Source organism: Sulfurisphaera tokodaii str. 7 (genome assembly GCF_000011205.1).
Lineage (GTDB): Archaea > Thermoproteota > Thermoprotei_A > Sulfolobales > Sulfolobaceae > Sulfurisphaera > Sulfurisphaera tokodaii.
Genome location: NC_003106.2, coordinates 2,334,998 through 2,450,340 on the forward strand (window position 1 = coordinate 2,334,998; position 115,343 = coordinate 2,450,340).

Here is a 115,343-nt window from a genome sequence, read left to right on the forward strand (position 1 = left end):
AAGTAAAACTACGAAATTCATGTATACTAGTGATAATATTGAGTAGGGAAATTCTATTAAGTGTCTCTTTGAGATAGTTAAAGCAGTGATGAAGCTTACAAATGAGGCAGCAGATACAAATGCTGTTGCAACTATAAATAAGGAAGTCGGATAAATTAGAATTAGTGAGTAATTAACTAAGTTTAATACCATGAAAATGGGAGTTAAAACTATAAGAGCACCATCTATTATTCTCAGATCTATCTTACTTCCTTTTAATTTTAGATTAACCTCAAAATGTCCTCTATACCATCTTAATCTCTGTTTTATTAGCCATCTTAAACTTATTGGTACTTCTCTCCATGCCATAATAGAGGGCACATAAACTATTTTATAACCTTTTGATACTAATCTTATACTTAAGTCTAAATCTTCAGTCAAACTGTATTCATTCCATCCTCCTACTTCTTGTACTACTGATTTTCTTACAAATGTACATGTTCCCTCAAGTGGTACAAATAATCCTAATCTTGCTCTTCCAGCTATAGAATACTCATAATATAACTCTTCAAGACTAGCAAATCTAGTAATTATATTTTCTCTAACGTTAATAGGTATTAATTTTCCTTGTACTCCAGCTACTTGTGGATCATTAAACACTGAGGAAGCGTAACTTAGTACATCTAATCTTGGAACAGTATCTGCGTCAAATATTCCAATGATCTCATGCTTAGCTACTTTCATGGCGTAATTTAGAGCCCTACTCTTACCGTTTGGAACATTTGATGGATTTAGTTTTATACAGTGAACTAGATTATCATAAAGGTTTTCGTATTGCTTGCAAACTTGATATGTATTATCTGTTGAACCATCTTCAACAACAATTATTTCATATTTTGATTTATCATATTCCTGGTTTACCATCCTATCTAATAATCTCCCTAATACTTTTTCTTCGTTTTTAGCTGGTATAATTATAGAAAAAGTCTTATCTGAGAAATCTTTGGTTTCAATTTTGTTCCATGTAATTCCGTAAATCGCTAAGAATGAATTGTAAACACTCCAAGATGATACTAAAATACTTATGAATGCTATTATTTCATCTAACATTATGTAAAAATAGATACTCTTTTTTAAATTTCTTTTCTAAAGAGATTAAACCCTATCCCACGCTGATTTTAATATTTTAACCCCTTTTTTAATTTCATCCTCAGTAGCAACAGATATACTTAGCCTAGCCATAGTATCACCTCCCCTTAAAAAGAAAGGCTTAGCTGGGACAAAACTTAGTCCCATTTTTATAGCCTCATTGAAGACTTTCCAACTATCTTTCTTTAGGTCAAGAAGTAAGAAAAATCCACAAGATGGTCTATTAAAATCAGTAAACCCGGTATCTAATAGAGAATCTGTTAAAATTTTCATCTTATTAGCATAATGCTCATATAGATAATTCATTCTATTTTTTACTATTCCTTTTTTCAACAATCTAGCCACTACGTATTGATTTATAGTTGAAGTAGAGAAATCCATTTGTTCGATAAGAGATATTTTTTCTGCAATTTCTTCATTTGCTAGTATAAAGCCTATTCTTAATCCAGGTGCAATAATTTTGCTAAAAGAACTTATGTAAATTACTCTTCCACTTTTATCAAAATATTTTATAGGTTTAGGGGTCTCTCCAGCTATAGGTTTATACGGATCATCTTCTAGTATATAGAAATCATAACTATCTGCAAGTTCAACTAACCTTTTCCTTCTATCTTCACATAAGTTAACTCCAGCTGGATTATGACAATTAGGTATTACATAAAGTAATTTAATTTTTACAATTTTCAGCACTGTCTCCAATTCATCAACAATAATTCCTTTTGAATCAAGACCTATAGGAAGAACAACATTACTTCTTAACTTTAATGGTGTAAAAGTTTCTATGAATGTAGGATTTTCAACAGCTATAGTATCATTTTCTAGAAAATATTTAGATAAAAGCTCAATAGCGTGCTGAGCACCACTTGTAACTACAATTCTGTTTCCATTTAAAGACAGATTAAGATTAGGTATATAGTTCTCTATTTCCTTTATAAGTTCCTCTTGCCCTCCTGCACCAGGATAAAAAAATACTTTGCTACCATATTCTTCAATAACCTCATTATAAGTCTCTTTTATTTCTGCAATAGGCATAACTTTAGGATCTGGAGTACCACTGGCAAGATTTATTTCGACCTTTTTTGCAATTTGCGAGGCTAATTCTACTGGAGAAATTTCTATTTCCCTACCTATCCGAGAGACCATTTTCCTCCTATATCAATCTCACTTCCTATCCCATATTTCTTTGCTTTCTCATAAAGTAACTTGAGTATTGCTACATCCTCAAGTCCTATCCCCATGGATTTGAAAACTGTTAACTCATCTTCACTATTCCTTCTTACTTTTCCAGCAATAATTTCAGATATAGGTTTTACTTTATTCCAATCTAACATATTCATCTTTTCAGCCATTATTAAATCTCCAGCTTCCTCCTTTGCTTGCTCTAAATCTTCAACAGCAATAATTGATGCGTTTTTTAAAACCTCTGGATATAACTCAACTCTTTCAGGTAAGTTAGAGCCTAAAGCGTTTATATGTGTTCCTTTATTTAAGAATTCGTACTTAATAAAAGGGTCTTTCGAGTTAGTGACTGTTACTATAACATCGGCATTACAAACATCCTTGTAATCTTTTGCTTTTTCCACTTTTATTCCTTCTTGAATTATTTTCCTAGCTTCTTCTTCTAGTTTTTCTTTACTAAAGACTTTTATTTTTACTCCTGGCTTCAATTCATAATAAGCCTTCACCTGATATTTTCCTTGTTTTCCAAGACCTATAATTCCGACAACAGAATAGCTAGATCTTGCAAGAAAATCCGAGGCTAATACTGAAATTGCTCCAGTTCTAATTCTCGTTATTAGATCTGACTCAGCTAAAAGTAATGGTTCTCCACTATCATCAAAGAGCATTGAGAAAAAAGTACCCTTAATAAATACTTTAAATCCTAAGTAGTGATCTAACCCTCCGGCTTGATAGGTCAAAACGCTTCCATGAAATAAAGTTCTTACTCTTTTTGTATTAGTAGCTAGTTTTTGATAAAGTAATATAAAAGAGTTTTTTAATGCATCATACGCATCTTTAAAATTTAATATTTTCAGCACTTCATGTTCCCTTAATAGAAGCACCAATGCTATCAATATCTCTTATGCCCTAGAGTTTAAAAGCAAATATTTACATAAGCTAAAGAATATGGAGCTGACACCCCGTCTTCAAGATATAATTTCTATTTTAAAAGAGAAGAAAGAAATTAACATAAAAGACCTAGCACTAGAATTAAAGATCTCTCCTAAAACAGCAAAGGGTTATGCCAGAGAACTCTATCGTTTAGGATTCGTAGAACTAGATAATGATAATATTAAACTGAAAAACTCTCAACCAGTTTCAAGTGATGAGTTAAGGAAAATATTGGATGCTCATGAAGCCGAGATTGCAAATTTGAAAAAAGAAATAGAATTATTAAAGGAAGAATTAGCTAAAATAAAAAAATCAAGAAGTAAATCCTAATGATAGTTTTAAAACATATACAAACCAATTAAGAATTTTTTCACTTCCTAACTTACTTTTTCCCTTACTTCTATCCCTAAAGGTTATAGGTACTTCAACTATCCTTAATCTAGCCCTCTTAACCTTATATACCGCACATATTTGAAACTCATATCCATCTGCATTTTTACAATCTTTAACTACTTCGATAGCATTCCTAGAATAAACCCTATACCCAGAAGTATTATCTTTAACATCGATTCTAAGTAAGGTCTTAGCTAACATATTTGCTCCTTTGCTAATAATTCTTCTCTTTAAGGGCCAGTTTTCAATTTTTCCACCTTCTATATATCTAGAACCTATAACCAAATCAGCCTTTTTTGCCTCTTCAAACATTTTAGGCAAATAAATAGGGTCATGACTTAAGTCAGCATCCATAGTTGCTAAGTATTCAAATCCTAATTCTAATCCTTTAAGTAGTCCAAACCTTAATGCACTGCCAAGGCCCTTCTCACCTTTTCTTACAAAAACTATAGCATCCAACTTTCTAGCTATTTCTGCAGTACTATCTTCGCTATCATCGTCTACTATAATGATTTTTGCATCTGGTAGATATTGCCTAATTCGTGGTATGAGTTCTTTTATATTTTCCGCCTCATTATACGTTGGAACTAGAACCCCTCTCATTGCACATTTCCCAGATTTTGTCATTAATATAATGTAAATTTATTCCAAACTTCCCCTTTTTCTCACTTAAAGCTCTTTCTTTATCCATAATAACTTTTATAATTGCTATGGGAATATTTGTCTTAGTCTTTACCAAAACAATATCACCTTCTTTACAATTACAATTATATTCAACAATACCGGGTACAAAAAGATCAGCACCATTTATAATATGCTTTACTGCACCTTCATCAACCGTTACAGAAGGGAGTTGTAAATTATATTTTCTTATAAAACAAAGTGTAGGAATCAATTCTTCTGAAAAAAACGAGAGTAAACCATCAATAAAGTAGTATACTTCCTTTTTCTCCTTTCCAATTTCAATTCTTCCTTCAATATTAATTCCATATTTATTTTTTATTTCAGAGATTAGTTTTTTACTATCTTTTTCAGATAAAAAATGTCTCTGCATTAACTAACCAACTCCTCAAATTTAACCGGCATTTTAGTTATTCTCTTTTTAATACATTGTTCCACAGCATTTATTATTGTCGGTGTAGCTGCTATTGCACCAGCTTCTCCAATCCCTTTGCTCCCCGTAGGATGAGGAGATTTTCCTAAAATCTCATAATACCAATCTATCTTCTCGGGTATTTCTACTGCTGTAGGTATAGGGTAGTCTTGAAAATTAGTAGTTAATAATTGTCCATTTTCATCAAAGAAAGCTCCCTCTAATAACGCTTGTGCCATCCCTTGTACAATGCCACCTATAGCTTGTCCTTCAGCAAGTAAAGGGTTAATAACAGTTCCTACATCATCAACTGCAACATATTTCTTTACAAATACTTTTCCTGTCCCATCTACCTTAACTAGAGCCAAATGCACACCATAGGGAGTGGTGGGAGGTTGCTTAACATTATAAATAGCTGTTGTATCCAGACTTTCTCCCATCTTAAAAGCATTCTTTACGATTTCGTTAAAAGTAACTTTATTACCGTTCTTCTTATGTGTGACATTTCCTTCTTTATACTCAACCTCCTCTTTGTCAGCATTTAGTATTTTAGCACCGATTTCAATTAATTTATCCTTAAGCTTTTGAGAAGCTAATAAAACTGCTGAACCACCTATAGTTACAGTCCTACTTCCCCATGTTCCAATACCATCTTCAATTATTTCCGTATCACCCCATCTAACTTCAATCTTTTCAATTGGTAACTCCAGTACGTCAGCTGCAATTTGAGCAAATGCAGTTGCATCTCCTTGACCGTGAGGACCAGTACCTGTAACTAATGTAATTTTACCATCATATTTAACAGAAATTCTGGCAACTTCCCAAGGTCCAAAAGCAGTTATTTCAATATATGAAGAGACACCAACACAGCCATCCTCTTTCTTTAGCTCATCATAATATTTCTTCCCAATTTCTAAAAGTTTCTTTACATTTCCAGAATCATAAGTAACACCAAAAATGTTAGTATACGGTAATGTGTCAATAGCATTCTTTAACCTTATTTCATACTGATCTATCCCTAATTCATCTGCTACAATATTTACTATTCTCTCTATAAAGTATATACCTTCTGGTCTACCAGCACCTCTATATGATTGTGTAGGAGTTATATTTGTATGAACTGCATAGGCATCAATATCAGCACCGATTATCTTATAAATACCAGGTAACATCCTTACGGTACTCTTAACGTTTCCAGATTCATCATCATTAGCATCTGGGTAAGGAGCTCCTAAGTTTGCTATCAGAGTACCTCTTATTCCTAAAATTGTTCCATCTTTTTTAACAGCAACTTCAAACTTCAGTTTTTTGTCCCTACCATGTCCAGCCGATATAAATTCTTCAGTTCTTGTAGGTACCCATTTTAGTGGTTTCCTTAACATTAGTGCTAGTTTAGCTAAGGCGTATTCCTCTGGATGGGCAATGATTTTACTACCAAATGCACCTCCAACGTCAGGCTGAATTACCCTAATGTTTTCAAATCCAAGGAAATCAACAAGATTTCTTCTCAAATAGTGAGCTGATTGCGTAGAAGAGTAAAATGTAAGCTTATTCCCATCAAAGTAAGCTAAAGCGCCTCTAGTCTCTAACGGTGAAGCTATTACCCTTTGATTGATTAAGGTATCAGAAATTGTTAAATCAGCTTCTTTAAATGCTTTTTCTACGTCTCCTCCTTTCCATCTTTCATGATAATAAATATTTGAAGATAAACCACTATGCACCTTTACTTTGTCTTCTAACGCTTTTTCCGGGTCTAAAACGTAGTCTAATTCCTCATATTCTACTTCAACAGATTCAATTAGATCATAAGCCTCATATCTATCTTTTGCAATAACTATAGCTATTGGCTGTCCAACGTAGGTAGTCTCTTTAGTTGCTATAGGGAAATCTTTTCCAGGATTTATATCTTCACCAGTAAATATTCCTTCTTCTTTTTTAACCTTAATCCTTGCATGAGGATATTTACTTCTTACGAATGCTACAAATAGTGTTCCGGGTAGTTCAATATCATCAACGTATGCTCCTTTTCCAGTTATAAGCCTTAAATCCTCAATTCTTTTTATCGGCTTACCTATATACATGAATTAAAGTATACACGAGAATTTTATAAATATTTGTACAAGGGGGAGAAAAGTATTGTTAAAAACTTAACATCTTAAGTCTCGTGTTTATAGTTGGATGAGAAGAGAATATGCTAGACTCTACGTCTCCATACTTTTTAATGACTAGTTTAAGTTCATCCCCAACTATAGAATATGCAAGCCTATCAGCTTGGATCTCTTGCCTTTTACTTATAAATTTTTGCAATAAAAAGACCAAAATCAAAGAAATCAGTGAAAGAACAATATTAAACTGAAACAGAAATAATGAGAATAATAACCCCACAGCTACGAAGATTTTCATCTTTAGGTAATGGTTAAGTACAATATGTGACATCTCGTGAGCTAATATTGCTCTTTGTTCGGATTTATCTAGTTTTAGAAAGCCTTTAGTTATTACTAAATTTTTACCTATTATATATGCGTTTACACTCTCATTATTATCAAGAAATATTCTTATTCCTTGTATAGTAAATAAAGATTTTAATCTCCTTAACTGTAAATGATCTCCTATAAATATGAGAGGGAGTATGGCGAAAATAATTAAATTCACAATAATTGTTACGCGGAAATACTATATATCTCTTTTAGTTTCGCATAAGAAGAAAGAGATTTATTTTAAGCTCATTACTAACAACTTGTGAAAGCTGTACTTTTAGAGAACGGAAAGGTTGTAATTAAGGAGATACCTAAGCCTATAATTAAGGATAAAGGTGATGTTATAGTTAAGATGAAAGCTTGCGGATTATGTGGTACAGATGTAGAAAAAATTTGTGGACAATACACAGCATCTCAGCCAATACTAGGGCATGAGCCAGCTGGAATAATAGATGAATCTAGTGTAGATTTCTTAAAATCAGGACAAAGAGTATTTGCTCACCACCATGTTCCTTGCTATGAGTGTTACTATTGTACTCACGGTAGTCCTACAATGTGTCCTTATTATAGGAAAACAAATCTTGACCCTGGCGGATTTGCTGAGTACTTTAGGGTACCAGCTTGGAATGTAATAAGGGGAGGAATTTTAATTTTACCAGACTCTGTATCTTTCGATGAAGGAGCTTTTATAGAACCATTAGCTACTGTTGTGAGAGCACAGAGAAGAGTAAAAATAAATAAGGGAGATAGTGTCTTAGTGGTTGGAGCTGGACCTATGGGTTTATTACACGTAATGATGGCTAAGGCTAATGGTGCCAGTACTGTTATAACATCTGACGTATCAGATTTTAGAATTGAATATGCTACCAAAGTAGGAGCAGACTACTCGTTAAATGCTAGAAAGACTGATATACCAAGTGAAGTTAAGAAATTAACAGACGGTAGAGGAGCTGATGTAGCAATAATAGCCTCGGGGTCTCCTTCAGCTATATTATCTGGACTACTTTCAGTAAGAAAAGGGGGATACGTATTACTATTTGGTGTTCCGTATAAAGGAACAGTCTTGAATTACGATATTAGTGAGCTTTTAAATAATGAAATTTCAATAATATCAAGTAATGCTGCAGTGGAAGAAGATACAAAAGAAGCACTGAAATTAATTTATGAAAGAAAAGTTGATGTCAAAAAACTGATAACCCATAGGTTTCCATTAGATGAATTTAATGAGGCCGTAAGGGTAGCTAAGCAAGGAGAGGCCATAAAGGTAATAATATATGATTGAGATTAAGGTAAAATAAAGTACTAAGGTTGCAACAAAAAGTCTTAATGCTCTTCTTACGTCATCTTCTTTAGGCAAATTACCTTCGCCTACTGAATAGTAACCTGGTTTTTCAAGTTTCACATGCAATATAGATGAAGCAAAAGATATTGGGTATCTGGCATTCAAACTTTCAATCCCGCTACTCTTAAGGGTCTTATATAAATCTCTAGGCTTATATCCAAGGATGTATCCAGCTATAATCATTAGGATTCCAGTGAGCCTAGAAGGTATATAATTCATGATAGTATCAACTTTCGCAGAAAACCATCCCTCTTTCTGTAACTCTAGTGTTTTATAACCTACCATACTATCCATCGTATTAGAAAATCTTTGTAGAAGTGCACCAGGATAGCCAAGAATAAGGAACCAGAAAATAGGTGAAGTTATACCATCAACGAGACTTTCAAATAAAGATTCGATAACTGCTGAGGCTACATGAGGATCATCGAGTTCATATACATTTCTTCTAACTAACTGTTGTGCATACTTTCTATTTTCTCTATTAACTGGGATAGACTTTTTCACCAGTTCATAAAGCATTTTGATAGAAAAACTAGTCTTAAGGAAAAAAGTAAGAAGTATAGTCTGTATTATTACGCTAGGAATATATAGCGGGATTAGAAGGAGAATTAGGACCGGTATTACACTAATTATCCATACAAAGACTCCGTATAAATAGCCCTTATAAGGTACTATCATTTTCTCAGATATTTTACCAACCCAAACGACTGGATGAATGTAGACTGGAGGCTCTCCTAGGGTTAAATCAAAGAGAATAGCGAGGTAAAGAATAGGTAGCAACTTCTTTCCGCTATAAGTAGAAATATGGGAAATGATAAAGTTATTATGGCTCCTATAAAATCTCCAGAACTCCCCTTTAGAGTCGAGTATCCTAGAAAGTAGAAAAAGAGTAATAGAATAGCGAACGAAATTAATATGTATGGATTTCCGAAAAGTACTACCTCAACTATAATTGACAGTATTTTCCATTTATTATTTAGATTCTTATGAAAAATCTTCCCCATATAACTTATTTCTATTGGAGGCATTATGGCTAATAAAAGGATTCCTAAAGCTCTACTTTCAACTTCTGCAATTAACAAAGAATAGAAAGATAAAGTTTTGATAGATAGCAACACGGTAAGAAAAATTGAAACATACACCAACAGTAAGCCTATTCCACCAGCTCCTACTTCTACGTCATGTAAAGCCTTAATTTTCTTGTTATAATCTTTAGCCATTAGTGCATCTCCAAAATCAAGTAACCCGTCTAGATGATGAAAACCTCTAATAATCTCCACAGTAGGTAATAGAAGGAGGAAGGCAAGATTGCCCAAAAACTTTGACGTTACAAATACTACAGAATAGTCAATTAAAGCCGTGATTACTCCAATAATTATTGGTGAGATAAAGGAAGCACTAGCAACCTCCTCTAAAGTTGCTTTTGTCGAGGGAATAATAGTAAAGAATGAGATTTGTGAGGCAATCTTTTTAAATATTTTCATCTTGTTATGCTATAATGTGGCAATTATTATAGCTTCTACTATGAGTGATTCTGGGAAATCGACAGTAACAACGGCTATCGTTAAATTACTAGATTTAACTCCTATGAAAATACAGAATATGTCACTAAATAGCTTTCCTACTATGGATAATGGAGAAATAGCTTTCATCCAAGCATATCAAGCGTTTGCAAAGGGAATTGAACCAGAAAGATATATGAATCCTATTCTATTAAAGCCTGCGGGTAAAGGAATAGAAGTTATTTACTTTGGTACTCCTATCGGAGTATATTCAGCTGAAGAGTACTATAATAAAATAGAAGAATTATGGTGGAAAATTAAGGATTATATTAGGAGAGATGTTGTAATTGAATCAGCTGGAGGAATTGAACCGAATTTTATAGATAAAGACTTAACACTGGTAAGGTTAGTAAAAGAGTTTAATCTTCCCGTTATATTAATTCTAGATATAGATAGAGGAGGAGCATTTACTTCAGCTTACGGTGCATATCTTACTCTCCCAGAAAGTGTAAGAAGGAACTTGAAAGGTTTTATAATTAATAAGTTTAGAGGAGATGAAAAGTTACTTAACCCAGCTATAAAATGGCTTGAAGAAAAAACTGGGATGAGATATTTAGGTTATCTTCCTTATTTTGATGAACCTCCAATAATGCAAGAAGATTCAATGAACATATTTGAATTCGGTGAAGGAGATATCGAAGTAGGTATACTAGCTTACCCTTATATGAGTAATTTTAACGAATTTTATGCATTTAATAAATCAAATGCACATATTAAATTTATTAAAAAGCCTTCACAATTATCTAAAGTTGACTTAGTTATTATACCTGGTAGTAGAAATACGTTTGAAAGTCTAGTATGGTTAACGGAGAAGGGTTTTATTGAGCATATTAGAAAGAAACCAGTCCTAGGAATATGTGGTGGTTTTCAACTTATGGGTAAAAAGCTTATAGACTCTTATGGTTATGAAAGTGGGTCTATAAAGGAATATCAGGGTCTAGGGATATTCGACATTGAAGTTATATATGATAAAGACAAAATTATTTCTAGAAGCTGGTCTGATATAAAAGTTAATGGTTATGAAATCAGAAGAGGAAAAATAAAATATTTGAACGAAAAGCCTATCTTAACAATTACTAAGCGTGGATATAAGGAAGTGAATGTTTATGATGGTGCTATAAAAGATGATAAATTAGGTTATAGTATTCATGGCTCTCTATTTTCTGATGGAGGTAAAAAACTTCTATATGAATTATATGGTATAAAAGTTAATAGTAAAAGTCTTGAGGAGGAAATAAAGGATCAATCTGAGAGATTAGCTAATATATTTAAACGTTATATTGATGTGGATTTACTTAATCAAATAAATGTATAGGTGAATTTATTAATTTATTTTTAGTCAGTTAAATCAATGAGTTTTGATCCACAAAAATTTGTTGATGAAATCTCTCCTCAATTAAAGGAAATTGTTGATGGTAGAGCTATAGCAGCAGTAAGTGGTGGTGTTGATAGTACAACAGCCGCAGTTTTATCGTATAAGATTCTAGGGGATAAAGTAATTCCAGTTATGATAGATACGGGTTTTTTAAGAGAAAACGAAGCTGAGAATGTAAAGAATATGCTTAAAGATTTAATGCCTCTACAAGTTATTGACGAGAGAGAAAAATTCATATCATCATTAGAGGGTATGTCAGATGCTGAAGAGAAAAGGAAAAAATTCAGGCAATTATTTTATGATACTTTATCAAGAATCGTAAAAGAGTTCAATGCAAAATATTTAATACAAGGAACAATTGCTGCTGATTGGGTAGAAACCCAAGGAGGTATAAAAACACAGCATAATGTTCTAGTACAGTTAGGTATAGATACTGAAAAAGAATGGGGATTTAAAGTTGTTGAGCCTTTAGCTGATTTATATAAAGATGAGGTTAGGGCATTAGCAAAATACTTAGGTTTACCTAGGGATATATATAATAGGCAACCTTTTCCAGGTCCAGGACTACTTGTTAGAGTTGTAGGTAAGTTAACTAGAGAAAAGCTCGAAATCTTGAGGAAAGTAACTACTACTGTGGAAAAGAACTTATCTGAATTAAACCTCTCTCAGTATTTTGCAGTCATTTTTGACTCTGCTGCAGAGTATAATAAAGAGTTAAGTAATGAGGTAGGATGTGATGTTAAGGTATACAAAACATTAGCTACTGGAGTTAAAGGTGATGTAAGGGCTTATGGTAATATAGCTGGTATTGAATGCAGGAAAGATTACGAGAGCTTAAGAGAAATTATGGAAAAACTTACAAGTTATAATATAACTCATGTGGTCGTTAAGATAAAGGATAAAAACCCGGAGGGTATTTATACCATAGGAATTAGAGCTGTAAATACACAAGATTTTATGACAGCAGATTTTGCTAAGATAAATTGGAATATCCTTGAAAAAATAGCAAATGAAATTAATGATAAAAAAATCAAGGAAGTTGTTTATGATATAACTACAAAACCCCCAGCAACTATTGAGTATGAGTAAGTTTTTCTAATAATTGTATTCTTTTTGCTGGGTGTGGATGATCGCTAAAGATGTCTGCAAATGGGCTTACCTTTATATTTCTCCAATATTCTACTAATTCTTGAACTTTATAAGCTGGTATATCTTCGTTTATTTGAAAACCAGAGAATAATAGCATACTTCCTATTTGTCCATATTTTTTCTTATACCTTTCAATTATATCTGGATCTGTGGATAATACGATTTTAGCTAATGCTGTTTGCAAATTCTTAGCACCATTAGGGACTGTTATTGCAGAGTTAACGTCAGCGTATGCTTCTCTCATTCTATTAAGGAAGAGTACAAATAGATTAAACAGGAAGCTGAATGCTATTAATGCTATTCCGATTAAGAATAGGATTCCAGAATTATCGTTTCTACCTCCTCCACCTCCACCAAGCAGTCCACCCCACCATAATCCGTAACCTATCCAGTAGAGTAGAGTTGGAATAAGCCCCACTGCCAAAAGTAATTCTGTATCTTTATGTCTAAGGTGACCTATCTCATGACCTATAACTGCTTTTACTTCTTCCGGAGTTAACATTCTTAATAAAGGCAATGTAATTGCCATGTTCTTACCATAAATAGGGCTTTCGAAGGCAAAAGCGTTTGGAAATGGTACATTAGCTATGTAAACTTTTGGTGTATTCATTCTATTATACATAGCGACCTCTTGAACGAGATTATAAACCCATCCATATTGTGGATCAGTAGGGTCTACTTCAGTAAGATGATAAATTGATTTTATTAAAGCTGGCCCGAATAACCATTGAAGTATTGTAAATATTGTTACAAACGCTAAAGCTCCAGTAATAAGTAATGGTGCATTAGAGAAGCCGAAGAAGTAGCCTAATATGCCGTAGATTAATGCGAAACCTAGAACTAATATTGCAATTGCTGAGAGTATCATACTTATTCTTAATTTAGTTACTTCCCAAATCATTTCAAACTTTTATTTACATTATGCGTTTAAAAACTTTTCCAAAGTTTCACATTTGCTTTAAGGTTTTGCATAAGTTATTCTTTTTAATCTCTTTATCAAATATTATACTATGGAGGAAGAAATAGTAAAAGAATATATGAAAACCCAAGTCATATCAGTTACAAAAGATGCTAAGTTAAATGACATAGCTAAAGTCATGACCGAGAAAAATATAGGATCTGTTATAGTTGTGGATGGGAATAAACCGGTTGGTATAATTACTGAAAGAGACATAGTAAAAGCAATAGGTAAAGGTAAGAGTTTAGAAACTAAAGCTGAAGAGTTTATGACGGCTTCATTAATAACAATTAGAGAAGATTCACCAATAACTGGAGCCTTAGCATTAATGAGGCAATTCAATATAAGGCATTTACCGGTTGTTGATGATAAAGGTAATTTGAAAGGCATTATATCTATTAGAGATATTACAAGGGCTATTGATGATATGTTTGAAACAATGGGTGAATATTAAACTTTTTTCACTATTCTATCTAATATGAAAATTAGTATTCCAAAGGAATGGTATGAGATTCTTTTGAAAATTAGTAAAGATAGGAAAATAAAATTTAATGATTTAGTAATCCAAATATATAATTCTTCAGAGTGTTTAAATCTACCATATGTGGAACCAACAAAATATAAAAACATTAATGTAGAGTGTGGGTGTAAAGATTTGATAAAACATTTAAAGTACTACTTATTCTGTTTGCATGAATGACAGAAAAACAGCAAGAGGTTAGACTAGTTTATACTGGCGTAAGAAATTTATTCTTACGTATTATAACTTCACCCCTTTCATTTATCTTTACTTATTTAGTAGCAAAGTATCTCAGTTCTTTGCCTAATGGTGAAGTGGTTTTTGCCTCTTGGCAATCATTATACGTTTTAGTTTTGGGATATTTTACAATACCTGCTGATATTTTCTCCACATTAACCTCAAGGTATGCAAGTGAAAATAAACCGGTAGGAGGAATACTTTTCTTTAATTTCTTATTTGGTGCAATAAGTGCTACAATTTACATTTTTCTAGTTCCTTATTTAGTATCAGCTGTAAATTACCCAGATTATTTTGCTTTTTATATGGCTTCTCTCTTGATAGTCTCATTTTATGTTTATCGAATAGTTTATGCCATAGCCAGGGGTAAAACCCCTTTAGTAATAGGGACAATTACTATTGCCTTCCAGGTAGTTAGAGTTATAATAGTTTTAGTAGCTTTCTATGCATTTCACCTATCTATACTAGGAGTAATTTACGCATATCTTGCAGGATATATTACTCAAGCACTCTTAAGTAGTTTTAGAATAAAAGCTAACTTAAAATTTGACATAAAGACAGCTATCATAACTGTTAAAAAATCTATAGTTACAATAATTTATTATTTACAGCTCATTTTAGAGGCAACAATCGTATGGTTGACAATTGTTATACTTCATAACGATATTCCAATCGCATATTTTGAGTCAGCCTTAATAATTGCTAATGTAGTTTCGTGGTCTTATGCTCTTTATGACGGGTTAATTGCAAAGCTTGGAGAAACTAAGGACCCTAGCATTATAACTACTTCTTTGAGACTATACTTTTTAATATCAACTTTATGGCTTGTTGTAGTAGTAAGTGAAGGTCATGCATTACTTTTCCATATAAGGAGAGATTACCTCACAGCCATATACGCTTTGATTGTCTTGTCCCTTTCTAATTATATGAGAGGAATATATTCAATATTCTATTACTCTATAGTAATGAAAGATAAAGCATTAGGCTTAGAAGAGTCAGAAAACCCGTTTAAAGGTATTACTGCAAAATTAAACGTTACTAATATCACATTTAGTATTATTGGTGTAGTAGTATCTATGATATCTGTTTTTATTCTGAGAAGCTTCCCACCATACATTATAGCTATTGGAATGTCATTGGGAGTCCTCATAAACTCTGTTTGGTTACTTCTTACTTCCTACTCTATCTCTAAAAAGGAATACAACTTCAAAATCCCCAAACGAGATATTATCGTATCTATACTCTCTGGTGGTTTAATCTCATTTATTTTCCTACAGCTAAACTTTGTTTCCTATATTAATATGATAGAATATGGATTATTAGCTTCTATCCTATATATTAGTATAAACTATTTGTTTAGCTCTTATGCAAGAAATTTCATAAGATCTGCAATAAAGGAGCTAAGAAAAATTCTTATGTAGGAATGTAAGTTATACATTGATGGTTGGTTTAGAAATAAGAATGAGGAGGCTTTTTGAACACGGAAAGGCATTTGTAGTTGCTTTAGATCACGGACTTGTAATGGGTCCACTAAAAGGAATTGAAAAAGTTGTAGACGTCGTAAAGAAAATAGCGTCCAACGGACCAGACGCATTACAAATGACACCAGCTATGGTTAAACTTGTTAAAGAAAACTTTTTCTCGAGATCCTCACCTATGCTAATTGCAAGATTAGATACTGCAAATGTTTGGAGGCAGCAATACAAAAAGTATGAAAGCGGATATTATTCCGCAGTATACAGTATAAGAGATGCTATTGAAGCTGGCGCCGATGCAGTAGTGACATATTTAGTAGTAGGTTATGGTGAAGACCAAGTTGAAGGAGTTAATTTAGATACGTTAGCAATGCTCAGAAGAGAGGCAAATGATTACGGTATACCATTTATAATTGAACCGTTATATGTTTCACCAGATAATCCAGATTCGATAAAGGATCCAGAATTGGTTAAATATGTAACACGCTTAGCGTCAGAAATAGGTGCTGATATCTTAAAAGTTGATTATACTGGTGATAAGGAGAGTTTTAAGAAGGTTATTGATGTAGCATTTGCCCCTATTTTAATTAGGGGAGGTCCTAAGACTAAAAATGATGAAGAATTTCTTTCAATGCTTAATGATGCTATTGAAGCTGGTGCATCTGGTATTACTGTTGGAAGAAATCTTTGGCAAGCAAAAGAACCAGATAAAATGGCTAGAGCAATCTCAGCACTAGTTCATGAAAGGAAAAAAGTTGGAGAAGTTTTAAAAATGTTGGAATAAACGTTTTTTTAATGAATAAAATTACTCTTATATCAGTTATAATTCTTGTTGTAGCCTTAGCTATCTACACGTATTATACTGTAATTACATTTGGTCCGGTTCAAGGTTATATTGGAGATGAAGTATGGTATCCTACAGCAGCATATAATATATTAAAACTAATATTCCACGTAACGCCGCCAATGTATTTTCCATATTCAAACGAACAGAACATTCAAACTTATATTAATCCAGAACATCCTCCATTAGGAAAATACTTTATGGATATTTTCATCCTTCTTCTAGGTTATAAACCATTAGCTTGGAGAATACCGAGTTGGATAATGGGTGATCTAACTGTAATAGTTGCTTATCTCTTAACTAGAAAATTAGTGGGTAGTGATTTATGGGGTAATGTAGCAGGTCTTGTATCAGCAGCTCTAATAATGTTATCTCCCAACATTTGGGTAATTCATGGAATAGCAATATTAGATGTTTATGTTGGTTTCTTCTCGTTATTGGCAGTCTATCTACTCCTTTCAGATAATAGACTTTTATGGGCATCAATAGCCTTAGGCTTAGCGTTTGCTTCAAAAGAGAGCGCATTTCCTCTACTCTTACCATTTCTTTTCTATGTCGGAGAGTTAAGGAAAAATCCTATTCAAAGGGCTATATACGGCATAGGGATACCAGCTGCAACTTATGCAATACTTTCTGTTCCAATTATGATTTATTTCGGTGGTTTAGATGGATGGTTTCATAATTCCTTCCTATATATGTTAGGTTGGGATTCAACAAACGGTCATATTGCTCTCTCTGCTGTAACCCAAATATCCGCCCCATGGGACTGGTTCTTAGATGTTCATCCATTTTATCTAGGTTATAATTTCTACGCATCTACTAATCCCATTTTGATGTGGTTATGGGTAGGAACTACTCCATTAGCCTTTATTCTAAAGGATACAAAATTGATAACACTTACGATGTCTGCATGGATAATGTGGTTAGCATTTGTAGCAGTATATTTTCTTGGTAATCACACACTTTTCAGTTTTTACGTTACTGATTTTGCCCCATTAGTAAATACTTATATTGCTGCCTCAATATTTAAAGCATTAAAGAAGGCAGATTTAAAAAACGTGATGAAATATGGTAAATAAAGCTGTAATTACTGCTGCAGGTAAAGGAAGTAGGATGAAATATATAACTTCAGTCTTGCCCAAAGCATTACTACCCTTATTTAGAAATGAAGAAGGAAAGATTGTAATGAGACCAGTGATTGATTTAATAATGGATTCCCTTCAAGAAGTTGGAGTAAAGAAATTTTGTATTGTTGTGGGAAAACATGGAAAACTTTTAATGGATTATCTTTTCGAAAGGGGGGTAACTTTTGTTTTCCAACCAGAACCTAAAGGCTTTGGCGATGCTGTATTAAGGGCTGAAGACTTCTCAAATAATGATCCCTTTTTCGTCCATGCTGATGATGGTGTGTTAACTGGGGGTTATAGAGAAGCAAATTCGTTGTTTGAAGAAATAAAGCCTGATGCTATCCTTCTAGTTAGAGAAGTTAGTAATCCTAAAAGATACGGTATAGTTTCGGTAAAAGAAAAAGGAGAGTATATGGGCCATAAGTTATACATTGTTACACAAGCTGAAGAAAAACCTTTAGAACCTAAAAGTAATCTAGGAATATCTGCAGTATATGTCTTTTCTCCTAAAATATTTCAAAGTTTAAAAAGGATAACAGTTGAAGAAAATAATGAATTGGAATTAACATATGGTATTCAGAAAATAATTGAGGATGGCGGAGAAGTTTATGCCATTAAACTAGAAAAAGAAAAATGGTTGAATGTAGGTGATCCTCAAAGTTATTATGATGCATTAATGTATTCTTATAAAAATTTAACTACTACATTCTCCATTTAGTTTTTGGTAATATAGCGTCTTTGTATCTTTCTAATCTCTCTCTATATGGTAATAAATCTTTTATCATATTCTTTAGCTCATCTTTTAGATTCTTCTTTGGGTAAAACCCAAGTGACGGTAATACTTTTCTTTCTGGGTTATAATAATGTTCCTCAGCCTCTACTCTGGGATTCGGTAATGGTCCTATTTCTACTTTTAGACCGAGCTCTTCACCAGCATTTTTCACCATTTCAGCAATTTTTCTTACACTATAAATCTCAGCAAATTGGTTAGCTACTCTATATTCACCATGATTTGGTGGATGTTCTAAGAGAAGTGTTAAAGCTTCCATACTATCTTCTAGGGATATAAAACCTCTAGTTTGTCCACCCTTTCCGTATACCGTTAAAGGAATTCCTAAAATCGCTTGTACACAAAATCTATTCACTACTGTTCCCCAAGTTTCGTCAAAATCAAATCTTGTCCTTAAACTCTCATCAACAATCTCTTCAGTTCTAGTTCCATATACTGGACCTTGCATTATATCTGTTACTGTTAATCCCCAAATTTCATGGAAGTAAAGTAAGAAATCAGTATCATGTACTTTAGTCCAATGATATACAGAACCAGCTTTTCTAGGAACTATTATCTTATCTTTTTTACCGTTAACTATTGCTTCGACATAAATACTTTCTGGTATGTCAAAGTTAGGTGTACCATATTCACCCATTGTACCCATCTTTAGTATATGAATTGTAGGATCTATTTGCTTAACAGCATAAATTACGTTAAGAGTACTCACTTCGTTATTAACAACTGTATAAACTGCATGGTCCCTATCTTTCATAGAATAGGGAGCAGATCTCTGCTCAGCAAAGTGCACTATTGCGTCTGGCTTATGTTTTTTCATAATTTCAGTTAAAAAATTGTAATCAGTCACGTCTCCTTTATAAAAAGTTATGTCAACATCTAAATGTCTTTTTGCTTCTCTCACTCTATCTTCTGGTTTAGGTAATGGAAATGCGGAATCCGATCCTACCTCTTCTGAGAATCTCCTTGTAGAAAGATTGTCTATTCCAATTACTTCATGGCCTCTTTTAGCTAAGCGTAACGCTAAAGGCCATCCAAGATAACCATCGATACCTAATATTAAAATTCTCATCATAATGTTTAATAATTATTAAGTAAAAAGTTTTTTCATGATGATTATAGTTGGTGTTGATGCAGGAGGTACTAAAACTAAAGCGGTCGCATACGATTGTGAAGGTAACTTTATAGGAGAAGGTTCTTCTGGGCCTGGAAATTATCACAATGTAGGACTTACAAGAGCTATTGAGAATATAAAAGAAGCAGTAAAAATAGCTGCAAAAGGTGAAGCTGATGTAGTAGGTATGGGTGTGGCTGGTCTTGATTCTAAATTCGATTGGGAAAATTTTACACCCCTAGCTTCATTAATAGCCCCTAAAGTAATTATTCAGCATGACGGTGTTATTGCACTGTTCGCAGAGACCTTAGGAGAGCCCGGAGTAGTAGTAATTGCTGGTACTGGGAGCGTAGTGGAAGGGTATAATGGGAAGGAATTTCTAAGAGTTGGTGGTAGGGGTTGGTTATTGTCAGATGACGGTTCTGCTTACTGGGTTGGAAGAAAGGCATTAAGAAAAGTTTTAAAAATGATGGACGGTCTCGAAAATAAGACCATATTATATAATAAGGTACTTAAAACGATAAATGTAAAAGATCTAGATGAGCTTGTTATGTGGTCTTATACTAGTAGTTGTCAAATAGATTTGGTAGCTTCTATCGCTAAAGCTGTAGATGAGGCAGCTAATGAAGGTGATACAGTTGCGATGGACATATTAAAACAAGGCGCAGAATTATTAGCCAGCCAAGCGGTATATCTTGCTAGAAAGATTGGTACTAATAAAGTTTATTTGAAAGGAGGGATGTTCAGATCTAATATTTATCATAAGTTTTTTACATTATACCTAGAAAAAGAAGGAATAATAAGTGATTTAGGAAAGAGATCACCAGAAATAGGTGCCGTAATTTTAGCTTATAAGGAAGTAGGATGTGATATTAAAAAGTTAATTAGCGACTAAAGCAATCCCTTCACTTCTAGGATCAGCTACAGCAATATTGTATTTTTTGTTACTTTTGAGTGCTTGAACAACTCCAACTTCTGGGGAATAGTAATCAAGCTGTTCATGTTTTGTTTTTAATCTCTTCTCAGCTACTATTCTGCTTCCTAGAAACATAAACCTTGGAGCATCTATCGCTTCATCAATTTCTAACCCATAATCAGCATAATATTCAAAAACTTGAGAATGAATCTGCGGTCTCAAATCGCCTCCAGCACATCCTATTATCAAATTCTCATCCTCCTTTTCAGCCATCAGAATAGAAAGAGTATGCAAAGGTCTTTTCCTAGGTTCTGGTTTATTTCTTCCTTCAGTAAATCCAAACCCTCTATTATTAAATGGAATGTCCTTAACAACTATACCAGAACCAAATGCAAAGAATAAACTTTGTATAAATCCTATTTCATTCTCCCCATCAGAAACCACAAAGAAAGTTGTATCCTGTGTATTCATTTTTTCTATCATTACTCTGAATTCTTTCATTCTATTCCTAAGATATCTTTCATCTAGTAAATCAACATCTAATGGGTAAAATCTCGGATCTGCTATATAGTTATTTCTGTCACTATATACTATACCATATATTTTAACATGTTCATTTATTCTCTTCTCATCATCATAAGGGAACTTATTAACATTACTTAATTCTGCTAATTTAAGTGCCTGGAGTGTCGAGATCCCTTGAGTATTTGGAGGTAGTTCGTATAATGTGTAATCTTTATAGGTAGTTTTTAAGGGTTTCACTTCTTCTCCCTTAAAGTTAGCAAAATCTGAAAAATCCACGTTAACGCCTTGTTTCCTTAACCCAGAAACAATTTCTTCAGTAATTTTTCCTTCGTAAAACTCTCTGGGATCTTTAGCAATAATCTTTAAAACTTGCCCCATTTCATTTAATTTAACTTTATCGCCAGCGTTAAGGTTACCATAAGTTTTAATCCAACTTTCTGGCATATTAGACGAGTTCTTTATAGCTTTGTAAAGGGATTTACTTACATAAAATCCATTAGTAGCTAGGCTTATTGCTGGTTTTAATAGCTCATAGGTACTCATACTGGTATATCTTTCAATTAAAAAATTCCATAGATCCACTAATCCCGGTACGACTACTGTAGAGGGATGTCTAGGTGAAGGTATTTTTTCTACATTTAAACCTTTAGGTGCCCATCCAGATCCGTTATAGGCTATTATTCCTTCTGGAGTCTTTGCTAATAAAAACCCATCACCACCTAATCCGCTTGTATATGGTAAAACTACTGATAAAGTTGCGCTTATAGCTATTGCAGCGTCAAAAGCATTCCCACCATTCTCTAAAACTTTTGCACCTACATAGCTTGCTATATAATTTTGCGTAGCGACGACTTTCTTTCCATAAGCTACTTTCATCAGTATAACTTTTTTAATGAAATAAATAAATCATCATGTATAATGAAAATACCAGATTATGTAAAATCACAACTGAAGGAAGGAACTTGCATGGTGTGTTGTGATGAGTATGTGATATGCATGACAGAGGATTTGCCAAAGAGGACAGATGTTAATATAGATTTTGAAATCGATAGAGAGGAAGGAGAAGTCGTGTTAAGGAATATAATTTATGACGATCCGTCAAACCCACTGTATTTAGAGTATTTCGTAAGTAAAAAATTCGTACAAAGTATTTCTGAAAAAGGCGAGATAGAAGTATATTTTGTTGATGCCAATTTTAATCAAAAGATGAAAATGAATATAAAAATTGATAAAGATGACATTAGATTATTAAAGAGGGAGTTAGGAATTGGAGGTTAAATACGTGCAAGAAAAATTAAAAGAAATGTATTTTAAGAAAGATTCAGAAAGAGGAGTATATGCAACATTTACATGGCTAGTTGAAGAAATTGGAGAATTAGCTGAAGCCTTGCTCTCTAACAACAAGGATTCGATCGAAGAGGAGTTGGCTGATGTAATAGCCTGGGCTTTTTCAATAGCAAATCTTGCTAATATTGATGTAGAAGAAGCTTTAAGGAAGAAATACAAACTATGACTAATGGACAAACAAGAATTCTTTAAACTTCTTGAAAATAGTATCGTTGATGGTATTAAAAGATACTATAGAAATTTAGTGTTTATTCAAGATAAGAATTATCTAAATCATGTAAAAGAAATTTTACAGCTTTACCTAAAAATTAACTCAAAACCCTCTATTGCCTATGCATTCCATCCATGGGTTAAAGGGGCAAAAGATAGACTTAATGAAATTCGTAATTTAGTAGACGTTCTAGATATAGATTATTCATCATCAGATAGATATTTAGGATCAACTTTCGATGTTGTAATTCTAGATCTGATCGATAACTTCGAACCAAATTATATAGGAAGGTTAATTGATTTAGTGAGAGGTGGAGGAATAGGTATATTATACACTGATAATTTAATAGAACATAAATTGTTTAGAAATTCTATAATTAAGAACGGAAATATACGAGATGTATATGAGAAGAGGTTTTTAAGAAAACTTAATGAACATCAAGGAATTTTTATGATTATTAATTCTGATTATATAGCAAAACCATTTAATGGAGAGGTTAAAGAAAAACCCTCACCTCAAATTCCTAAGAAATTCTCTATGCCTTTAGAATTACATAAACTTTGTATGAGTAAAGATCAGAACAAAGTCCTAGAAAGTTTTAATACCATTAGGGGTGGGGGAAAGAAAGTTTTCGTAATAACATCGGCTAGGGGTAGAGGAAAGAGTGCAGTAACAGGTTTAGGGCTAGCTGGATTAATTTCAAAAATAGAAAAAAAGAAGAAATTTAAAGTAGTTGTAACTGCCCCATCATCAACTAGTATTTCCCAACTAATGCTTTTTCTTAAAAAAGGATTAGATGCATTATCAATTCCCTATAAGAGTAAAGACTCAATATACGGTTACCCACTATCCATAGAAGGTTCAAATTTCAAAGTTTATTATGAAATTCCAGAGGCAACGCTAGAAGATGAAGGAGATCTTTTAGTTGTTGATGAAGCTGCAGCTATAGGTATTGGATACATAGATTCAGCAATCAAAACGTGGAAGAAAGTAGTACTAGTTACTACAGTACATGGTTATGAAGGTTCTGGTAAGGCGTTTCTAAGATACTTAAAGAGAATTCTTACTACGAGAAAAGTTTCTGTAATGTGGCAAGAGCTCATCAAACCACTTAGATATGCGGAAGGAGATCCAGTAGAAAAATGGTTATATGATACACTTCTTCTTGATGCAGAACCCGATGAACCTCCACAAAATGTAAGCCACGTGATATACGAATCAGCAAATGTTGAAGAAATCTTTAACGATGATCATAAATTAAGACAAATATATGGTATACTTGTCACTGCACATTATAGGAATAATCCTAACGATTTAATGATAATGGCTGACGGAGTTCACCATAAAATTAAGACTTTGAGCACATTAGACGGTAAATATATTGGTGTAGTACAAATAGCTCAAGAAGGTGACTTGCCAGATAGTCTTATCGATTTAGCATTAAAAGGTGGTACTTTTGATGGAGATCTAATACCGGATAGATTAATAAAACACGTAAGGCTTAGAGACTTCGGCAAAATGAAGGGATGGAGAATAGTCCGAATAGCTGTAGTTCAAGAACTCCAGGATAAGGGTCTAGGTAGTACAATGTTGAATATGGTAGAGGAGAGTGCTAAGGAAGAGGGTGTGGATTGGGTTGGTTCAGCATTTATGGGGGATGCAAGAGTATTGAACTTTTGGATAAAAAATGGTTATGTCCCAGTTCATGTATCTCCTAAGAAAAATGAGAAACTTGGTGATTATCCAGTTGTGGTGATAAAACCAATTAGCGAGATTGCTGTAAAAGCAACGTTTATTGCTTCTATGATATTAAAAGACAAGATACTTAATACATTACATGATATATACTTTAGCATGGATCCAGAAATTGTTAGAATAATATTAAATGGCATAAAAGTGCATAAAGAGATTAATGTAAATAGGATTTATGTAGATAAGGTTCTTGCTTTTGTTCAAGGTGTTAGCCCCTATGAATCTTCAGCGGATGGAATACACATGATTACCTTAAAGTACTTCTGGGATGCAAAAAGAGATTGGTCATTAACGCCAGAACAAGAAATTATATTGATAGCGAAAGTTTTACAAGGGAGACCGTGGAGATTTACTTCTTCTAGTTTAAACTCTAATAGAACTACAATAAATGAATTATTATATGAGGCTGTAGCAGAACTTCTTTATAGGTACTATAATTTAACGCCAGATTCAAAAGGAGGATTAGAGATAAAAAATTTAGATGATGAGTTTCACACAAATGAGCTGTGATTTCATGCACCTCAGCTGAAAAATATTAGTGATACTACTACAGCGAGAGAAAATAACTGATGTAAACCTATTACAGCCCCAGGTTTAGTGGGATTTTTGTTTATTTGATAATAAGTCCATAATCCTACTGCACTTTCTATAAGTGCAAATACTAATGGTATCCAGTATCTTAGAATAATTAATGCTATGAAAAATATAGCAGCTACTATACCATGGATAACCCATGCCCATTGAAGTCTATTCTTAGGTTTTCTAACATCACCAATACTTAATTTCATTCTTCTAGTTCCAGTAACAACACCGCCCATAAATATTACAAAATAAAGAAAATGAGGAGGAGTTATTGCATTTATAAGAAATCCAATATATTTTGATGGAGATATGTAATCAGTTGCTAAAATAAGATAAGTAATGAATGTTGTATAAGCCGCTATATCATGAAAACCTTGAAATATTGAAGGTAATTTACCAGCAAGTACGTACAAGGTAGCCATCCCTAAAAGGGCAGTAGCAACAATACTAATAAAACCAACAATAGTTATTGTGTTGAAATCTATAATGAGGAGTATTAGGGAAAATATTCCTACTAATGTAGCTACAATTCTATGTATAGCTTCTGGGTCTCCTTTTCCAGCTAGTTCTACCATATTATTAGTATAAGGCCAATTAGTTCCTAAAGATAATCCATAGCCATATCCCTCTACAATGCCTCCAAGTACTATTGCTGATCCAGCTAAAATAGTCGTTATGTATCCTAAAATTTCATTTATCATAAATTAACATTAAAGATAACTCTAATAAAGCTTAATTAGTTATTTTTAGTTGATGAAAGAGGAAGTTATTTCGATACTTTGGAAAGTAATAGATAATGATATACCATTAGTAAATGATGATATGCATACTTTTCTAATAAAAGATGGTGAAATTACTGAGGAAGATCTAAAAATATGGAACGATGCAGTTAAGAAAATAAAAGAGGCATATAAAAAATTAATTTTTAATGAGAATGAAGCCAAATCACTTTTAAATTCTTCTTTAGAACTTTTAAATTCAATAAAACCTAAAAAGCCCTTTCCACCAGAGGTAAGAATTAGGTTCGAAGAACTGAAAACTTCAGTTGCAAAATGTATAGAGCTTATAAGTAAGGCTTAATTAATATGAGAATATAAATATTTTTATTTATTATTGATCAGTTTCTCCTCACATATTTTTGAATAATTTCTTTTTTCCCTATAAGCCTATTTAATATTTTTTAACGAGTTCTCCCTATAAGCTTTGCTGAAAGTTCCTTGAATAACTAAGGATAATTTTAAAAATATTTAGGACAGAAAAGCTTATAGGGAGATTAGATGGGACTTGCTAAAGGATCTTTGAGTATAAGAGAAGCTTATGGTCAAGCTATGGCAGTTACTGCACCATTAGGTAGTGTAGTTTCTACTACAACAGCCGCAATTACTTATGCTGGTAAGGCAGTAGTTTTTGCTACAGTTTTAGCTCTAATTGGTAGTGCATTATGGATTTACACACTTACAAGGTATTCATCAAAAATAGCCTCGGCTGGAGGATATTACACATATGGTGCAGCAGCATGGAGAAAGAAAACTCTTGCCTATTATGAGGCTGTTATTGAAGTTATAGCTTATTCAGCTCTAAATGCAGTAAACGCTTTAGCGATATATTTACTCGTTCAAACTTATTCACAAATAGTTAATGTTACTATCCCCGCTTACATATTATACTTATTTATTGCTTTAGGTTTACTTTATCCAACAATAATCTCATTTACGACTCATATAAGAAGTTTGTTAGGTAAAATAGTTAGTGTAAGTGCTACGTTAGAAGTTATTATGCTTTACGCAATGTTTATTTATGCCGTAGCAACTAAGGGCTTTAATTTATCTTATTTTAGTCCTTCTGGTGCATCATTAAGCGCTATAGGTACTGCTATGATATTATCTATTGTAAGTATATCTGGTGCTGGTGCATCAACATATTTAGGTGAAGAATCTAAAGTACCTAGAAAAACAATAACATTTGGTATGTGGTTGTCTTTAGTAATTGGTGGTTCTGCAATACTAGCTGGTACTTATGGTTTAGTCGCTCTATGGAACGGTTCTTTAACAAGTTTAGAAAATTCTAATCAACCACTTATTCAAGAGTTATTTGCATTTGGGCTTCCTATAGTGATGATCGGATTGCTAATGTCAATAAATAGTTTATTAGCGTCTAATATAGGTACAACTGTAGGCAGTGCTAGGGTTCTATTTAATTTAGCTAGAGAAAAAGCTATGCCTAAATTATTCGAAAAAACTAATAGGACACAAGAACCTATTATGGCAACTATGTTCGTAGGAATTCTATCAGCTTTATTTACAATATTTTCGATAATTATAACAGGATCAGTTCAAAATGCCTTTAACGAGATTAGTGTTGTAACAAGTGTCTTTTGGCTAGCTGGAAGGATAATAGACGGTTTTGGTGTTCCAGTATTCTATTGGAGGATTAATTCTTTATCACTGCCAGTTTTAATAATTCCAATATCAGCTACATTAATAAATACTACTGGTGTAATTTTATCATTCCAAACACCCGATGTATTTCAGAGTCTATCAATTTTAGTAATACTTCTATCAGCAACAGTATGGTACATTGCAAAAGCTAGAAAAGGATTAGCTGGAACTTATGTAGTTGACGATAACAACGAATTGATTAGTATTGATGAATACATTGAGAAGTTGAAGAAAGAAAAAGTTTTAACGAGTCAAACTTAAATTGTTCATATCCTAACTTTTTCATGTGAAAACAAAAGTCCTTTTTACTACTTCAATATCTCATTTTATAAATGATGGAAATACCTGGGTTTTGCCAACTGTCTATGGTTTTATGGTAAAATACTTAGGTTTTTCAAATCTACTTGTGGGTTTATTAGGAACAATTTTCTTTGCATTAAGCGCTTTAGCATCACCATTTGTTAGCTATATAGCTGATAAAACTGGAAAACCATTACAAGCAATGAGTTTAGGAATTATATTATGGGGACTTGGATTAATAATACTAGGCTTAGGAATTAAGGGCGATAATTTACCTATAATAATACTATCAGTAGTAATTTCTGGTGTTGCCTCAGCTTTTTATCATCCACTAGGTGCTTCAGCATTGGCCTTAACCTATCAAGGAAGTGGGGGCATAGCATTAGGTATAAATGGAGCTATGGGAAGTGCTGGCAGATCATTATATCCGTATATTACACTATTTCTCTTCGACGCATTGAAGGAGAACATGTCACTTGACATGATCATTATAGGTATCATTTCTATGATATTTTCTTTTCCAAGTCTAATAATAAAATTAACATTTACTGATGATAAAAAAGATAGTAACAAGACCTCTGCTAGGACCCCAATATATGTCGTAAGTATACTGACAATTATATCTCTCTTTAGAAGTATATTTACTCAAGGAGTGTCACAATTTTTAACTATTATACTTTTACAACTTTTAGGTTTTTCTTATAATTCATATTTAGGTCTAGTAATTACTGGAATATTAGCTGCAGCAATTATAGGCCAGCCGTTACTTGGGTACCTCTCAGATATAGCTGGAAGAAGACTATTGCAAGGTGTTTCAACAGGCGGTGCAGTTATATCATTTTTACTGTTCATCTATACCCACAATCTCCTGTGGCTACCTTTATTTGGTTTCTTCACATATAGTAACTTTCCATTAACTTTATCATTAACAAGCGACTTAGTACCTAGAAATTCAACTGGATTAGCAAATGCACTAGTTTGGGGAATAGGTGTTACAGGTGGAGGAGCTATTGGCCCTCTAATAGTAGGTTTTCTTAGTAATGTTTACGGCTTAGTAGAAGCACTTCTAATAGTCTCCATCTTTGGTTTACTGTCGGCATTAATGACACCTTTAATTCCTAGACCACCAAAAAGAAGTAAAGTCCCATTGTTCGGTTAAACAGTTTTTAGTTTTTTCAATTTTAAGGATATATACTTGTTCGCCATATTCTATATTGTGAAAATCCTAGTAGCTTATGATGGATCAGATAATTCAAAAAAGGCATTATTTTTTATACTCAATCTGTTAAGGAAGGAGGATGAAATATATCTAGTTACTGTGGTTAAGGAAGCTCCTAAATCACCGGAACAAAAGATTATTCAAGAACGAGAGGAAGCTGAAGAAAAACAGAAACAAGTTTTGAAGGATTTAGAAGGGTATAAAGTGACTACAGAAATATTAGAAAGCCCAGATGTTTCTTCAGCAATAATAGAATACTGCAAAAAAATTAACTGTAATATGATAGTTACCGGTAGCAGGGGTTTAACTGGTTTAAAGAAGGTAATTTTAGGTAGTGTTTCATCTGCACTTGTAAGTAAGGCTGATGTACCGGTATTAGTTGTCAAGTAAGTATATAAACTATATAGTTAACAATAGTTTATATTGTTAACTATATGCTCTATACGATAAGATTATAAATTGCGAGGCTGATATAAGTGCTGAAGTTAAGATGTCAAATAACCCCTTTAAATCGTTGGATTCTTTGAAACTTTCCTTTAATCACATAAAGATATGGTATACTGCAGGAATGGGTTTTTTTACTGATGCATATGATCTACTAATCATAGGTTATATAATAGCCACTATAGAGTATGCACATACTTATGCAGGAATCATTATACCAGGTTTTACTGAATATTTGATTGGGCATAATGCAGCCTTTTGGACAGGTTTATTAGCATCTTCAGCAATTTGGACAGCAATTATAGGTCAGTTATTATTTGGTTATTTGGGTGACAGATTAGGAAGAAAGAGTGTTTACGGTATTGAAGCTATGCTGTTAACACTAGGCGCTTTTCTAAGTGCATTAGCATGGAATTTACCAGCACTTATAGCATTCAGAATGTTAATGGGATTTGGAATTGGTGGAGATTACCCAATATCTTCAACTATAATGAGTGAATATGCTAATGTTAAGGACAGAGGAAAATTAGTATCCTTAGTATTTGCTAATCAAGGTATTGGATCTATAGTAGCTGCAGTTGTAGGTATTGTATCAGCCTTAACATTACCACCAGATATTGCATGGAGAGTGATGGCAGGTATTGGTGCTATTCCAGCTGCTACAGTTATCTATTTAAGGAGAAAAGTTCCCGAGACTCCCAGATATTCTCTACTTGCTAAGGGAAACATAGAAGAAGCTAAAAAAGCTGCCGAATTACTTGGAACAAAATTAGATGTAGATAAGCGTGTAATATCAAAGAGACTTAGTATTTCTGAATTCTTTGCAAAATATGGTTTATTATTAATAGGAACCGCTGGAACGTGGTTTATTCTAGATATAGCATTCTACGGTACTGGAACATACTCTTCTGCTGTATTAGCTCCAATCTTTGGTAGTCCGTTTCCAGCTACTCATGTAACTTTATCATTAGCGGAGTTCCAAGCAGATTTAGCTAAAGATTTATTTCTAGGTGCAATACCATTCTTAGTTGGATTTCCAGGATATTTCACAGCAGTAGCTTTAATGGATAAATTAGGTAGGAAAGTAATTCAATTACAAGGCTTCGTAATGATGGCTTTAATTTACGGAATTGTGGCATCAATAGCTCTAACTTCTGGAACTAAAATAACTGGATTTATAATACCATCAACTTTGGCATTTGCAATATATTCGCTATCCTACTTCTTTATAGACTTCGGTCCTAATACAACTACATTTGTTATACCAGCTGAAGTTTATCCAGTAAGATATAGAACAACTGGTCATGGAATATCAGCTGCCAGTGGTAAATTAGGAGCAGCTATAACAACCTATCTATTCCCATTGTTATTAGCATCAATAGGTATTAAGAATATTTTGATAATGCTAGCAATAGTAAGCATTATTGGTGCAGTACTAACGTATTTCTTTGTACCAGAACCTAAACATAAGCCTTTAGAGGAAGTAGCAAAAGAGGAATTAGAAGAAGAACAAAATGTGCAAAGTCAATAATTTCTTTTAATTTATAAAACCTTAATCATATAAAATTCTGATGTAAAAGCTCTAATGAAAATATTTATATCTAGCATTTTTGTAATAAACAAATATGAAAAGTGTTTTATCTGTACCTATAGCTGTTATAATATTATTTAGTATATTAACTATAATATCGCCAATAAATAGTTTTTCCGCAACTTATATAGGACCTCAATTAAAAGGAGTAAAAATAGGTTCTCTCCCTCAAAATATGGAAATAACAATAGGTTTTCTTATTCCTCCTAAAAACTTTAACTTACTATATTTAACAGCGGAGGAAGTTGCTAATCATCAGACTAAACCAATTTCATTTAAACAAGTTATGAAAGAGTTCGCACAGACGCAGTTAGAAAGTGAAGTTACAAATTATCTGGAATCTCATGGTTTCACTATTTCAGTGCAAAATCCTTTTGTGGTTATAGCTGAAGCTCCGGTTTCCGTAGTTGAAGAAACTTTTCACACTACCTTGGATTTATATAAGTATGGTAACATAGTATATTATAAGCCTTCTACAAATCCTATCCTACCCTCATTCTTTGCTGGGGTTACAATTAATGGTCTAACTAACTATACTACTTATAATTATCAACTAAATCTTGAGGTTTTAGGTAAGGTAGTAAATGGTAAATTAATTCCTAATATGACATTTCCACAAGTAACTACTTTTCAATTTGCTGCGGATATGTACTCTCCGCAAGATATTATTGGAGCTTACAATATAACTCAGAGTGGTAATGGTACTACTGTTGCAATAATTGATGCATATGGTGATCCTACAATATACGAAGATTTACAGATCTTTGATCAGCATTTCCACTTACCACCAGTTAATCTAACTATTATTCCTTTAGGACCTTATCATCCACTCTTTGGTTTATCTACTGGTTGGGATATAGAAACTGCTCTTGATGTGGAGACAGTTCACGCTATTGCCCCTTATGCTCATATAGTCCTAGTAGTTCCCTCTACTCCTGGCTTAATTCCAGAAGCTATCGACTATATAGTTAGTGAAGATTTAGCGAATATAACTTCTATGAGTTTTGGAATGATAGAGAATACAATAGGAGATACGGGATTTTACTTCGTATTTGACGGAGTTCCAATGCCTAACTTACCCTATTGGGATTATTATTTTGCTTTAGGCACAGTTGAAGGAATTTCATTCTTTGCTGCTAGCGGTGATGAGGGTGCTTATGGCGGAACATTAACAACATACGGAGGAGTTTCTTATCCTGCAACCTCACCCTTTGTAACTGGTGTTGGTGGAACTTCGCTTTATGTAAATGTAACTTCAGGTTATCTTTCTGCTCAGAACTCTACTACCACATATGGTTTTGAAACAGGGTGGAGTATATTTAACTTAGACTTTCCATTTATAGGTAGTGATGGAGGTTATAGTACTTATTATCCAAAGCCGTGGTATCAGTACATGATTAATGGTACCACTAGAGCTACGCCAGACGTTGCGGCAGATGCTAATCCATATACTGGTTTGCTGATATATGTCTTAGGTCAAGAAGAAGTAATAGGAGGAACGAGCTTATCTACACCAATATGGGCTGGATTAGCTGCAGATATTGTTTCAATTATTCATAAACCATTAGGGTTGTTTAACAATATTCTATATTGGATCTACTCAAACTCCACATTATATAACCAGGCATTTCACCAAATAACTTTCGGATTTAATGGGTTATATTCAGCCCATTCTGGATATAATTTAGTAACTGGTTTAGGAACTCCAGACTTTTACGGTTTATTAAAAGCTGTAGAGGATTACTTTAAACAATCGAGGTTAGCTATATCTGTTACTGCTACAGAACCTGGTGTACCTTATCCGTGGTTTATGTATAATACAACTTTTGAAATTATTGCCAAAATTAGTTATCCAAACACTACAACGGTTACTAGCGGATCTTTCTCAGCTTACATATATACAACTGAAGGGTTATTAACTAAAATACCATTAACATTTAACGGAACCTATTGGGTAGGGACATATACTATTTCACCTGGAAATCCGCCTAACATATGGCTAGTAGTTGTTAACGGAACCTCTAGTGGTATATCTGGTACTGGAGTTTACGAAATAACTGTAGGTCTTTCAATAGATATTATTTCACCATTACCTTTCCCATTTGAAATAACTATACCTCCAAATGAACCATTTGAAGTAGTTGCATGTATATACTATCCTAACGTGACTCCAGTAGAATATCCTTCATTTACAGCTTACTTCATTTATAATACTAAAAATATATTTAATGTAACCTTATTACCAACTAGAATTCCGGGATTATATGAGGGAGTATACGCTTTAGTAACACCAGAACCAGAGGGAGTTTATTTAATGTATATTAATGATTCTTATGGTTCTGCGTATTTATATCAGACCTTTGGAGGAATAAACGTTGAAACACTCGTATTCACTCCAATTGATGATGGATTTTCTTCAGTCTCGCCGGGAGAGAATATAACAATATTCTCATTTACCTTTGATCAGAATGGTTTAGGTATTTTCACATCTAATGTAACAGCCTTTATATACAATCCTCAAGGAAAACTTATTGCTGAAATACCACTTAAATTGGCGTTAGATATTGTACAATTCGGAGATATAATTGCTTTTGGTTATCACGAGGCTAACTATACAATTCCATTAAACGCGACAGCTGGAATATATACTGTAGTAACCGAGGCATGGTATAATAGTTCCGTAGGTGTTGAAGAACTTAATTACACAGACTTCATTTATGTGTCTCCTTATGTTATTCATACTCAGGTGAAATATGAGGGAAATGCAATTGAAGGAGAAAATATAAAAGTTTATGCTAATATCACTTATCCTAACGGTACAGAAGTAAAGTATGGAGAGTTCCAAGCTACATTAGTACCATCAGAATTGCAATTTGAGCAATTAACATTAGAATTCTACACTGAGATACCATTACAGTATAATTCCACATTAAATGAATGGGTAGGGGTTATTTCAGTTCCTTCGATAAATTCAACAAATATATATCAAGGATCTCCGCTCTACTCTCTAAGCGGTCCATGGTATTTAGAAGTTAGCGGTATTTCACCCGAAGGTGCTATTACAGAGTCAATTAGTAACTTCCTTACAGTTCTTCCTTACACTGATATAGGTACAAAGATAATTACTCCTATTAATGCAACTAGTATAGGATTTGCTTATCAAGGAGGTGCAATAGAGCTTGAGCAAATATATTCTCCCTCATTAACACTTATGAATGGTAAATACATATTAAATAACGTAATTGTAAATACTCTCATTATTAAGAATTCTACGGTTACAATAATAGATTCTAAATTAAACAAGATAGAAACATACTCATCAAATGTAAATGTTATAGATAGTGAAATATTAGATAGTGAAATTGGAATAAACACTGTATCATCAAATATTACATTGACCTCAGTTACTTTTAGTAATGTTAATTACGCAATTAATCAGAGTGTAAATACTAATGTATTTATGCATGGTGTTAGTCTAAATAATGTAACTGCTTTAAGTGCAGTACCGGCGCCTAAGATAATTTCATATCCTATAAATATAACTACTTTAACAAATAATATTACTTTATCTATAAGTGGTAAATATTTAAAGGTTGTAAACGTAAAGATAAATGGCAATAGTGTACCTTATTCTGTTACTCCAACAACCTCTGGAATAGAAATAACTATTCCGTTTAACTCTGCCATTTCACCAACTGGAAACAACATAATTGCTTTAGCAATTTCTGATGGAATAGAATACAATTATACATTAGTGGTATATAATAGTTATCCATTAATACAAGTTCATTCAACAATTAACGCCCTAAATTCATCAGTAATTAATCTTAAATCTTCATTATCAACTACGACAGATATATCAATAATTGGTTTAGTTATAGCTATAGTTGCAGTTATTCTCTTTTTACTTTTACTCTTTAGGAGGGGTGGGAAAAGATGAATAAGTTAAGCAAATTCCTTCTTTCTATGTTTTTAATTTCTATGTTATTTTTCCCCATCCTAGTTTCCGGTATACCTACTGAAGTAAACTATAAGCACCCATATATGCCACTTAACATAACCTTACCTAATTATCTTGATCCGAAATACTACTCTTTTGAAGCATTCCAGATAAAGCCACCAACTAATGTTACTCCAATAATAATACCCGTTGCCGTAAATGCAACATTTAACAATACTGGTTTAATGCCAATCTTGAAGAGAGTTTACATTCCTCCGGGTAATTACAGCTTAATCTTAATGAACATATCCATATCTGAAAATAACGGTGCTCAATATGATAGAGCAGCTTATATATTCGTTAATGGTGTTCCAATATTTTGGGGGTCTACGCAAGAATTTGCTAACTCTACTTCCCAAGTAGATTTAACACTCTTTGAAAACCTACTACAAGGTAATGTTACGTTTCAGCTGGTAATTGAAAACTTCTATGATGCAAAAATAGGAATAACTGGATTATATCATATGAACGTAACATTAATCTTGTATCCTGGTAATAAGCCAAAAGGTTTACCTAATATGTTTATACCATTGTATTTAAGTAAATACAATTACTCTTACGTAATACTGAACCCTGTTAGCCCAAGTATTACACAACAAGTTGCTATACCCAATGGTACTTACAAGATGGAATTATTACTTTATGAGGAAGGAGGAGGTCTTGATGAATTCTGGTATACTAATGAACCTGCAACTAGGAATATTCTTATTTACTATGATAACTTGTTAGTTGGTGTAGTTAATCCGTATGAGACAATTTATACTGGAGGAATAGATTTATTCTGGTGGAAACCATTAACGTCGATAAATACACTTTCATTCCACTCACCAATGATAATTGATTTAACTCCAATGTTAGCTTACGGTTTAACTGCAAACATAACAACTTGTGTAACAAACTTAATAACAGCATATCAAATTACTGGAAGTACAGCATTTGATTGGGATATCTCTGGTGTTTTAATGCTATGGGTTAATCAATCAAACCCATTAATATCAGCAAAACCATTAACTTCTATCTCAAGATTCATAGACTCAACGCCTATATTCTCAACTGGCTTTTCAGCTGGGTATTATCAAGAAGATGGTAATTATCTGTTAAACTACTCATCTCTGCTAACATTCGAACATGGAGAAGAATTTACTTGGACACTACAAGTAGGTAAATTTGTTGCCTATCAAACCTTTAACCAAATTTTCGAAAAGGCATATCTAGACGAAAGATTTTATGAAGTCTCAATGGACAAGGGAATTTATAACTCAACTTTAATTATATCTGGAAACTATCCTGTATTGTTAGATCTTAGTACAATTGAAGTACCAATTAGTAATCCACATGTAATACCATATAATCTATCCTATTTCCAGAATGGTACTTTATCTCTTAGCTTAGAATATTACTACGAGTACTTGTTTAACAATTATAATACGACAATAAAAACTATTGAGAATTTAACAGCGATAGGAGGTTTCGGAGGTATTATTGAAATCATAAACTCTTATGGTGGAGCTATATTGGTTAAGCTTACAGCAAACTATGCTAATACACAAAAGAACTTGACATCGTGGTTCTTAGTAAATAATGTAGGATTTAAAGAAATCTTCTCGGCTGAAGGAATACAAAATAATACAACTAACTTAACTGGATATTATAAGTATACACACATAAGCTTTTCGTCAAGTTAAATATTTTTTCCATGTTCCTTTAACAACCCAAACTGGCTCTTCCTGGACTTCTAACTCTTTAGGTTCCACTTTTAGACTTTCTACTAGTTTCTCATTAATGCTTACTCCAATTCCAGGCTTATCTGGAACTTTTACATGTCCGTTCTCTACTTTAGTCTCATCAAAAACTATATCTCTCTTCCATTGTGGGAACCAATCGTAAAAGTTCTCCAAGAGATAAAGGTTAGGAGTTATTGCACTCATTTGTAAAGAATAAGCATTTTGAATAGAACCAAACGCATTATGAAAAGCAATTTCTACATCAAATGCTTCAGCTAAACTAATAACTTTTCTCCCTACAGTTATTCCACCTATGTTACATAAATCTGGTTGTAGAATATTTACTAACCCTTCAGAGACGTACACAGCAGTTTCTTTTAAGCTAATAAGCCTCTCGCCTAAAGCAATATTTAAACTAGTGTGTTGTCTATACTTTCTTAACCCCTCTATATCTTCATGATGTACTGGTTCCTCCATAAACATTGGATTATACTTTTCAAGCCTTTTAGCTATCAATATTGCACTATCTGCATTAAACCTACCGTGGTGTTCAATAAGAATATCAACGTCATTACCAACTGCTTCTCTAACAGCTTTAACTCTTTCCTCAGCTTCTTTCAAACCTTTTTCGTCTATCCAGTTATAATAAGGACCAAATGGATCAAATTTTAATGCCTTGTAGCCACGCTTAACAACTTCTTTGGCTTTCTCAGCAAAATCCTCTGGAGTTATGGCATCTTGATACCAACCATTAGCATAAACTGGTATTTTATCTCTAACTTTTCCTCCTAAAAGTTTGTAAATTGGTGCTCCTAACTCTTTACCCACTATATCCCATAATGCTTGATCTATTGCACTAGTTGCTGTTGCCGATTCAAAAGACCTTGCCAAATAAAAGTCTTGTTTATACCATTCTTGATAATTTTCCTCTGGTTCTTCAGCTTCTTTCCCGATGTAACCTTTACTGACTTGCTTTATTGTATTATAGACGTTTATAACTCTTAAAGTTGGTACTGACTCTCCATAACCTACCATTCCATTAGAAGTCACGACTTTTACAACAATCATTACAGATGCCCATGTAGCACTACCTTTTTCAGTATGAGCTAATACTAATGGTTCTATTTCAGAAATTTTAGCCATAGATTATTCTACACTCTACAGTTTATGTGTTTTTCTATGGCTAGTGTTGAAGTTGTTTTTGCTAAAATGGTTTTTATATGGTAATTATACTATTTTTTAGTATGAGCGAGGAGTATAGTAAGGTTTTAGAATTAATGGAGGAAGCGAAAGAAATTTTCAAGATTCAAGGCCCATTTGCAGGAGAGTATAAGGCAAGGAGAATAGCTTTTGTTGGCGATACTCACGGAGCAGTTGACGTTACTCAATATGTGTTTAATGAGATCTTTGATAAGGTTGATTTGCTAGTCTTTCTTGGTGACTATGTAGATAGATATCCTCCTAGTGGGGTAGAAAATTTGATGATAATCTTAGAAAAATTTCTTCAAAATAAGGATAAAGTAGTAATACTCAGGGGAAATCATGAAAGTCCAATAACTAATTTATATTATGGCTTTTATGAGGAAGTAGCCCTAAAATTCGGTGACGAAAAAGTTTATGAGAAATTCAAGGACTTCTTCTCTTATATACCCTATGTTGCTATTGTAAATAATTATTTCTGTGTGCATGGTGGTTTGCCCGGTAAAGATAATGGTGGTGAGATGAAGCTAGGCATTCATTCTGTAGATGAAATTAAATCTTTACCATATCCAGACATAAATCCGGATGACCCTATAGCTTTTCAACTACTTTGGAATGATCCTAGAGAAGGACTTGATGACTTTGGATTTTTACCAAACATTAGAGGTGAAGGAACTTTTTATTTCGGAGAAAAAATTGTGAAAGAATTTTTAGATTCTACTGGATATAGTGGTATAATAAGAGGTCATGAGGCTGTTGATGGTTTTAGAATAGATATAAATGGAAAAGTAATAACTGTATTCTCAAGCAGATACCACGGACAATCCGCTGGCGTTTTATTAATGGATGAGGGAAAGATAAAAAGAGTATACTTGTATCAGGATGGTTCAGTAAAAGCGTTTGAAGGGCTTTAGCCACATTCTTCATAGGCTTCTTCTATTAGCTCTTTCGCTAAATCTTCTGGTAATTTCTTTGATACTTTATAGTTCTCATGGAGAACAAAAACTTCTATTTGAGTGCTTTTTTCTCCCTCAAGATCAAAAGTCAAATATTGCACTGTACTAAATTCATCACCTTGTTCTCTTCCAGCTTCTGGTTCACCCTGAATTAATTTTTCACCTACTTTAAGGAAAACTGAGTTGTAAATACCTTTTAGCTCACTAAATACTTTCTTCAAATCGTTAAAGTCATACGCATTTATGTATAAAGTAGCTTTAATTTTTCCGTTACAAGGCAATAATGAGGAATAAACGTTAATTTCGTGTTGAATATCTTTTTCATCTTCAAGTCTATCTAAGTAAACCATTTCTTGAATTTGATGAAGGACTGTATCTCTATTTTCGAAAAGTAAAGTTAGCCTATCTCCTAGTTCTACTCTTCTCTTATCTTTAATCTGTGCAATTCTTCTAATTTTTTCCATTCTTATCTTCTCATACTCTTTCCACGGAATTATATCTTGAACAGTTATTTTAACCATTACTTAACACCTCCTTTAAAATTTGGATTGGATGTAAAGGTTGCCTTTTTGAAGCTTTTTGTATCTGTAGTCCAGCTAGTGGGCATTCAGTCATGAAAATGTCTGCCTTATTTTCAGCAAAAGCATTCATCATTTTACTGCCTACTACTCTAGCCTTTTCGTAATTCCTTAATCCCCATCCTCCGTCAATTCCAGAACAACCCTTATCGGATATTTCAACTTTAGCTCCCAACTTTCTCATAATGGTAACTCCAGCATATCCAACTTTTAAATACTTTAGATGGCACGGAGGATGATAAAATATTGATTTTTCTAACTTGCCAGAAATTTTTATCTTCCCTTCTCTATCTAATTTAAGTAAATACTCCATTGCATCATAAACTTTTATCCCTTCCTTTTGCAGAATGAGGGGATATTCTTTACTTAACATCAACGTACATGTAGGAATTGGAGAAACAATGTCATATCCTTGTTCTACAAACTTTCTCATTAAAGAGTAATTATATTCAGCATTCTTTTTCAATCTTTTAGCATCACCAACATCTAACATGGGAGCTCCACAACATAAAAAGTTAGCCTTAACTACCTCAATTCCTAACTTATTAAAAACTTCTACTAGGTCAAATCCAAGTTCTGGGTAAAAGTTTTCTACTAGACATGTATGAAACAATACCACTTTGGCTATAGGTTTTTCAATTCTTTTAGGTTTAACTTCTCTTAAAAATCCTTTTTCTTTAACGAGTGGCATTGGTGCATCTTCACTTATTCCTAGTAATCTTCTGGTATGTGGATAAAGTTTAGATACTAGTGGTCTAGCTAAATTAGTACCATCAACAAGCTCAAAAAGGAAATCACGTAAGGTTAATGGTTTTTGAGATCTAAAATACAGCCATGCCCAGTCCATTAAATCCGCAAAATCCATTGCAAATTCATGGGGCGGTGTGTAGGGGCAGTTATTATAACACATTTTACAGTGGAAACATTCTTTAGTTATTTCCTCAAGATCGTCTAATGTTAAGTTTTTTGGTCCTTTATCGTCAGTTAATTTAAACAACTTGGGAAAGGCGAAGCAATAATTAAAACATAACCTACAACCGTGACATATTGATGCTTGTCTTATAAACTCGGACAAGAGTTTAGAAGAATCAAAAAAAGATTTATCTTCTGGATTTAGGTTATACATCTGTTATGTTCCTCCCTTTAACTGCTTTAACACATTTTGGAATTTTTCAGCATGACTCTTTTCAGCTCTGGCTAAAGTCTCAAACCATTCAGCTACTTCTGGGAAACCTTCTTCTCTTGCAACCTTTGCGAATCCAGGGTACATTTGGGTCCATTCATAAGTTTCTCCAGCAATTGCAGATTCGATCATTTGTTCTAAAGTCCCAATTGGTTTATCAGTAGCTGGATCTGTTAATCCTCCCTGTCTAATAAAGTCCAAATGACCAAATGCATGGGCTGTTTCTCCCTCTGCTATACTCCTTAATAGTCCAGCTATTTCTGGATACCCTTCTTCATCAGCCCTCTTTGCAAAATATAAGTATCTTCTATTTGCCATAGATTCGCCTATAAATCCTTGTTTTAGGTTTTCAGCCGTTTTAGTTCCTTTTAGGTCTTTCATTTGTATATACTATCTCTTTCATTATTTAAAAATTTTTCTCATTTAGTTTGTGCTTCTAAATAATAGTAACTTTTAATAAAAGGTAATTATTAATTAAAAATCATAAAAATTAAATTTACCAAAAGGCTAAATCTAATGCTATAGCACCTACAGCTCTTGCAACATCCCTTATACTAATTACACCCTTAACTTTTCCATCATGATCCACAACAATTAGATGTCTTATCTCCCTTGAAGTCATTAATGCCACAGCCTCACTTATATCACTATTTTCTTCAATAGTTACTGGATTTTGACTCATTATTTCAGAAACTGGTTTATCTAGTGGAATTTCATCTGCTATAGCATATAACAAATCTCTCTCGGTAACAATCCCGATAGCTTTATAATCCTTATCAACTATTACTAAAGATCCAACTTCCTCTTTTTTCATAATTTTAGCTGCTTCTCTTATTGAAATATCCTTACTTGCAATTACAGGTTTTTTAGTTATGAGTTGAGAAACAATCACAAATATAATTGATTTTACTCCTTTTTATTCTCTTCATATCTTATTTTATTTCCCTCTCTAATTTCCTTAACGTAACCTAAGCTAATAAGTTTCTTAACTCTCCTATAAACAGTAGCCCTTGACAAGCCAGTTAATTTAGAAATTTTTGCTATTGAGTCCGCTCCCTTTGAAATAGCTTCAAGTATTAACTTATCTCTTTCATCTAATCCAGATACTAAAATTGGTTCTTCGACTCTTCCTCTTCTTAAATTTCTAACTAACAAAAAAGAAAGTATACCAGTAGAAATTAAACTTAGGGCAAAGGTTATGAGTAAAAGCAAAGAATAGAAAGAATTATTCCCAGGAGTTGTAAGGTTAGATGTATATATCAGAGTCAGATTAGACGCATAGAAAGTTAAATTTAATAGATTGTTACTCACTGTAACTGAGGTAGGTAATGTAGAGATATATGTAACATAAGTTGAATCTGGAATTATAACGCTTACCGTTATATTATATGGTTCATCAATTCTTATTTCATTCTCGATTAAAGTTTTATAGCTTAATGTAGAGTTTGGATATTTTAGAATAACTATATTTCCAAAAATTCTAAAAGGGGATGTAGAATTAATAGCAGAATAATTTTGCACTGGGAGATAAATCTGAGTTTGATTGTATACATGTATAATCACCGTATCGTTATAATAAATAGTCATATAAACTGATGAATGCGTTATAAGAGTTAATCCAATAAAGGGTATCAGCAGTAATATAACAAAATTCCTCACAACTATAAAAACACTCTATTAGTAAAAATTCTTAATGTATAATAATCTTGGGCATTATAAGTATTGCGAAAACCATTATGGTAAATACGAGTACACTTATAATTAGATAAATTTTGTCTTTTTCTAATAGATATATTATTATTTGCTCTGAAACTACAAGAAAAGGAATAGAAATGAGTGCAATTATACCATATAAGATTATCGTCAATGGATTACTATAATTAAGCAAATTAAGATTAGAAGTATTGAAATTGTATATATTATAGTTAGAATTAGTTACTAGAAATAGTAATAAACCTAATATTACAAGAGATGATGATATAGCTATACCAATTCTTAAAGTTAATGAGATTAATTTCTTTTCATCCAAAGATATCAAACCCCCTTAAAATTAGTTGAATTCCTAAGATTATTAGAACGAGAGTAAATATTTGTCTTAGTCTTCTGTTCATTAATTTGTTTAAATATCTAGAACCAAAAATAGATCCTACAAATACACCGGGGATAGTAATGCCAACGATTATTGGGTCTATTATTCCCAATGCCCAATAAATCCCAGAACTTGTAGCTGCAGTAACACCAATCATAAAACTACTTGTAGCTGTACTTATCTTAAATGGTAAATTCATCCCTAAATCCATAGCCAATACTTTTAGAGCTCCAGAGCCTATTCCTAAAAGTCCCGATATTAGACCAGCAATATACATTCCTAATAGGCCTAAAGGGTATCTAACGCCATGATATGTTACCTCCTTTTTCAAAGCTTCATCATAATAGCTTCCATTAAACCTAAGTTTTGATGAAAATCTATCTGGATTAACATATACTGGGACTTCGCTCTTCATTCTTATGAAGTTAGGAATAACAGAAAATATTAGAACACCTCCAAAAATTATATCTAAAAGCTTAAACAAATGCTTTTCTTCAATAATATATTCTAGAAAAGAACCAGTAATAGCTCCAGTAGTTGTTGCAATTTCTAAAGCTATTGCGATTCTCATATGGGCTAATCCAGTTTTTATATATCTAGAGCCAGATGAAGCAGAAGTTGCTATAGTTGATATTAGGCTTGCCCCTACTGCGTATTCAATTGGAACTCCTAAAAAAAGTACTAAGACTGGAGTTAAAACTACTCCTCCACCTAATCCAGTTAAAGAGCCTAACAGCCCAGCTATAATTGAGGCTACAAAAAGAAGAGCTATAAATGTCAGTAACATATCAATAAGTTAAAGGCTTGATAGTAAAAATTTATCTCTAATTAATGTATGAAAAGCGGTAATATAAATATTGCTAGCATTAAGTTAAAGAATACTATTATTGTAATAATTGTATATATGATATTTCTCTCTCTAGCAAATTGTATAATGCCTATTAATACTCTTGCTACTGGTGTTGCAATAAGAACCATTAGACCTAGAAGTATTAAATCAAGACCATTACCAGAAAATGCATTAGTAGGTACAGAGTTTGGGTTTATTACAGAAGTATTTATCCTTGAGTAAGGGGAAATTAGTTCATTAAAATCTTTATCTCTATACAAGAACACAAATCCTATGAGTATTAATATAATGCTAATTATGACACCAATACGAAGAGTGTATCCAACAACGTCATTTAAATCCATAATTCTACCCCTCTAATTATCATTTCAATACCTAAAAACGCTAAGATAAGCATGAAAATTAATCTTAATTTTACATTTCTTATTTTTGGTAAGACTTTACTCCCTATAAAGGATCCAATAAGAACTCCAATCGCGGTTATACCAGCCATCAAAGGTTGGATATACCCGAAAATCCAGTATAATGAACTACTTGTAGCTGCAGTAACACCAATCATAAAATTACTAGTAGTAGTACTTACCTTAATTGGTAAATTCATAGCCCAATCCATTCCGATAACTTTTAGAGCACCAGAGCCTATTCCTAGAAGCCCAGATATCATACCGGCAAAAAACATAATTATTTCTCCTAACCACCATCTCACTCCATAATATTCTACCTCTTGTCTTAATGCAACATCATAATACTTTCCATAGAGCTGAAAAACTCTAGTAGTCCAATCAGGCTTCATTGGTTTCGGGAGTTCTAATGAAGCCTTCTTTAGCTGAGGATAAATAGAAGTTAAAATTACAATTCCGAAGATTATAAAGAGAATAAAGGCTAAGTGATGCTCATAGATATAATGGGCAATAAGTGAACCAACTATAGCTCCAGTTGTTGTAGCAATCTCTAAACCCATGCCTATTTTAACGTTAGTAATTCTATCTTTGATATACGCACTAGCTGCTCCGCTTGAGGTTGCTATAGTTGATATTAGACTTGCTCCAGTGGCATATTCTATTGGAATTGATAAAAAGAGAGTATAGATTGGTACTAATACTGTAGCTCCACCTAATCCTGTTAACGATCCTATAAATCCAGCTATAATACTCGAAATGAGCAGAGAAATAATAAATAAAAGATCATTCATAGAGTGATTTTTTCCTTTATCACTTAAATTATTATCTTTTTAATTTTCAGTGTTATATCTGACTTTTGCACCACCCTTAGGGTGGTTGTCACCCTCATCGGTTCGGGTCTACATCCCTCATTTGAGGGGCAGACGAGAGGGTCAGAGACCTATTCAAATTAACTACAGCAACAACATCCCTATCATTCTCATACCACAACCACACCTAAACCAACGATATGAAACCTCCTTCATCTTCTTACCACACCTAGGTTCTATCTTCTCTTTCTTTTTCTCAAAAACTACTTTAAGAAACGCACTATCACCTTTAATTACAAGTCTTGCCTCCTTCATCCTCCAATCCTTGTAAAAATTTAAATTCCTTGGATAACCCAAGATGGGTAGTTCACCAATACTTGTTATTCTAACCCTCATTTTTTCAAAGTTTATTGTGTAACTAGCTTTTGGTGTTAACCATACTGTTGGTTTATATATTCTAGGGAAATGTCCCTTTCTAGGATTATTGTACTAACTCTTGTATGTTGCTAGTGCATCACGGCAACAGTCTTCAGTAATCTTTGATAGTAGTTGGTACTCCTCTTTTAGCTTCTCATACAACTCTTGGTGTATAAATCCTAATACGTCTTTTTCATTTGGGTTTTAATCCCCTTTCTTTTAACCAGAATAATACGTATCTTAATGCTTTTACATAGTTATTCACAAGGGCTAAGGAGGGAGTCTGATAAACCAATCTTCATTGAAACTGTTTCTCTGATTGGGTTCTTTCCCCTCCTAGCCATTAAATATTCACTAGAAAAAGTAGGTATATAAATATAAGGGGTTTATCCGCCATAAATAGCTAGGCTTTCCGCTCCCTTAACCTTTAATTTCTGTAATGTTTATTAAAATATCTGTATTATTTGGCGGAATATTTCCTTTATAAGTAATCAAATAGGTAATTTTTATTAAATATAAGCCAGCATTCAGATGAATAATTCTATGGGTTTGATTACTGTTTAACTCAATAAAAAAATCTTTTGTATGTCTGTGATGATTTATAGAAATTTCTATTATTGCATTAACATACACTATATTCTTATTTTTTATATGTAACGATATACTATATTCTCCTCCTTTTTCAATTAATAAAGTCTGGTTATATTTTAAAGTGATTGAATGAACTTCTTCCTTACTCTTGAGATGCAAAGTAGAGTAACCTAAATATATATTAAGCGCTAATGAAAGCAAAAGTAAGACTGCAATAAGTTTTATATTCACAAATAAATATCGTGGTTTCAAAAATTTAAATATGGTTTCTACTACTGTAGGTATACCTACTCTATTGAGGAATTCTTTAAAGAAGACTTTAGAAGCTTTAATGAATCAAAGCGAAGATGATTTTGAGGTATTAATAACATATAAAGGAAATTTAACACGTGAAATAGAGAATTTTGAGAAATATTTGAGCATAAAGTTCATTGAACAAAAAGAAGGGCTTTTTGAGGAAGCGTTAAATATTATCTTATCTAACGCAAAGGGAAAGATATTAATAACTATTGATGATGACGCATTACCTTCAAAAGATTGGATCAGAGATCATGTGATTTTTCATGGTAATCATAAAAACGTAGGAATTGCTAGTGGTAAAGTTACTGGAAAGCGATGGATAAATTATCCTAATTATCTATACGAGAAATTTAAATCGACAAAATATATGGAAGAATACAGCGAAGTTTTTAAAGACTACGTTGGATATTTAACAAAGACAGGTTTAAGTGTAGATAGAAAAGAACATAAAGGTAATGAAAAGACATTAGCTATTGTAGGTGTAAATATGAGCTTAAAGAGGGAAGTTTATAATTATGTTAGGGCTATTCCTTTCACGCTTAGAGGAAGTTACAATGAGACTATACTTTCTTTACAAGCTATAAAAATGGGATTTGAAACTAGGACTTTTAATAAAGCTGAAGTATATCATATCCAAAATCCTTCACTCTCAACTCCTACTAAAGATGAGGAAAGTGGTCTTATAGTAGAAAAACATACTTTACCATATGCTGTTAGCTTTATTTTTCCCTTAGAAGTTGAGCTAATAAAGGAATTTTCAACTAAAGTTCAAGGAGAAGCCAAGATTGGGTTAGAATTGGCCTTAAAAGGAACAGAAGAAAAAATGAAGCCAACAGATTTTAGATTTATCTTAAGAAAGACTGTTAATGGAATTAGAAATTTGTAAAAGTGATGGCATTTTAGGGGTAAGGCTATCCTCTGGAAGAGTAATATCTTTATTGAATAACTCTATATTTGAAATAAATCCAGATAGATGTGTTAAAACTCTTATCGAAGTAAAAGAAAAAGAAGCAGTATTTAAGAATTTGAGAATACCACTTTACCTCCCTTCAGAAGAATTGAATAAGCTAAAACTACTATATGTGGTGAAGGGAGAAGTTTCACATGAGATTATATATTACAATAACTCAGTAGAAATTCACATTGACACAAAGTTGAAAAACGTAAAACTTACCAATAAAATTTCGTTTACTAGATTCTGTGGTAATTATGGTCTTCTCTTACCCAATTACTGCATAGGAAATGAGACTTTTGCGATCTTTGGTAAGAATAAAAATGAGGTATATTCAGCTTATCTAGAATTTAAGGAGTTTATTGACCACATTAGAAAAATTTTATTAAACTTAACATAAAGTTTAGCCTAATGGCAGAAAAAATAACGACCTATTACTCTTATGTTCTCGCTTTAACGATAATTCTTCTATTATTTGGATTAGCTTTAGGACCGTTAGCACCAATTGACGAACCTACTTATTTCCCTGGTTATGATCTACAAATACCAGTTGGATTAAGTTTCTCTGGTTTCATCCTACTTATTATCTTCATAATATCGGTAATACTGTTTTGGGGATCAAAAAATATCTTTCTGAATGTTCTAATAGATGCATCATCATTATCATTCTCCATTGTAAATTATATAAATTTCTATCTAGTTTACGTAATATGGAAACCTATAATGTATCTCCTCCCCTTTTTCTTTTACATAAGGTATGATGGGATCTCAACTTTAGTTTTCGACTTTGGTCAAATAGCCTTGATAATTTTCTTTTATCGTTTATATAAAAATATAAAAACAAGAAGGACTTATAAATCAGTATAATAATTTCTTTTTATGAGCTACAGGCTTCAAGTGGTTAAAATACTATTGATTATCTTAATACTAGCAATTTTAGACTTCGTTTTAACTTATTTGGTTCAACTCCTTACAGAAGCTTATCCTAAACAACTTTTACCTTATGAGCCGGCAATAATAACTGGTATCCATGTGATAATAGTAGCTATAGGCGGTTATTATATTATAAAATTCATACAAGGAATTTTATCAATAACAGTTTACGCTAAGATCGAAAAAGGAATGGCAGGGATGATAAAATTTGCATTAGATGTAATATTTTACACACTTTTAGTCTTGGCAATATTAGTTGTACTTCATGTAAATCTAACTGGAGTATTAGTAGGTAGTGCAGTAGGCGGTATAGTAATTGGTTTAGCTGTGCAAACTATTGCCCAGAACTTATTATCTGGCGTTCTTGTAACCTCAAGTAAAACAATAAAACCTGGAGATTCGGTATCTTTACTTTCATGGATATGGGGAAATCCAATTATAGGGGAAGTAACAAAAGTATCTTTACTTTTCACTGAAATAAAAAGTATTACTGGTAATATCTTTAAAATACCCAACTCTGCTTTTCTAGGAAATACTGTTTTTCAGAAATTAGAATCTGAAAATTCACTTGTATATCCGCTACAAGTTATAGTTAATGCAGATGTATCAGCAGATAAAGTTCTTGAAAGAGTTAAAGATATATTAAAGGATAAAATTAAGGATGAGACAAAGGTTGAAGTGTACTTCACTTCTAAAAATGGAGGAACTAACGTATTTACTGCTGTTATTCATTTCCAAAAAATAGATGAACTTCGAGGGTTAATAGATTTAGTTAATTCTGCATTCGATAAAGCTTATTGGAGTGCTAAATCATGATAGTTAAAATCATTAAAGGAGATATAACTGAAATTGAAGCTGAAGCTATAGTTAATGCTGCAAATTCCTATTTAGAACATGGTGGAGGAGTAGCTAGAGCCATTGTAGAAAAAGGAGGTTATATAATTCAAAAAGAAAGTAGAGAGTATGTAAGGAAATATGGACCAGTACCAACTGGTGGAGTCGCTGTTACTTCTGCAGGAAAATTAAAAGCAAAATACGTAATTCATGCAGTAGGTCCAAGATATGGAATAGAAGGGGAGGAGAAATTAGAAGAGGCTATAAGAAATGCACTTAGAAAAGCTGAGGAGTTAAAGTTATCTAGTATAGCTCTTCCAGCAATTTCTACTGGTATATATGGTTATCCATATGAAATATGCGCAGAGAAAATGGTAAAAGTAATTAAAGAAGAGTATACTAACTTTAAACATTTAAATACTATAATAGTTTCCCTTTACTCAGAGGAAGCATACAATATTTTTGTGAACATTTTTGAGAGAGAATTAGCTAAAGAAAAAAACATTACCTTGAAAATGTCTCCTTAAAATCAAAAACTATGCAAATTTAAAGTAAGGGAAAATTCCTTCCGTAACTCTAAGTCTCGGCGTAATGATGTTTTCCCCTTTTCTTATACATATGAAGTTAATTCGTAGTATTGCTGGGATTGTAAAGAGTAATAGTAGAGCAAATAATATTGCTAATAATGATGCGTAAATACTTGGAAGTATTGGTGATATAATAAACAGTACAGTCGCTATAGCATAACCAATTAACCACGTTAGGACTTCTAGTATAGTTACTTTTACCGAATCCTTTAGGTTCTTTATCCTCACCTTATCCACTCCTAAAGCCGTTAATGCTTCTGAAATTCCATAAAACATTGCACCGTAAGGTATAACGGTGTTTAGTGAAATTAGAGAGAAACCTAGTAGTGCTAGAGATAACCCATTTCTTATCTTACTCAAGAAAAGTGCCATTAGAATTCCTATTGACTCTCCAATTACATAAACTATAGGTATGAGTTTCAAAGGCATGTCAACGTAGAGGTATGGGAGGGAGACAGAGAGAGGAAGAATTGTAAGTATAATAAAGGATAAATTATTACTTCTTTCATCATCATCATCATAACTCCCTCCCATACCTCTAATATCAACGTTAATTAACGGTAATGCTGTTAAAGCCATTATTACTCCAGCTATTAGGAATATACTTCTAATCCCTAGGGTTAAAATTACACTATCATCAAAGAAAGGTATTATTATTGCTGGTAACATTGATATTGCCCATATTTTTGCAACTTCATCATTCATTAATAGATAAAAAATCGGTACTGAAACCCAGTACATACTATAAAGTATTAGAGATAAGATAGCAGTTAACGCATTATTAGATATTGAAAGTAAAATTAATCCTATACCAGAAATTATTAAAGATACTATTGTAATTTCCTTAACTCTTTTTGTAAATAATGGAACTACTGAATAAACCAATCCTACTAAAGTAGATATTATATACAAGAATCCTATAAAATCTTCTTTAATAATAGTCTTTAAAAATACTGTAAGGTATGGAGAATAAAGATAATACGCTAATCCCCACAAAGTCCACGAAATCACTACAGATTTTATTGAACGCAATCTTCATCACCTCAGTATCCCTCATTTCCCCTTCCTTATATAATATATATTAATAAATGTATAAAAATTTTTTCCTTTAAATTAATCATGGTAAGTAATATGCAAAATGTGTACTGTTAAAATCAAAATATTGCCAATATCATAATTTTTTGATAATGATAAAATTCGCAATCTAAATAAATGAATTATAGATTCTTTCTAATAAATTCTTCATAATACATAACAGCTTTTCTTAAATTTTCTAGTTCATTTTCTCTTTTAGATAATTCTACATAAGCCCTAGCTAGGAACAAGTATTCTTTCTCCTTTTCAGCTATAGAAATTGCTTGCTTTAAAAAATCAATAACACCTGTCCTTTTATATAACTCATTTAATAACCTTATTTTATCCTGAGGGCTACCTTCATTAGATTCTTCAAGCTTTTGTAGTGCCTCATAAAGCAATTCTGATTTGTAGAATGAGAGTTTATATAGCGCTCTAGCTTCTCCTTTAACATCTTTTAACTCCCTAAAAATGTCTAAAGCCCTTTCAATCTTATCCTTATCCTCATATGAAAGTAAAGCCTCAGCTAGTAATCTTTTATTATGTATCAGCTCAGCATACTTTACGGCTTTATCTAAATAATCTTTTCTTCCACTATTTCTTCCAAGGTAAATATATGCAACTATTAAATCCTCAGTTGGTTCATCAAAGCCTTCAAGTATAGCTCTTGCCTCTTCAACATGCTTTATATCACCAATGCTTAAACACACTTTTGCTAACAATCTTTGGGCATGGGTTTTTAGAGGAGTATTTACTAATTCCCTTAGTATTTCATAAGCCCTATTATAATCCTTATCTTTAAAAAGTGCCAGTGCTAGGTTAAAATTTATAACATATCTATCTTCATTACTTTTTGCTTTCTTTAAGGCTTTTTCAAAACACTCAATAGCCTTTTTTGTATCCCCCTTTTCTAAGTACACCAAACCTAACTGATTTAGAGAGTGTAAATCTTGTCTTCCTTCTAAAAGTTTTATAACCTCATTTAACTTGCTGGGATCTTTTGTCTTTTTGTATTCCTCAAATATTTGTTTAGCCCTCTCTATGACTCGGCTATCCTCCATATATATTTATAATATTCATCAGCAGTTTTATTCCAATCGTATTTTAAAGAGCTCTCATAACTACGTTTTGACAAATATTTCATTACATTTTCATCCTCCAAGATGTAATTTAGTCTCTCTGCGAACATATCTATATTTTTATACTCAACTAGAAAACCATTCACTCCATCTTCAATGATTTCTGGAATAGACCCCGTAGAATATGCAACTGCTGGTGTTCCACAGGAGTTAGCTTCAACTATTGTCATTCCCCAACCTTCAATAAAGGAAGTTGAAATAACAGCCCAAGCTTGCTGATATAGTTTTATTTTTTGACTCTCATTTACTTTTCCAAGAAAAATTATATTTTTTTGACCAGATATAACTCTTTTTACGTTTTCCTCTAAATCTCCTCCACCAGCAATGTAAAATATAGCCTTGTTATTTTTCACTTTCTTAAAGATTTTTACTGCATCTAAGGGATTTTTATAGTTTTTAAGCCTACCAATCCACAAGACTGTAGGAATTGGTGATTTTTCTCCGGGCTTATATATTTCATGATCAATTCCGTTATATATTACAGTAATTTTACTCTCATCAATTCTAAATCTCTTAATTAATTCATATTTAGTAGTATTTGAAACAGAAATTATATAAGGATAATTTCTAATGGTCTTTTCTAATTGTCTAACTATAAATGCTAAGAAAGGATTAAGTTCGTATTTAACAACATCCTGATGGACGTGATGCACTAATGCTATAGACTTTTTATTTACTATATAAGAAAAGAAAGGTACTGCATGTGCAACACTATCAATTACTACATCATAACCTCTTTTTGCGTAAGATAAAGAGTGGAGATGAAGGGTATATTTATTTCCCGCATGTAAAAACTTAATTCCATCAAGTTCATCATTAAAATTTCCCACATCTTCACTTAACCAGGTTATATCAAAACCCTTTTTTACTAATCTTCTGCTAACCTCGTAAATTACTCTTTCAGCACCTCCAGCTTGAGGATGAAAAATATCTCTATGATTAGTGATTAATAATTTCACGAAAAATAAATGAAAATTGAACTTAAAAAAATTTTCTAAAAAGAGCCGAAGGGGGACAAAGGGTTCTCATTGAGCCCTGATGGGCACTTGAACCCCGCGGCTATAAAAAATTGGAATTTGTCTTTTTAACTTTTATCAAATCTCCAGAGCAGAAATGATACAACAATTAGTAACACATCTAGTATCCAGCTTTCTATAACATAAATGTTAACTGGTAGTACTTTTCCAATAAATAATGCTGGTGCTGTTCTAGTTTCAGTCAATAATGCAAAATCAATAAGGTAGAATATAAAGGCTGGTAGATATAAACTTCTTATACCCAGAATAAATGATACTGCTGCAACTATTGCTAAAGATGCTGTAAAGGCAAAGAAGGTAGAATATATCTCAGTTGCTAGCATATCTTTAGGAAAGACTACGTGTGTTGCCAGGACGAAATGAACTCCTGCCCAAAGTGCAGATCCTAGCAAACCTATCCATCGTAGTGTTTGTATTCCAGCTCCTATTTTGCTTGCCATGACAGAAGTTTAGGTGATGTTTAAAAATAGCTTTTCCCAAAAGTCTGGGGAAAAATTTAAATAGTGTCATCTTTTTCTGCTTCATTAATTAATATCTCAAAAAATTCTACTACACAAGAAGGATCTTTAATTTTACTTAATAAGGATACAATTAACTCCTTATATTTGCCTCTTACATCTTCTAATATTTTTAAACCTGCGTCTGTAATCTTAACAATTACAACTCTTCTATCTTGAGTATCTCTTTCTCTAATAATAAATCCTTTTTTCTCTAGCTTATCTAATACTTCGACCATAGTAGACTTATTTACGTCAGCAAAATTTGCTAAAGAAGTAACATTTTTCTCTCCATTCTTTAAAAAGTAAAGAACTTGTACCTCAGTATATGATAAACCAAATTTTTCAGCCTCTTTCTGTAAGAGTCTACGAAATTTCTTGTTACCCTTAAGCACTATTTCCCATGGTTCCAAATTAAGACACCTATTTCAAATTGAAAATATTGAGTACAAGACTATTAAAACTGTTGACCCATCAAAAATAGGATTAGAGGTATAAATCATTTTCTAGTCATAAACTAAAAATCTTCATGCAATCAATTTCTATCTTACTTTTATTATAGTTATTTCTACGATGTATTTTCTTTTCTAATTTCACATTTACTACTCTCAAGTTTATTTACGACTTTGTTTAGATCTTTTAAATTAAATAGAAGAATTAGTACTGAACTTATCGGTAATCCGTACCATGCAAATCCGAAATAAATTGGGGAAGCTAGAATAGGTAAAACAGAAGAAATAACACCAATATCTAGGGCAACAAAATAAATAATTAAGCTAGGTAGGGAAAGACAACAACTAGTCCCAGATACTACACCTAGGGTTGGAATGGCAATTAAGGCAGTACTTCTTTTATATGCATTTAATAAGTTCTTTAATTTAAGAATTTTTTCAATGTTAGCTCCAATAAGCAAAGCTAACAATATTCCTATAAAAGTAGTGAAGGGAAAGATCCCCATCTCGTAGCCAGCAATTATAATTCCTATTGCTGGACTATTTGCTATCCAGTATAAAAAATATTGAATTGTAGGTGTAATCGAAGCATCAACATATATACTATATATAGGCAAATATATGAAAGCTCCTAAAATAATATAATAGAAGAAACCATATAAAAGTAAGTGAAACAAAAGATATAAAGAAAATGAAATCCAGTATCCTCTTCCCTTCTTTATATTCCATGTAAGGTCAAAGAATTTTTTCGGAATTAACAACCATAAACCTAACCAGAACGTTAAAGTTATTGTAGAACCTAAAAGCAGATAATGAAAAGATACAAAGTAGCCGATAAGAGAAAATAAGCAAAGAAAAATTCCTATAACTCTTTTCATAACTTATTATTTTTATTTTGGGGTAAATATTTTTATTCTCATTTCTTTTGGAGGTCTAGGAATCAGACTTCTAAAATGAATTGCCAAACCAGTCGCAGTTATTGGAGGTAACAAAATATAGGCTAAAAATAACGCAGTATTTCCTATAGGTAAGAAAAACAATACATTTGCAGCGGGAATAACAGTAGCTAATAGTATCGGTAATGATATACAACAACTTCCACCAGCAATTACACCTAAAATTGGTACCAAGAGAATACTCTTTAACTTTATTACCTTACTTAATTCTAAAACCCTAACTATTGTTACTGTAACGACAGAACCTATTAAGAATCCCAAGACTATAGAATATAGGGACAGCTCTATGTAATAATTTGGAGGAAATCCTATCGCAACTGTTGGGTTAAAGATAATGTTAATAAATGCCGTGTAAAATGAGGGAGGATAAAAAGGCGTAATTGAGAGGGATATAAATGGAGTATTAACGTAAAATAGTATTCCGTAAAAACCAGTTAATAATCTCTCTAATGCAATACTATAAACAAAATAGTGAACAGATAAATAAGCTACTAAGATGCTAAGTGAAAATTTATTTAAATGTTTACGTAAATAAGTAAAAATATTACTCATAGGACCTTTCATCAAAAAGAGAAGAAGCGATAGCCAAAAGATTAAGTTTCCTAAAACTACATAAATTTCGTAATTTGGTGATAGCGGAGAAATGTAAACTAACAAAAATCCTAGTATAAGGCTAGATAAATAGTAAAAAGATTTCACCATGATACTCACTTATAAAAACAAAATTAAAAAATTAGCTTGACGATGATGATGGTACATTAAACTGTACTGGTGCAAAAGTAATCTGCTGTACTAGATCTTGTGGTAAAGTTCCGATTTTTACAATGTTAGCCCAAGCCCATTTAACCATTTGATTATCCGTAACTGGGTCTACTGTAGGTGAAGTTAACTGATTAGCACCTGGACTTGTTGGATATGCCATTGCTATAAACACTTGCCCTGGAGCTACAGTATTAGATATCCAGGCAACACCAGTAATTGATCCCCAATCGTTATATACTAACAGTAAATCACCATTATTCCATCCCTCGTTCATAGCATCTTGCTGGCTTACGGCAATTATTGGGAATGGTACCCTTCTATATATTTCGCTTACTTGGAAATCTGTCCACCCAGACTGGAAGATTATATTCCATCTTCCGTTATTAACCCAGTACTTATATTTCTGTTGCAATTGAGCAGCATATCCGAACACTCCTACATATGGCATTGGGAATGGATTGAGACCGTCTATGACATATTGCATTAGTGTATTGTAATCATATCCAAACATGGATTGTAAGTCATTAATATTAATATATGTAACCTCTCTAGTAATTAAAGGAAGTTGCGTATTCCCTACAGTTACTGATTGATTTGGATTAACAGTAACAGCTTCAGCTCTAAATTGCCCATTTATCGCTCCTTGTATACCTGGCTCAGCGTAGTTAACTAATCCCCATAATGTAAAGCTTCCATCTGGATTAGTTGTCTTTCCTAATATCGGTAACTGTACTCCAATGGTTCTGGTTGCTTGCAAATCACTTAAAGACATTTGAGACCAACCTGGAGCCCAATGTGGTACAAAATATCCGTAAGGCCATGAGGAGAAGTTTGTTGGTCCATTAGCTACATAGTAATCCCATATATCACTATAAATGTTAAACCAGTTATAGTCATAATAGAATTCAGAGAATTCTGGTATTAATGATAATGGCTGAGAATTCTGCATCATATTATTCTTTAATGAAGTCCATATCTGGTTGAACGCTTGATATATTCTCTGTGCTTGTGGTGAACTGCCCATTCCGTTTTGCTGGAATAATTGATATAATCTATATGCAATCATAGCATATATCCATACATCTGGCATTGCCATTCCTGGTGGTGAATGGAAAGGTTCATCTAATCTTAATCTTCTATCATGTCCGTTCCACCTAATCTCATAAGTCTCTCCATGATTTGCTGCAGAAGGCAGTATTATATGGGCTGCAGTTTCTAATAATCCATTTTGATTCAATATAATATCATTACCTACAATGAATAGTGCACCAGGCTGTTTATTACTGCCACTTAAACATGATATTACTGCTTGAGCGTACGTATCTGGGTCTGGGAATTGCGGAATAGTCGAACTTACAGCATTAGTATTATAATATGGTGAGGAAGATATAATTGATGAAGTCGAACCACTAGGTACACCTGCTGATAATGTGTTTTCCACACACTCTTGTAATAATTTAGATCTATGATTTATTGTCTGTGCTAACTTTCCTCCAGCCATTGTTAACTTATACGGAACAGCTGTGAATACCCAGAGCACTTTACCATATCCACTGTAGATTAGATAGTCAATAATTGGATTATACTGATAAATTTGTGGTACTAAACTACTAGTATATTGAGAATAGAAATTCTTTATGAATTCAGCTATATTTGGTCCATTAACTGTCATACCTTGTTTCTGCAATTGTTGTGGAACATATTGACTCATTTGTATCCATAACATTCTACCTTGATTTAGTGATAAACCAATTTGAGGATACCATGGTGGTGGTGGAGGTAATGGGAAAGCTGCACCTCTTTGATGTCCAAATCCTGTTGACATTCCACAACCTGGTCTACCAGACAAAGCTCCAATAATTATAGCTAGGTTAGCTAATGAATAAATTGGAGTATAGTTACCTGACCATATTATTCCTTTCTCAAATTCTATTACAACCCTCTTATAATAGTTTTGCCCGTTACTCCCAACTTTAGGCTTAGCTAGCATATCACCCATCATTTGGATTATATTCTGAGGAACACCAGTAATTTGTTCAGCTTCTGATAACCAGTCACTTAAACTCTTAGATTGTAAGTATTGTAAATAGTACTGGTAATTAGTGTTGTTAAAAGTAAAGGCATTATTGCTGTTACTTTGGGCTTGTTGATACATATTTATGAAGTTCTGAACTGTTGTACTTCCATAAGTGTAATAAATATATGCTGCAACAGCATTTATCAATTCAGTATCAGTACCTGGATTAACTTGAACAACTAACACTTGTGGTAATCCTTCTTGAGATTTACCAACATTACACGTTCCATTCATAGCCTGTTCTACAGTGCATCCTACAGCTGCTGCAACAGCGTGAGCAGTTTCAGAAGGCCTTGCTTCTACTACTATTGCCATTCCAGGTGGTGTTGGTTCGCCAGGCTCAAACCATTGTTGCTTTCTACTTACTGTAGCTCCTCTTAAGTTATCAAATATATGTTGAATTAAGTTAACTGTAGAAGTCACATATTCGTTAATACCCCACATTACCATTACGTCGGTAATACTAATATCTAACATACTTGAAGTGTCTGTTCCTTTACCATTAGTCGCTTCCATTAATGCATCTTCTGTCAATGAAAAAGCTACTTGATAGTGGAATCTAACAAAGGGTGTAGCTAAACCCATATGTAAAAATAATCCAGGCATTAAATTACTGAATACTCCTCCTCCTTCTCCTCCACCATGATCAGATCTTATAGCCATTACCTCAGTAGCTGCTGGTCCTACCGGATAGTCGGTAGTCTCATTAGTTAGATAATAGTAAAGGATTTGGGCAATTGCCTCAATTACATAACTCCATCCTACAGCCTGTAAAGTCCCATTCCATCTTATTAAAGGAGTTTTTATTCTTGTCTCATAAACTCTAAAACCAGATGCTACGTCATTAAATGGACTCCATATTCTCTGTGCATTTCTTCCTCCTCTAGTCGAATAGTTTCCCTCATTTACTGGACATTCGGCACTTGGTACTTCTAATATATAAACCTCTTCCCATGTTTGAGTATTTGGATTATATTTTATAGTTTTACTTACCATTCCTTCTCCTATCCATGGAGTACCAGAATTTGCTGAAAGTGCTGGTAAAACACTAGTATAATCAGCTTGATAGTTTTGTAAGTTCCTATTAAATACTTTATCTACCATATTATATACTATAGCATTCTGTCCTGCTGAGGGTCCGCCCTCTTGTCCTACTGGGAATACAAAAACATCATATCCACAACCAACATTACAGAACCTACATGTAACAGAATATCTTTCTGCAGTTACTGGTGGTAAAGGTACCTTATTGTTCGGAACAGCAGTATATTGAACAGATGAGGAAGAACTACTCATGAATTACCACCTCCAGACATTTGGGCTAAACCTTGTAAAGCCGTATTATATGTACCATATACAAGTCTATTAAAACCTAAAGCATAAATATCTCCAGTAGACTCCTCATATTCTAGAATTAATTGTGGTAAAAACTGATTTGGATGACCAACAACTTGCATTCCACCTCTAGTAGCATCATATTGGCTGAAATGTTGTGGACATAATAGGCAGTTATTTGAAGGATCATAAACTAAAATATAGCCCATATGTGCACATGAAGCTGAGAATCCTACAATATCATTGTTAGGTCCAACTCCATTTTCAGACGGTACTCCAGTCTTTATAATATAAACTAGATATCCCATATACATAGTAGTAACATATTGTCCAGGTGAAGTAAGTTGTGATATATTAGCAACTTTTTGTTTAACATACCCTACTTGCTGAGGTACCTGTGTAGGTACTGTTGTAGTTGTCGTACTCACCTGAGTTACAGTACTAACTTCCTTCTCTACTGTTACTTGAGGTTGGATAACTTTAGTAGTCCTCGGAAATGCGTATCCACCAATAACTATACCAGCTGCAATACCAGCAACAGCTGCTGCTCCACCAATAATAACTGCACGTCTATTAGGGTCTACGTTATCTTTCTTCTTCCCTTCTGCCATCTTTATTACACCCTATTGTCATTAACAATTTAAAATAATATATTTAAAAAACTTAACTCTCGAATATATATATATGACTGAGTAAACATATTTTTGTAACTGAAAAATATTTTAATTTAATATAACTAAATTTTATTATAATGAAATAAAGTTTAAAGCTCTGAAAGTTTTATATCGTAGATGTTTATTTACTTTTTATTATAATAATTTAAATAAGATCAAAGTATTTATGTAAAGATATAAGTTTTATTAATGAAAAATCTTTTAATCTGCTATTTAAAACTATAAACTAACATGGCGTCAAATACACCTATAGTAATAGCAATAGTAATAGCTATAATTCTAGTAGGAGTTGCTGCATATTATATTGCTACAAGATCTTCAACTACAGTAACTACAACACTACCACCAACGACAGTATCTACAGTAACCACTTCTATTTCTACTACAGTATCAACAACTACCACTTCTACTTCTACAACTACCACTTCAACAACTTCTACCACAACAACTTCGTCCTTACCTCCTGGTGCTATTGCCTTGCCTTATGATGCTAGTAATCATACTGTATTCTTATATTTAGCTGCCTTGTCTACTGGTAACGTTTTCAATTTTAATGGAACTTCTTTTGGAAAAATGCACGTCTACATACCAGCTGGTTGGACTGTAATAGTTTATTTCACCAATGAAGAAAGTGGTCTACCACACAACCTCTTGATAGTACAAAATGACACGGCAACACCAAATAGCTCAGATGTAGGAAACGATGGAAAAATACTACTATATGTAGGAACAACACCAAGCTCCTACACTGCAAATGGATTAATAAGCGGGCAATCAGCTAGTGGATCAATAACACTACAACCAGGATACTATTGGTTCTGCTGTGGAATAGCAGGACATGCAGTAGCGGGCATGTGGGGAGTAATAATAGTCTCATCTTCAATAACAGTACCATATGCAACAACATAAATTGAAAGAGGTAAGTTACTATTTTCACTACTCAAAGTTGAAAAGACTTTTTTATTTTATTGCCTATAAGTAAATTATATCTTCTATTTTCTAATTTATCGATAAAATTAGTTTTTTAAGTGTTATTTTTATATATTATGATCTCTAACTTAATAATGATATATAGACATGGCACTTTTTGGCCTAGTTTCAAAACCCAAATAACTTCTCTTAATGAAGATTATTCAAATAAACCTAAATTTAAGGTGCTAACTCAAGAAGATTTGAGGATAAATAACCTATATATAGGCAAGATCTTGCCCTTTAAAATCTCAGAAAGTATAACTTATCAAATAATACGCTTATTAGTAACCTTAATAGGACTTTAAAATAGAGATAATTAGATACTAATCTATTATGAGGAAATATAAAGTCTTATAAGCTTATTACTATCCATGGTCTACATAGTCTCCCTCCTAAGGTTGCAAACTTAGGTCTATTAAAGACATGGTATGAGGTGCCTACTCATAAAAATCCTAATTTGGAGTTTCTTGTCAAACAATTAGTGAGTATTATAAATTGGGAACTCATAAAACTCTATAAAGCCTGCGTCTTCTTTAAGTTTAAGCCTTAATGAAAGAATAATAACATAATATTACAAATAACTTTCGAATTTCATGATTGCATGAGAACAGAACCTATCCTTATTTCATGATTTAGGAGAAACCTCACTGGAAACATATATTTCCTACACTGATTACCTTATTCTATCTATCTCATATCAAATTATACCCAGTCACAGTTTAAAGAGAAACAATAAGCCTTCAGGTTAAACATATGTATATAGAAGAAGGGCTGTTAGGCTACTAATACAAAGACTTTAAAACTCTCACATGTAAATGTTTTCTAAACTAATGTTTTTGTTTTTCATATTTCTAGGTCTTTTCTGTAAATCATAACATAAAAAAGATTTTTACATTATTCTGATATTTTTATAAATAAATTTCAAAAACTGATGACTGTTTAAGAATAGTCTTGTCTCAGTGTAAGAATATACTTTATTAATTTTTAAGTTAATAAATAAAAAAGAATATATTTCTTATGTTGTTGCATATGGTACTGTTATTGAAGATGAGACTATTATTACTCCCCACATGCCCGCTACTGCATGTCCTGCTATTCCACAGCAGAACCAATAGTATCCTGGTTGTAGTGTTATTGATCCACTAGCTGATTGCCCGCTTATTAATCCATTTGCAGTGTAGGAGCTTGGTGTTGTTCCTACATATAGTAGTATTTTTCCATCGTTTCCTACATCTGAGCTATTTGGTGTTGCCGTGTCATTTTGTACTATCAAGAGGTTGTGTGGTAGACCACTTTCTTCATTGGTGAAATAAACTATTACAGTCCAACCAGCTGGTATGTAGACGTGCATTTTTCCAAAAGAAGTTCCATTAAAATTGAAAACGTTACCAGTAGACAAGGCAGCTAAATATAAGAATACAGTATGATTACTAGCATCATAAGGCAAGGCGATAGCACCAGGAGGTAAGGACGAAGTTGTTGTGGTAGAAGTTGTTGAAGTGGTAGTTGTAGAAGTAGAAGTGGTAGTTGTTGTTGTAGTTAGTATTATTGCTGCATGTGACTTAGGTAATGGGTAAGTTACCATAGCAAAATTATATGCGATAAATCCCGCCATGATTGCTGTGCCAGCGAAAATTATAATTAGTAATGCTACTCCTAGCTTATTCATAGCTATCTCAATTCCCAACTTTAAAAAAGTAGTATTTATTTTTATCTATTTTTACCAAAAGCTCAATTAAGTTTTTATTTTCATATATATTGGTTTGGTTTTTTATTAAAATATAAGATTTATGAAGAAAAAGTAGTAAAATTTATAAATTATTATTCATTTTAATTAGTTGATCAGTTATGTTATTCATCATGGCTTCAACTGTCGCACCTCCGTCTAGTATTCCTTTTGAAGATGCGTTTGGTTTTCTACTTGCTGGTCTAGCTATAATTGCTGGTATAGTCTTTTACTTATTAATAAGGAAAAAGATAGTAAATATTTTTTGAACTGAGTATAGTTTGCTTCTTTTTTTTATATTTTTAGTTAAATGAATTATATTATTTAAAAGTAATATCATTCAATATCATTTATACTAAGAAAAACTTTTAAACCAATATATGTATTTAAATTTTGAAGTAAGATGAGTGAGCATAAAAGAGATTGGGAGAAAATATGGTTTATAGTAATGTTGATTCTGGTTGCTGCTTTTACTGGTTATAGTTATTTTAGCATCATAAATGGTTCTGCTGCAACTTATAGATATGGTTTACCATTGGGAAGTGGTGTTCCTAAACCATTGCCTAACGGAACTATAGTAATTTATATGTTAGGTGTACAATGGGCTTGGGAGCCTATGAATGCTACTGAAATAATTTATTTGCCTAACGGGACCATGGAGAATATAAGTGTAACCTCTACAGTTATAACTTATGTTAATGGTTTTCCAGCTATTAAAGTTGAGCCAGGACAACCAATACTATTAGTTCTTTATAGTAATAATGTAATGCACGCCTTCTATCTTAGACTACCTCATGGTCCACAGAATTGGAATATTGTACCAGGTGTTAACAGTTATGCTTTCTTTTATGCTCCAATGACTCCTGGTAATTACACGTTCCATTGTGCAGAGTATTGTGGTATTGGTCATTCTTATATGTATGGTTATTTGTGGGTGATGTAAGATGGTGAAGTTATATCCTAAAACAAGTTTAGGTATGGCTTTAGTATATATTTCTGGAGCAATATCATGGCTTATTGTAATGGGAATTGCTGCTTTATGGTTTAGGACAATTTTATTAAATCCTCATACGAATCCTGCCGTTGGATATGCTATTTCTCCCCTTTATTACTTTCTAGTTACTCTTCATGGAATGTCTGCGATGTATATAATTGTTGAAGATCTAGCACTAGGAATATTTGCTTATGCATTGTATAAGAGTGGAATGTCTGTAGTTCATTTCAGAACACTTACTGCCTTATTCTGGGTTTTAAATTTAGCACCTATAGTAACTTTTGCTGGAGGTCCAATAACTGGTTGGTATATGTATCCTCCTTTAGCGTTGCAAACTCAATCATGGCTTAACTATCACACAGATGCATTAATAGGAATGGCATACTTCTTCCTATTCATAAATTCTGTAGCTGCTATATTAGCGTCATTGTTTATGTTTATTGACGCTATAAAGACAAGACCAAAAGAGGGTAAAATACCAATCTTTGCCTCTTATGCTATGATGTTTGCCGGTGCTCTAATCTTCTTAACAGAACCAGCATTGGCTGCTGGAGAATTATGGTATACATTATACTTCTGGGCTAATGTTCCAGTTAATCCATTAACGTGGGTAGTTTTATTCTGGTTCTTTGGTCATCCAGTAGTTTATTATGTACCATTTACGGTATTTGGCGGTTTGTATGCATTAATTCCGCATTATGCTGGAAGGCCATTATATAGTGAAAGGTGGGCTAGGTGGAACATAATTTTGCTGTTTACTTTTAGTATGTTAGCTTGGGTTCATCACCTACAAACATTCCCATTACCAGTGTATATAAGAGCATTCATTACACCAACTACACTAATCTTAGCCGCAGGATCTGGTTTAACAGTATTGAATTTAGCTTTAACAATATTTTATAGTCCAACTGGATATAACTATAAGGATCCAGTAGGTTTTGCAGCCCTAATAGCATACATAGGTTTTATATTAGCTGGGTTACAAGCATTGATTCTTCCAATAAATATAACTAATGTAATTGTTCACAATACTTACTATGTAGTTGGACATTTCCATTTAATGATTTGGACAATAATTATAGTTGGAAGTGTAGCAATAATCCTAGATATGTTAAGAAATCAAGTAGGTGCTAAATTAGACTTCTCTTCTTTAGGTAGAGGGTTCTTATTTGCAGGTCTATCTATGTGGACTGTTGGTGCACTCTTGACTGGCTATACAATGAGTTATGCTGGCTATTTAGGGTTAATAAGGAGATGGGACGCATATCCGATTAAGTTCTTACCATTTATGGATGTTATGACTTATGGTGCTATGATTATGGGATTGAGTTTTGTGTTTATTGCACTACCAATTGTTTTAACAATGATTAGAGTGGGAATCCCAATATTCTGGACCCCAACTACTGGTGTTACAGCATCCCCTGGAATAACAATGAATACTCAGCCACCTAGTTCTGGAACACCTTCAATTACTAAAGAAGTAAGTACAAGTGATATGAATAATAAGGTAACAAAGTTAAAATAAATTGATCTTTTTTTTTCTTTTAATCTGCTTTTATTTTAAAAGTAAATTTTTAAATCCTCTAACCCAAAATATTTTTTATGATAAAGTATTCTGGTATGAGAAACTGGAAAGACCTGGTAGTTCCTACAGTATTTATTTTGGCTTTTGTTAACCCTTATGTCGAGTCCTTACAATATTATAACCCATTAGTTTATATGCTAGATCATTATGCATTATATGCTGCTGGTGTATTAATAGGTTATAAATTCTTTAAAGGTTCTATAATATCATTTATTCTTGGTATTATTCCAGCCGGATTCTGGCACATTCCATTATTTTTTGCATTAGGAGCATCTTTTCCACTATATAGAGGTTTATCAGAGGTAACACTAATTTTAGGTGGTATACTTGCAGGTTCTTATATTCCGAAAATGTCGCTAACATTTAAGATAGGTGCACTAGGGATTTATATGTTTGCAGATTCTTTACTTAGCATATTCTTTGTTTTAGGTTATCCTCAGTATTCTAATGTGGACTTTAAGTTCTTATCATGGGGTACTGATATACTTCCATTTGTAGGTGTTGAGATGTTTGTTGTTATGAATATTGTACTGGTTTATTCGCTTTATAAACTATTAAAAAATATTTCCCTTTTTTAAAAGTTGATATACTCTTTTTTTGATCTATGAAGTAGGTAATAGCTATCTTAAATAATTAAATGTAGAAATTATATTGGACTATTATCCAATTTAGGTTACGAGTAGTTCGATTTATTGACTTCGAATTTACAGCTAAATAGGTTCTAATTTAGGTAAATAAATTCCGGTTCTGATACATTAACCTTCTCCTTTTATTCTTTCTAATATAGCTTGAAAACTTGAATATATTATTTCTTTTATGCTAACTTCCCTTAATTCTGGTGAATCTAAACTATCATGAACATTCGAAATTAGAATTCTTATATTCGCTTTTTTTAGTATTATGTATGAGGGATAACATAATGATCCATGCGGTGCTATAACTCTATCTGCTTTCAACTTTACGCATTCTTTAGCTACGGTTGGTCTTTTTGCACTTGAATAAAGGGCTGGATTTTCTTCTTTATAAATTATTTCTTTAGTATTTTCATCTAAGAGTATTAGGTATCTAGCCTTAGAAAATTCTTCTAACGTTTTTAAATCATCTAGTACAGTTGTACAAGTAATCATTTTTCACAAGACTCCTTTATTTTTCTATTTCCAGTTATTATAATAACTTCATGCTCTCTATCTAGATTTTTCATTAATTGTATAATCCTATCAATTTCTTCCTCTATTAAATACTCCTCTGGATATTCTATCACTATAAGAGATTTTCCTTTAATTGTAGAGAGCTCTGCATCTATTAGAGCTAAAGACTTTACCGAAGGGGGAGCTTTGTATATACTTTCATTACCCCAATATAATACTCCATTTTCGTTTTTAACGTCAGTTGAAAATAGTGGTTTAAAATTCTTTATTCCTTCTTTCACTCTTTGTATTGCAAAGATGCATTTATCTGAAAACAGTTGAACTATTTCCTCATCAGATAATGCCGATTCAGATGCATTAAGCAATAATGCTCTATTACTCGGTATATAAATAAAGTCTTTTATTCCAGTTTTTATCTCAAACTCTTCCCTTTCTCTTAATAATACAGGTTCTATCATGCTTTCTATTAAGTTTTCTCCTATTTCATCTAGCTGTGACTGTGAAATCAAGGACTTTTGGTTTACTTCCCTAGCTGTTACTTGAAGAAGTTTATTAATCTCTTCTTCATTTACGTTCTTAGAAACTCCCTTATTTTCTATTCTAAGAGAGAGATCAAGAATTGCTGTCAATTTTTTATTTTCTATTTTTAGTTTTGCTTTTAATTCAAAGTTCTTAATTCCTGTAAGCTGAAAAAGATCAATAGTTACGCTAGATTCTATATTTTCATTAAAATCGGTTTTTGTCTCAATCTTTATAGGTTGTCGTAATGATATCTCGTTGTTCTTCCATGATAAAGGTAATGAGGTATTTATTCTATTAACTAAAGATGGTAAAGCGTAATTGGGATTAATCATTCTAAAGTTAAGTTCTCTCATAATGGAGGATAATTCGAAAATGGTGAAGTAAAGATCTCTGAGTTTTTCTGAGTTTTCCCTTTGCAATTTGAAATTTAAGTCAAATGCTAGCTTCTTTTTGTAGTTTGAAAATCCCATAGGATCTAGTATGTAATACTGTTTAATTTCGTCTGTTAAGTCCTTATATCCATAAATAACTCTGCACATAGTATATTAACTAGTTTCGTTGTATAAAAATTAATTTTAATAAATTTTTAACTGCTCGTGGCTTTCCTTCTTTCTTTTAATAATCTATAATAAATATACCCACCAACTGCTTGTAATATGCCACCACTTAATTCTGGTAATGGTAACCATGTTTCTAAAAGATAACCACTTAATCCACTACTTAATTGTGCTATTCTAGTTGATATTCCTTGAAGGCTTGTAGCTGTTCCATAATCCTCTTCCGATATGCCTCTAACATTTATTGCTGTCCTATTTGGTGCTCCAATACCAGCATTTAGTCCCCTTAATGCATAAAGTGCTGAAGCTAAATAAAACCATGGTGAGAACGCAATTCCGATTAAAAGTACTCCGTTTAAAACTCTAGTTATAGACGCAATCTTGAGTGTATCAAACTTTATTCTAGTTGCTAAAAATGAACCTATAGAAGTTAATGCATAAGAGAGTGTGAAGACTAAGCCTATTTCAAAATCATTTGCGTGATAAGCTATCTTGAACCATAGTGGTAGAAGCGGTATTGCTAATCCTATCCCAGCACCGGTTACTGTATTAGATGCTATTACCCTTAAAATATAATTAAAGCTAGATTTTTTCATTATCTTAGTAGTCTTTTTCGGTCTTTGAGCTTCTTCTACAAAAACTAATGAAATAACAGATATAAATAAGAGCAAAGAAGAAATACCGAATATAAATCTATAATCTTCTAAGGATGAGAAAGGTAAGAATTGTTCTATAGATATTAAAAGACTTCCTATAATACTCGCAGCAGAGGCAGCAGAACTGATTAATCCAAGTCTTTTTACCCTTTCTTTCTCATCTCTCCAATTAGAGGCAATCAATGCGGAGATTCCTGGGCTCCACATTCCTCTTAATCCACCAGAAGCACCTCCACCTATTCCAGTAATAATCAGCAGAGGTATGATTAGCTTTACGCTAGTTACAATAGCTAATAATGCAGTTCCAATAAGGGGAAGTATATCACCAATTATTAAGCTTTTTTTATAACCTATTCTATCCCCAAGCATTCCAAGTCCAAAAGATAATGTGGCATAAAATCCTACAACTCCAAAAACTATTAACCCAATTGTTACTGGAGATAAACCTAAAAGTGAAAGGTACAACGGTATTGATAAACTTACGTAGATTAAACTTATACTTCTTGCAACTCTAGAAATTAAGAGAAATTTAAAAGTTCTATCAGTCATGTATACCTATTATTGTTATTCCTTTTTTGTCATAAATTTCTTTTTATAAATTAGGATACAAATGACACTAAACAGCATATTTCCAACATGATAATTTGAACTTTTAGTAATTCTTTCAAAGAAAGGTTTATTTGGATCCGAACAAAACATATATATTTGATGAAGAGAGAGTGGGATGTCATTTTAACCGCAGATAGAGGTTCGTTTACTGATTATGGAGGCTCTAGTGTATTAGGTTATGTAGCTTGTATGCCATATAGACTAGTACCCAGGTTCTTTATGGATAGGTTCTTTACACCTCCAATTAAAGTTGATAAAGACGGTAAAGCTATATATGCACCTTATGCCCTAAGAAAGGTTGAAGCGTCTCTACTCTCTCATGGTTTTAATGTAGCAGTAATTCCCCCAGAGTATTTAGAAAAATCCGTAAGTGAGAAGACTAAAGTTTTAGGTTTAACTGTTCATGACCCGTTTGGTTTAAACCCAGTGTCATTCAAACTCTCTATGCTTTTTGGCGGAGGTGCAACTTGGACTGCCAAGTTCTTTGAAGAACTTGGAGAAGAAGTAAAAAAGTTAAAGGCTAAATATAATTTTAAGGTAATTGTTGGTGGGCCAGGAGCTTGGGAATTACTTAATAAAAAGCCTGAGTGGATAGATACTGTCTTTATCGGTGAAGCAGAACTCACATTACCAGAAGTTGTAAAGAAGCTAATGGATGGTGAAGAGGTACCTACAATTGTTAGAGGTAAGGATCCTAAGGTTGACCAAATACCCCCAATAGTTAACCCAGCAAGACTTGGAGAGGTTCAAATAACTAGAGGTTGTCCTAGAGGTTGTCAATTTTGTTCTATAACTCCAGAAACTTTCAGATCTATGCCTCTTGATGTAATTAAAAAAGAAGTTGAGGTTAATATGAAGGGTGGATGGAATCGGGTTGAGTTTATTACTGATGATGTAATGCTTTATGGTTCTCAAAAGCTTAGAACTAATCATGATGCTATCGTTAGGCTATTTACTGAAGTTATGAATATGGGTGTTGATGGAATATGGTGGCCTCATATTTCTGCTCCAGCAGTTAAGGAAAGTCCTAAGACTGTTAAAGCAATGGCTGAGATTGCGAGGTATAGTTTTGATAGGGCTGTAGCACCAGTAGTTGGTTTAGAGACTGGTAGTGTAAAGATTATGGAGAAATATATGAGGGCAAAGGCTTTTCCATGGACTCCAAAAGATTGGGCTGATGTCATAATTGATGCTACTGCTATTATGAATGATAATTATATCTTCCCATGTTATACAATGACAATTGGTTACCCAGAAGAAACTGACGAAGATGTCCAACAATCTGTTGATCTAGTTCAGAAGATAATTGACCATGGATTCATAGCTTGGGTATTTCCATTACCAGTAATTCCTATGGCTACTACAAGGATAAGGGATAATCCATTCCCGTTCATGGAAAGATTACCTTCGAAATACTGGGATTTACTCTACATGAGTTGGAAGTATAATTTCAAAATTACTAGGCAATTAATTCCTATATTGACTAGTGGGATAAAGAATAATGTAGCTAAAAGGATTGTGAAAATAATGATTGATAGAGTCTTTGACTCCATAGATCAAATATTTTATGAATTAAAGGAAACCAAGGGTAAAAAATCGATGGAGTTTTCAAGTATTAACTTAAACAACACTATTGGTGTTATAAAATCTATATATTGGTTAACTAGGCTAGCTTTCAAAAATCAATAAAATATCAAGATATTTCTCTTTTTTCAAAAAGTTTATTAACTTACTCTCCTTCTAACATATAATGAATAAATATCAGATAATTTCCGTTGTTATCGGGATAATGCTTATTTTATCTTCCTCATTTTTCGTAGTATTACACCAAATTCATAAGGAACCTTCAATTGGTATTCATAGTATAACAACAACTCTTGTAAATAATATGAACCCAACTCCTAACATTACAATACCTAAAATTATACAATCAATACCAGAGAACACTAAAGGATATTTCGGTAATACTATAATGTTTGAGGGTAATCCACAACACATTTATTTTTTGCCCGTCACAACTGGATACTTTTTAATTAATGTTTCTGGTGCAATAATAGTTCCTCCTTCTATATATAATAATTTACTCTTTGTTACAACTTCTGGGCCTATGAACATGTCTTCTAGGAGTTTACTATATAATATCGGTTGCGTTTATGCAATAAATATTACTGACGGTGAAATTGTCTGGAACGAAAGATTTCCAAACCAGATTATGACCCAACCTATTATTGTTAACGGCATTCTTGTTGTTGGTTTAGGTAATAACCAGTTTATTAATTCTACTGTAAGGGGTACTGGAACTAATATGATAGTAGCCTTAAATGCATCTAACGGTAAGGTTTTATGGAATTATACTACACTAGGAGAAGATATGCCAACTCCAGTATATTATAAAGGGATGATAATTGAGGCTAATGGTAACGGAGAGGTTTTTGCATTAAATTTGACAAATGGCAAATTAATATGGAGTGATTATATAGGTTCCTATGTGAGTATGAGTTCTCCGTTACTTGTTAATAATGTAATTTATTTTGGTTCTGCTCACCCTTATATTTTCTGGGCTGTAAGTGCTGAAAACGGTAAGATCTTATGGTATGATAATTTTTCTGAGAACTTCTCTAGTCTAGGCGGTTTAGATGATTCTTCACCAGCATATGCTAACGGTATTGTTGTAACTTCCTTAGCTATTCATTTTCAAAATAATACAATTGAGGAGGCATTAGTCGCTATGAATGCCTTTAGTGGTAAAGTCATTTGGTGGTTAAATGAGGGTATAGCTCCCTTGCCTCCTAATCTTGAATCGCCACCACCAGTAATTTATCATGGCATTGTTTTTCATGATTCGCCAGTAGGGGTTTTATATGCTGTTAACTTAACAGATGGTAAAGTATTATGGAATTTTACTACTGGTTTTACTACTAGTAATGTTGACATAGTTAAAGGAAGAGTTTTAATACAGAATCAGCAAGGTATACTTTTTGTACTTTCTATTGAAGGAAAGTTGATAAAGAAGATTTTAACTCCAGTAATGCCAGGTCCAGGTAATATACTAGTTACATTAAATTCAGTAATTTTAGTTGGGGTTAACGGAGTAATTGACTCAATTCCTATTCAATCAATTATGTATTAATTTAACTATTCAAGGAAATGAAATTTTTTAAAAGTTTTTAATATTACCTTATTAATTTACTAAAAAGTTGAAGGGCAATACATTGCAAAAAGAATTTAAACCCAATTATATAGGTTAGTGTGTGAAACGGATAATAACGTTGTCATTAGAAGATTTGAGTGAAGCTAAAGACAAAGTGAGAAAAGTATTGAAAAAATTGCAATATGAGGACGAGGTCATTGTTATTTCAAAGTCAGATATTTCTTATCTTTTTAAGGGTTATAACGTAGAAAAAGAAAAAGACGAAGAAGGTTTATGGATAATTAGGATTAAAAAGAATTAGTCATATTTCCTTATATGCTTATCAAAAATGCAAGGCTTTTAGATGGTAGAATAGTTAACATTTACATTGAAGATGGAATAATTAGCTGTTTTAACTGCAAAGAGCATGACGAGGAAATTATTGATGCTGAGAATCACTTGGTAATTCCTCCTTATTTTAATATGCATTTTCATCTAGATAGTGTATTTCTTCCAGTACTTAATAAGAGCGGAACTTTATGGGAAGGTATAAAGATTTGGAAAGATGTTAAAGGTAAACTGACAGAAGAGGATGTGATAAAAAGGGCTGTTACAGCTGTGAAACTAATGGTTGCACAAGGTACTTTGTGGATAAGAACACATGTTGATATTACTGAAAAGTCCTTAACTCTTCTTCACTCACTTTTGAAAGTTAGAGAGGAAGTAAAGGAGATTGCTGATATTCAAATTACTGCATTTCCACAAGATGGTATTTATACTGATAAAGGTAATGACGAGCTATTACGTAAGGCTATTCAGCTAGGTGCAGATAATGTTGGTTTAATTCCTCATAACGAGATTACAAGAGAAGACGGAGTTAGATCTATAAAATTTGCAATTAAGTTAGCAAAAGAGTATGGCAAAATAGTTGATGGTCATATTGACGAGACTGATGATCCTAATTCGAGATTTTTAGAAGTTTTAGCTAAGTATACGTTGGAGTATAATTATGAGGGTAAAGTCTCAGCTGGGCATGTTACAGCTATGCATTCGTGGGATCCAGCTTATCGATATAGGATTCTACCAATTGTTGCTAGGGCTGGTATTCATGTAATTCCTAATCCTTTAGTTAATGTTTCTCTTCAAGGAAGGTTTGATAATTATCCTAAAAGGAGAGGTATGGCACCTATTAAAGAGATGTTAAGTTATGGTATAAATGTCGCTTTGGGCCATGACTGTATCATGGATCCTTGGTATCCTTTAGGTAGTGGCAATATGTTACATGTCCTCTTTATGGCTATTCATTTAGACCAAATGTTATCCCCAGACGAGATTATCTCTTCTATCAACTTAATAACATATAATGGTGCTAAGGTTTGGTCTCTTAAAGATTATGGCATCAACATTGGCAATAGGGCTAATTTACTTATTATGGCTGAAGATGATGTAATTGATCTTTTGAGATTTATGTCTCCTCCTCTTTACGTTATAAAAGATGGAAAAGTAGTTGCTAAGGAGGGTAAATTAGTCTATTTTAAGGGAAAATGGGAGAAGGTCTTGAAAAAACCAGTATAGATTTAATAAAAATTCAATCTCAGATAAGAGAAAAGGTAATATTTACGAAAATATATGGTAACACCAAACGACAAAAGAAGAACCTAACTAAACAATTTTCATACATATCCTATGATATATTAAAAATAGCATAATATGATTATGAAGAGATATTAAGTTAATGTTTGAATATCAACATGCATTTTTACATAAATATTTAACAAGTTTTATTTTAGTATTGCTTAATAACTGGTTTTAGATATCATATTTTAGACCTAATATGGCGAAGAAGAAGAAAGAGGGTCAAGGTCAACAACAGCAACAAGGCGGCTCACAGAAGAAGTAAGCTAGATGAAATTGTAATCACAACTAATAAAGTTAACTTATTTTTTGATTATACTATTTTTCTTTTTCCTTTTTTATCATATAATCATGGTCATGATTATTTGGAATTAGAGTATTGCGTTAATATAATCATAACTAAGTTGAACAATATTTTTATTAGACGAAAACCAACTTGACATTATGATAAGAGGAATATATGGTATATTAGAAGGCAAAAGAACGGTTGACGGTGCTGGTGTAAAATTATATAGAGTATTTGGCGGTCCGACAACTGTTCAACTAACGGATCCTTTTCTCCTCTTAGACTTCTTTGGTTCAGCTAATCCAGAGGATTATATAGTAGGTTTTCCGTGGCATCCTCATAGAGGTATTGAAACTGTTACGTTACTATATGAAGGTAAAGTAGAACATGAAGATAGTGAAGGAAATAAAGGAGTTATATATCCTGGACAAGTTCAATGGATGACTGCTGGTAGTGGTATTTTTCACCAAGAAATGCCAAAGCCATTAGAAGGCGTAGAAATCGCTAAGTATAATCAAAATCCTTTATCAGTGAAAGGTTTACAACTTTGGATAAATCTTCCTTCTTACAAAAAGATGACAGAACCTACATATAGGAATATAAAGTCACTTCCCAAGGAGAGATTCGACTTTGGTGAAGTCAGTATACTTGTGGGGGAATACAAAGGAATTGAAGGACCTATAAGAGTTAAAAGTGATGTCGATCCGTTATACCTTGATGTTAATTTAGATGGAGAGTTTCATTTAAACGTTAAGAATGGATATACAGTACTGGCATTTGTAGTTGATGGTAAAGCTAAATTTTCTCCTAATGTTCCAGAAATTGATAAGGGGAATCTAGTTATATTTAACAGAGAGGGTGATGAAATAGTAGTAAAAGGTAAGGCTAGATTTATAATTCTGTCTGGAAAACCATTAGAAGAGCCCGTAGCATGGTATGGTCCTATAGTGATGAATACAGAAGACCAAATCCTTGAGGCTTTAGCTGATCTAAGAAGAGGTACTTTTGTAAGACATAAGCAAGTTAATATTGAGGATTATTAGCAATTTCATAAGCTAATTTAAGTATTTTTATCCAATCCTCCCATTTTAATCTACCAGTTTTCGTGTTCTGAGCACTAGGGTGATAAGACCCTATTAGAATTTTGTCGTCTGGTAATTTTATAACGACTCCATGATAAAACTTACTTTTTATTCCATAAAGCGAAAGAATAGTATCAAAAGCTATTCTACCAAGGGCTAAAATTACTTTTATTCTAAGTGATTTAATTTCTTCTATTAAAAACCTAGAACAATTTGAGATTTCCTCCCTTGTTGGCTTATTTTTCGGAGGAGCACATTTTACAGTGTTTGTCAAATAAACTTCTTTAACTTCTAGTCCATCCTCTCTTGTTTTTCCCTCCTCTTTATTTGATAAACCTAAGGCATAAAGTCCTTTAATAACCCATTTTCCAGATTCATCACCGGTAAACACTCTTCCTGTCCTATTACCACCGTGAAGTGCTGGAGCCAAACCTACTATGAGTATTTTTGCCTTTTCATCTCCAAAACCTGGTACTGGTTTGTTCCAATAATTCCAATCTTTAAATCTAGGCGGTATTTTGAAATTTTTTCTATATTCTATTAGCCTTTCACATCTGCTACATGAGACTATTTCGTCATACAGTATACTAATCATAAACAACGCTTAGAAGAAATACTAATAAAATTTTGTAGATTATAATTTCTTCTAATTAACCTTTATTATTTGAGTCAGTAATGTATAATAAACAACTTTTTTATAATTAAATATTTTAATTCTACTTAAGAAAGTGATATTTATGGATGAAAAGGAAATTGTGCTTAAAGCTTTAGATAAAATTGACAAATGGTATGTTATGTTAGCTGGAATAAGGGAAAACACTCTTCTTATTGTCTCTAAAAAGGTTCCTCCTAATTCAATAAATGTTGATGGTATTGAGTATTCGGTAAAATATTACGAACCTGAGGAATATTTAAGAGTGATAACATATAATGAAGATGAGTTTAGATCATACAAAATTTACTACTTCGTTAAAGTTTATATGAGAAAAGTTTTGGATATTCTTTCATCGCTTGAAGTGCAAAGAATGAGTGAGGAGTTTGAGAAAAATAACAGACTTATTTAGATGATTTTTTAAACGTTATAACATTAAGTCTTATGTGAGAGGTTATCCGATTCTATTTGCAAGAGTAATTTATGGTGCTAGTTGGTTCTTCCTTTCTCCTTATATTCCTTACCTGCTCAGTGAATTCTCAGCCCCTAAATATTTTGCAAATCTTATTCCTCTATCCTTTTTTGTAACTGCTGCAATAATGCAAATACCGGCTGGGTTAATTTCTACTAGACTGGGAATGAAAAACACTTACACACTAGGTCTTATTATTATGGGAATAAGTGATAGTTTAATAGGTTTAAGTAAAGATATTGGAGAAGTACTCTTCCTTTACGCTTTAACAGGTTTCGGTGCTTCATTTTTCTTTTCTTCAGCTGGGGGCACTTTAGCGTTAATTAATGAGGGTAGAACTATTTTAGTGATGGGATTCTATAATGCGATGTTTTCTGTAGGAGGAATATTAGGGCTTAACTGGGGATTTATTGATTCATTAGTGGGTTTTACTTATGCTTCTTTGCTTTTAGGGTCTTTAACTATTATCGCTGGTGTTATAAATTATGTTATTTCATATCAAAACGTTAAACCTGAGTTTAAAGTGTTGAAAAATAGGAATGTATTTCTCGTAGCTCTTTCAACTGTCGGTGTTTGGGGTTCTTATTATGTGGTAAGCGAATATTTCCCTACTTTTTCATATTATGTGCTTGGCGAATCTTCCATAATTACGGGTTCCTTATCTTCTCTTTTGCTACTATCATCCGTTATCGGAGGAGTTTTTACCTTTACTTTTTCCTTTATAAAGAACGATAAGTTAAGAATTATCATTTCAAGCGTTCTAGGAGTTATTCCAGTAGTTTTCCTTTATAACTATTTTCTAATAGGTCTCGTTATAATGGGCATATTTAATGAAATGGCTATCTCAATAATTTATGCTTTTGTAGTAAAAGAAGTTAGGAGTGAAAATTCTTCATTAGCTTTAGCTGAAGTTAATTCTATTCAAATAGGTCTAGGAATGTTAGAATTATTATTACCATATCTTTCTCTAGAGTATTTATGGTATTTAGTTATTATAGTATCTCTTTTACCTCTTTTAATTTTGATTAACGTGAGATAACATTTTAATATTGAGCGAGTAAGTAAGCAAGTGAATGCTGATCAGATTCATATGTTAACTAAAAATGCACTAAGAGGAGATATTAAGAGTTTAGAGGCACTTTTCGATTTTTTAGAGAAGTTTAATGCTCCTATATCTAAGTTTGCTATGTATTCTATATTATATCAAGTAATAATGAATAATTTTCTTAATTTAGGAAAATACTGTGAGGAATGTGGAGGAAAATGTTGTAAAATTGGTCTTCCAGTCCCAGTTTATCACTTTGACTATAAAGAATTAAAAGCAAGGCTAAGTAAAGATGAACTAAAAAACTTAAGAAAACATAACGGTTTTTATACACTTTCTAGACCTTGTCCTTTCCAAGATAGCTGGAAGTGTAAAATACATGAATTTAAGCCTTACGCATGTATGTCTTATCCTTTTGCTACAGAGGATGAGCAGAAAGATATAATGGAAAGATATAAGGATGGTATACCCGATTTTAAAGTACCAGATTTTTGCATTGCTGGTAAGAAAGTTAAAGAATTTATGGATGAAATAGTTAACAAGTTACGAGTTAAATTAGGAAGAGATCCTACTCCAAGGGAAATACTCAATGAAGTATTAACAAAGTTTTAAAATTAATTGATAGTTAGGTATAAAAAATTCTAATCATAAGTAATGGCGTGAATAATGTAAATAAACTAGCTATTATTGGTGCATTTAGAGCTTTTGGTGGATCTTTAATTTGGCCATTTACTGGTTATGCACTTTTCACAGTCTTTAGAATACCATTATCTTTTATTGCAATTTATTATGCTCTTCAAGCTTTAGTTAGTGTCTTATCTTATGTGGTGGGGGGTTACGTAGTTGACTTTATAGGTAGATTAAAGACTATGATGATGTCAATAATTTCGTCTTCTCTGTTCCTTTTTCTTTCTTACTTCTTCTTTCATCCCCTTTTAGTAGTGATATTCTTACTTCTTCAGTCTTTCTCAAATAATGTTTATAACGTTGCAAATACTACGTTAGTTGGTGATATTAACAAAGGTGAATTCAAAAAGCTAGTTGTATCTTTCAGTAGAGTAAGGGTAGGAATAAATGCGGGTTGGGCATTCGGTCCTCTTTTAGGTTCAATTATATTTCAATATGAAGGTTTCAGAATGTTACTACTCATATCCTCTTTTATTTTACTTACTCCGTTAATTTTTGTAAATTCTTTACCAGATTTTAGAGGAGGAAGAAAGTTATTGTTTACCGTCCATCGGGAATTTATTAAGTTCCTCATTCCCACATTTTTAACCTTTATGTTAATGAGTCAATTGGGTTTTTCACTTTTAACGTTTTATACTGAAGTAGTTAAGCTCTCCGTTGAAGATGTGGGTTTACTCTTTATGGTAAATGGTGTACTAATTGTATTTTTGCAAGATTTTATAGGTAGACATCTGAAAATTAGACATATTATTCTAGGAATGCTTATATATTCAATTTCTTATTTTGTAGTTGGATTCATAACTAACTTTTTGTTCGCAATAATAGATGTTATTTTTATTACGATTGCAGAAATGATAGTTTCTCCCCTCTCTCAAGCAATTGCTTCTTCATTCACGAAAGATGAGCAAAGAGGAAGAGAAATTGGAATTTATGGAATGGTTACCGCAATAGGAAGATTAGTTGGTTCTTCGTATGCAAGTTATTTAATGTCATTCTTCCTATTTTCTCCATTATATCTTTGGGCATTAATTTCTATTTTAGGCTTTCTCTCTATTCCATTATATTTATTAAGTATCAAGAGGATTGAAACAAATGGATAGCGGTGCAAGACTCATTTTAAAAAGTCTACAAGATTTAGGTGTAGATAAAATCTTTATGGTATCTGGAACAGATTATGCAGCATTTATTGAAGAAAAAGTAAGGGATCCTTCATTGCCAGATTTCGTAATAGTACCACATGAAATAACAGCTACTGCTGCAGCTATAGGCTATTCTCTATCTGGAAAAATAGGGGTTGTTGCAGTTCATACAATTCCGGGTACTACAAATGCTTTAGGAATGATAATTAATGCTTTCACATCTAGAATACCCCTAATAGTTATTGCTGGCAGAAGTCCTTATACTGAAACTGGTAGTCCAGCAAGTAGGAATTTGAGAATACATTGGACTCAAGAGGCTAGGGATCAAGGAGAAATTGTTAGGCAATGGGTTAAATATGATTTTGAAATAAGGAGGACTGAGCAAATACCAGAGGTTATAGCTAGGGCTTATCAGATTGCATTTAGTGAGCCTAAGGGACCAGTATATATTGTGATTCCTAGAGAGGTGAGTATAGAGAAAAGCGAGTACAGAAAAGTTAGAGTTTCAACTTTTGAGCCAGGAATGAAAAGAGAAGATCTAGTAAAGGCTAAGAAAATGATCGAGGAGAGTGAAAGACCAATTATAATTACTTGGAGGGGTGGTAGAAGGAAAGAGTGGTTTGATAGCATAAAAACGTTTGCTGATAAAGTAGGGATACCAGTTTTAAATTACATAGGAGAGGTTGTAAATTATTCTGGTGAAATGGGATTAGATAGGATTGATTTATCAACTGTTGATTTAGCTATTGTAGTAGAGGCCGAGGTACCTTATATTCCAAAGAAAACTAAATTTGATGGCAAAATTATAAAGGTTGATGTAGATCCATCTTACTCTTATATCCCATTTTATGGTTTTCCTTGCGACTTGTGTATCCAATCTACCGTTTCAGAATTCTTTGACCAACTAGATGTTAAGGAGAAAAAGGAGTGGAAGGAAAAAGTAAAAGAGCTGAGGCTTCAACAAGAAAAGAAAAAGGAAGAGGAAATAGAACAATTGAGGAAAAGGAGGTCAATTCATCCTAGATATTTAAGTTACGTTATTGGTAAGGTAATTGGGAAAGATGATGTTATACTTAATGAGTATCCATTTAATCCTAGATATACAAAGCTTGATTTTGGGCAATACTTCGCTGATCCTTCATTTGGTCATTTAGGCTGGGCTTTAGGTGCTTCTTTCGGTGTCTCGTTAACAAATAGGAAAGTTATTGCTACAGTTGGTGATGGTGCATTTATTTTTGGAGTGCCAGAGGCATTTTATTATGCAATTTCCACATATGGTGGTAATGTCACGGTAATAATTTATGATAATGGTGGCTGGCTAGCTAGTGCTGAAGCTGTTGAAGAAGTTTTTCCAGAAGGATTGGCAAAGGCAAAGCAGTATTTTCCTGGAGCAGACTTTAAGAGGTATAATATTGGCGAAACCGCTAAGGTTTTTGGTGGGTATTATAGGTTGGTGGAAGATGTTAATGAAGTAGAAGAGAGTGTAAGAGAAGCATACAACTTTAGAGGTATTTCTGTACTGCAAGTTATTGTGGATAGAGTAAGATAAAACTATTATTTATTTGCCTCTCTAATTTGTTTTAATTCCCTTTCATATGCTTCTACGATAGAATCGTATGTCAGTATCCCTTTAAATTTTCCTTTTTCTACTACTGCTACCCATCTTGCCTTATTTTTAGCCATTACTTCTAGAGCTTGTTCCAATGTAGAGTCTAGGTGAACATATGGGGATCCTTTGGTTATGTAACTTCCTATAACATCAGTATCTTTTGCTCTCTCCAAGTCTTTAAGGTAAACTACTCCTAGAAAGTTATTATTTTGGTCAGTTACTGGAAGGCTCATAAAACCAAGATTAAGCATTAGATCAACTACGTGATTAACTTTGTCAGTAATTAAAGCTCTAATATCTTTTATTTCACAATCCTTTACATGCAGGCTTTCCATAATGGGAATTTCATATTCCACTTTATGTGCAGGGGAATCTCTTCTAGTTGGAAGTTGTGAGACATATATTGTATAGTCTCCAGAAACTAAATATGCCAATGCTGATGCTATCATAGCTCCGGGTAATAGCTGAAGGCTTGATGTCATTTCAGTAACCATAATAATAACGGATACTGGCACTTTACCCGCTGCTGCAAAAAATGCCATCATACCTATTATAACAAATGGTGCTATGTTGGGTACTATATTAGGAAAGAAATAATGAAATAAAAGACCTACTGAAGCTCCAATATATGCTCCAATAAATAACCCTGGGGCAAAAACACCTCCACTACCTCCTGATCCTACAGAAAAAGAAGTAGCAACTATTTTTAAAATAGGTAATAGAAATATTAGTATCAATACGGGTATAAGAGGAGAGTAAAATGCGTTAAACCTTTCATACTCTACTAGATTTATCCAACCATAACCAGTTGCAAGTATTTCTGGGGCTAAAAGTGCAATTAGTCCGGTTAATGCTCCACCTATAAGCGGTTTTATATAATTAGGAATTCTCAATTTCTTAAAAAATGAATGTATCCCATAGAAAGTCTTAACATATATTATTGCTAATAAACCAGCCACAACTCCTAACACTGCATACATTGGAAGCCTTAAAGGGTTATAAGTTCCAGTATAATATCCAAAAACCGGTGTAAAACCGAATATACTTCCGAATATTGTATAACCTATAGCTGAAGCTATTATTGCTGGGTATAAGACCTCAGGTTCGAAATCCCTTTTATACAAAATTTCAGCAGCTAAGATTGCTCCACCAATTGGAGTTTTAAATATTGTCCCTATCCCTGCCCCAATTCCAACAGCAACTGCAATTCTTCTATCTTGCGGACTTAAATGCAAAAGATCTGCGATTACAGAGCCCACACCAGCTGAAAATTGTGCTGTAGGTCCCTCTCTACCTGCGCTACCACCTGAACCTATTGTTATCGCTGAAGCAATTATTTTTACCGGAATTACAACCCATCTTACTTTACCTTGCAAATAATGGTAAGCTTTTATTGCCGCATCGGTACCGTGTCCTTCTGCCTCTGGTGCAAAAGTATAAACTATTAAACCAGAAATTAATCCACCAATTGCAGTTGATAGTGGTATTAAATAATATCTTCCAGGGTAAAATGTGAAGTTTAATGAGCCTCCTTCACCAAGTGGTCTAGGATAACTCATGCCAATAAGATGAAATATAAATAAATCCTCAGCTAAGTGGAGTAATAAATAAAAAGTAGTTGCTGCGAGGCCAGCAACAATTCCAAGAATGACACCTAAAATAGCCCATTTCTCGTAATACTTTAATGAAGATAGAAACACAGTATTTATTATTTCATAGAATTAATAAGGTTTATTTGAATTCATTAGATATAATCAAAGATTATACTAAACATTGGTTCGATTATTCTTTCTCTAACGATTCTATAATCTTTCCACGTAAAGAGCGAAGGTTCTAAATAACAAGCTAAAGCACACTTATTACAATTGGAATATCTACCCCAATCATATTCATTCCATAATTTAATTATATCAACTTCCCATACTTTTTCACTTCCTTGATATTCATTTAGTACATAGCAAGGTAAGACTATTCTTCCTTGAGGATCAATATTTATTGTCAACCAAGGCTTACAAATCCACGGAATCTCATGAAACCAGCTATTTATTATGGCTTCAAAATATTTCTCACTTTCAATAATTGGCTTTCCTCTTCTTTTTAGCTCTAAAATTCCTTCAATTACATGTCTTACTTCATCTCTTTTTTTAGGTGATAACTTCTCTGCTGTAGAGTAATCATAAGCAATCTGGATACTTACTGACACTTCAAGCTTTTCGGCTAATTCTATTACTTTAAATATTTCGTGTAGGTTCTCATTTGTTAGGGTAAAACTAATTGAGGTTGGTATTCCTCTTTTTACACTTTCTTTTATTCCCTCAACAGCCCTCTCAAATGATCCGGGAATTCCTCTCAATTTGTCATGAACTTCTCCTATCCCGTCTATCGAGACAAATAAATTGTCTATGTAGTCTTTTATTTCATCTATCTTATCTTTCAATAGCCAACCGTTAGTTACTAATGAAGTATAAAATCTTTTACTAGACTCTTCAAGTATTTGTGGTAAATCTCTTCTCAATAAAGGTTCTCCTCCTTCGAAACCCATAAAGAGTACCCCAGCCCTCTGTAATGCGTTCATCATTTTGACTTCTTCTTCTAATGTCAATAATTTCTCATCTTTTCTTCTCCAAAAAGGGCACATTCTGCATCTTAAATTACAAGAATACAATAGTTTATGTCCAGCAATTAATGGTAGTTTTTTCACTCCTCGTCCTTTAACAAGTCTTAAAAAATTTCCAATAGTCATTGGTTTAATTTTTGCCATATATTTACTTTGTAGAGGTAATTTATTATTTTATTGGTAATTCTCTAGTATAAGTAAATATTCCTTTTTTCCATCCTAAACCTAATTTAGTAGCTAATTCAATTTCTTCTTCTGTAGAAACATTATTTTTAACTAACCAAATAGCTTCATTTACAGCGTCTCTGAGTAAGTCTTCTGATTTTGGCATTCTATCAGTTTTCTTAATTTCTGGTCTTCAATTACTCCAATCGTAAAATCCTTTTCCAACTTTTGCTCCATAATAACCTTTTTCATACAATTCTTTCAGTATTTCGCAAGTAAAATCAAAACCTCTCTTTCTAACCTCATTCGAAATTAGGTAGTTAGTGTCAATGCCAGTGTAATCGAGCAACTCAAATATTCCCATAGGAAATTCTAAAATATATTTCGCTAAACTGTCTATTTCTTCCACAGAATATTCTTTTAATAATTTACAAGCAGAGGTAAAAATTCTGAATAAAATCCTATTTACTACAAATCCTATGACGTCTTTTCTTACTGGAATAGGGACTTTTTCAATGCTTTTAATTATTTCAATCCCCTTAGAAAAAATTAAATCATCAGTCTTAACTCCTTTAACTACTTCTACTAGCTTCATGAGGACGGGGGGATTAAAGAAGTGAAGTCCTAAAAATCTATGAGGATTCTCAACACTTTGAGCCAATTCAGATATAGGTAAACTACTGGTGTTGGTTGCTATTATTGAATCCTTACTTACAATCTTACTAACTTGTTTAAAAACAGAGCTTTTCAAGTCTAAATTTTCTGATACTGCTTCTATTACTAACTCAGCATCTGAAATTTGAGATAAATCATTTACTGGTTTTATCCTTGAGAAGACCCTTTCAGTATCTGTTATTTTTCCTTTTTCTTTTAATTTATTGAGAGACCATAGAATGTTTTTTAATCCTTTCTCCAGTGCATCTGGATATTTATCGTATAAATACACTTCGTTGCCATAAAGAGAAAAAACTTCTGCTATACCATGACCCATAACTCCGGCTCCTATTACTGCAACTTTCAATTTGTGCACCGGTTAAAAAACTGGGATAAAATCATCTTCCTTTATGTTTTCTACTATATCTCCAGAAATACCCAATTCTGGCATATCTGGTAGTCTTATACCATAATGTTTTAGAGAAGCCCCTACTCTCAATACAGCATTTCTCCAAGCTTCTTCTTTTTCCTTTAATTCTGGTATATAAAATCCAGCATCTCTAGCTATATCTTCCATTTTCTGATGAACCTCTATGAACCATGGAGGTAATTTCCAGAAATCTTTTGGAGGAATATAAGTAATAAGGGATAGAAAGACGAAGCCAGCCCTTATTTGTTTAGTTACTAACTTCTTCCTTTCATCATCCATTTTCTCTGCATTCTGAGACATTATCATGTGAGTAAATGCATAATGCCTAGTTTCATCTACAGCAGTATTCTTAAATAATTCTTTAAAGGCATTAATTTTAGCACCTTTTGACATTGTGGTAAATACTGTTGTAGCAGCAGCTTCACCCATCATGAAGGAAGTAAATAGAACATCAAATGTATATTTTTTATATGCCTCAAGATAAGCCTTCCAATATCTAGAGCCATTCCACCAAGTCCACAAAACGTTTAATTTTGCTTTCCTTTCTAAATCATCTTGTGGTTTAAAATCAAACGGAAATCCTGGAAGTACATTATTTATTGCCAAACCGCACATAATATTATGTCTATTTTCATCGTAAGTTATTGTAGTTAGAATTCCTCTTATAGCAGTATCAAGGTGTTGTTCAAAGGCTTTAATTACAGCATAGGCAAACACTGGTGTAGCATTATCAAAATTTGAAAGTAACCCCCACCAGTACGCTATTGCTAATTTTTGCTTTCTATCTAAACCAGATGCAATATCTTTTACCTCTTTCCAATCTATGCTTTCTTCATCCCATTGTTCCCTTTTTGCTCTTCTATAAAGTTGCCACGCTTTCTCATTATCGAAATTCCATTTTGGAGGATATACATTTTCTGGAGGGTAATCAGGCTCTTCTTCAAAATTAAGGTTGGAGTATTTTGAGCTCATCAAATATATGTTGGAAATATCAATATATAAATTTTAATGATTCAATTATATGTAACACGCATAACATATATATGAATTTAAATTAGTCTCACTGACTTATGTACGGCGTCATCCATAATGGCAACGCAATATGAAGCCATTCTTACAAACTCCTTACAAGCTTCTATTGTTGTATTGCATTTCTCTTCTATTATTTTCATATTTTTTCTTATTTGCTGAATATCCGAAAGGTTCTCAGTCATAAACATTGATGTAGCACTTGTAAACATTGAAATAAGGGTATCGATTAGTTCGGTACTTGGTATGGATTTTTCATCAGCCAACATTAGAAATGTTCTTAGATGCGAAATCAAACGCCCTAGATCTCTCATAAATATGGCATACAGAATTATATCCTTAAAGGGTAAGCTGAAATTATATAAGTCATCCAGTTGAACCCCTATTGCTATATTCCTTATAATTACTCTATAATCTTTCATTAATATATCGCAACGAGTTATGAGATCTTCTTTAATCTCTTTATTAAAATTTTCTAGTACTCTTAGATCGTATAACAATTTCCTTATCTTGTCTACGAAAGATGAAACCAAACCATTAAGATCAGTAGATACTGGCAAATTAACTTTGAATACAATCTTATCAAACGTTTCATCCTCTATTTCTAACCCAGCGTGAGTAAGTTGAAGTTCTCTTAACGCTTTTTTAACCTCTTGGCTCATTACATTATCGGACTTTACAATTATCTTCTCTATTCCTTGCATATAATAGACTGATATTAAATAGAGAGTTTCGTTAAGATCTCGTAAAATAATTTCTCTTTCATTATTTATTTTTCTCTCTGGTTTTATCTTTAAACCATCATATATCTCATAAACTTTAAGTTCACTTTTTACATCTAACCCGTTTTTCCTAACCCACTCGCTAGGGAGTGATATTATATAACTTCCTCCCTTAATTTTTTGGAGTCTTCTAACACTCATATTTATACGTGTATATTCGAAAATAAAAAAGTATAAATTATTTTCTCTTATTCATATTATGTTTTCCAATTAGGTTTTCTCTTCTCTATAAATGCCTTCATACCTTCTTTACCATCTTCGCTGATTAAAGCAACATAAAAGTTCCTTCTCTCAATATCCAACCCTTGCTGTAAAGTGGTATCTAAAGCCTTATTTACAGCCTCCTTGCCTAATTCTACTGCAAATAGAGATTTAGTAGCAATCTCTTTTGCTAACCTAATTGCCTCATCAAGTAAAGCCTCATCAGGAACAACCTTAATGACCAGACCCCTTCTGTAAGCTTCCCATGCTGATATTAATCTTCCAGTTAGTACCATTTCCATACCCTTGTATTTCCCTACAGTCCTAGTTAATCTCTGAGTACCACCAGCACCGGGAATTATACCAAGATTTATCTCAGGTTGACCCAACATAGCACTTTCAGCAGCAATTATAATATCACATGCCATTGCTAACTCTAAACCTCCACCTACAGTTAATCCGTTAAGTGCAGCAATAACTGGTTTTCTGAATGTCCTTAATCTTTCCCACATAGGAGCATGACCAACTCTCACTACATCCTCAACTTTCATATTAGCCATTTCATTAACATCAGCACCAGCACAAAAAGCTCTACCATTTCCAGTAATTATGACTACTTTAACATTCTTATTATTCTCTAGCTCATTAAATACATTAACAAAATCCCATACCATTTCCATATTTAAAGCGTTTAACTTATCTGGTCTGTTCAGTCTAACTATTGCAATATTATCCATAATCTCATATATTACGGTATTAGGCACTTTACTCACCCTTAAACTGTGGTTTTCTCTTTTCTAAGAAAGCTTTTATTCCCTCCTTAAAATCATGTGTTTTTCCTAAAGCCCCTTGCATCGCTGCTTCATAATCGAGGAACTCTTCTAGATCTTGGTAAAGTACTCTATTAATTAACCTTTTACTAGCAGAAAATGACTTAAAAGGACCATTAGAAATTTCCTCAGCCCTCTTTAACGCCTCTGATAAGGGATCATCAACAATTTCAAATCCAAGCTCCCTAGCAATTTCAGTGTTAAATTCACCTCCAGTTAAAATATATTTCTCAAACTTAACTCCCCCAAGTCTTAACATCATTAATGCTAAACCACTGTCTGGGGCTAAACCTATATTATGGAAAGCCATTACGAATCTCGAATCCTTTGAAGCAAACCTAATATCAGTAGCTAATGCTAAACTTAAGCCAGCCCCAGCAACAACACCCCTTACTGCAGAAATAAATATCTTGTTCGAAAACTTTATTTCCTTAATTACCTGATGAAATGAATTTCTTAAATCTTCGGCTAAATCTTCTGAAATACTTGAAATATCTGCTCCCACTGAAAATGATCTTCCACTTCCGGTAATTACAGCAACTCTCTTCTTAGGATCCCTATTAAAATCCCTTAAAGCCTTTATTAGTTGATTTCTCAAATCAAGATTCATCGCATTTAATTTATCTGGTCTATTTAGAGTTATTACAGAGATGCTCCCCCTATCCTCAACCAAAATCTCGTTTGCCACAAATCATTTAATCAAAAAGAATTATAAAACTCTTACGGATAAAAATCAGACAATTTTTATTTTTCTTACATTTTACATATATATTCTTTGTTTAAGCAATATTGGACAAATGATAACATTTAATTCAATATCATTATATTAGAGTAAGATATATAAGTCTTTTAAACAATTTATATTGATGTGAATAGGAAAGTAGCCGTTATTGGGGTAGGGAATTCCAAGTTTGGAAAAAGGGACGATGTAACTATAAAGGAATTAGCTTGGGAATCGGTCAAAGAGGCTTTGGAGGACGCTAATTTAGCTCAAAAAGATATTGATATAACAGTAATTGGGAGCACAGCATACAGAGGGACAGAAATCTATCCCGCTCCTCCAGTTTCTGAATATTGTGGGTTAATTGGCAAAAGTCCAATAAGAGTTGAAGCAGCTTGTGCTACCGGAAGTTCTGCAGCTTTTACTGCAATTAATTTGATTGCATCCGGTTTAGCTGATATAGTAATGGCTATTGGAGTAGATAAAATGACAGAAGTCGATACTTCAACCTCATTAGCAATTGGAGGACGAGGAGGAAATTATTATTGGGAATTTCATATGTATGGTACTACATTTCCCACATATTATGCTTTATATGCAACTAGGCATATGGCTTTATTTGGAACTACAGAAGAAGATATGGCATTAGCATCAGTAAAAGCCCATAAATATGCTTCGTTAAATGAGAAAGCACATTTCAGAAATAAAATTACAGTAGAAGATGTATTAAAATCTAGAGTTATATCTTGGCCAATAAAATTGTTAGATTCTTCTCCAATTAGTGATGGTTCCGCTACAGTTATCTTTGCGTCAGAGGAAAAGGTAAGAGAACTAAAAATTGATACTCCCATATGGGTAAAAGGAATTGGTTATAGTAGTGATACTTCATATATTGCTGCTAGAGGCGAATGGGTAGGTTTAGAAGCTGCAAGAGATGCTGCAGCTAAAGCTTATAAAATGGCTAAGATCTCTCCGTTAGATATTGAATATGCAACTGTTCATGATTGTTTCTCAATTGCTGAGATTATGGCTTATGAGGATTTGGGTTTTGTTGAAAAGGGTAAGGGAGCTGAATTGTTAAGGGAAGGACAAACTGAAAAAGACGGTAAAGTAGCTGTAAATCTATTCGGTGGTTTAAAAGCTAAAGGCCATCCTTTAGGTGCAACTGGTTTATCCATGATTTATGAAGTTACAAAACAATTGAGGGAGGAAGCTGGACCGGTACAACATTCTTTCAAAAGATATGTTGCTTTAACTCATAATGTTGGTGGTACGGGTCATTACGCTTACGTCATGATATTTAATAGGTGATATAAATGGATGGAATACCCCTCCTCTTCAAATACTCTGTTCCAGACAAACTGTATGAAAAATTCTGGGAAGGACTAAAGAAAGGTGAAATTTATACTACAAAGTGCAAGAAGTGTAATACTTTGTATTATCCTCCAAGGAAAGATTGTGAGAAATGTATGTCCTCAGATATGGAGTGGGTTAAACTTAGTAATGAGGGTATACTTATGACTTATAGTATTGTTAAGCAGAAACCTCAAGGATTTGAGAATTATAGTGATTATACTGTAGGGATTGCAAGAAATTCTGATGGTGCAAATCTAATGTGTTGGGTTAAAGGTGAAGCAAAAGTTGGTAAAAAAGTCAGATTAACAACAGACGGCCAAAGGGTTATTTGTGAGGTGATAAAATGATCTTATACGATGAGACAGATCCAAAAGCATTAACAAAAGATGAAATAAAAGTAGTACAACAATTTAGATTTAGAAGGATGATAAAAAGAGTATTAGAAAATAGTCCATTTTATCGCAAAGTAATAAAAGAGAAAGGTCTAACAGTTGATGATATTAAAACTCCAGACGATTTAGTAAAGTTACCTTTTACGACTAAAGATGATTTAAGAAAATATGCATATCCTTATGGTGGTGATTTCTTAACAGTTCCCTTAAGTGAAATTGTAGGATGGCATATGACAAGTGGTACCACTGGCGTTCCTACAGTGGGTGCTTATACAAAGAGCGATATTGAATTATGGGCAAATTTAGTCGCTAGGTCTTTAAGAACTGCGGGCGTTACTAAGGATGATATAGTTGCTAATGTATATGGATATGGACTATTCACTGGTGGCTTAGGATTGCATATTGGTACTCAGAAGATAGGGGCTAAAGTTATTCCATGGAGTACCGGGAGAACTGAGGCATTAGTTAAAACACTTAAAGAGTTTAAGGCAACAGTAATTACTGGAACGCCTTCTTACGAGCTTTATATTGCTGAAAAAATTAGAGAAGCGGGAATAGACCCTGAAAAGGACTTAGACTTAAGACTAGCTATACCGGGAGCTGAAGCCATGACTAGTGAAATGCTAAGTAGAATAGAGAAAGAACTAGGTTTAAAAGTTAGAGGAGGAGGAGCAAGGGAGATTTATGGGTTAACTGAAGCTATTGGCCCAGGTGTTGCACAAGAATGCCCAGAAGATGAACATACTAAAATGCATATATGGACGGATCATTTTTATGTGGAGATAATAGATCCAGAGACTGGAGAAAGAGTAGGTGAAGGAGAAGAAGGAGAATTGGTTATTACACATCTGACTAGAGAAGGTATGCCATTAATTCGCTACAGGACTAGGGATATGACAAAACTTGAGGAGAGCGAAGACGATATACCTTATCCAACAATCTCAATAATTAAAGGAAGAGTTGATGATGTTATATTCTATAAGGGGGTTAAGATTTATCCTACCGCTATCAATGAAGTTATTATGCATTATCCGGAGATTAAAGAGTATAAAATAATAATTACAAGAGAACCTGCAAAGTTTGAAATCTTGGTTGAAACAGATAAACCTTCAGAAGAATTAAGAAGGAAACTAGCTGCAGAAATTCAGGGTGTGGCTTTTGCTACTCCAGAGATACAGTTCGTCTCTCCAAATACTTTGCCAAGATGGGAAGGGAAATCAAAGAGAGTTGAAATTAAGTGAATAGTAGTTTAAGAATTTTTCCTTACAATAAAAACTTATAATATTTACTCAGAGCTAATAAATATTTTTAAATTTAAAGTTGTTAGTCTTATCACTTATTATAAATAAATTTTCAGTTAGTAAGACAATATTTCGTAAATACTTTTAACGTAACGTAAAAATATACGATTTTCCTAAATAAATGCTAAGTGAGTTAGAAAAGTAATGTAAAGTTATTTATTACTGCAAAAGCCATCATAGCCATTACGATGATTACTGGTAATACATATCCTTTTTTAAGAAGAATATAAGATAATGCTATAACACTAATTTTCAGAATAGTCATTACAATAAACATTTCGCTTCCGAAGGATGAAAGGAATACATTATCTTCGGTCAAACCTTTGCTAATTCCAACATAAGTTGTCAAAATATCAAGCGAAGAGAAAAATGTGAGTAATGACATCAGTAACGGTTTTTCAATTCTCATATGCTAATATTTACTTTTCATAAATTTAAATTGCTATTGTTTAAATCTAAAAAATTACATGCATTTATGTTATAAAGCATACATATATATTCTTTTGAAAATTACAAAATTTTCCCTTCTTTTATCTTTTGAGAGAGCATTAATAAGCCTATAAGTTTTACTACGTCACCTAAAATGGCTACTTCAGAGATATTATATAGATAAAAAGGAAGACCTAATGTGTAAACTACAGCTCCCCAGAAGAATAAATTTGAGGCTAGAACGAACTGTTTAACTGTTAGGTAAATTGAAATCCCTGCAATAGGTTCAAATATGTATCCTAGGACTATAAGCTCAACTCCTAGGAAAATATGATAGGAAGCCAAAACAATCCCTATAAAGGTTATAGCTATTGCTAGCGGTGCAAAATAATCCATAAAGTATTTCTTTTGGATAGATGATTTATAGTAAAAATAAAATGCTGGAATTGATAGTATCCATATTGTCCAAAATTGGACTAATATAGATAGATAAAATATTGATTTAATACCTAATATTGCAATTTGTAAAAGCACAGCCAAAATTAAGAAACCAGCAATTATACTTACTAAATTACCTAGCCTGAAATATTCCATAAGATAAGGTTTGTTTAAAAAAATAAAAATATTTGTAAGCCTAGTCTGAATACATAATTGCAGGAGATTTGCTCTTTGGCCACGTTATTACGCTAACTAATACTAATGCTAAAGCAAAAAATCCAAAAAAGTTAATTGTATCTATAAGAGCTCTTAATCCTAGTTCTATTTCTATAATTCCTAGAATTATATTACCTATCCCTCCTACAAATCCGCCAATATTATAAGATAATCCAGATAGCATTCCTCTGACTTCAGTAGGAACTGCTTCAGCTAGTAATAATGGCATTAAAGGCCAAAAACCTGTGGAAAATGCATAAATCAAAATTCCAATCTCAGATATTATTATAGATTTAATAAAAATTGGTACAGCTAGCGGTAAAGATACTAGTAATCCAGATACACCAATATAAATTAACTTTCTTTTATCTACTTTATCAGCAAGTCTTCCAAATAAAATGAAAGATGCCGCTAGTCCTAAGTTACTTAATGTTATCAGTAATCCCAAAGTTATGCTATTCATATTCAAATATTTTTCAGCAACTAAAGTATAATTTCCGAATACTGAAAAATAGGCAAGGAACATACCACTCATGCCAGCAGTAGCTTTGATCAAGAGACTCAAGTAATCGTTATATCTGGGCTTAAAGGTAAATGAAGAAAATTTAGTTTCGTTAATAATTTTTATGTAAGGTAGTAAGATTAAGGGTAAAGCACCAGTGATTAAGAATAATCTTGGTTCATTTCCTAGGATAATGTATGTTAACCCAGTTAAGGCATAACCTATTCCATAACCAGCTTGTACAATCCCAGTTACAATGCCTCTTAAATTAACTGGAGCGTTCTCATAAGCTAATACAGTTCCAGCAGTCCATTGAGCACCCATGAAAATTCCTTGCAGAAATCTTGCTACAAAGAGAATTAGAGAATTTGGTGAAAAAGCTAGTATAATCTGAAAGACAGAATAACCAGCTGTCCCAATGGCTAAAATTGGTTTCCTTCCAATTTTATCTGCTAATCTTCCAAAATATGTCCCGCCAATAGCTCTACCAATAAGACCTAAAGCGAAAAGAATTGAGAAGTCAAAATAATTAAGACCATAAACTTTTTCGAAGAACGAATAGACAAATGTTAATAATAACAAATCGTAAATATTTCCAGCCCATGCTAAAGTAGATACTATTGTAGCATGGATATAATTTTTCATAAAAGTCTTTTCTTTTCAATCAAAACTTAAATGTACCTAATCTGAGTGCTTAACGATGTATAGGAAATCATATTGAACAAATTAAAACTAATCAGTAGAGAATAATAGAACTATAATGCTAATTTCAACAATTTCTAACATCATAAAATATTTTTAATTAAAATTTTTTAAATCATATAACTACCTCAGTATGTTCTATTAGCCCTCTAATTTATAAAGTATTACAGTAGAATGTGATAAAACATGATATTTGATTTAAAAACTAGACGAATAAGGAAAGGCTTAAGGGAAGCTTTTAAAAATTATCCAGAGACTTTCGATATGAAGAAACCTTCGCTTTGATGAAGATAGGGAATAAATCTATTTCCCAAAGAATTGGAAGAGGCAAAGCTAAGTGGAGGTTTCGCGTTAAATTCCTTTACAATATATTCTCCTTCTTGAGGTAAAAGTGAACAAGTAGCATAGATTACATAAGACGAAATGGAAAGGGCTTTGTTAAGTAGATTCTTTTGCAATTCTGATAATTCATTTACTCTTTGTTTTGTTAACTTAAGTAAAACTGTAGGCTCATTACTTATCATTCCAGTAGAGCTACAAGGAGCATCTAAGAGTACTTTATCAGCCTTAATTACACTGCTAGATGTAGAATCTTGATGAATGATGTGAACTTTATCCATATTAACTCCTACGTCATGAAGAAATTTAATCTCTTTGTGTAATCTTTCCCTATCTACATCAGATACGACTAACTCGCTCTGATTATCAGTCAAAGCCATAATCAGAGACGCTTTTATTCCGGGAGCCGAAGCCATATCAAATATTAACTCTCCTTTTTCAGGTTTTAGAGCTTCAATTACCGCCATACTCGCTTTATCCTGTATAATAACTTTAAATTCTTTAAATTCAGTAGTACTTCGTATATCTCCTTTTACCACTTTATATGCATATGGAATATCTTTATCTTTTTCTAATATTATACCCTCATTTTCTAAACTCTTTATCACTTTGTCCTCATCAGCTTTTAACGTATTTACCCTTATCCAAATTACTCTATCAAGAAAAGAGTCCTTTAATTTCTCTATATCATAAATACCATCTAGTTCCCTTTCAAACCACTCTGGTAGGACTATGCGTACCCCTTTTTGTAAAAATTCTCTTACTTTTTTCCTGTAACTTTTCCCTGATAGAGAATAATAAGAGAGTATGAGCCTTCTAGCTAGTTCGTAAGAATCTTTTACACTTCTGCTCACCTCCTTAGCTTTTTTGTATGCAACTGGCAGAGGATATCCCTTTTCAGCAAAGTATAGCACTCTGCTTAAGAAGTCTTCCACATTATAACTTTTCTGGCAAAAATATTTAAGTTTGGAATGAGAGTAGAACTTATGAATATCGAAAAGCTAGAAAAATTATATTTTGCAACAGTCTACGAGATAGAGAATGCAGATGACGCTAATGATTTACTCAAACGTGTTAGTAAGTCTTTATTCTTACTTCTTAGATTAGTCTATGTACGAAAAGCAGAAATTAGCAGATCTTTAGGTAGGGAAATAACTAGGTTCTTTTATGAAGAAGAGAACATAGAGGATAAAGTCCAGAGACTATCAAAGATTGTTAGTTTAATGAGATATGAGGCAGTTACGACGAATTTTCCTTATATCGATTTTTACATGCAGAATTTTGTGTCAGAAATGGATAGGTTAATGATGACTAAGGGCTATAAATTCTTCTTAACTTCTGACAGAAAAACCAAGACTATTCAATAGCCACGTATCTAATGAGAAATCATAATATTTACCTTCAGTTGGTATAACTTCTACCTCAAACATTTCACCTAAATCTTTACATACTTCATATAAACTCTTTCTCTTACCACCTAGGTTTACCACACCCCTCAATTCTTTCTTTACCATTAAGGAAATTATTTCACTTGCCTCATTTATTGATATAGGTGAAACATAAAAATTTGAATTACATTTAATTGTTCTCTTACCCCTTAATATACCCTTTATAAAGGGGAAAAGTAGTCCTTTATATTGCATTGAGTAAAGTAAGCCTAGTCTAATTACGAGATAATTACCAAGACTCATTATCCCAGATTCTCCTACGAGTTTTGTTAGCCCATAATAATTTATCGGATTTGGTGTGGAAGTTTCTGAGTAATATCCTTTCTTTCCATCAAATATCATAAAGGTAGATAAGTAAACGTTAACAGCTTTCACTTTATTTGCTGCTCTACCTATATTTATTGCATACCAAGTATTTATATTCCAAGCTAAAGGCCTATTATTGTTTGCCTCCAAGTAAGGTATTTCAAATGTGTGAATAACAACATCTGGTCTCTCTTCAAGAACTTTTTGAGGAGAAGTTATAACTATGACTTTATCAAAAAATTTGGCTATGTTTTCTCCTAACTCCCCCTCAGAAGTAATTCCTACGAGCAACATATATATTTATAAACGTAAAGTAAAAAGTTTATACGTGAACGACATAATAGAAAGGTTCGTAGAACTAGAAGAAGGAGATGAGAATGAGGTCAAGTTACTCAAGAGTTTATGGAGTGATAAGATAACAAAGCTTACCTTATCAGATTTTCAGACTTTAGAAATGACTGAAGGGAATGTTCTGCTTCTACAAATTCATAGAGGTAATATTATTTCTTTACTTCATAAACCTTCTGGGCTTTTCTTACTAATTTATGGTGTTAGTGCACTTGAAATAGAAACCTTAAGATACATAACATTAAAATCAAAAAATCCCGATACAGATTTTGTAGCTCTAGTCTACGAATATTTAAACAAAGGTAACGCTAGGTTAGGATTTCAACCTAATGTTTCAAAGTAGATTTGCTCGTGAAGTTCATTACAAGATGATTTATCTCCTTTTAAACATCCTCTTATCAAATAAAGGTAAAATAATATTTCTTTTGATTTCTCTGTATCAATTTTTTCTCCAATTTCCACTATAACTTTATCTAATGCAGTTGCAATTATATTCTCCTTTTCTGATATAACTTTACCATAACTAATTATCTCATCATTAGCAGTTAGAAACTTATATTGTACACCTCTTTTTGTTGCTATCCTTGAAGCGAAGATATTTTTGTATACTTTTACAAGTAATATACTTAAATTTTTATTAAATAAGATGACTCTGTTTGGACCTCTTATTTCTATAGCTGAAAATCCTTTAGGAATTCTTTTTATATTTCCATTTTCATTGATTAGGTCTTCTATTTTATAGCCCATGTGATACATTTTTACTCATAATATATATAGTTTCTCCTTTTATTCTATTTATATCTATATAGACTAATTATATAACTATAGTTATACATGAAATAAATACATAATCTTTATAAGAATGTTAGCGGGACTCTAAAGTGAAATGAAGTTATCAGATATTTTCAAACCCCTGGATCAAAGAAACTTCGATGTATGGCATATAAAGTCACTACTAACTACAGGTATGGGAGTTTTTACTGACGGATATGATCTCTCATCAATCGGCATAGTCTTAGCAATGGTTCTCTCATCATTTGGCATAACAAGCAAATCACCAGATTACACTCTATGGCAAAGTCTAGTATCGGGATCAGCATTAATAGGTGCAGCAGTGGGAGCAATAATTTTCGGAATACTCTCTAATAGAGGTAGGAAAACATTTTACGGAATAGACGTTGCCCTTCTTTCTATTGGTGCATTATTACAAGCGTTTGTTTCAACTCCCTTAGAATTAGTGATAGTTAGAGGACTTTTGGGTTTAGGTGTTGGTGCGGATTATGTATTATCTCCTATGATAATGGCAGAGTATTCAAACGCTAAAGATAGGGGGAAGTTACTTGCTTTCGGTTTTGGTTTAATGTGGGGATTTGGTGCAACTACTGCAGCGGCAATAGCTCTAGGATTGGAAGCTCTTAGCGTACCCACAAATATTATTTGGAGAGTAGTTTTGGTAACTGGTGCTATACCATCGGCCTCTGTAATTTACTTAAGAAGAAAAATTCCGGAAACACCAAGGTATTTAGCTAGGATTAAGGGTGACGTTGAAAAATTTAGAGAAGTTGTAAGGACATTAGCTAATACTGATATTCATGTAAATAAAGAATTAAAAGATATTAACAGTTTCTCTTCATATTTCAGTAAATTTTGGAAAACATTCTTGGCAGCATGCTTACTTTGGTTCTTATTTGATATTGTAGCATACTCTGGTATTCTATTTGGTCCAACTGATATTGCAAAAAGTATTGGAATAAATAATAGTGCTATCTTTCAGTTCGTTATAGAGTTCGGTTTTACGCTACCTGGTGGGATAATTGCATTGTTAACCTTAGATAGAATTGGAAGAAAACCTATGCAGACATTTGGTTTCTTCGGAATGGCTATCTCTTTACTTCTCTTCTCTTTATTAAAATCGAGTATACCGGCTACCACAGCACTAATACTATATGGTTTACAGAATTTGTTTTCACAAGCAGGACCTGGTTCAGTAAGTGCTTCTGGTATGCTAGGTGTGGAACTAGCACCCACTAAGGTTAGAGGACTTGTTCAGTCTTTAACAGTAGCTTCTGGTAGAATAGGAGCAGCACTAACAGCTTTCGTCTTTCCAGCTTTATTTAATACCTATGGAGAATCTTTTGCCGTAGCATTCCTAAGTTCTGTTGCATTCGTTGCGGCCGTCTTAACGTTAATTGCAGTACCGGAGACGAAAGGAAAGCCATTAGAAGTTTCTTCGCAAGAAGATCTTATTGTTCAAGAAATTTAATTTTTTTATAAATTAATATACTTTATCCATTGGGCTCATAAATTTATTATCTTATGGAGTATAAGTATACCATAATGTTGGAAAAAATTCGTTTAGCTCATGATGTTTACTTTGAGGAAGCTGATGAGTTGCTTTCTAGGGGTGATCTTGTTCAAGCTTCGGAAAAGTATTATAAGGCTGCAGAAGAAGCAATAAAATATCTTACATATGTGAATTCAATTAAGGTCGAGAAATGGGATCTAAAGACAATAAATTCAGCTGTATATGAGCTATCAAAGAAATATGGAGATTTTGTCTTAGAAGCTTGGAAGAGCGCTGTAGCATTAGATACAGTAAATCTTAGTAAAGATTTAATAACGCATTTAAGGGAGGATATTAAGAAACTGATCGAAATTGCCGATCGAGAGCTTTATAATCAATTGGCTAAAAGAAGCTGATGAGTTGCTTTCTAGGGGTGATCTTGTTCAAGCTTCGGAAAAGTATTATAAGGCTGCAGAAGAAGCAATAAAATATCTAAGTAAAGAGAAAAAATACTTTATGCTATTTAGAGTTCTTGAAAAAGAAAAGATGGAAGGCCGAATTGTTATTTAAAGCTGCAGAAGAGTTAGATAAGATATTTCCAGGGATTTGGAAAGCATGGAAAAGTGCGTGGTTTCTTCATGTTTATGGGTTTCATGAAATGAGCCTAAATAAGGAGATTATAAGTGTTGAATCTAATATTGTTAAGACGAGGCTATTTGAAATACTGAGAAGTGAGCTTTAATAATTTTAAATAAGATAATTTTCTTAAACCACTATTAACGCCACGCGGATTAAAAGATAAAGCTTGTGTAAAATACTGGGGCTAACTGTAAATGATAGAATATGCTTTAGAAACTGTTTTTAGCTTAATACCAAATTACTATCTATGTCGTTTTTAAGGAAGAACTCGCTAAGCTTTTTAAAGGAAGCTGAAAGGAATTTAGATGAAGGTGAGTATAATTTAGCTATGTTTCATTTAGAACAAGCGTTACAGCTTACTTTAAAATTCATTTTATATTAGAGGACCGGTACTTATGAGAGGACTCATAATTTAATTAAACTCTTAGAAGATGTGATAAGAATTACAAAAATGGGGGCGTTCAGTAATAAATCTTTCGGTCATACTTCAAGCATAGTACTAGCTAAGATTGCCACGTGGGCCCTCTAGACCCACGTGGCGATTAAGGGGAAGGGACCTTTAATCACTTTGGCTCATAAGGCTTATTATTATACCAAACACTCCATACAATCCTAGCTAATTTCCTTGCCAAAGCAGTATACAACTTCTTACCTTGCAACCTATCCTTATGAGACTCATAAAACTTCAACAATGTTGGATTCCTAGAATAATTCATCTCAGCCAAAAAGTAGAATAAGCTACGCAAGTACTTATTACCCCTCTTCGAAATCCCCCTACTTATTACAGCCTTACCACTCCTCTCCACAACGGGATCTAAACCACAATAAGCCACAAAAGATTCTGGCTTAGGAAAACGCTTAACATCACCAACAACACCAATAATTATACCAGCTGCAAGCCTCCCAATCCCCGGGATCGTTAACAAAACGTGGTTCTCGGGAACTTGCTCCTCAATCATTTTCTTAACTTCTTTCAACCTCTCTTCTGTTTCCAAGAGTGTTTTTGCCAATACTCTAATTTCCTCAAGTACTATTGGTGTGTATTCTAGTTGGTATAGTTCTTCTTGCGCAAAATCTCCATTTGCGAGTTTTTCCAACCTTTCCTTACTTATCTTGTCATTATCACTTACTAAGAATAATGTCCTCTTCAGCCTGTTCTTGTACTTTACTTCTATATCCTTGAGGAAGAGGTAAAGTGTTACCAGTTCCCTCAAGGGGTTGTATTCATACTCCTTTGCCTTGTCAACCATGTTTTCTAATTTTTCAGCATCATAAAAATCTGTTTTCTTCCCCCTAAACTCCTTTTCTCTTGATAACACGTTTGGGCTCACTTGTAGTACTTTTACACCCTTCTCCTTGAAGTACTGGCTAGGCCTTATTGCGTATACTCCCGTAGGTTCTAGAACTATTAGGCAAGGCTTCATTTCGAGGATTTCCTCGTAACCCTTCAAGTTGTTCTTGTATTTTCTTTCCCTCCCCCTACTTGTAATTAGATAATCTTTTGATACATCTATTCCTAATACCCCTACCTCTTTACCTATATGCGTGGATTTTTCCACAATGTTCAGTCCGATGGTAGGGGTTTGTCACGCCCCCATACGAAGACTTTGCTTCAGTTAAGGGGTCGACCATGTTTCCCCAGCCGAGGAGTATTATTCTCCCCGGCTAATAAAACCTATATAGGTTAAGGGGGCGGAAAGCCTCGCCTTTTAAGGCGGGGATGGATAGCCCCTTATAAAGTTTAAATATTAGCTCTTTTAATTTTCTCCTAATGGCTAGGAGGGTTAAAGCGATCAGAGCTACTGTTTCGATGAAGATCGCCCTATCTGAACCCCTCCTAGCCCTTGTGAATAACTACGTTAAGGCACTACGTTATTCGTTGTTTTGGTTGAAAGAAAATGTGAAAAATCCGGAAGAGAAGGGTGTGTTAGGAAGAGTCCATGAGGAGTTATATGATAAGTTAAGAGGGGAATACAATCTACCATCAAAGGTTGCTGAGGACTGTTATAGGGATGCACTCTCAGTATACAAGGGTTGGTATAATAACCCAAGGAGGGGTAGGTTTCCTAGAGTGTATAAGCCAACTGTATGGTTAACACCAAAAGCAAGTTATAACATAGATTTTAACAAGATGGTGGCTAGGATTGCTGGTGTCGGTGAGCTCCCAATCCTTGGTTATCCTAGAAACATTAAGGACTACATGGACTGGAAGATGAAGGAGGCAAGGTTGGTAATCAAGGGTGATAAAGCGTTTCTTAAAGTAGTTTTTGAGAAAAAGAAAGTAAAAATTCAACCTAGGGGTAGTGTTGCTGTTGATATTAACATGAATGAGATTGTTGTTGGTAAGGATGATACTCGTTATGTTAGGATTTTCACACGCCTTCATGAGGTTCATCATTGGAAGTCTTTAGCTGAAGCTCTGCAGAGAAAGTACTCAAGGAGGTGGAGGGTGAATAAGGGAATTCTTGTAAGGATTAAGTACTTCTACTCTAAGGCTAAGCGAATCATGGAGGACTTTGCTAGGAAGGTTGGGAAGTGGGTTGTTGAGGTTGCAGAGGATTTTGGTGCTAATGTTATTAAGTTAGAGAACCTCAAGAATTTGATTAAACATGTTAATAAATTACCATCTGAGTTTAGGGATAAACTGTATTTGATGCAATACCGTCGTGTTCAGTATTGGATTGAATGGCAGGCTAAGAAACACGGCTTGTTGGTTGTGTATGTTAATCCTCACTATTCTTCTGTCTCTTGTCCTAAGTGTGGAAAGAAGATGGTTGAGGTTTCTTATCGTTGGTTTAAGTGTATTTGTGGTTATGAGAATGATAGGGATGTTATTGGAATTATGAATCTTAACAGGAGGGGGTCTCTGACCCTCTCGTCTGCCCCTCAAATGAGGGATGTAGTCCCGAACCGATGAGGGGAACCCTCGCCTTCAGGGCGGGGATGAAGTCAGATTCCTAATTATTTCATATCATATAATTATGCATTAAAGGTCAATTCAGAGCTCTTTGAGATGAATAGTTAGTATAGAGTATTATAGTCCTTGGCTAATATTAGTTAGCTTGCTAATTAGGTAGAAGGGATTAACTGTAAATGCTTTATAAATTTAGTGTAGTTTAAGAACTAGCAATTCGGCAAAATTGCATGAGAATGCAAACCCAAAATCTGATCAATAATGTTCATCCTATTAAGTATGGTAACGTAGTATACTAGCTTATTTATGTTAAATAAAAATTGTCTGATAAGGAATTAATTAATAATCAAGCTCAGAATAAATCCTTATATCGTTTCTATTACTCCTAAACTGATAAGGAATTGTACATAAAGGGACGTCTTTAGGATTATGAGAAGACCACTAAGCTAAAGATTTTTAATTAGCTATCTCAAAACTTTTAAACTTTTAATTTTTTTATGTTACTCGTTTATTATTTACTCCCTTTTATTAAAATTATAATATTCAAACTTTCAAGTTTAAACACTTCAAACTAGATTAACAAAAGTTTATATTTTAGGATTCCATATTATATAGTGGATGGATATGAGTGCAACTCTAAATAAGAAGAGGAAAGAGATTGAAGAGAACTTAGAGGTAGTTTATGACGATGATGAAGTCACTGTAGTCATAGCACCAGAGGAAGACGAGCTTAAAAAAGTTATTGTAGATCTACTTAAGGAAAAACCTATGGATGTAAAGGAGATACATTCAGTATTAACTAATTTAGCTAGCGATGAGAAGATAAGAAAAGCATTATACGAGTTAGCGGAGGAAGGAAGAGTTATAGAAGACAGAAAAACTAAAAAATTTGTTTTAATTGGTAACTAAATTCTTTTGGCTTTAATAAGTTCATCAATTTTGGTAGTACTAATACCGTTAATTTCTATTTGCTGTTTAGCTGGATAGTACTCTCTGTAATTTGGTATATTTGATGTAAGTCTATCTTCAAATGTTGGTACTAATTCATTTTGGTAAAATATTCCAATAGGTATTTTTTCTCCCCATTCATAAGACTTCATTATGGCTTGTTCGAATTTTTTCTGAGCCTCCTCTTCTTTTCTTACTACTGGATCCCAACCTGGCACATTATCTAGTTTATAAACCCTTTTATCATACCATTCTTTTGTATTAATATCGTTATATGTAGGACAAGGTTGAAGAATATCTACTAATGCGCTACCTTTATGAAGAATTGCCTTTTTGATTAGTTCCTTTAAATGCATAACGTCATATGCGTATCCTCTAGCAACAAAAGTATAGCCTGCAGCTAAAGCTACAGCTAGGGGATTTACAGCATCCATTATATTTGGTTTTGGTAAGGACTTTGTTTTCTCACCTCTATGTAGTGTTGGTGAAGCTTGTCCTTTAGTTAATCCGTAAACACCGTTATTATGTACTAGTACCGCAATATCAATGTTTCTTCTTCCTAAATGTACAAAGTGCCCCATACCAATTCCTAAACCGTCTCCATCTCCAACGTTAACTATCACCTCTAATGATGGATTAGATAGTTTAATTCCAGTAGCAAATGCTATTGATCTTCCGTGTAGAGTATGGACTCCAGATATAGGTAAGTTCATGAAATGTGGTATTTTTCCGGAGCAACCAATTCCAGATACTATTACAACAGATTTTGGATTAATTCCAAGTTCTCTTATTGCCATCTCTTCAGCTCTCAGTATTCCAAAGTCTCCACAGCCTGGACACCAATCTACAAATACGGGTTTACGCTCCACCATACAATACTACCCTTTTCTCATCTCTTTCTAAAATCTTCTTTATACCTTCAATTACTTCTTCCCTAGTTATAGGTCTTCCGGTCCATTTTAATATATAATTTGTTGCGAATATCCCAGTTTTTTCCGCTAAAACTTCAGCTCCTTGTGCATTATAATTATTTTCAACTGCTATTATTTTACTCTTCCCCGAAAGAATCTTTTTCATGAGATTTTTGGGATAAGGATTGAACATCTTAACTTGAACCATCATTGTTTTAATACCGTCCTTACTCAATTCTTCCATTGCATCTAAAATTGCACCCTTTGGTGAACCCCACGTTAATAGGACAATATCAGCATCACCTACAATATTAACTCTTTGTTCCTCTGGAATTTCTTTATCTGCAGTTTCTAACTTCTTATTTCTCTTTTCATACATCTTCATTCTGTTTATACTATTTTCTGTTATATGCCCTTCTTCGTTGTGCTCATCTCCAGTATAGAAGATACTAGCTTGGCCAAGGAATACCCTAGGAGATATACCATCTTCAGTTACTTCGAATCGATTAAAGTAATCACTTGTTGGTTTTACTATTTTTCCTCTTTCAATTACGTAAGGTCTATTAGTTATTAATTCTTCTTCAAACACTGAATATGCATTGGCTAAAGTCTTTTCTATTATGTGGATAACTGGTGTTTGATATTTCTCAGCTAAATTCAAAGCCCAAATTGCATCCCAAAAGATTTCTACGTGATCACCAGAGGCAATAACGATTCTTGGAAACTCTCCATGACCAACATTAAGGGCAAACTTTAAATCTGCTTGACCAGATCTTGTTGGTAATCCAGTTGCTGGGGCTCCACGCATATAATAAGTAATTACAACTGGAACCTCATTCATCCCTGCCCAACTTATTCCTTCAGACATTAAAGAGAATCCAGGTCCAGAAGTTGCTGTTGCAGATCTAACTCCAGTTAAGGCTGCACCAACAGCCATATTTATTGCAGCTAATTCATCTTCTGCCTGAACTACAACTACTCCTCCCTTCCTTAATTCGTTTCCCTCAACTATCATATCTAGGTTTTGATTAGCCTCAATATATACACTTTCATCTGAGGCTGGAGTTATTGGATAATATGACTGGAATCTTAATCCTCCGGCTAATTTTCCCATTGCTGAAATTGTATTTCCGTCTACTTGAATTCTTTGCTTTTCTATTTTATATTCCTGTAATTTATACACGTTTGGAACGGAATTATATCCTAATTCGGCCGCCATAGTGTTAAATTTAATGAAGAGTTCGTTCTTAAATGTCGAAGAAATTGCGTCTTTTAAATAGTCGAATTTTAGTCCGAGTAGACCATAAGAAGCTCCTACAGCTATCATATTTTTAGCTCTTTCAACTACAGACATAGGAACTTTGAAAGTATCTGCGATCTTCTTTATCAATTCTGTATAATTAAATCCAATTACTTTAACTCCTCTTCTCTTTAGGTATTCTAGTACATCTTTTATAGTAAATCCCAGTCTCTCTTTACTTAACGCTTCTTTTACTTGCTCTGCCATTTCTGGTTCCATTGATTTAACTAAGTCGACAGTAGTATTTTCGTACTCAACGTTATAGATTAAATATTCCTTTGTCTCTGTGAAATGTTGGAAGACGGTTTCAGCGTCAAAACTAGCTAAAATATTTACATAAGATGATAAACTTCTTATGGGTTTCTCACTAATTACTACTTCAAAATAACTATGTCTCCCCTTTATATTAGAGTAATATTCTCTATTTCCAAAAAGATAATATCCAGCTTTTGCTACAGCGTTACCAAAGATATTTGCTGAGGTATCTACACCAAGTCCTTGTGCTCCTCCTATCATCCAAACAATTCTAGTCATAAAGTCTCTTTCTCGTTTGGAAATTATAAGGTTTTTTTATTCTTATTACGAAGATAAATTAATGATTGATGTATTTGGGCTGGTAAAGAAATATAGTAAAAGGGAAGTTTTATCTAATGTTTCATTAGGAGTTAGGAAGGGTGAGTTTGTATCATTAATTGGTCCTAATGGTGCAGGAAAAACTACATTAATAAGAAGTATTTTAACTTTGATAAAACCGGACAAGGGAGAAGTGAGAATAATGGGTAAAGATCCCTTTAAGGATAAGAGCATCTTTAAAAATCTTGGATACGTGCAAGAGTTACCAAATTTACCTCCCTTTATGACTGGAAGGGAGGTATTGATGTTATCAGCTAAATTAAAGGGAGCTAAAAAAGATGATGTAGATGAGTTGCTAGACATTGTTGGGATGGCCGAATTTGCAGATAGGCAAATTGCTAAATATAGTAAAGGAATGACTCAAAGAATAGCTATTGCTGAAGCATTATTAGGAAATCCAGAAGTTATGATACTTGATGAGCCCAATATAGGTATAGATCCAATATTTAGTGTAAAGGTTAGAGAGATGTTTAATAAGTTAAAGAAAAACGGTTCTTCAATTTTAATGACGTCACATGAGTTAGAGGATGTTAAAAAGCTCTCTGATAGGGTTTATATGATCTATAAGGGTAAAATAGTTTTTGAGGGTAGTGTTGAGCAACTAGTTAGAGAATTTCTCGGGATAAATGTAATTATTGAGACTAATGAAGTCGAAAAGGTTCTTAATCTAGTTAGTTCATTAGAATATGTAAAGAGAGTTTATAGAGAAAATTCAAGAGTTGTTGTATCTCTTTCAGAGGATAAAAGGGAAGAGTTACTTAAGTCTTTAATTCAATCTAACATTAGCGTTAAAGGTTTTTATTTGGATTTAAATTTAGAGGAAGCTTATGCTAGGGCGATAAATAGTGTTGGAAATAATGCTTTATGAGTGGAGAAGGGCTTTTTCGAGAAAGAAAGTTATTGTACTTATTGCTATTTCTTTATTCTTTGAAATAGCTGTTTATCTTGCTGTAGCTTTTGTCCCATCAGAGAGAGTTAGAGTCTTACTCACGCCTCTTTATCCTTATATGTGGGCATTAGGGACTCTTTTACCTCAAAGTCTTCTTCTTCATTTTTTAGCAATATCTATATCGTCTGGTTCGATGTCAGAAGAGTATGAACAAGGCACAATAGATTTCTTCCTTACTAAAGCTATAACTAGATTTAGATTTATAATGGAGAAATGGTTAGGCTCATTTATATTATTATCCTCCATTTATGGTATTATGGTTATCCTCTCAGTAGTTATGTCCTATTTGTTATTTGGCAATCAAGATGAAATTGGAATTTTGCCAGAAATAATTGCTTCTGTACTTTTCTCTTCATTAGTATTTTTCAATATAGCTTTTATGATAGGAGAAATGTTAAGGAGAAGTAGCCTATCATTCATAATCTCAAGTTCTTTGCTTATTGGTTCTATATTAGTTTCCGATGTACTAGAGTTTATTGATATATTAACGCATTCAGCACAATATGTGATAATAGCTGAGTATTTGCCTTCATGGGGTGCTACACAGCTACCTTTTATAATAGTTTCTAATTCACCATTTAGTATCATAGTTCAAGCAATTGATTTACTTCCTTCAATATCAACTGATTTAATTTCTGCCTTAATTTCTGTCTTAGTTTACTCTTTATTTTCTCTCTCACTAGGAGTGATAAGTTTCTTATATAGAGACATACCTAAAAAAGTAACTTAATAGTTCCTAATTCTATTGTCTTTAATCTCGACATAAAAACAGCGAAAAAAGACGAATAATGTGAAGAAAAGGAATCTATATGTTACGACTAAGATTTAAAAGTCTAAAAAAGAGAAATATAATAATAATGCTTGGAATTAATATAATAAGTTTAAAAGGAGGTATCGGGAAATCATTTATAGCTTTTCAATTAGCTAAAAAATTATCAAAAAATAGAAACGTAGTTATCATAGATAGGTCATTATCTAGAACTCTTTCAAATTATTTTAATATTAAAGACGAATTCCCTAATGGGGATTATAAAAAAGATATTGATAATATACCTCTTGTAAACCTAGGGTGTTCAAGGAATTTTCTCTCTTTAGATATTGGTAAAATTGTTGAAGAATATAGGAAATATAAAGATTACGATGTAATAATAGTAGATAACCCTCCTCTTTTCTCTGATGAATGTTTTGAAAAAAACTTAATAGCATGGATAAATGCGTTTAATGAGTACTCTTATAAGGCCATACCTATTTTGGCCCCTCCTGACGAGATAATAGATTATACAATGAGACTTATGTTACCTATAAATGATTTTCTTTCTGATCTTATACAGAAAAATCTAGGTTTCAAATCTACAAGATTGTTTAATCCTTTGGCAATAATTGTAAATGAAGTCACTGCATCTTATCAAATTAATTTTGAAAACATAAGAAAATACTTTAGAGATACTCTAATTATCACTATTCCATTCGATAAGAAAATTCTCTTAAATCCGTATAACGTTGATATAAAAGAATTAGATCCATTAGTAGAATATTTAAGTACTCTAATCTAATCAATATCGTGATTAGGGAGTTAATTAGAAAATTTGGGATAGTAGTTTTCTCACTAGGCGTTATACTCTCCCTTTTTTCCATCTATGATCTCTTACTTTTACCGTTTTCTTTTCTCTTCAGCCTTGTCGGATACTTAGCTCTCCTTTTAATTTACCGTGATTATAAAAAGGCTTTAGTTGAAGCATTTAAAGTCCCTTCAATTATTATCTTAATCTTCATAGCCGTTTATATTTCAATTCACAAATTTCATTATTTTTATGAAATTGATGCTGGAATTTTCGGAGCAATAGTATATCTCATATTCAGATTGAGATGGAGTATTTGTAAAGAGACTAATTGCAAAACCATAATAAGATATTCAAAAAAGTCTCAAGATTATCTAAAATGCAAAAACTTGGTGAGATTTGTTGAATGTTTTGCTAAGGCTGACGAAGAATTTCTTTTTGTGCAAACTATTAGTAAAATGAAAAAGAGTGAGCTTGAAAAGATAAGTAACTCAGATTTACCAGCTAAATACTACTATTTACTTTCACAGTTTTATCTAGATAAAAGAGCTGAATTGCTAATGAGAGCATGTAAAGATGGTTATAGACAAGCTTGTAGTGAATGGAAACCAACAATGTGGAAAGGTCAGGAAATTAATGGCTATAAGATCGTTGATTTCATTTCTGAGGGTGGTTTAAGTTATATTTTAAAAGGGGAAAAGAAAGGAATTTTCTACGCTATAAAAATTCCTAAAATAAATCCTACTAGTTTTACTACAAAGAATATTAAGGAATTATTATTGGATATAAAAAACGAGGAAAGTGTTCTTGTTCAAATTTCTGAGAAATCAGACAATATAGTTAGAATTTATGCTGTACATTTTGATGAACCAGATATTTACGCTATACTTAGGGGGGATATTTTAACATATATAAAGAATCCTCCACATATAGTCCTTGAATACATGTCCGGTGGATCTGCAAACAATTACGATTTTACTAACCCTAGGTGGAGAAAAGTAGTGTACTTAATAATTGCTAAAATTGCATCAGCATTAGAAGTAATTCATAATAACGGGTATGTACATTCTGATGTTAAACCTCATAATATTCTTTTCACGTCTGCATTACCTAAAAAACCTGAAGAAGCTTTAAAAGGTCTGCTTAGCGGAAGGATAAAGGTAAAACTAAGTGATTTAGGAAGTGCTGTAAAGATAGGAGAAAAAGCATTTCAATTAACCCCAGAATATGCATCAATAGAGCATGTAAAATCAATGATTTTAGGTGGTATTTCACCATTAGATGATATCTATTCATTAGGTGCAACTGCATTTAAATTACTAACTGGTAAAGTATTAAATTCTCCTCAAATGTTACAAGTCTATAACGATTTCTTTTCCACGTTAAATGTCTCTTTATTAGATTCAAAACTTTACATGACGAGAGATTTTTCACCATTAAGAAACGTTGAACCGGATGTAGCTAACTTTATCATTTATATGACATCACCAGGGAAAAGACCAAATGCATCAGAAGTATTTAGGTTCTTTTATTCGAAAGTCTTTTAATTTTTGCTTTCGTATATTCAAATATGAAAGAAACAGAAAATGAGATAATAATTGAAGTTCCTAATTTACCTCCTATAAAGATAAATAAGAAAAATATTGAAAAGATTGAGAGTACAACTCCTCCAGATGATGTTTGCAAGTTAATAATGAATTTGTATGAAAAGGGTGTTATAGTTGCAGGAACAACTATTGACGGTAAAGTATCTTACTATAACATAAAGCCTGGTGAAAAATGTGTTAAAATAACTTTAAAGGATGGAAGAGTATTTTATGTCTCATCATAATATGTCCGCGAGAGCAGAATGGGAAAAATTAAGAGAAGTAGTTGTACATAAACCAGGTTACGAAGTATTATTTGCACTGCTTAATCCTTCACAATTTCTTTTTGAAAGATCCTTCAGCCTAACTAAGGCTAGGAGAGAGCATGATAAACTAAGAAAAACGTTGGAAAAAGAAGGGGTTAAAGTTCATAGGTTAAAAGGTGTAATAATAACCAAAATGAGGAACAACTATTCTTTTTTGGAAAAAGTTAAAAACCTAGTAGGAGTAGATACTAATGATCCGAATTATTTAATAGAACTCCTCATTCTAAACCCGGTTATAAAAAATGAAAATGTAATTATAGCAGATCCTTTACCTAACCTTTACTTTATGAGGGATCAACAGATTACGACAAATGATGGTATAATAATAGGAAAAATGGCAACCAAACAGAGGGAAAGAGAAACAGAAGTTACTAAACTATTTTGGGAAGCTTTAGGAATAAAGTACAAAGAAATCAAGAAGGGCAAACTAGAAGGAGGTGATTATTTTCCGATGAAGGATTTTCACATTATTGGAATTGGTAATAGGACTGATTTTACTGGAGCGTCAAATCTGTTTAATTTAGGTGAAGTAGCTGTAGTTTATGAGGCTCGTAAAGAGTTTTTTCATTTAGATATGTTCTTTAACGTTCCATCGTCAAATAGCGTTGTAGGCGTGAAAAAACTAATGGAAGAGAGTAGAACTGAAGTATATAATTATGGAAAACTTATTGAAGTAACTAATTTGTATGAGTACGTTAAAAAGAAGGGTTTTAACATAATAGAAATTGATGAGAATGAGGCTAAAATGCAATTAGGTAATTTTCTAACTATAGATGATGGTAAGATAATTTCACCTAGATATAGTAGAAAGTTTAGAGAATTAGATGTTATTGAAGTTAATGTAGAAAACTTAACTGGAGGAAATGGGGGAATACATTGTATGACTGGAGTAGTTAGGAGAGGGTAAAAAACTCATATTTCTTTATACGTAAACCACCAATCAAATGGCTGATTTATTCTTAATTTAGCATCTTTAACCGTTCTTGGTGGTGGATTAATTACCTTATTGCCGATAAGCTCATTATTAGGCCAGTTTGCTGGAATAACTACGCCGCTTTTATCTACTAACTGTAATGCTCTTATACTCCTTAGAATCTCATCTATATTCCTTCCTATTTCCATGGGATAATACATAATTAACCTAACTATACCCTTATCATCAACGATAAATACAGCCCTAACGGTAGAGGTTGAGGATTCTGCATGTATCATTCCTAATCTTTTGGCTACATTTCCCATAGGATCTGCTATAATCGGGAATGGAATTTCGACTTTCAAGTTCTTTTCTATCCACATAACCCATTCAATATGTGAGATATTGCTGTCTACTGAAAGTCCTATTAACTCAGTGTTAAGTTTTTTGAATTCTTCATATTTTTTTGCAAAAGAATAAAATTCAGTTGTACAAACAGGTGTAAAGTCTCCTGGATGACTAAATAATACAAACCATTTACCTTGATAGTAATCTGGTAGTTTTATTTTACCATGTGTCGTTATTACTTCCATTTCTGGGAACTTTTCTCCTATTAGGGGAATTTTTTCTTCACTCATTTTGTATCTATTACTATTTGCTACTCGCTACTATTTAAATTTAACTTATTCTTATTTCGAAGTAATTTTAGTTTGAAAGTATTTTTAAATAAGACTGTAGCTATACTTAGTAACGTTTAAGAAAATCTTTATGATTTTAAGAATGTTTAAAAGTTTTCAAGATTTCCCTTAAAGTGAGGTTCATACTAAAAGTATTACGAACGTAAAAGCAATGATCTAAAGACTAATTAAAAGTGAAACATAATTATAGAATATATAGAGTACGAGATAATCATAAAGGGAAAGTAATAATATAGTTAAGATTCGATGATGAAAAGCCCATATGCTGAATTAATGAAGAGATGCGGGTACTCTGATCTTATATTTTATGAAATATCTTTTGTTTGATATGGATAACTTATCCAAAAAGTTTATAATGTGGATAACTTATCCAAATATTATGGGTTCTAAATCTTTAACAAAAATGGTATTTATGGGTTCATTTTTTATTATAAATATTATTTTGACTGTGATTTTTTATTTCATCTTATTTAATTTACCAAAAGAGAATTTGCAAATACAAACTGATGATGGTGTACTAACTGGAACTTTCATAACTCTTGGTATTTTAGCTTATACATTTGGATTAAGACATGCAGTAGACGCTGATCATCTTGCTGCGATCGATAATGTTACCAGAAAACTTCTTCAAGAAGGAAGAAACCCAGTGTTTGTTGGCACATTCTTCTCGCTAGGTCATTCAACTGTAGTTATTCTTCTAAGCCTAATGTTAATCATAGCTTCAAGGTATATTATAAATAGTTTACCGAGCATTGAGAATGTAGGCAGTATTATAGGAACTTTAATAAGTGGAGGGTTTTTGTATATAATAGCATTCTTAAACACTCTAGTCCTTTTAGAATTGTATGAGGTTTATAAAACCATTAGAAAGGAGAAAAATCTTAATGAGAAGAAATTAAATGAACTCTTGTTAAAGAGGGGTTTCATGAATAGATTTTTCAATAAATTGTTTAAGATAGTTACTTCGGAATGGCAAATGTACGTTATAGGGTTTTTATTTGGTTTAGGTTTTGATACTGCAACTGAGGTGGCTATATTAGCTATATCTGCGACAGTAGCTGGAGCTTTCTCCTCAATCCCAATAACTACTATACTAATTTTGCCAGGATTGTTTGCATTAGGTATGAGTTTAATAGATACGCTTGATGGATTGTTTATGAGATCTGCTTACGGTTGGGCTTTCAGAAATCCTTTGGGAAAAATCTGGTATAATTTGACAATGACCTTTATATCAATCTTGGTAGCTTATGGAATTGGTACAATAGAATTGTTTGGCTTAATAGTTAGTGAATTTAATCTTCATGGTCCATTTTGGGATCAAATAAATGCATTAAACAACGTATACTGGGAATCAATAGGTTATTTCGTGATACTAACTTTTGCTATAACATGGATAATTTCTGCTTTAATATATAAAATGAAGATTAAGCAGTTAAGTATGAAAAAAGTAGAATCTTAAATAGCTTGATCATCTTTTTTAATATCTCTTATAATTCTAAATATTTGAATTACAATATCATCTGGTATTATTGGTGATATATTAGGTTCACATTCTCCAAAATAATCACAATTATAAAGATACTTAGCTAGATAACCTGCTATGAATACTTTCCTTCCTACCCTTTTATCAATAAAATTTCTTAAGATTTTCTTTTTATTTTCCATAGAGAGGGGTAATAAGTAAACTTTACTTATGAAGCATTCCCATGGATCACTCTTCTGGCTACAAAATTTGAAAATTTCTGGTAATATGTAATCCTCAAAATAATCCATAATTTTCACATTTCACTCTTAGCTTTATAAATAATAATTCACATAATCATACACTTCTCCATCTACTATACTTAAGGGATATGTAATAAAAGATAAGGGTTTCTACTACTAGTAATATCCACGAAAATGCTAATAAACTATTTGAAAGGGTTATTAGCCCAGAATAATTTTGAATAATCAGAGCCGATAATGTAGTTGGTAAAGGATAAAGGATATAAAAGAACACTTTTGGCAATAGGTAGTAAGGATAGAATATGGGTGGAATAATACTCAAAAAGGTAGATAATAAACCACCAATTCCCCAACTATACCTCATATGTGGTATTAATGTACTTATAAAGAAACCTATTGCTGATGTATTAAACAGTAAAAGTAAGAGTATTAAGATCATTATTGGATTAAATAATTTGAAGATTAATGAAAGCAATACGTAAACTATAATTCCAGGTAAGGAGTAAACAAGATTAGACAACATTAAGCCCAAAATGTAATCATTTGGTGTAACTTCGCTAGAAACAAGTAAATCTTGTAATTTAACTTCAAGCCTTAAGTATGCAAAATCTGCTGTTGATGACAATCCGTTAGTAGCAATCACTGTAACTAATCCGCCTATTATTCCATACCCTAAAAAAATTCCTTTTGAAATCATATATATTAAAAAGAGTTCTGCTAAAGGTATTGCCATGTATGTTAAAACATATATAAATCCCCTTTTGATTGAAGAAACACCATAGAATTTTATAAAAGCAATTAGAAAGTCAATTTTCTTCAAGTCCCTCACCCGCATACAGTATAAATAAATCCTCTAAACTAATTGGTTTCACAACATATTTTCCTACAAAGTTTGATGCTTCTCTCTTATCTACATAAGTTATTCTTAGCCTACCTACTTTTATATCTCCAATACCCTCTACTCTAACTTTATCTTTTAATTTCTCTAGCAAGGTTGTAACACTTCCCATCGCAATAATTCTTCCCTTATGTAAAAGGATAACTTCATCTGAAAGTTCTTCAGCTTCTTCCATATAATGGGTAGTTAATATAATTTTACCTTTCATTGTCTTTAGTATTGACCAAATTTCAGTTCGAGAATATGGATCCAAACCAGTTGTAGGTTCATCAAGAAATATTACTTCTGAATTTGCAGCTAATGCCATGGCAACAAAGATCTTTCTCTTCATTCCTCCAGATAGCTCGTCAGAAGGTTTATCTTTTACTTCCCATAAACCTACTTCTTTTAGGGCCTCTCTAGCCACTCTTTCAGATTCTGAAAGAGATAATCCTTTTGCTGTTAAGAACATAAGTAAATGCTCATAAGGGGATGCCATTCCTACTGGTTGCGCCTCTTGGGGTATTGAAGTAATAATTTTTCTAATTTTCTTAGCTTCTTTTATTACGTTATAACCTTCAACGTAAGCTTCTCCTTTAGTTGGTAAAAGTTGAGTTGATAAAATCCTTGTGAGAGTAGTTTTACCAGCTCCATTTCTTCCTAAAAGGGTTAAAATCTTCACGTCACTGGAAAATGTGACGTTATCAAGGGCAATAGTTCCATCTTTGTAAATCTTAGTTAAATTAATAGTTTCTATCACAAATTACTATATAATGAGTGTATGCTTTAAGTACATTGGTTATATAAAGAGAAAAGACAATTCTTCCTCAAGGCAAGACATCGTAGAAGTAATTGTTGATAAGGAGTACGAGGAAGGACTAACTGGAATAGAGGGATTTTCTCATATAATTTTAGTGTATCATTTACATTTAGTAAATGAATATAGGTTAATAAGGGATAGAGATAACATAAAGATTGGTGTATTCGCTACAAGATCTCAATTTAGACCAAACCCTATTGGGATTTCCGTATGTGAGCTAGTAAAAAGAGAGGGAAATATACTATATGTTAGAGGAGTTAACGCATATGATGGTACTCCAGTTCTAGATATAAAACCTTATGATGAGTGGGATAGAGTTGAAAAAATTAGAGTACCTTTTTGGCACAATGCTAAATAGTAACTACTCTCTTTACAAATTTACATTTCTGAAGGAGAAGTAGTTTATTTACGGAAGAAGGTACTACGACTTCATCTACTGTAATGATAGAGTCTATGTATTGATCTATTGTTTGTTGGTCAATATCATCTAGTATTAACCTCTTAATATTTCTAAATGATACAGGTTTACCTAATCCTATAATCTCATTCTTCGTTATACGGAGCTCTTCTAAATCTGATACTATGAATATATTTTTCCCAGCTTCATTATACCCTTCAACAAAGGCTTTTCCAACATTTATTGCCTTCTGAGTAGCCTCATCAATTTTTTCACCGACTTTCCCAGCTAATCCCAAGAAAGTCATCATTGCTTGATTCATAACTTCACCTACAGTTTTCCCAGAGTTTCTTGCTACATTAACCATTCTTTCGTACAAATCTCTATTGACTCCTCGTATTGTAACAGTTTTTTTGTTTTCATCTTGTTGATTGTTTGACATGTCTAACATGTAATACATAGTTTGCAAATAAAAAATTTTCCACGAGTATATGTAAGTTTAAGAATTATCATGATGAAGTTTCATATCATAAACAAGATATAAAAGAAGCAAGATCTAAAATGATTTGTACTATATCTAATTCTCTATATAGACTATAACTTTATGAAATATAAAACTTAACCTTAGGCTTTATAGTAGTCAGGATTTATTTCACCCTTTAATAGTCAAAAATTGAGGATAGCTTCAAATTTTATCAGTGCCTACATGGAACTTACTTTTAAATTA

General features: G+C 32.9%; 120 protein-coding genes and 2 pseudogenes (1 of these 122 cut by a window edge). 61 read left to right on the forward strand and 61 right to left on the reverse strand.

Going from position 1 to position 115,343, the window contains the following annotated elements:
* The 3 genes in view from STK_RS12870 to STK_RS12880 are tightly spaced (at most 45 nt apart) and all read right to left on the reverse strand, a layout consistent with a single transcriptional unit that may run on beyond the window.
* Window positions 1-1,089, reverse strand: partial view of a glycosyltransferase gene (locus tag STK_RS12870; RefSeq protein WP_010980417.1) — the 5' portion only. 96 nt of this gene lie to the left of the window's left edge; 1,089 of the gene's 1,185 nt are visible here — the first part of the coding sequence; it begins with the start codon at window positions 1,087-1,089; its stop codon lies off the left edge, out of view.
* Window positions 1,090-1,134: 45 nt separating this feature from the next.
* Window positions 1,135-2,271, reverse strand: a complete 1,137-nt coding sequence (locus tag STK_RS12875; protein WP_010980418.1) for a PLP-dependent aminotransferase family protein — start codon at window positions 2,269-2,271, stop codon at window positions 1,135-1,137.
* Window positions 2,256-3,167: an ornithine cyclodeaminase family protein gene (locus STK_RS12880; protein ID WP_232616486.1), complete on the reverse strand. Its 912-nt coding sequence runs from the start codon at window positions 3,165-3,167 to the stop codon at window positions 2,256-2,258. The genes STK_RS12875 and STK_RS12880 overlap by 16 nt, the downstream gene beginning before the upstream one ends.
* A gap of 88 nt (window positions 3,168-3,255) precedes the next feature.
* Here STK_RS12880 and STK_RS12885 point away from each other — a divergent pair, with 88 nt between their 5' ends.
* Complete coding sequence (locus STK_RS12885) at window positions 3,256-3,570, forward strand: winged helix-turn-helix transcriptional regulator (protein ID WP_010980420.1); 315 nt, start codon at window positions 3,256-3,258, stop codon at window positions 3,568-3,570.
* Here the strand turns inward: STK_RS12885 and STK_RS12890 are convergent.
* Genes STK_RS12890 through STK_RS12905 form a run of 4 tightly spaced genes read right to left on the reverse strand, consistent with a single transcriptional unit; the run spans window position 3,553 to window position 7,378 of the window.
* Entirely contained in the window at window positions 3,553-4,236 is a 684-nt protein-coding gene (locus STK_RS12890; protein ID WP_052846775.1) for a polyprenol monophosphomannose synthase, read from the reverse strand. The two genes, STK_RS12885 and STK_RS12890, sit on opposite strands and share 18 nt — an antisense overlap.
* The gene (locus STK_RS12895) at window positions 4,208-4,687 is read right to left on the reverse strand and encodes an RNA-binding protein (RefSeq protein ID WP_010980422.1); all 480 of its coding nucleotides are present in this window, start codon (window positions 4,685-4,687) and stop codon (window positions 4,208-4,210) included. Before STK_RS12895 ends, STK_RS12890 begins: the two co-directional genes overlap by 29 nt.
* Window positions 4,687-6,807: a glyceraldehyde dehydrogenase subunit alpha gene (gene cutA / locus STK_RS12900; RefSeq protein ID WP_010980423.1), complete on the reverse strand. Its 2,121-nt coding sequence runs from the start codon at window positions 6,805-6,807 to the stop codon at window positions 4,687-4,689. The genes STK_RS12895 and cutA overlap by 1 nt, the downstream gene beginning before the upstream one ends.
* A 58-nt stretch (window positions 6,808-6,865) precedes the next feature.
* The gene (locus STK_RS12905) at window positions 6,866-7,378 is read right to left on the reverse strand and encodes a M48 family metallopeptidase (RefSeq protein WP_010980424.1); all 513 of its coding nucleotides are present in this window, start codon (window positions 7,376-7,378) and stop codon (window positions 6,866-6,868) included.
* An 87-nt stretch (window positions 7,379-7,465) separates the two neighbouring features.
* Here STK_RS12905 and STK_RS12910 point away from each other — a divergent pair, with 87 nt between their 5' ends.
* Complete coding sequence (locus STK_RS12910) at window positions 7,466-8,485, forward strand: zinc-dependent dehydrogenase (protein WP_010980425.1); 1,020 nt, start codon at window positions 7,466-7,468, stop codon at window positions 8,483-8,485.
* On the opposite strand, the gene STK_RS12915 is transcribed toward STK_RS12910, so the two are convergent.
* Together STK_RS12915 and cobS are read right to left on the reverse strand one after the other, a co-directional pair.
* Entirely contained in the window at window positions 8,414-9,325 is a 912-nt protein-coding gene (locus STK_RS12915) for a cobalamin biosynthesis protein (protein ID WP_052846776.1), read from the reverse strand. The two genes, STK_RS12910 and STK_RS12915, sit on opposite strands and share 72 nt — an antisense overlap.
* Entirely contained in the window at window positions 9,286-10,029 is a 744-nt protein-coding gene (gene cobS, locus STK_RS12920) for an adenosylcobinamide-GDP ribazoletransferase (protein ID WP_010980427.1), read from the reverse strand. Before cobS ends, STK_RS12915 begins: the two co-directional genes overlap by 40 nt.
* 16 nt (window positions 10,030-10,045) lie before the next feature.
* Between cobS and STK_RS12925 the strand changes: the two genes are divergently transcribed.
* Window positions 10,046-11,422: a cobyric acid synthase gene (locus STK_RS12925; RefSeq protein WP_052846777.1), complete on the forward strand. Its 1,377-nt coding sequence runs from the start codon at window positions 10,046-10,048 to the stop codon at window positions 11,420-11,422.
* Between the two features lie 36 nt (window positions 11,423-11,458).
* Window positions 11,459-12,571 (forward strand): ATP-binding protein, encoded by a 1,113-nt coding sequence (locus STK_RS12930; RefSeq protein WP_010980429.1) that lies wholly within the window; start codon window positions 11,459-11,461, stop codon window positions 12,569-12,571.
* Here STK_RS12930 and htpX read toward each other — a convergent pair.
* Entirely contained in the window at window positions 12,555-13,532 is a 978-nt protein-coding gene (gene htpX / locus STK_RS12935) for a zinc metalloprotease HtpX (RefSeq protein WP_010980430.1), read from the reverse strand. The two genes, STK_RS12930 and htpX, sit on opposite strands and share 17 nt — an antisense overlap.
* A 109-nt stretch (window positions 13,533-13,641) precedes the next feature.
* Here htpX and STK_RS12940 point away from each other — a divergent pair, with 109 nt between their 5' ends.
* The 5 genes from STK_RS12940 (at window position 13,642) to STK_RS12965 (ending at window position 18,510) form a co-directional block, all read left to right on the forward strand.
* Window positions 13,642-14,043, forward strand: coding sequence for a CBS domain-containing protein (locus STK_RS12940; RefSeq protein WP_010980432.1), 402 nt, complete (start codon window positions 13,642-13,644; stop codon window positions 14,041-14,043).
* A 242-nt stretch (window positions 14,044-14,285) separates the two neighbouring features.
* Complete coding sequence (locus tag STK_RS12950) at window positions 14,286-15,767, forward strand: hypothetical protein (protein WP_010980433.1); 1,482 nt, start codon at window positions 14,286-14,288, stop codon at window positions 15,765-15,767.
* A gap of 19 nt (window positions 15,768-15,786) precedes the next feature.
* Complete coding sequence (locus tag STK_RS12955) at window positions 15,787-16,605, forward strand: class I fructose-bisphosphate aldolase (RefSeq protein WP_010980434.1); 819 nt, start codon at window positions 15,787-15,789, stop codon at window positions 16,603-16,605.
* Window positions 16,606-16,616: 11 nt separating this feature from the next.
* Entirely contained in the window at window positions 16,617-17,744 is a 1,128-nt protein-coding gene (locus tag STK_RS12960; RefSeq protein WP_010980435.1) for a glycosyltransferase family 39 protein, read from the forward strand.
* Entirely contained in the window at window positions 17,734-18,510 is a 777-nt protein-coding gene (locus STK_RS12965; RefSeq protein ID WP_010980436.1) for a nucleotidyltransferase family protein, read from the forward strand. The genes STK_RS12960 and STK_RS12965 overlap by 11 nt, the downstream gene beginning before the upstream one ends.
* Here STK_RS12965 and agl3 read toward each other — a convergent pair.
* Entirely contained in the window at window positions 18,494-19,651 is a 1,158-nt protein-coding gene (gene agl3, locus STK_RS12970) for a UDP-sulfoquinovose synthase (RefSeq protein WP_052846779.1), read from the reverse strand. The two genes, STK_RS12965 and agl3, sit on opposite strands and share 17 nt — an antisense overlap.
* Window positions 19,652-19,688: 37 nt before the next feature.
* Between agl3 and STK_RS12975 the strand changes: the two genes are divergently transcribed.
* Complete coding sequence (locus tag STK_RS12975; protein ID WP_010980438.1) at window positions 19,689-20,588, forward strand: BadF/BadG/BcrA/BcrD ATPase family protein; 900 nt, start codon at window positions 19,689-19,691, stop codon at window positions 20,586-20,588.
* Here the strand turns inward: STK_RS12975 and STK_RS12980 are convergent.
* Window positions 20,574-22,010, reverse strand: coding sequence for a gamma-glutamyltransferase family protein (locus STK_RS12980; RefSeq protein ID WP_010980439.1), 1,437 nt, complete (start codon window positions 22,008-22,010; stop codon window positions 20,574-20,576). The genes STK_RS12975 and STK_RS12980 overlap by 15 nt on opposite strands.
* Before the next feature lie 42 nt (window positions 22,011-22,052).
* Between STK_RS12980 and STK_RS12985 the strand changes: the two genes are divergently transcribed.
* From STK_RS12985 to STK_RS12995, 3 genes are read left to right on the forward strand one after another with little or no spacing between them, the layout of a single operon-like run.
* On the forward strand, window positions 22,053-22,412 hold the full coding sequence (locus STK_RS12985; RefSeq protein WP_010980440.1) for a hypothetical protein: 360 nt from the start codon (window positions 22,053-22,055) through the stop codon (window positions 22,410-22,412).
* Window positions 22,402-22,647, forward strand: coding sequence for a MazG nucleotide pyrophosphohydrolase domain-containing protein (locus tag STK_RS12990; protein ID WP_052846780.1), 246 nt, complete (start codon window positions 22,402-22,404; stop codon window positions 22,645-22,647). Before STK_RS12985 ends, STK_RS12990 begins: the two co-directional genes overlap by 11 nt.
* Window positions 22,648-22,650: 3 nt before the next feature.
* Window positions 22,651-24,954, forward strand: coding sequence for a tRNA(Met) cytidine acetyltransferase TmcA (locus STK_RS12995; protein ID WP_010980442.1), 2,304 nt, complete (start codon window positions 22,651-22,653; stop codon window positions 24,952-24,954).
* Window positions 24,955-24,965: 11 nt separating this feature from the next.
* Here the strand turns inward: STK_RS12995 and STK_RS13000 are convergent, their stop codons facing one another.
* Window positions 24,966-25,727: a hypothetical protein gene (locus STK_RS13000; protein ID WP_010980443.1), complete on the reverse strand. Its 762-nt coding sequence runs from the start codon at window positions 25,725-25,727 to the stop codon at window positions 24,966-24,968.
* A 52-nt stretch (window positions 25,728-25,779) separates the two neighbouring features.
* Between STK_RS13000 and STK_RS13005 the strand changes: the two genes are divergently transcribed.
* From STK_RS13005 to STK_RS13035, 7 genes are all read left to right on the forward strand, one after another.
* On the forward strand, window positions 25,780-26,106 hold the full coding sequence (locus tag STK_RS13005) for a hypothetical protein (protein ID WP_010980444.1): 327 nt from the start codon (window positions 25,780-25,782) through the stop codon (window positions 26,104-26,106).
* Window positions 26,107-26,303: 197 nt separating this feature from the next.
* Window positions 26,304-27,725: an APC family permease gene (locus tag STK_RS13010; protein WP_010980445.1), complete on the forward strand. Its 1,422-nt coding sequence runs from the start codon at window positions 26,304-26,306 to the stop codon at window positions 27,723-27,725.
* 25 nt (window positions 27,726-27,750) lie between these two features.
* Entirely contained in the window at window positions 27,751-28,923 is a 1,173-nt protein-coding gene (locus STK_RS13015; protein ID WP_010980446.1) for an MFS transporter, read from the forward strand.
* A gap of 57 nt (window positions 28,924-28,980) precedes the next feature.
* On the forward strand, window positions 28,981-29,373 hold the full coding sequence (locus tag STK_RS13020) for a universal stress protein (RefSeq protein WP_010980447.1): 393 nt from the start codon (window positions 28,981-28,983) through the stop codon (window positions 29,371-29,373).
* Between the two features lie 100 nt (window positions 29,374-29,473).
* Complete coding sequence (locus STK_RS13025) at window positions 29,474-30,958, forward strand: MFS transporter (protein WP_010980448.1); 1,485 nt, start codon at window positions 29,474-29,476, stop codon at window positions 30,956-30,958.
* Window positions 30,959-31,052: 94 nt separating this feature from the next.
* Window positions 31,053-34,958, forward strand: a complete 3,906-nt coding sequence (locus STK_RS13030) for a protease pro-enzyme activation domain-containing protein (protein WP_010980449.1) — start codon at window positions 31,053-31,055, stop codon at window positions 34,956-34,958.
* Entirely contained in the window at window positions 34,955-36,703 is a 1,749-nt protein-coding gene (locus STK_RS13035; protein ID WP_010980450.1) for a peptide-N4-asparagine amidase, read from the forward strand. The genes STK_RS13030 and STK_RS13035 overlap by 4 nt, the downstream gene beginning before the upstream one ends.
* Here STK_RS13035 and STK_RS13040 read toward each other — a convergent pair.
* Entirely contained in the window at window positions 36,695-37,885 is a 1,191-nt protein-coding gene (locus STK_RS13040; RefSeq protein WP_010980451.1) for a mandelate racemase/muconate lactonizing enzyme family protein, read from the reverse strand. The genes STK_RS13035 and STK_RS13040 overlap by 9 nt on opposite strands.
* 101 nt (window positions 37,886-37,986) lie before the next feature.
* Here STK_RS13040 and STK_RS13045 point away from each other — a divergent pair, with 101 nt between their 5' ends.
* Window positions 37,987-38,856 carry a metallophosphoesterase gene (locus STK_RS13045; protein WP_052846781.1) on the forward strand — a complete coding sequence of 290 codons (870 nt, stop codon included), beginning with the start codon at window positions 37,987-37,989 and terminating at the stop codon, window positions 38,854-38,856.
* Here STK_RS13045 and STK_RS13050 read toward each other — a convergent pair.
* The 11 genes and pseudogenes from STK_RS13050 to STK_RS13100 all read right to left on the reverse strand — a co-directional run bounded on the left by STK_RS13050 (window position 38,853) and on the right by STK_RS13100 (window position 46,047).
* A complete protein-coding gene (locus STK_RS13050) occupies window positions 38,853-39,419 on the reverse strand; it encodes a DUF3501 family protein (RefSeq protein ID WP_010980453.1) in 567 nt (188 codons plus the stop codon). The genes STK_RS13045 and STK_RS13050 overlap by 4 nt on opposite strands.
* Complete coding sequence (locus STK_RS13055; RefSeq protein WP_010980454.1) at window positions 39,412-40,602, reverse strand: heterodisulfide reductase-related iron-sulfur binding cluster; 1,191 nt, start codon at window positions 40,600-40,602, stop codon at window positions 39,412-39,414. Before STK_RS13055 ends, STK_RS13050 begins: the two co-directional genes overlap by 8 nt.
* Before the next feature lie 3 nt (window positions 40,603-40,605).
* Window positions 40,606-41,040 carry a rubrerythrin family protein gene (locus STK_RS13060; RefSeq protein ID WP_010980455.1) on the reverse strand — a complete coding sequence of 145 codons (435 nt, stop codon included), beginning with the start codon at window positions 41,038-41,040 and terminating at the stop codon, window positions 40,606-40,608.
* Window positions 41,041-41,155: 115 nt separating this feature from the next.
* Window positions 41,156-41,551: a CBS domain-containing protein gene (locus STK_RS13065; protein WP_010980456.1), complete on the reverse strand. Its 396-nt coding sequence runs from the start codon at window positions 41,549-41,551 to the stop codon at window positions 41,156-41,158.
* 14 nt (window positions 41,552-41,565) lie between these two features.
* The gene (locus STK_RS13070) at window positions 41,566-42,222 is read right to left on the reverse strand and encodes a helix-turn-helix transcriptional regulator (protein WP_052846782.1); all 657 of its coding nucleotides are present in this window, start codon (window positions 42,220-42,222) and stop codon (window positions 41,566-41,568) included.
* Window positions 42,223-42,349: 127 nt separating this feature from the next.
* On the reverse strand, window positions 42,350-42,688 hold the full coding sequence (locus tag STK_RS13075; RefSeq protein ID WP_052846783.1) for a DUF1634 domain-containing protein: 339 nt from the start codon (window positions 42,686-42,688) through the stop codon (window positions 42,350-42,352).
* Window positions 42,681-43,535 (reverse strand): sulfite exporter TauE/SafE family protein, encoded by an 855-nt coding sequence (locus tag STK_RS13080; protein ID WP_010980458.1) that lies wholly within the window; start codon window positions 43,533-43,535, stop codon window positions 42,681-42,683. The genes STK_RS13075 and STK_RS13080 overlap by 8 nt, the downstream gene beginning before the upstream one ends.
* A gap of 41 nt (window positions 43,536-43,576) precedes the next feature.
* Window positions 43,577-43,942, reverse strand: coding sequence for a DUF1634 domain-containing protein (locus STK_RS13085; protein WP_010980460.1), 366 nt, complete (start codon window positions 43,940-43,942; stop codon window positions 43,577-43,579).
* Window positions 43,933-44,790 carry a sulfite exporter TauE/SafE family protein gene (locus tag STK_RS13090; protein WP_010980461.1) on the reverse strand — a complete coding sequence of 286 codons (858 nt, stop codon included), beginning with the start codon at window positions 44,788-44,790 and terminating at the stop codon, window positions 43,933-43,935. Before STK_RS13090 ends, STK_RS13085 begins: the two co-directional genes overlap by 10 nt.
* A gap of 94 nt (window positions 44,791-44,884) precedes the next feature.
* Window positions 44,885-45,569, reverse strand: a pseudogene (locus STK_RS14635) (hypothetical protein).
* Between the two features lie 76 nt (window positions 45,570-45,645).
* Window positions 45,646-46,047: a hypothetical protein gene (locus STK_RS13100; protein WP_010980462.1), complete on the reverse strand. Its 402-nt coding sequence runs from the start codon at window positions 46,045-46,047 to the stop codon at window positions 45,646-45,648.
* A 31-nt stretch (window positions 46,048-46,078) separates the two neighbouring features.
* Between STK_RS13100 and STK_RS13105 the strand changes: the two genes are divergently transcribed.
* The 5 genes from STK_RS13105 to STK_RS13125 are packed head-to-tail and all read left to right on the forward strand — an operon-like array spanning window position 46,079 to window position 49,362.
* Window positions 46,079-47,002, forward strand: a complete 924-nt coding sequence (locus tag STK_RS13105; protein ID WP_010980463.1) for a glycosyltransferase family A protein — start codon at window positions 46,079-46,081, stop codon at window positions 47,000-47,002.
* Complete coding sequence (locus STK_RS13110; protein ID WP_010980464.1) at window positions 46,983-47,468, forward strand: hypothetical protein; 486 nt, start codon at window positions 46,983-46,985, stop codon at window positions 47,466-47,468. Before STK_RS13105 ends, STK_RS13110 begins: the two co-directional genes overlap by 20 nt.
* Before the next feature lie 11 nt (window positions 47,469-47,479).
* A complete protein-coding gene (locus STK_RS13115; RefSeq protein WP_010980465.1) occupies window positions 47,480-47,935 on the forward strand; it encodes a hypothetical protein in 456 nt (151 codons plus the stop codon).
* A gap of 12 nt (window positions 47,936-47,947) precedes the next feature.
* On the forward strand, window positions 47,948-48,817 hold the full coding sequence (locus STK_RS13120; RefSeq protein WP_010980466.1) for a mechanosensitive ion channel domain-containing protein: 870 nt from the start codon (window positions 47,948-47,950) through the stop codon (window positions 48,815-48,817).
* Window positions 48,814-49,362 carry an ADP-ribose-binding protein gene (locus tag STK_RS13125; RefSeq protein WP_010980467.1) on the forward strand — a complete coding sequence of 183 codons (549 nt, stop codon included), beginning with the start codon at window positions 48,814-48,816 and terminating at the stop codon, window positions 49,360-49,362. The genes STK_RS13120 and STK_RS13125 overlap by 4 nt, the downstream gene beginning before the upstream one ends.
* A gap of 9 nt (window positions 49,363-49,371) precedes the next feature.
* Here STK_RS13125 and STK_RS13130 read toward each other — a convergent pair whose 3' ends face one another.
* The 9 genes from STK_RS13130 to STK_RS13170 all read right to left on the reverse strand — a co-directional run bounded on the left by STK_RS13130 (window position 49,372) and on the right by STK_RS13170 (window position 59,362).
* Window positions 49,372-50,454 (reverse strand): hypothetical protein, encoded by a 1,083-nt coding sequence (locus STK_RS13130; protein WP_198429700.1) that lies wholly within the window; start codon window positions 50,452-50,454, stop codon window positions 49,372-49,374.
* Between the two features lie 185 nt (window positions 50,455-50,639).
* Window positions 50,640-51,557 (reverse strand): tetratricopeptide repeat protein, encoded by a 918-nt coding sequence (locus STK_RS13135; RefSeq protein ID WP_010980469.1) that lies wholly within the window; start codon window positions 51,555-51,557, stop codon window positions 50,640-50,642.
* On the reverse strand, window positions 51,536-52,594 hold the full coding sequence (locus STK_RS13140) for a glycosyltransferase family 4 protein (protein ID WP_010980470.1): 1,059 nt from the start codon (window positions 52,592-52,594) through the stop codon (window positions 51,536-51,538). Before STK_RS13140 ends, STK_RS13135 begins: the two co-directional genes overlap by 22 nt.
* A 125-nt stretch (window positions 52,595-52,719) precedes the next feature.
* Window positions 52,720-53,112 (reverse strand): hypothetical protein, encoded by a 393-nt coding sequence (locus tag STK_RS13145; protein WP_010980471.1) that lies wholly within the window; start codon window positions 53,110-53,112, stop codon window positions 52,720-52,722.
* 56 nt (window positions 53,113-53,168) lie between these two features.
* Window positions 53,169-53,582 carry a MarR family winged helix-turn-helix transcriptional regulator gene (locus STK_RS13150; RefSeq protein WP_052846786.1) on the reverse strand — a complete coding sequence of 138 codons (414 nt, stop codon included), beginning with the start codon at window positions 53,580-53,582 and terminating at the stop codon, window positions 53,169-53,171.
* Between the two features lie 155 nt (window positions 53,583-53,737).
* Window positions 53,738-54,499, reverse strand: coding sequence for a hypothetical protein (locus tag STK_RS13155; RefSeq protein ID WP_010980473.1), 762 nt, complete (start codon window positions 54,497-54,499; stop codon window positions 53,738-53,740).
* Window positions 54,500-54,511: 12 nt separating this feature from the next.
* Complete coding sequence (locus STK_RS13160; RefSeq protein WP_052846787.1) at window positions 54,512-55,279, reverse strand: hypothetical protein; 768 nt, start codon at window positions 55,277-55,279, stop codon at window positions 54,512-54,514.
* Window positions 55,280-55,310: 31 nt separating this feature from the next.
* Entirely contained in the window at window positions 55,311-58,712 is a 3,402-nt protein-coding gene (locus STK_RS13165; RefSeq protein ID WP_010980475.1) for a molybdopterin dinucleotide binding domain-containing protein, read from the reverse strand.
* Window positions 58,709-59,362, reverse strand: a complete 654-nt coding sequence (locus STK_RS13170; protein WP_010980476.1) for an arsenate reductase (azurin) small subunit — start codon at window positions 59,360-59,362, stop codon at window positions 58,709-58,711. The genes STK_RS13165 and STK_RS13170 overlap by 4 nt, the downstream gene beginning before the upstream one ends.
* 294 nt (window positions 59,363-59,656) lie before the next feature.
* On the opposite strand from STK_RS13170, the gene STK_RS13175 reads away from it, so the two are divergent.
* Window positions 59,657-60,334, forward strand: a complete 678-nt coding sequence (locus STK_RS13175) for a sulfocyanin (protein ID WP_010980477.1) — start codon at window positions 59,657-59,659, stop codon at window positions 60,332-60,334.
* A gap of 1,078 nt (window positions 60,335-61,412) precedes the next feature.
* On the opposite strand, the gene STK_RS13185 is transcribed toward STK_RS13175, so the two are convergent.
* Window positions 61,413-62,084 (reverse strand): sulfocyanin, encoded by a 672-nt coding sequence (locus tag STK_RS13185; protein ID WP_232616487.1) that lies wholly within the window; start codon window positions 62,082-62,084, stop codon window positions 61,413-61,415.
* A gap of 173 nt (window positions 62,085-62,257) precedes the next feature.
* Between STK_RS13185 and STK_RS15450 the strand changes: the two genes are divergently transcribed.
* The 4 genes from STK_RS15450 to STK_RS13200 all read left to right on the forward strand — a co-directional run bounded on the left by STK_RS15450 (window position 62,258) and on the right by STK_RS13200 (window position 65,280).
* Entirely contained in the window at window positions 62,258-62,392 is a 135-nt protein-coding gene (locus STK_RS15450; RefSeq protein WP_198429701.1) for an LPXTG cell wall anchor domain-containing protein, read from the forward strand.
* A gap of 134 nt (window positions 62,393-62,526) precedes the next feature.
* Entirely contained in the window at window positions 62,527-63,066 is a 540-nt protein-coding gene (soxA, locus tag STK_RS13190) for a proton pump complex quinol oxidase subunit SoxA (RefSeq protein WP_010980479.1), read from the forward strand.
* Between the two features lies 1 nt (window position 63,067).
* On the forward strand, window positions 63,068-64,642 hold the full coding sequence (gene soxB, locus STK_RS13195; protein ID WP_010980480.1) for a proton pump complex quinol oxidase subunit SoxB: 1,575 nt from the start codon (window positions 63,068-63,070) through the stop codon (window positions 64,640-64,642).
* 77 nt (window positions 64,643-64,719) lie between these two features.
* A complete protein-coding gene (locus STK_RS13200) occupies window positions 64,720-65,280 on the forward strand; it encodes a DUF1404 domain-containing protein (protein ID WP_010980481.1) in 561 nt (186 codons plus the stop codon).
* Between the two features lie 177 nt (window positions 65,281-65,457).
* Here STK_RS13200 and STK_RS13205 read toward each other — a convergent pair whose 3' ends face one another.
* Genes STK_RS13205 through STK_RS13215 form a run of 3 tightly spaced genes read right to left on the reverse strand, consistent with a single transcriptional unit; the run spans window position 65,458 to window position 68,134 of the window.
* Window positions 65,458-65,829 (reverse strand): NifB/NifX family molybdenum-iron cluster-binding protein, encoded by a 372-nt coding sequence (locus STK_RS13205; RefSeq protein ID WP_010980482.1) that lies wholly within the window; start codon window positions 65,827-65,829, stop codon window positions 65,458-65,460.
* Window positions 65,826-66,911, reverse strand: a complete 1,086-nt coding sequence (locus STK_RS13210; protein ID WP_010980483.1) for a hypothetical protein — start codon at window positions 66,909-66,911, stop codon at window positions 65,826-65,828. The genes STK_RS13205 and STK_RS13210 overlap by 4 nt, the downstream gene beginning before the upstream one ends.
* Window positions 66,912-66,958: 47 nt before the next feature.
* Window positions 66,959-68,134 (reverse strand): MFS transporter, encoded by a 1,176-nt coding sequence (locus tag STK_RS13215; protein WP_010980484.1) that lies wholly within the window; start codon window positions 68,132-68,134, stop codon window positions 66,959-66,961.
* 159 nt (window positions 68,135-68,293) lie between these two features.
* Between STK_RS13215 and STK_RS13220 the strand changes: the two genes are divergently transcribed.
* From STK_RS13220 to STK_RS13240, 5 genes are all read left to right on the forward strand, one after another.
* Window positions 68,294-69,883: a B12-binding domain-containing radical SAM protein gene (locus STK_RS13220; RefSeq protein ID WP_010980485.1), complete on the forward strand. Its 1,590-nt coding sequence runs from the start codon at window positions 68,294-68,296 to the stop codon at window positions 69,881-69,883.
* 61 nt (window positions 69,884-69,944) lie between these two features.
* Complete coding sequence (locus STK_RS13225) at window positions 69,945-71,324, forward strand: PQQ-binding-like beta-propeller repeat protein (protein WP_010980486.1); 1,380 nt, start codon at window positions 69,945-69,947, stop codon at window positions 71,322-71,324.
* 121 nt (window positions 71,325-71,445) lie between these two features.
* Window positions 71,446-71,646 carry a sulfurtransferase TusA family protein gene (locus tag STK_RS13230; protein WP_052846789.1) on the forward strand — a complete coding sequence of 67 codons (201 nt, stop codon included), beginning with the start codon at window positions 71,446-71,448 and terminating at the stop codon, window positions 71,644-71,646.
* Between the two features lie 14 nt (window positions 71,647-71,660).
* Window positions 71,661-72,899, forward strand: a complete 1,239-nt coding sequence (locus tag STK_RS13235) for an amidohydrolase family protein (protein WP_010980487.1) — start codon at window positions 71,661-71,663, stop codon at window positions 72,897-72,899.
* A gap of 504 nt (window positions 72,900-73,403) precedes the next feature.
* Window positions 73,404-74,288, forward strand: a complete 885-nt coding sequence (locus STK_RS13240; RefSeq protein ID WP_010980488.1) for a pirin family protein — start codon at window positions 73,404-73,406, stop codon at window positions 74,286-74,288.
* Here STK_RS13240 and STK_RS13245 read toward each other — a convergent pair.
* Window positions 74,269-74,922 (reverse strand): uracil-DNA glycosylase, encoded by a 654-nt coding sequence (locus STK_RS13245; protein ID WP_010980489.1) that lies wholly within the window; start codon window positions 74,920-74,922, stop codon window positions 74,269-74,271. The genes STK_RS13240 and STK_RS13245 overlap by 20 nt on opposite strands.
* Before the next feature lie 142 nt (window positions 74,923-75,064).
* Here STK_RS13245 and STK_RS13250 point away from each other — a divergent pair, with 142 nt between their 5' ends.
* The 5 genes from STK_RS13250 to STK_RS13270 are packed head-to-tail and all read left to right on the forward strand — an operon-like array spanning window position 75,065 to window position 79,871.
* Complete coding sequence (locus tag STK_RS13250; protein ID WP_052846790.1) at window positions 75,065-75,391, forward strand: hypothetical protein; 327 nt, start codon at window positions 75,065-75,067, stop codon at window positions 75,389-75,391.
* Window positions 75,392-75,425: 34 nt separating this feature from the next.
* Window positions 75,426-76,490 carry an MFS transporter gene (locus STK_RS13255; RefSeq protein ID WP_010980491.1) on the forward strand — a complete coding sequence of 355 codons (1,065 nt, stop codon included), beginning with the start codon at window positions 75,426-75,428 and terminating at the stop codon, window positions 76,488-76,490.
* Between the two features lie 30 nt (window positions 76,491-76,520).
* A complete protein-coding gene (locus tag STK_RS13260; RefSeq protein WP_010980492.1) occupies window positions 76,521-77,108 on the forward strand; it encodes a YkgJ family cysteine cluster protein in 588 nt (195 codons plus the stop codon).
* 47 nt (window positions 77,109-77,155) lie between these two features.
* Window positions 77,156-78,283 carry an MFS transporter gene (locus STK_RS13265; RefSeq protein WP_010980493.1) on the forward strand — a complete coding sequence of 376 codons (1,128 nt, stop codon included), beginning with the start codon at window positions 77,156-77,158 and terminating at the stop codon, window positions 78,281-78,283.
* Window positions 78,276-79,871, forward strand: a complete 1,596-nt coding sequence (locus STK_RS13270; RefSeq protein WP_010980494.1) for a thiamine pyrophosphate-requiring protein — start codon at window positions 78,276-78,278, stop codon at window positions 79,869-79,871. Before STK_RS13265 ends, STK_RS13270 begins: the two co-directional genes overlap by 8 nt.
* Before the next feature lie 5 nt (window positions 79,872-79,876).
* Here STK_RS13270 and STK_RS13275 read toward each other — a convergent pair whose 3' ends face one another.
* The 8 genes from STK_RS13275 to STK_RS13305 all read right to left on the reverse strand — a co-directional run bounded on the left by STK_RS13275 (window position 79,877) and on the right by STK_RS13305 (window position 87,327).
* Window positions 79,877-81,631, reverse strand: coding sequence for a chloride channel protein (locus STK_RS13275; protein WP_010980495.1), 1,755 nt, complete (start codon window positions 81,629-81,631; stop codon window positions 79,877-79,879).
* A gap of 44 nt (window positions 81,632-81,675) precedes the next feature.
* Complete coding sequence (locus STK_RS13280) at window positions 81,676-82,692, reverse strand: PTO1314 family radical SAM protein (RefSeq protein WP_010980496.1); 1,017 nt, start codon at window positions 82,690-82,692, stop codon at window positions 81,676-81,678.
* Window positions 82,693-82,717: 25 nt separating this feature from the next.
* On the reverse strand, window positions 82,718-82,879 hold the full coding sequence (locus STK_RS15775; RefSeq protein WP_010980497.1) for a 3-hydroxyacyl-CoA dehydrogenase family protein: 162 nt from the start codon (window positions 82,877-82,879) through the stop codon (window positions 82,718-82,720).
* A gap of 27 nt (window positions 82,880-82,906) precedes the next feature.
* On the reverse strand, window positions 82,907-83,743 hold the full coding sequence (locus STK_RS13285) for a 3-hydroxyacyl-CoA dehydrogenase family protein (protein ID WP_010980498.1): 837 nt from the start codon (window positions 83,741-83,743) through the stop codon (window positions 82,907-82,909).
* A gap of 3 nt (window positions 83,744-83,746) precedes the next feature.
* A complete protein-coding gene (locus tag STK_RS13290; protein WP_010980499.1) occupies window positions 83,747-84,769 on the reverse strand; it encodes a hypothetical protein in 1,023 nt (340 codons plus the stop codon).
* 77 nt (window positions 84,770-84,846) lie between these two features.
* On the reverse strand, window positions 84,847-85,749 hold the full coding sequence (locus STK_RS13295) for an AbrB/MazE/SpoVT family DNA-binding domain-containing protein (RefSeq protein WP_010980500.1): 903 nt from the start codon (window positions 85,747-85,749) through the stop codon (window positions 84,847-84,849).
* 56 nt (window positions 85,750-85,805) lie between these two features.
* A complete protein-coding gene (locus STK_RS13300) occupies window positions 85,806-86,546 on the reverse strand; it encodes an enoyl-CoA hydratase/isomerase family protein (protein ID WP_052847037.1) in 741 nt (246 codons plus the stop codon).
* A gap of 28 nt (window positions 86,547-86,574) precedes the next feature.
* Entirely contained in the window at window positions 86,575-87,327 is a 753-nt protein-coding gene (locus STK_RS13305; RefSeq protein ID WP_010980502.1) for an enoyl-CoA hydratase-related protein, read from the reverse strand.
* Window positions 87,328-87,507: 180 nt separating this feature from the next.
* Here STK_RS13305 and STK_RS13310 point away from each other — a divergent pair, with 180 nt between their 5' ends.
* Genes STK_RS13310 through STK_RS13320 form a run of 3 tightly spaced genes read left to right on the forward strand, consistent with a single transcriptional unit; the run spans window position 87,508 to window position 90,349 of the window.
* Window positions 87,508-88,671, forward strand: a complete 1,164-nt coding sequence (locus tag STK_RS13310) for a thiolase domain-containing protein (protein WP_010980503.1) — start codon at window positions 87,508-87,510, stop codon at window positions 88,669-88,671.
* A 5-nt stretch (window positions 88,672-88,676) separates the two neighbouring features.
* Window positions 88,677-89,063: a Zn-ribbon domain-containing OB-fold protein gene (locus STK_RS13315; protein WP_010980504.1), complete on the forward strand. Its 387-nt coding sequence runs from the start codon at window positions 88,677-88,679 to the stop codon at window positions 89,061-89,063.
* Window positions 89,060-90,349, forward strand: a complete 1,290-nt coding sequence (locus tag STK_RS13320) for a phenylacetate--CoA ligase family protein (RefSeq protein WP_010980505.1) — start codon at window positions 89,060-89,062, stop codon at window positions 90,347-90,349. The genes STK_RS13315 and STK_RS13320 overlap by 4 nt, the downstream gene beginning before the upstream one ends.
* A 193-nt stretch (window positions 90,350-90,542) precedes the next feature.
* On the opposite strand, the gene STK_RS13325 is transcribed toward STK_RS13320, so the two are convergent.
* The 4 genes from STK_RS13325 to STK_RS13340 all read right to left on the reverse strand — a co-directional run bounded on the left by STK_RS13325 (window position 90,543) and on the right by STK_RS13340 (window position 93,970).
* Window positions 90,543-90,818 carry a DUF5658 family protein gene (locus tag STK_RS13325; RefSeq protein WP_010980506.1) on the reverse strand — a complete coding sequence of 92 codons (276 nt, stop codon included), beginning with the start codon at window positions 90,816-90,818 and terminating at the stop codon, window positions 90,543-90,545.
* A 101-nt stretch (window positions 90,819-90,919) separates the two neighbouring features.
* Entirely contained in the window at window positions 90,920-91,432 is a 513-nt protein-coding gene (locus STK_RS13330; RefSeq protein WP_010980507.1) for a hypothetical protein, read from the reverse strand.
* A gap of 40 nt (window positions 91,433-91,472) precedes the next feature.
* Entirely contained in the window at window positions 91,473-92,639 is a 1,167-nt protein-coding gene (locus STK_RS13335) for an MFS transporter (RefSeq protein ID WP_010980508.1), read from the reverse strand.
* Window positions 92,640-92,941: 302 nt separating this feature from the next.
* Window positions 92,942-93,970, reverse strand: a complete 1,029-nt coding sequence (locus STK_RS13340; RefSeq protein ID WP_010980509.1) for an RsmB/NOP family class I SAM-dependent RNA methyltransferase — start codon at window positions 93,968-93,970, stop codon at window positions 92,942-92,944.
* Window positions 93,971-94,021: 51 nt separating this feature from the next.
* Between STK_RS13340 and STK_RS13345 the strand changes: the two genes are divergently transcribed.
* Window positions 94,022-94,402 (forward strand): hypothetical protein, encoded by a 381-nt coding sequence (locus STK_RS13345; RefSeq protein WP_198429702.1) that lies wholly within the window; start codon window positions 94,022-94,024, stop codon window positions 94,400-94,402.
* Here STK_RS13345 and STK_RS13350 read toward each other — a convergent pair.
* A complete protein-coding gene (locus STK_RS13350) occupies window positions 94,367-95,080 on the reverse strand; it encodes a sugar nucleotide-binding protein (protein WP_052847038.1) in 714 nt (237 codons plus the stop codon). The genes STK_RS13345 and STK_RS13350 overlap by 36 nt on opposite strands.
* Before the next feature lie 37 nt (window positions 95,081-95,117).
* Here STK_RS13350 and STK_RS13355 point away from each other — a divergent pair, with 37 nt between their 5' ends.
* A complete protein-coding gene (locus STK_RS13355; protein ID WP_052846791.1) occupies window positions 95,118-95,480 on the forward strand; it encodes a hypothetical protein in 363 nt (120 codons plus the stop codon).
* Here STK_RS13355 and STK_RS13360 read toward each other — a convergent pair.
* Window positions 95,459-95,884 carry a hypothetical protein gene (locus tag STK_RS13360; RefSeq protein WP_052846792.1) on the reverse strand — a complete coding sequence of 142 codons (426 nt, stop codon included), beginning with the start codon at window positions 95,882-95,884 and terminating at the stop codon, window positions 95,459-95,461. The two genes, STK_RS13355 and STK_RS13360, sit on opposite strands and share 22 nt — an antisense overlap.
* A gap of 139 nt (window positions 95,885-96,023) precedes the next feature.
* On the opposite strand from STK_RS13360, the gene STK_RS13365 reads away from it, so the two are divergent.
* The 5 genes from STK_RS13365 to STK_RS15025 all read left to right on the forward strand — a co-directional run bounded on the left by STK_RS13365 (window position 96,024) and on the right by STK_RS15025 (window position 98,442).
* The gene (locus STK_RS13365; RefSeq protein WP_010980514.1) at window positions 96,024-97,400 is read left to right on the forward strand and encodes an MFS transporter; all 1,377 of its coding nucleotides are present in this window, start codon (window positions 96,024-96,026) and stop codon (window positions 97,398-97,400) included.
* 74 nt (window positions 97,401-97,474) lie between these two features.
* Window positions 97,475-97,837, forward strand: coding sequence for a PaREP1 family protein (locus STK_RS13370; RefSeq protein WP_198429703.1), 363 nt, complete (start codon window positions 97,475-97,477; stop codon window positions 97,835-97,837).
* Between the two features lie 4 nt (window positions 97,838-97,841).
* Window positions 97,842-97,991 carry a PaREP1 family protein gene (locus STK_RS16020; protein WP_420825182.1) on the forward strand — a complete coding sequence of 50 codons (150 nt, stop codon included), beginning with the start codon at window positions 97,842-97,844 and terminating at the stop codon, window positions 97,989-97,991.
* Window positions 97,954-98,163, forward strand: a complete 210-nt coding sequence (locus STK_RS16025; protein ID WP_069168163.1) for a PaREP1 family protein — start codon at window positions 97,954-97,956, stop codon at window positions 98,161-98,163. The genes STK_RS16020 and STK_RS16025 overlap by 38 nt, the downstream gene beginning before the upstream one ends.
* A gap of 144 nt (window positions 98,164-98,307) precedes the next feature.
* The gene (locus STK_RS15025) at window positions 98,308-98,442 is read left to right on the forward strand and encodes a HEPN domain-containing protein (protein ID WP_084742682.1); all 135 of its coding nucleotides are present in this window, start codon (window positions 98,308-98,310) and stop codon (window positions 98,440-98,442) included.
* 181 nt (window positions 98,443-98,623) lie between these two features.
* On the opposite strand, the pseudogene STK_RS13380 reads toward STK_RS15025, so the two are convergent.
* Window positions 98,624-99,692: pseudogene (locus STK_RS13380) on the reverse strand (IS110 family transposase).
* A gap of 139 nt (window positions 99,693-99,831) precedes the next feature.
* On the opposite strand from STK_RS13380, the gene STK_RS13385 reads away from it, so the two are divergent.
* Window positions 99,832-100,977 carry an RNA-guided endonuclease TnpB family protein gene (locus tag STK_RS13385; protein ID WP_010980517.1) on the forward strand — a complete coding sequence of 382 codons (1,146 nt, stop codon included), beginning with the start codon at window positions 99,832-99,834 and terminating at the stop codon, window positions 100,975-100,977.
* A 621-nt stretch (window positions 100,978-101,598) separates the two neighbouring features.
* The gene (locus STK_RS13390) at window positions 101,599-101,883 is read left to right on the forward strand and encodes a hypothetical protein (protein ID WP_069168213.1); all 285 of its coding nucleotides are present in this window, start codon (window positions 101,599-101,601) and stop codon (window positions 101,881-101,883) included.
* On the opposite strand, the gene STK_RS13395 is transcribed toward STK_RS13390, so the two are convergent.
* Both STK_RS13395 and STK_RS13400 read right to left on the reverse strand, forming a co-directional pair.
* Complete coding sequence (locus STK_RS13395) at window positions 101,880-102,794, reverse strand: 2-oxoacid:ferredoxin oxidoreductase subunit beta (protein ID WP_010980518.1); 915 nt, start codon at window positions 102,792-102,794, stop codon at window positions 101,880-101,882. The genes STK_RS13390 and STK_RS13395 overlap by 4 nt on opposite strands.
* On the reverse strand, window positions 102,781-104,667 hold the full coding sequence (locus STK_RS13400; protein ID WP_010980520.1) for a 2-oxoacid:ferredoxin oxidoreductase subunit alpha: 1,887 nt from the start codon (window positions 104,665-104,667) through the stop codon (window positions 102,781-102,783). Before STK_RS13400 ends, STK_RS13395 begins: the two co-directional genes overlap by 14 nt.
* 61 nt (window positions 104,668-104,728) lie before the next feature.
* On the opposite strand from STK_RS13400, the gene STK_RS13405 reads away from it, so the two are divergent.
* From STK_RS13405 to STK_RS13430, 6 genes are all read left to right on the forward strand, one after another.
* On the forward strand, window positions 104,729-105,634 hold the full coding sequence (locus STK_RS13405) for an ABC transporter ATP-binding protein (RefSeq protein ID WP_010980522.1): 906 nt from the start codon (window positions 104,729-104,731) through the stop codon (window positions 105,632-105,634).
* Window positions 105,612-106,445 (forward strand): ABC transporter permease, encoded by an 834-nt coding sequence (locus STK_RS13410; RefSeq protein WP_010980523.1) that lies wholly within the window; start codon window positions 105,612-105,614, stop codon window positions 106,443-106,445. Before STK_RS13405 ends, STK_RS13410 begins: the two co-directional genes overlap by 23 nt.
* A 127-nt stretch (window positions 106,446-106,572) precedes the next feature.
* A complete protein-coding gene (locus STK_RS13415) occupies window positions 106,573-107,268 on the forward strand; it encodes a ParA family protein (RefSeq protein ID WP_052846794.1) in 696 nt (231 codons plus the stop codon).
* An 8-nt stretch (window positions 107,269-107,276) separates the two neighbouring features.
* A complete protein-coding gene (locus STK_RS13420; protein ID WP_010980525.1) occupies window positions 107,277-108,821 on the forward strand; it encodes a protein kinase domain-containing protein in 1,545 nt (514 codons plus the stop codon).
* A gap of 23 nt (window positions 108,822-108,844) precedes the next feature.
* Window positions 108,845-109,105, forward strand: a complete 261-nt coding sequence (locus STK_RS13425; RefSeq protein ID WP_052846795.1) for a hypothetical protein — start codon at window positions 108,845-108,847, stop codon at window positions 109,103-109,105.
* Complete coding sequence (locus STK_RS13430) at window positions 109,092-110,093, forward strand: arginine deiminase family protein (protein WP_232616489.1); 1,002 nt, start codon at window positions 109,092-109,094, stop codon at window positions 110,091-110,093. Before STK_RS13425 ends, STK_RS13430 begins: the two co-directional genes overlap by 14 nt.
* Window positions 110,094-110,098: 5 nt before the next feature.
* Here the strand turns inward: STK_RS13430 and STK_RS13435 are convergent, their stop codons facing one another.
* Complete coding sequence (locus STK_RS13435; protein ID WP_010980527.1) at window positions 110,099-110,737, reverse strand: peroxiredoxin; 639 nt, start codon at window positions 110,735-110,737, stop codon at window positions 110,099-110,101.
* A gap of 439 nt (window positions 110,738-111,176) precedes the next feature.
* Between STK_RS13435 and STK_RS13440 the strand changes: the two genes are divergently transcribed.
* Window positions 111,177-112,256 (forward strand): HoxN/HupN/NixA family nickel/cobalt transporter, encoded by a 1,080-nt coding sequence (locus tag STK_RS13440; RefSeq protein ID WP_084742683.1) that lies wholly within the window; start codon window positions 111,177-111,179, stop codon window positions 112,254-112,256.
* Here the strand turns inward: STK_RS13440 and STK_RS13445 are convergent.
* Genes STK_RS13445 through STK_RS13455 form a run of 3 tightly spaced genes read right to left on the reverse strand, consistent with a single transcriptional unit; the run spans window position 112,253 to window position 114,159 of the window.
* Complete coding sequence (locus STK_RS13445) at window positions 112,253-112,570, reverse strand: hypothetical protein (protein ID WP_052846798.1); 318 nt, start codon at window positions 112,568-112,570, stop codon at window positions 112,253-112,255. The genes STK_RS13440 and STK_RS13445 overlap by 4 nt on opposite strands.
* A gap of 46 nt (window positions 112,571-112,616) precedes the next feature.
* Window positions 112,617-113,357 carry an ABC transporter permease gene (locus STK_RS13450; RefSeq protein WP_010980530.1) on the reverse strand — a complete coding sequence of 247 codons (741 nt, stop codon included), beginning with the start codon at window positions 113,355-113,357 and terminating at the stop codon, window positions 112,617-112,619.
* Window positions 113,329-114,159 (reverse strand): ABC transporter ATP-binding protein, encoded by an 831-nt coding sequence (locus tag STK_RS13455; protein WP_010980531.1) that lies wholly within the window; start codon window positions 114,157-114,159, stop codon window positions 113,329-113,331. The genes STK_RS13450 and STK_RS13455 overlap by 29 nt, the downstream gene beginning before the upstream one ends.
* A 13-nt stretch (window positions 114,160-114,172) precedes the next feature.
* On the opposite strand from STK_RS13455, the gene tsaA reads away from it, so the two are divergent.
* Window positions 114,173-114,577 (forward strand): tRNA (N6-threonylcarbamoyladenosine(37)-N6)-methyltransferase TrmO, encoded by a 405-nt coding sequence (gene tsaA / locus STK_RS13460; RefSeq protein WP_010980532.1) that lies wholly within the window; start codon window positions 114,173-114,175, stop codon window positions 114,575-114,577.
* Here tsaA and STK_RS13465 read toward each other — a convergent pair.
* Complete coding sequence (locus STK_RS13465) at window positions 114,570-115,076, reverse strand: hypothetical protein (RefSeq protein ID WP_010980533.1); 507 nt, start codon at window positions 115,074-115,076, stop codon at window positions 114,570-114,572. The two genes, tsaA and STK_RS13465, sit on opposite strands and share 8 nt — an antisense overlap.
* Window positions 115,077-115,343: the final 267 nt, after the last annotated feature.

Bases quoted from the DNA above. Each gene is read 5' to 3' on its own strand.
- STK_RS12875 (WP_010980418.1), bottom strand. From the start codon at position 2,271: ATGGTCTCTCGGATAGGTAGGGAAATAGAAATTTCTCCAGTAGAATTA.
- STK_RS12885 (WP_010980420.1), top strand. From the start codon at position 3,256: ATGGAGCTGACACCCCGTCTTCAAGATATAATTTCTATTTTAAAAGAG.
- STK_RS12890 (WP_052846775.1), bottom strand. From the start codon at position 4,236: ATGAGAGGGGTTCTAGTTCCAACGTATAATGAGGCGGAAAATATAAAA.
- STK_RS12895 (WP_010980422.1), bottom strand. From the start codon at position 4,687: ATGCAGAGACATTTTTTATCTGAAAAAGATAGTAAAAAACTAATCTCT.
- cutA (WP_010980423.1), bottom strand. From the start codon at position 6,807: ATGTATATAGGTAAGCCGATAAAAAGAATTGAGGATTTAAGGCTTATA.
- cobS (WP_010980427.1), bottom strand. From the start codon at position 10,029: ATGAAAATATTTAAAAAGATTGCCTCACAAATCTCATTCTTTACTATT.
- STK_RS12930 (WP_010980429.1), top strand. From the start codon at position 11,459: ATGAGTTTTGATCCACAAAAATTTGTTGATGAAATCTCTCCTCAATTA.
- htpX (WP_010980430.1), bottom strand. From the start codon at position 13,532: ATGATTTGGGAAGTAACTAAATTAAGAATAAGTATGATACTCTCAGCA.
- STK_RS12940 (WP_010980432.1), top strand. From the start codon at position 13,642: ATGGAGGAAGAAATAGTAAAAGAATATATGAAAACCCAAGTCATATCA.
- STK_RS12950 (WP_010980433.1), top strand. From the start codon at position 14,286: ATGACAGAAAAACAGCAAGAGGTTAGACTAGTTTATACTGGCGTAAGA.
- STK_RS12955 (WP_010980434.1), top strand. From the start codon at position 15,787: ATGGTTGGTTTAGAAATAAGAATGAGGAGGCTTTTTGAACACGGAAAG.
- STK_RS12960 (WP_010980435.1), top strand. From the start codon at position 16,617: ATGAATAAAATTACTCTTATATCAGTTATAATTCTTGTTGTAGCCTTA.
- STK_RS12965 (WP_010980436.1), top strand. From the start codon at position 17,734: ATGGTAAATAAAGCTGTAATTACTGCTGCAGGTAAAGGAAGTAGGATG.
- agl3 (WP_052846779.1), bottom strand. From the start codon at position 19,651: ATGAGAATTTTAATATTAGGTATCGATGGTTATCTTGGATGGCCTTTA.
- STK_RS12975 (WP_010980438.1), top strand. From the start codon at position 19,689: ATGATGATTATAGTTGGTGTTGATGCAGGAGGTACTAAAACTAAAGCG.
- STK_RS12980 (WP_010980439.1), bottom strand. From the start codon at position 22,010: ATGAAAGTAGCTTATGGAAAGAAAGTCGTCGCTACGCAAAATTATATA.
- STK_RS12985 (WP_010980440.1), top strand. From the start codon at position 22,053: ATGAAAATACCAGATTATGTAAAATCACAACTGAAGGAAGGAACTTGC.
- STK_RS12995 (WP_010980442.1), top strand. From the start codon at position 22,651: ATGGACAAACAAGAATTCTTTAAACTTCTTGAAAATAGTATCGTTGAT.
- STK_RS13000 (WP_010980443.1), bottom strand. From the start codon at position 25,727: ATGATAAATGAAATTTTAGGATACATAACGACTATTTTAGCTGGATCA.
- STK_RS13005 (WP_010980444.1), top strand. From the start codon at position 25,780: ATGAAAGAGGAAGTTATTTCGATACTTTGGAAAGTAATAGATAATGAT.
- STK_RS13010 (WP_010980445.1), top strand. From the start codon at position 26,304: ATGGGACTTGCTAAAGGATCTTTGAGTATAAGAGAAGCTTATGGTCAA.
- STK_RS13025 (WP_010980448.1), top strand. From the start codon at position 29,474: ATGTCAAATAACCCCTTTAAATCGTTGGATTCTTTGAAACTTTCCTTT.
- STK_RS13030 (WP_010980449.1), top strand. From the start codon at position 31,053: ATGAAAAGTGTTTTATCTGTACCTATAGCTGTTATAATATTATTTAGT.
- STK_RS13035 (WP_010980450.1), top strand. From the start codon at position 34,955: ATGAATAAGTTAAGCAAATTCCTTCTTTCTATGTTTTTAATTTCTATG.
- STK_RS13040 (WP_010980451.1), bottom strand. From the start codon at position 37,885: ATGGCTAAAATTTCTGAAATAGAACCATTAGTATTAGCTCATACTGAA.
- STK_RS13045 (WP_052846781.1), top strand. From the start codon at position 37,987: ATGAGCGAGGAGTATAGTAAGGTTTTAGAATTAATGGAGGAAGCGAAA.
- STK_RS13050 (WP_010980453.1), bottom strand. From the start codon at position 39,419: ATGGTTAAAATAACTGTTCAAGATATAATTCCGTGGAAAGAGTATGAG.
- STK_RS13055 (WP_010980454.1), bottom strand. From the start codon at position 40,602: ATGTATAACCTAAATCCAGAAGATAAATCTTTTTTTGATTCTTCTAAA.
- STK_RS13060 (WP_010980455.1), bottom strand. From the start codon at position 41,040: ATGAAAGACCTAAAAGGAACTAAAACGGCTGAAAACCTAAAACAAGGA.
- STK_RS13080 (WP_010980458.1), bottom strand. From the start codon at position 43,535: ATGTTACTGACATTTATAGCTCTTCTTTTTGTAGCCTCAATTATAGCT.
- STK_RS13085 (WP_010980460.1), bottom strand. From the start codon at position 43,942: ATGGATTTAAATGACGTTGTTGGATACACTCTTCGTATTGGTGTCATA.
- STK_RS13090 (WP_010980461.1), bottom strand. From the start codon at position 44,790: ATGAATGATCTTTTATTTATTATTTCTCTGCTCATTTCGAGTATTATA.
- STK_RS13105 (WP_010980463.1), top strand. From the start codon at position 46,079: ATGGTTTCTACTACTGTAGGTATACCTACTCTATTGAGGAATTCTTTA.
- STK_RS13110 (WP_010980464.1), top strand. From the start codon at position 46,983: ATGGAATTAGAAATTTGTAAAAGTGATGGCATTTTAGGGGTAAGGCTA.
- STK_RS13115 (WP_010980465.1), top strand. From the start codon at position 47,480: ATGGCAGAAAAAATAACGACCTATTACTCTTATGTTCTCGCTTTAACG.
- STK_RS13120 (WP_010980466.1), top strand. From the start codon at position 47,948: ATGAGCTACAGGCTTCAAGTGGTTAAAATACTATTGATTATCTTAATA.
- STK_RS13125 (WP_010980467.1), top strand. From the start codon at position 48,814: ATGATAGTTAAAATCATTAAAGGAGATATAACTGAAATTGAAGCTGAA.
- STK_RS13135 (WP_010980469.1), bottom strand. From the start codon at position 51,557: ATGGAGGATAGCCGAGTCATAGAGAGGGCTAAACAAATATTTGAGGAA.
- STK_RS13145 (WP_010980471.1), bottom strand. From the start codon at position 53,112: ATGGCAAGCAAAATAGGAGCTGGAATACAAACACTACGATGGATAGGT.
- STK_RS13155 (WP_010980473.1), bottom strand. From the start codon at position 54,499: ATGAAAAGAGTTATAGGAATTTTTCTTTGCTTATTTTCTCTTATCGGC.
- STK_RS13160 (WP_052846787.1), bottom strand. From the start codon at position 55,279: ATGGTGAAATCTTTTTACTATTTATCTAGCCTTATACTAGGATTTTTG.
- STK_RS13165 (WP_010980475.1), bottom strand. From the start codon at position 58,712: ATGAGTAGTTCTTCCTCATCTGTTCAATATACTGCTGTTCCGAACAAT.
- STK_RS13170 (WP_010980476.1), bottom strand. From the start codon at position 59,362: ATGGCAGAAGGGAAGAAGAAAGATAACGTAGACCCTAATAGACGTGCA.
- STK_RS13175 (WP_010980477.1), top strand. From the start codon at position 59,657: ATGGCGTCAAATACACCTATAGTAATAGCAATAGTAATAGCTATAATT.
- STK_RS15450 (WP_198429701.1), top strand. From the start codon at position 62,258: ATGGCTTCAACTGTCGCACCTCCGTCTAGTATTCCTTTTGAAGATGCG.
- soxA (WP_010980479.1), top strand. From the start codon at position 62,527: ATGAGTGAGCATAAAAGAGATTGGGAGAAAATATGGTTTATAGTAATG.
- soxB (WP_010980480.1), top strand. From the start codon at position 63,068: ATGGTGAAGTTATATCCTAAAACAAGTTTAGGTATGGCTTTAGTATAT.
- STK_RS13200 (WP_010980481.1), top strand. From the start codon at position 64,720: ATGATAAAGTATTCTGGTATGAGAAACTGGAAAGACCTGGTAGTTCCT.
- STK_RS13205 (WP_010980482.1), bottom strand. From the start codon at position 65,829: ATGATTACTTGTACAACTGTACTAGATGATTTAAAAACGTTAGAAGAA.
- STK_RS13210 (WP_010980483.1), bottom strand. From the start codon at position 66,911: ATGTGCAGAGTTATTTATGGATATAAGGACTTAACAGACGAAATTAAA.
- STK_RS13215 (WP_010980484.1), bottom strand. From the start codon at position 68,134: ATGACTGATAGAACTTTTAAATTTCTCTTAATTTCTAGAGTTGCAAGA.
- STK_RS13220 (WP_010980485.1), top strand. From the start codon at position 68,294: ATGAAGAGAGAGTGGGATGTCATTTTAACCGCAGATAGAGGTTCGTTT.
- STK_RS13225 (WP_010980486.1), top strand. From the start codon at position 69,945: ATGAATAAATATCAGATAATTTCCGTTGTTATCGGGATAATGCTTATT.
- STK_RS13235 (WP_010980487.1), top strand. From the start codon at position 71,661: ATGCTTATCAAAAATGCAAGGCTTTTAGATGGTAGAATAGTTAACATT.
- STK_RS13240 (WP_010980488.1), top strand. From the start codon at position 73,404: ATGATAAGAGGAATATATGGTATATTAGAAGGCAAAAGAACGGTTGAC.
- STK_RS13245 (WP_010980489.1), bottom strand. From the start codon at position 74,922: ATGATTAGTATACTGTATGACGAAATAGTCTCATGTAGCAGATGTGAA.
- STK_RS13250 (WP_052846790.1), top strand. From the start codon at position 75,065: ATGGATGAAAAGGAAATTGTGCTTAAAGCTTTAGATAAAATTGACAAA.
- STK_RS13270 (WP_010980494.1), top strand. From the start codon at position 78,276: ATGGATAGCGGTGCAAGACTCATTTTAAAAAGTCTACAAGATTTAGGT.
- STK_RS13280 (WP_010980496.1), bottom strand. From the start codon at position 82,692: ATGGCAAAAATTAAACCAATGACTATTGGAAATTTTTTAAGACTTGTT.
- STK_RS15775 (WP_010980497.1), bottom strand. From the start codon at position 82,879: ATGCCAAAATCAGAAGACTTACTCAGAGACGCTGTAAATGAAGCTATT.
- STK_RS13290 (WP_010980499.1), bottom strand. From the start codon at position 84,769: ATGAGCTCAAAATACTCCAACCTTAATTTTGAAGAAGAGCCTGATTAC.
- STK_RS13295 (WP_010980500.1), bottom strand. From the start codon at position 85,749: ATGAGTGTTAGAAGACTCCAAAAAATTAAGGGAGGAAGTTATATAATA.
- STK_RS13300 (WP_052847037.1), bottom strand. From the start codon at position 86,546: ATGGATAATATTGCAATAGTTAGACTGAACAGACCAGATAAGTTAAAC.
- STK_RS13315 (WP_010980504.1), top strand. From the start codon at position 88,677: ATGGATGGAATACCCCTCCTCTTCAAATACTCTGTTCCAGACAAACTG.
- STK_RS13320 (WP_010980505.1), top strand. From the start codon at position 89,060: ATGATCTTATACGATGAGACAGATCCAAAAGCATTAACAAAAGATGAA.
- STK_RS13325 (WP_010980506.1), bottom strand. From the start codon at position 90,818: ATGAGAATTGAAAAACCGTTACTGATGTCATTACTCACATTTTTCTCT.
- STK_RS13330 (WP_010980507.1), bottom strand. From the start codon at position 91,432: ATGGAATATTTCAGGCTAGGTAATTTAGTAAGTATAATTGCTGGTTTC.
- STK_RS13335 (WP_010980508.1), bottom strand. From the start codon at position 92,639: ATGAAAAATTATATCCATGCTACAATAGTATCTACTTTAGCATGGGCT.
- STK_RS13345 (WP_198429702.1), top strand. From the start codon at position 94,022: ATGAATATCGAAAAGCTAGAAAAATTATATTTTGCAACAGTCTACGAG.
- STK_RS13360 (WP_052846792.1), bottom strand. From the start codon at position 95,884: ATGGGCTATAAAATAGAAGACCTAATCAATGAAAATGGAAATATAAAA.
- STK_RS13365 (WP_010980514.1), top strand. From the start codon at position 96,024: ATGAAGTTATCAGATATTTTCAAACCCCTGGATCAAAGAAACTTCGAT.
- STK_RS13370 (WP_198429703.1), top strand. From the start codon at position 97,475: ATGTTGGAAAAAATTCGTTTAGCTCATGATGTTTACTTTGAGGAAGCT.
- STK_RS15025 (WP_084742682.1), top strand. From the start codon at position 98,308: ATGTCGTTTTTAAGGAAGAACTCGCTAAGCTTTTTAAAGGAAGCTGAA.
- STK_RS13385 (WP_010980517.1), top strand. From the start codon at position 99,832: ATGGCTAGGAGGGTTAAAGCGATCAGAGCTACTGTTTCGATGAAGATC.
- STK_RS13390 (WP_069168213.1), top strand. From the start codon at position 101,599: ATGAGTGCAACTCTAAATAAGAAGAGGAAAGAGATTGAAGAGAACTTA.
- STK_RS13395 (WP_010980518.1), bottom strand. From the start codon at position 102,794: ATGGTGGAGCGTAAACCCGTATTTGTAGATTGGTGTCCAGGCTGTGGA.
- STK_RS13400 (WP_010980520.1), bottom strand. From the start codon at position 104,667: ATGACTAGAATTGTTTGGATGATAGGAGGAGCACAAGGACTTGGTGTA.
- STK_RS13405 (WP_010980522.1), top strand. From the start codon at position 104,729: ATGATTGATGTATTTGGGCTGGTAAAGAAATATAGTAAAAGGGAAGTT.
- STK_RS13415 (WP_052846794.1), top strand. From the start codon at position 106,573: ATGCTTGGAATTAATATAATAAGTTTAAAAGGAGGTATCGGGAAATCA.
- STK_RS13425 (WP_052846795.1), top strand. From the start codon at position 108,845: ATGAAAGAAACAGAAAATGAGATAATAATTGAAGTTCCTAATTTACCT.
- STK_RS13430 (WP_232616489.1), top strand. From the start codon at position 109,092: ATGTCTCATCATAATATGTCCGCGAGAGCAGAATGGGAAAAATTAAGA.
- STK_RS13435 (WP_010980527.1), bottom strand. From the start codon at position 110,737: ATGAGTGAAGAAAAAATTCCCCTAATAGGAGAAAAGTTCCCAGAAATG.
- STK_RS13440 (WP_084742683.1), top strand. From the start codon at position 111,177: ATGGGTTCTAAATCTTTAACAAAAATGGTATTTATGGGTTCATTTTTT.
- STK_RS13445 (WP_052846798.1), bottom strand. From the start codon at position 112,570: ATGGATTATTTTGAGGATTACATATTACCAGAAATTTTCAAATTTTGT.
- STK_RS13450 (WP_010980530.1), bottom strand. From the start codon at position 113,357: ATGCGGGTGAGGGACTTGAAGAAAATTGACTTTCTAATTGCTTTTATA.
- tsaA (WP_010980532.1), top strand. From the start codon at position 114,173: ATGAGTGTATGCTTTAAGTACATTGGTTATATAAAGAGAAAAGACAAT.
- STK_RS13465 (WP_010980533.1), bottom strand. From the start codon at position 115,076: ATGTATTACATGTTAGACATGTCAAACAATCAACAAGATGAAAACAAA.